Genomic DNA, 115,343 nt, shown 5'->3' with positions numbered 1-115,343 from the left:
ATCCTGAGCGGTATCGCCTCTTTCTTTGGGCTATCGGTTGAAGACCCGCGTCCGGTCGGCGCCGCTGGCCGTGCCGCCGATGGGGTCATCCACGTCGTCAACCTGCTGTCCGGTGAGGGACTCAGGACAATCGTCACCACTCTGGTTACCAACTTTACCGGCTTTGCCCCCTTGGGCACCGTGCTGGTAGCCCTGCTCGGCGTGGGTATTGCCGAGCACTCCGGCCTGCTGTCTGCCGCCGTGCGCGGAATGGTACTGAAGGCATCCAAGCGCACCGTGACCGTGATTGTGGTGTTCGCAGGCATCATCTCCAACACCGCCTCTGAGCTCGGTTATGTGGTGCTGATCCCGCTGGCGGCGATGATCTTTCACTCCCTAGGCCGCCACCCCCTGGCCGGCCTGGCCGCGGCCTTCGCCGGCGTATCCGGCGGCTACAGTGCCAACCTGCTGCTGGGTACCGTGGACCCGCTGCTGTCCGGCATCACCGAATCCGCCGCCCATATGATTGACCCCAACTATGTGGTGGGCCCTGAGGTTAACTGGTACTTCATGATCCTCAGCACCTTCCTGATCACCGCCCTGGGCAGCTGGGTGACCATGTCAATCGTTGAACCCAAGCTGGGCAAGTACGATAACAGCGAGGCCTCCGTCGACCTGTCCCAGGACAAAATGACCCAGCTTACCGCCGAAGAGAAACGCGGCCTCAAGTACGCGGGTCTCGCTGTACTGGGTGTCAGTGGTTTGCTGGCACTCACCATCGTTCCCGAGTGGGGCGTGCTGCGCAATCAGGAAACCGGTGCCGTGGCCGGCTCGCCGTTCCTGAAAGGCATTGTGTCGCTGATCGTGGTGTTCTTTGCGATTCCCGGCTTCGTCTACGGCAAGACCGTGGGCACCATGAATAACGACCGCGACGTGATCAATGCGATGTCCAAGAGCATGGGCACCATGGGCATGTATATCGTGCTGGTGTTCTTCGCCGCGCAGTTTGTGGCCTTCTTCAAAATGACCAACCTGGGCACCATCTTTGCGGTACTGGGTGCAGAGGCCCTGCAGAGCATCGGCCTCACCGGCCCGCTGCTGTTCGTGTTCTTTATCCTGATGTGCGGCATCGTGAACCTGAGCCTGGGCAGTGCCTCGGCACAGTGGGCGGTAACCGCGCCGATCTTCGTGCCCATGCTGATGCTACTGGGCTATGCCCCGGAAGTGATCCAGGCGGCGTACCGGATCGGCGACTCGGTGACCAATATCATCACGCCGATGATGAGTTACTTCGGCCTGATCGTGTCCTTTGCCACCCGCTATAAAAAGGATCTGGGCATGGGCACGCTGATTGCCACCATGATCCCCTACTCGATCTTCTTCTTTATCGGCTGGACCGCACTGTTCTTCCTGTGGGTGTTTGTTGCCGGCATGCCGGTGGGACCAGGCGCGGCTACCTACTTCACTATGTGAGGAATGTGAGGAATGTGAGGATTGATTCCTGCGGCAGTGCATGGTTTGCTCTAAAGCTTGTCATGCACTGCAACACAGGACCTCACAGGTGAAAAAAACGCTAATAGCCCTTACCCTTTCCTCACTGGCAGCCGCCAGCGCCCTCCCTGCCCTCGCGCAATCCACCGATGCCGACAAGCGCCTGGCGCAAACCAAGCAAAACGTCATCGAGTGGCGTCGCCATCTGCACCAGAACCCGGAGCTCGGTAACCGGGAATTCGAAACCGCCAAGTACATTACCCAGCACCTGAAGTCCCTCGGCATGGAAGTGGAAACCGGAGTTGCCCACACCGGGGTAGTCGGATTGCTCAAGGGCGGTAAGCCTGGCCCCACCATTGCCCTGCGCGCGGATATGGATGCGCTGCCGGTAACCGAACAGGTGGATATTCCTTTCGCCTCAAAAGCCAAGACCGAATACAACGGCGAGGAAGTCGGTGTAATGCACGCCTGCGGCCACGACACCCACGTGGCCATGCTCATGGGCGCGGCCCAGGTACTGGCGGGTATGCGCGATGAACTGGCCGGTAACGTTCTGTTTGTATTCCAACCCGCAGAAGAAGGCGCACCGGATGGTGAGGAAGGTGGCGCGGAGCTGATGCTGAAAGAGGGCCTGTTCAAAAAATACAAACCGGAAGTGGCCTTTGGCCAGCACGTTACCTCCAGCCTGCCAGTGGGCGTGATCGGTTACCGCTCCGGGCCACTGATGGCGAGCTCCGACGAATTCCGTATCAATGTAAAAGGTCGCCAGACGCACGGCTCCCGCCCCTGGGGCGGCGTCGACCCGATTACCGCCGCGGCACAAATCGTAATGGGCACCCAGACTCTGGTCAGCCGCCAGATCGATATCACCAAGGAACCCGCGGTCGTTTCCTACGGCGTGATCGACGGGGGTGTGCGCAACAACATCATTCCCGACAGCGTCTACCTGAACGGCACCATCCGCAACTTCGATATGGATAACCGCCAGGAGATTTTCAAGCGCCTTAAAGTAACGGCGGAGAAAATTGCCGAAAGCAGCGGCGCGACAGCGGAAGTGGAGATTCTTGAAGGCTACCCGGTAACCGTCAACAACCCCGCGCTGACCGAAGCCGCCATCCCCGCCTTGAAAGCTGCGGCCGGTGACAACAAGGTTATGGTGATCCCGAAAATTACCGGTGCCGAGGACTTCTCCTTCTTCGCCAATGAAATTCCCGGTTTCTATTACTTCCTCGGGGTAACCCCGCAAGGCACCAATCCGGCCACCGCCGCTAGCAACCATTCTCCACGTTTTTATGTGGATGAAAGTGCACTGGCGATCGGCACCAAAGCGATTACTCAACTGGCGCTGGATTATTTCGACAGCCAGAAAAACCAGTAGTCGTAAAACGGGCACAAAAACGCGGACACAAAAAAGGCGATCAATGATCGCCTTTTTTGTTGCTTAGCAGTTACGCAGATTCGGTGCGCCGCTGCGGCCGACGACGGCGGTTGCCAGCGTTGGCCTTGTTGCCATTACTGTTGCCACCGCTGTTACCGTTTCCGGAAGCTGCACCACTGCGACGGCTTCCGTTTCCACGGCTGCCGTCAGCGCGACTACCATTTCGGTTGCCTTCGCTGCGGCCACCAGCACCACGATTTCCTTCGCTGCGATTTCCTTCACCGCGGTTGCCACCGCCTGAAGAGTTACCGTTACGGTTACCGCTGCTGTTTCCGCCACCGCGTTTCGCCGCCGGCTTGGCGCCGCCGCGACGCACCTGGTTGCCCTTACCCGGCTTGCCACCGGATGCTGGCAGCTGATGATCCGGCTCGAAACCTTCAATCTCCTCGCGCTCGATTGGCTTATTGATCAGCCTTTCGATATCCCAAAGCTGCTTGGCTTCATCCGCGGAAACCAGGGAAACCGCCTGACCGGACGCGCCGGCACGGCCGGTACGGCCGATACGGTGCACATAATCCTCCGGCACATTCGGCAGGTCAAAATTCACCACCTGCGGCAGCTGGTCGATATCGATACCGCGCGCGGCAATATCGGTAGCGACAAGGATCTGTACCTTGCCACTTTTAAAATCCGCCAGCGCCTTGGTGCGCGCGTTCTGGCTCTTGTTGCCATGAATCGCCGCCGCCGGGATCCGGCTCTGTTCCAGCTGCTTGGCCAGACGGTTGGCACCGTGCTTGGTCCGGCTGAATACCAACGCCTGGTGCCAGCCATTTTCCTTGATCAGGTGGCACAGCAAAGTCGCCTTGCGAGACTTGTCCACAGGGTGCAGCTTCTGGCGCACTGTCTTGGTAGTACTGTTGCGCGGGCTTACATCAATCTCCACCGGGTCATTTACCAGGCCCTTGGCCAGAGTGCGGATTTCGGGAGAGAAGGTTGCGGAGAACAGCAGGTTCTGGCGCTTGGGCGGCAGCACCCGCAGGATTTTCTTGATGTCGTGGATAAAACCCATATCCAGCATGCGGTCGGCTTCGTCCAGTACCAGGGTTTCCAGCTTGTCGAACTTGATCGCGCGCTGGTTGTACAGATCCAGCAGACGGCCGGGCGTGGCAACAAGGATGTCCGCACCGCCCCGCAGGCGCATCATCTGCGGATTAATTTTCACACCGCCAAACACCACGGAGTGGCGCATGGGCAGGTACTGGCTGTAGCTCTGTACATTGTCGAACACCTGCGCCGCCAGCTCGCGGGTAGGCGTCAGTACCAGGGCGCGCACCTGGTTACTGCGCGCGCGCTCGCCGGCGCTCAGTTTGTGCAACAGCGGCAGGGTAAAACCGGCAGTCTTACCGGTACCGGTCTGCGCCGCCGCCATTACGTCACCGCCGCGCATAACAACGGGAATGGCCTGCTCCTGAATCGGGGTCGGATTGGTATAGCCCTGCTCCGCAACAGCGCGGGCAATTTCCGGCGCAAGGCCGAGATCTTCAAATAACATAGAAATTCTTACTTGAGTGCAGTCGCCGGAACAATCACGTCGACCTACGTTAAGCGGGAGCCTGTCGCTCCCGGCAAAAATTTGAAATGCTCATTCCGCCGCGCCCCTTTTCATGTTTCACATGATTCATGTTCAGAGTCAGGGCCGATGTTCCACGGAGTGAGATTGGTTGCCGCCAAAGGCGTTAGCCGAAAATTCTCTTTCGGCTGGGTGCGGCATTCAGTAGAGAGGAATCGGACACACCAGTTAGTACAGTGTTCCAGAAATGAGCCGGAAGTCGCTCCGGCCTACAGATGACGCAACTGGCAGTCACGCCAGCCGCGGCACTATAACACAGCGCGGCAGACTGCCCAGTTTTATTTGCACAACCGCACTTGGGGCATCTTCTGGGGTTATTCTCGCGCTTAGTACTGTGGAACCTGTCGGCTAACGTTAGCCGACCGTAGACTTTCTTTGAATTATCCGTAACCGGGGGAGGTCACATTATGTCTGGTACGACACGCACTTCATCAACATCGACGGGAGGGCCGTCGCGAGCGGCATATGCCGCGAGCACGCAGCATACCCTGCGCGATGGTCGCGTCGTCAGTATTCGTCCGGTGAGAGCTTCGGACGGCGACATGGAGCGGGAACTGATCGAAAGCCTGTCTCCAGATTCCAGCCGCATGCGCTTTCTCGGCGGCATCGGGCAAGTGAGCCAACAGCTGATGCGTATCCTCACCGATAATGACGCGCAGCATGAGGCATTCATTGCGTTGCACGAGGATGACTCCGGGTTACTGCACGCTGTCGGCGTTGCCAACTTTGCCTGTGACCCAGATGGACACTCTTGCGAGTGTGCCGTGGTGGTTGCCGATGACTGGCAGAACGCCGGACTCGGTAAGCTGTTACTTTTGGGAACTGGTAGACGCCGCCAAGGCCGATGGACTGGATGAGATCTATTCCATCGAGTCCGCCGGCAACAACGCCATCGACCACGTAGCGCGGGAGCTGGGTTTTGACTGCAAAGCAGACCCGCACGACTACACCACCTTGCGCTACAGCCTGCAACTGCACTGATCGCGAGCCTGACCACGCACAAAGGACGGTGCGGGGTTTCCCGTTCCGACATTGACACATTTCAGGGCAGGAATCGGTTACCGATCCTGCCCTTTTAGTCGCGTAATCCGCTGTCCCCTTCCGCGGCTTTCCCTTACTGACTCCTCACTGAGCGACTGACCGCACACCTAATTCTCACGTGCTCCTTGCTATCGGCTCTGACCGGGACCAAATGTCAATTTTTTGACATTCTGTGCGTGAAAGGGTTACCTAGAATGACACCAGCGATGGGCCCGGCTTCGCACGCAAAGAATTTGGGCTATAAAAAAACAATACCTAATAATAAGTTGGAGGTTCCCATGGAATCCGGTCCCCTGATCTCGATTGGTCTGCCGATCTCCCTGTTTATCATCATGGTCGGTATCGGCATGACGCTTACCGCACGGGACTTCCACCAAGTCACCGTCAAGCCCACCGGCCTTGTCCTCGGCACCATTGCCCAGATCCTGTTGATGCCTTTGGCCGCGTTTGCGCTGGCCTGGGCACTGCAATTGCCTCCTGCAATGGCGGTGGGCCTGGTAATCATTGCTGCCTGCCCCGGCGGCACCACATCCAACCTGTTTACCCTGCTGGCGAAAGGGAATGTCGCACTCTCCATTGTGCTGACCGTATCCGCCAGCCTGATGACCATCATGTCCCTGCCGCTGTTCGCCAATTTTGCCCTCAAGCTCTATTTTGGCACCCAGCAAGAAATCACCCTGCCACTGGGGAAAACCGTATTGATGCTCTCTTTGATCGTGCTGCTGCCGGTAATCACTGGCATGGGCGTCAAAGCCCTATGGCCGGCGCTGGCGGCGCGAGCCGAGGGCGTGGTGAGCATATTTGGCGGGCTGGTGCTCGCCGGACTGATCGTTAGTATCGTCTACGGTATGCGCGATCGCTTTGTCGACCTGCTGATCCAGGCCGGGCCCGCCACCCTCGCGCTGAATATCCTGGGTATTGCCATTGGCCTGCTGTGCACCCGTGCCGCGGGCTTGGGCACCCGGGAGCGCCTTGCGGTGGCTACAGAGCTGGGGATCAAGAATGGCACCCTCGGCCTGATGGTTACGCTGACCCTGCTGCACTCCAGCAACATGTCGGTACCCTCGGCCATCTACGGCGTCATTATGTTCCCGCTCGGCTTTTTACTGGCAGCCTATGGACGCCGTCTGGCAAAAGCACACAAGGTCGCGGCAACTGCCGAAGAAGCCACCCGCCCCGCCGAGGCGGGATAGTCGGGAAGCCCGGCAACTAAAGCCTGGAATCTGCAATCTGGCATTTCCCCAGAATGCCCCGTAGAGTGGCCTCATCGTAAAAAATGAGGCCACTCATGATCCCGACATCGCCTTTCCAGTCATTGCTATTTGCGTTTTTGTCGCTTCTCCTGGGGCATTCTGCAATCGCTGCAAGCCCGCCCGCACCGTCTACAGAAAAGGCGACCGCCCTCATCGAGTACCGAAACATCCCCTGGGTACAAGCCGGATCCAAAACCCTCACTGCCGACATATTTGTGCCGAATAGCGGGCGCAAAAACTACCCGGTAGTGGTGATTTACCACGGTGGAGGTTGGCTGATTAACGACAACAGCATCATGGAGTCCACCGCGAGGTATCTGGCGAAGCACGGCGAATTCGTGGTCGCCAACATGAACTACCGCCTGCTGGGGGATAACGGCAACACCACCACACTGGACGACATCGTGGAAGATGCACTCGGTGGTGTGTTGTGGGTGAAAGAGCATATATCACAGTACAAAGGCGACCCGCAGCGCATCGCCGTCACCGGCGACAGTGCCGGCGGCCACCTGAGCGCCATGGTCGTACTGGCTGCACACAACCTCAGCAGCCAGGATTTCACGCCAGAGAATCTGGCTTTCAAACCGACATACATCCCCACCGGGAAAACCCCGGAGGGGATTGCTGAAAACGGAGAGTTGGAGGTACAGGCCGCGATACCGAGCTACGGCGTATTTGACATGGATGCCAGGACGCAAAACGGATTCGAGTCCGCCGCAAATGGCTTCTGGAAAATGGGCGGCGCCGAACCGCGCGGTGTATTTGGCAGCGAATATAGTATCGACACCCACCCAGAGCTGTACCGCGCGGCCTCGCCGATTCATCGGATTCCCGATGCGCGCGAACGCAAACTGCCACCGTTTTTTGTGCACGTTGGCAGCAGGGATACAACAACACCGCCCGAGGCGGTACAGGCATTTGCGGAAAAGCTGAAAGCGGCCGGGCAGATAGTGGAGTACAGGGAGTATGCGGGGAAGAATCACGCATTTCTAGACAATGGGTGTAACGAGTATCTCGGCAACTGTTTTGATCGAGACGCGCCAGGTACGCTAAACGATATGATTCGATTTATTCACATGCACCTGGACTGAAGCGGTACCCGGGCCGACACCGGATCTTCGCAATCACGGGGGTTTTCTGACCGCCCCCGTATTCCAGACATATGGGTTTAATCCAGTCCATCAAGGTAACGCGCCAGACGGACTGGATCGGGTATTGTCACCCGTCCGTAAGCAAACTCCACCAGCCCCTGCGCCTCGATACTTTTCAATACCCCGTGCACTCCCTGCCGGGTCATCCCCATCATATTGGCGAGGAGCTCACGGGTAAGCGCAAAGCGAACGGTCGTATTTCCAGCCGGCTCACCGCGATTGTGCATCTGCGCCATAAACAGCAAGCGCCGCCCGATACGCGCTTCGGTCCCCCGCAGCACATCATCCTGTATCACCGACATTGCTGACCAGAGACGCCGGCTGACCTGATCCAGCACAATCGGGTACGCCTCTGGATTTGCTTGCAGCACAGATCGTAGTACTTCACCTTCAATCTCGACCACCCGGCACTCTTCGTGTGCCGTGGCCCCGAACACCCGCGGCATACCTGGAGAAAATACCGTATCCCCAATCCAGGCCCCTACGTCGAGTATCGCCAGTATCGCTTCCCGGCCGTTGACATTACTCGAGCATATGCGCACCCGCCCGGAAGCAATGATACACAGGGAACTCTGCTGCGAGCCGGGCAGATAGATGATCTCCCCCGCCGCGTAATTGCGAGAGCGGCACTGACTGGTCAACTCAAGCTTCGCCTCATCGCCGAGGCCACTGAGCAGCGGACAGGTTTCGAGAATGGAAAAGGTGTCACTCATAGGGTGATATCAGCCGAAGTGTAAAAAAATTGACAGTCATCACTGGTTGCTGCTTTTTAAACTAAAGGCCAAAGCATAACAACAAACCGATGAAGGAGAGTTCCTCATGGTGCAGAACCTGGATGCAATACCATCGCTTGAAGGAAAAGTAAGTGCGGAAGAGTGGCAGTTACGCGTTGATCTCGCCGCTGCCTACCGGCTGATCGCCCACTACGGCTGGGACGAAATTGTATTTACGCATCTCTCAGTGCGAATTCCCGGGCCCGAACACCACTTTCTGATCAACCCCTTTGGCTGTCTGTTTGAAGAGATTACCGCTTCCAGTCTGGTCAAGATCGACCTGAATGGCGACAAGGTGGATGACAGCCCGTTCCCGGTCAATCCGGCCGGCTTCACCATCCACAGCTGTATTCACCAGGCGCGTGAAGACGCACAGTGCGTAATGCACACGCACACGGTGGAAGGGGTAGCCGTCGCCGCCCACAGCGAGGGACTGCTGCCGCTTTCGCAACAATCCCTGTTCCCGCTCTCTAGTCTCGCTTATCACGACTACGAGGGAATCGCCGTGCGTGAGGACGAAAAAGCAAGGCTGGTCAGAGACCTGGGATCCGCCAACTTTATGATTCTGCGCAACCACGGACTGCTTACCTGCGCCTCTTCCATTGCAGACACATTCCTTTTCATGTTTATCCTGCAAAAGTCCTGCGAAATCCAGGTGGCAGCCCTAGCAGGCGACCGCCCCCTGACACCAGTGCCGCAGCCTATCATCGACAAAATTGTCAGCGAGGGGAACAAAGTTACCAGCAACCAGGGCGGTAAGATCGCCTGGCCGGGGCTGCTGCGCAAACTGGATCGTATCGATCCCAGCTACCGCAAGTAACTTTTCCAACATCTAGAATAAAAAGGTAATTCAGCATGGAACAAACCTTACCCCCCCGCGCCCAATTTACCCATATGGAAAACGGCAGCGCCGAAGACTGGAAGTGCATTGCAGATGCCTTTCTCCCCTACGCTCGCGAGCTACCAGACCGGGTCATTGCGCATCTCAAGTTACTGGAAGGTGACTTTGGTGGCTTCCCCGTTGACCGCCTTACGCACTGCTTGCAGACAGCCACGCTTGCCTATCGCGATGGCAAAGATGAGGAATATGTTGTCTGCGCCCTATTGCACGATATCGGCGACACGCTGGGAAGTTACAATCATGCGGATGTCGCCGCCGCGATACTCGAGCCATTCGTCAGTGACGCTAACCACTGGATGATCAAACATCACGCCATCTTCCAGGGTTATTACTTCTTTCACTATCTCGGGATGGACCGCAACCTGCGGGACAACTTCCGCGAGCATCAGTACTACGCGCGCACCCTAGAATTCATTTCCAAATACGATGCGCCGGCGTTCGATGCAAAGGGAGAAACCCTGCCGCTGTCGTTCTTCGAGCCCATGCTCAAACGTGTGTTCGCGCAACCGAGAAAATCACTCTACATGCAATCACTCGAACACGCGAATCACGACGTAGCGTAAATTTGGATGGAGCTGCTGTAGATTGAGTCCAGTGAAACTTCATAGGATCTGTGACCACTGCTGAGAAGATGCCGCCAATCGGACGTATACTCACCTGGGTTTAGGGGGAACTGGTCACTCTTGAGAATCACTCGTTGACTTGAGAAGATCGCCCTGATCCAGTGTGAGAGCTTTCCGAACATTAGAAGGGGCAACTATGGCAGCGCGCATTAATGCCGATTTCAGTCAACGCGTAGTGATTCGTCCGGATCAGTACCAGTGGGTAGATTCGCCGATGCCCGGCGTCGAGCGCATGATGCTGGACAGAATTGGTGACGAGGTTGCCAGAGCAACATCCATCGTGCGTTACCGACCATTCAGCGAATTTTCACCCCACGAACACTCTGGAGGTGAGGAGTTTTTCGTACTGGAAGGCGTCTTTTCCGATGAGCATCAGGCCTATGGGAAGGGCAGCTATGTGCGCAATCCCATTGGCACCTCCCACACTCCTAAAATCGGTGAAGAGGGCGCCACCATCTTTGTCAAGCTGCACCAGTTCGACGCAGAAGACACTCGGCAGACGGTGATAGATACCAACACACAGCCCTGGCTTCCAGGGTTAGTGGATGGACTACAGGTAATGCCGTTACACGACTTCCGCGGCGAACATGTGGCGCTGGTAAAGTGGGCACCAAACACCCGATTTAACCGCCATCAACACTGGGGCGGAGAGGAAATTTTCGTGCTGGAAGGCACCTTTCACGACGAACACGGCAGCTACCCGAAAGGTTCCTGGCTGAGAAGCCCGCACCTCAGCCAGCATACGCCGTTTACGAAGGAAGATGGCGCGCTAATCTATGTCAAAACGGGGCACTTGATGGCAGGGGTATAACCCCGAGTGCATCAATTGCAATCTGAACATCGATAATGAGCAGTATCGGATTGGCTGATTTAATCATTTCCTACCAACGGTCCATTAGGTCTACAGAGTAAGACACGATGCTTCCCTACCAGTAACCTGGATCACTTAACGCCTCCACGCACTGCGATGAACCACTCATGGCCTTGATAGGTTCGCCATCTAGCGACTGCGCGAGCCATCCGATTGGCTGGCTTAGCGGGAATGGCGCTTGTACCACTTTCTCACTGATTTGCTGAAAGCCCGTTTTTGAGTAGTAACGCGGATCACCGTAGGTAAACACAAGACTGACGTCTTGTGACTTCAAATACGCAAGGCCGTAATTGATCAATCGCTGCCCTATGCCAGTGCCCTGAACCTCGGTAGCAATTGCGACGGGTGAAAGGATATAGGCGACCTGTCCGCTCGGTACAGTGAGACGACTGAAAAAGATGGCCCCCAAAATACTACCTTTGTCGACTGCAACAAATCCAATTAGGTCGTCTGGATCAGTCTTGGTAATTAGATTCGAAACCAAGTTCCCTATGCTCCTGCCTTCTTCTTCGCCCTCTGACGCAGAAAATACGGTCGTGAACACATTGATAACTTCTTGCGTGTTTTCTGGGGTAAAGATAGAAAAATTCATGTCACTTATACCGAGCGGTAGGTTGGTACAAAAACTTAGTGCAGCCCCTAGAAAAGATTATGCGAAAGGCCATTAACCGGCCTACTGAAGGAATCCCAGAACTAATCCATCTAGCATTACGGCTTCTCTTCTCACTGCACTGACTCCAACTATACAGTTCTTCGACGATAACTCTCTTCAAACGCAACTAGTGCGGCTAACAATCCAGCCGAAATGATCCCCAACATCGCATAGAATGCAAATGAAAGTGTATATGGTACGGAGTACCCAAAGTACATCACCGGAACAATCCAGATCGGGATAAATGCAAGAACAACAATTGAAACGAAATGTAGAATTTTAACGACTGCCAGCAGAGGCTTGAGATTTTCACTTTTTAGGTTTTTATAGCCGAACATTACCCTGTCCTTAGTTTTCCGCCGCCAAAAATATCGCCTCGATAGCCAACAGCTTATACCCAGCATTGGGTATCCGGCTCCTAAGGCGCGCAGCTCACTGATTTGTTATGAAATGGGACTTGCTTCAATAGTACCAATTCTCTACTCTTAGGCACATGAACCAATCAGCCAAACATCCATATCAGTTCCGAATATCCCTTGCGGCCATTTACGTGTCTGCCGGGGACGTAGCTCAATGGTAGAGCAGCGGGTTTATACTCCGTAGCGCCAGATAAGCGGCTGGTTGTGGGTTCGAATCCCTCCGTCCCTACCACACACATAACTTACTGATGATTTTCTTATTGGACTGATTCCAGGGTTGTTCTGCGCTTGAAACTTACTACGTATATGCCGCCGATAAATTCATGACGCCACAACATGGGCAGATCACTTTGCGTATTTTTTGTTCAGCGACTCGCACAAAAATGTGCACAAAGTAAGTTGTCCGGCGAAGAGTCTAAGGCCCACAGCACCATGCCAAGCCTTGCTATTTTTTGACCACCTTGCCACGGTAACATTTTTCGATAACTGGCATAGATTCAAACAGTCTCATCATCTATTTTTTGCTAGTTTCACAGACAATTACATAAAGGTTTTTTCTTGATAAAGCCCCAAACGAGGGCCTTATCAAAATTTGCAATTTATACCTAGATAGAGCTCATACAACCCAAATTAATCGAAGTAAGCGATTCATTATTCGGGGTCTCTGTAAAAACCAGAGACTCAAAATTAAAGGTACCAGGAGCGCTACTATCGGATCCCCCATGTGCAAAGAAAGGCTCGCCCTTGAAGCTTTCATAATAACCGGCATCCCCGGACAGCATTGTTAACCTATCCGCAGTGGGAGCGACCAAGGTATCGCCTTGCCTAAACAGCTTATTACAAAGCGTATCCAAAATTTTCGGCGACTTATCAATACGGGAGTGCAGCAAAATCTCCTTCTCGATAATCTCACTCAAAATGCCATCGCTTATCACCAGCAAATCGTCAGTGGACCTCTCATCCAACATCAGCATTCCTGGCGCAACATCCTTGGTCATCACGAGATCAGATTCTCCAGAAAACACACGCACAAGTAGACGCTGCTTGGGCGGCTCCGAAAATTCGACCTTGATGGCGCTACCATCTTCAGAGACATGGGCCGTCGAACCAAAGGCTGTCAAGCTGAGTCCCTGAAGTTTCAGCATCTTCTCGGCGGATTCATTGGATGAATAGACTTTCAAGTATAAGTTACCATCGTGCCAACCCTTTGAGAGAAAAACTTCAGGTGGCACACTTTCCACTACCTGCGTGTTGCCGAGCAGATCAAACACATATTGACCGGCAAAGTGAGGAAAGCCATAAGTGAACCCTGTTTTATGGTTATATCCCGCACCGTGCCCAAGCTCGTGCATGAAGGTTACATAGTTGCCTTGCGCCAGGGCATCGGTCTTCGTTAAGCCCATCCAGCCAGTGCGACCCTCGCCGAAAAACTGGAACGGCGTCCTCCCGCTGCCCACGCCTACCCACCCCCTGCCGGAGACCACCAACTTTCCGACATCCAACCTGTGCCCAGTAGAAGCCAGACTGAACAGGTAGTACATCATGTTTTCAGTCACTGAGAATTTGACACCACAGCCTTCAAACCCGGTACAGGTTTTAGAGGGTGTATGCCCCATATATTCGTGACCGAAAGCGAACGCATCGAGGGCTTCTGAAAAGTGATAGGTATTCATGAACCATTTAATATTGGCCGATAGTGCCTTCAGGGTATTCGCTTCTGCCTGGGTTGGGTTTCGCACACACGCCCAGTCAGTACCCGAATTTATATACTCATCACAATTTACGCTCTGCCCCTTGTAAGCGATGTCGAGATTCAGTATCGGCGCAGTTTCTACGTAGCCCAGAGCTCCATCTGGAACACCTGAAAAGGTGACGCTCGAAAAGCCGCTCAAGATAGTATCAAACTCAATCTTCAAGGGTGCGGAACCCGTGTCCGTCGTATGCATGGTAAGAATGGACGAAAAGTGCCTTGCCGTATTATTCGTCACTTTTACCATTCCATCTCCGAGGGACTCTACCTGAATATCATTGGCCAGATACCGGGTATCAACATTCGAGGTGACCGCCTCACTACTGATCTCGACCACGTCAACCGAGTCCAGTTGCGCAGGCGTAATCGGTAACTCAACCTGGGCATAGGAGGAATCAACCAGATCGGAACTGAAATTTTCAGTCTCACAGCTTGCGCCACAGCTGAAGTTCTCCCAGAACTTGTCTGAATAAACGGTAGTGTCCTCGTCCGGAGGTGTGTCAGCGCCTGGAAGCGGTTCGTCCACCGGATCAGTAGGATCGCCGGAATCTATAGGATCTTCTGGGTCGACAGGATCAGTGGGGTCGGCAGGGTCCTGCTCACCACTATCACCTGCGTCGTCTTCACTGGTATCCCCCTCTGAGACCACAGGGACTTGCTCTTCGATCTCGCTCTGTTTCTTCGCATCCTCTTTACACGCCACAAGAAAAAGCGCGCAGAGCATGAGTAAAATTTTCAATTTCATTTATTCCTCCGCCGAGAAAAACTACAACTAATTAGATGGACTCTTTACCAATGACGTGATGGGATCGACAGACAATATAAGTTGCTAGAACCTCACCCTAAATACGAATCAAACCTCCAAGCACGACTTAACTCTATACGGCTAGAACGTTTTGGATTGTGATCTAGACGACACTTGGTCTTTTTGTTTCGAATAATGAGCCGATATGACAAGACCGCTGTCATTTGGTGTCGGAATACATATTTGGACAAACGCCCTACAAGATAAAATTCACGAAAAACTGTGGATCCATTTGTATGTATTTTCTCACAGGAGTAACCCTGAAAGCCTGACTGATTTAATAGAAGAACATCGAAAAGGCTCTCTGATACCTTGCTCGCTTCAATCAAAAAGACCAGCCCCTAATGAGGCTGGTCTTGCGAGTGTCAGTCCTTGGTGAAACAAGCACCCAAACTGTTACTGTGTATCAATCAATCTTTCACTACCTTTGCTAGATCGAATTCGTGCAGCCTAAATTAATCACAGGAAGGGGTTCATTATCAGGAACCTCAGAAAAAATTAGGGATTCAAAATCAAATATCCCAGGGTTAGTATTTTTTTCTCCTCCACGAACATAGAAAGGCGCATCTTTAAATCTCTCATAGTAATTGGGATCACTGGAAAGCAGTGTCAACGCGTCCGCAGTAGGAATGAGGTCAATATCACTTTTTCGAAACAGTTTATTGCAAAGTATTTCGAGAGTTTTTGGCGATCTATCAATGCCAGAATGCATTAGGTTGTCCTTCTCGAGGATTTCATTGAAGACCCTGTCGCTTATCACCAGTAGATCGTCAGTAGATCGCTTATCCAACATCAATATTCCTGGCGCTATATCTCTGGTCATTACGAGATCAGATTCTCCAGAAAATACGCGCACCAGAAAACGCTGCTTCGGCGGCTCTGAAAACTCGACTTTTACGGTGCTCCCCTCTTCAGAAACGTAAGCCACTGAATCGAAGGACGTCATACTGAGTCCCTGAAACTTGAAACTATTTCCGGGCGATTCGCTCGATGAGTACACCTTTAAGTATAAATTTCCATCACGCCAACCCTTCGAAAGGAATACTTCGGATGGCACACTCTCAACAACCTGTTTGTCACCAAGCCGATCCATCACATACTTTCCGGCAAAACCAGGAAACCCATACGTAAAACCTGACTGATGACTAAATCCCATAGCATGGCCGAGCTCATGCATGTAAGTTACATAGTTACCTTGAAACAAAGTTTTGACCTTAGCCAAGCTTATCCAGCCTGCACGCCCCTCCCCCCAAAACGAGGATGGCATCCTACCACCGCCCAGGCCCACCCAGCCTCTATTATAAATCTCCAACTTACCGATGTTCATTCGGTGCCCATTAGAGGCCAGGGTGAACAGGTAGCGCGACATGACTTCGCTAACAGAAAATTTGCTTTCACAGCCTTCAAACCCGGTACAAAGCGTTTTGGGAATATACCCCTTGTATTCGCGCCCGAAAGCGTAAGCGTCGATAAATCCAGGCAAGTGATAAGTGTTCATAAACCACTTAACGTTTGCAGAAAGCGCCTTCAGGATTTCTTCTTCTTGTTGGGTTGGATGTCGCACACAGGCCCAGGACGCATCCCCTGTTCTAGGTTCATCACAACTCTCACTCTTTCCGCGATACGAGATATCAAGGTTGAGTATTGGCGCAGTCTCTACATAATTCAAAGTACCTTCAGGTACACCTGAATAGATTGCACTGGAAAACCCACTCAAATTGCTATCAAACTCTATCTTCAGGGGAGCAGACCCTGAACCTGTAGAGTGCATAACAAGAATCGAGATAAACTTCCGCGGTGTATTATTCGTCACCTTCACCATTCCGTTTCCGAGTGACTCAGCCCGAATGTCATTGGCAAGATACCTTGTATCAATATTTGACTCTACTGCCTCGCGGCTGACTTCGATCACACCAACGGACTCAAGAGGCAAAGGCTTAATGGGCAGCTCAATTTGAGCATACGAGGAATTTTCCAGATCTGAAGTTAGTTTGGCACTTTCGCAGTTTTCTCCGCAGTCGAAATTCAGCCAAAATTCTTCAGAATAAGCAGAACTGTCTTCTTCTGTAGGAATAGTACTGCTTGGCGGCGAATCGTTGTCAGCGTCGTCTGGATCACCACTGTGATCATCTTCATTGCCATCGACGTCATCGACAACCTCATCTTCAGTGCCGCCCCCAACATCATCCACGTCACCGGACGAACCGTCGCCTCGCGAGGCAAGAGGCAACGGCGCGTCTATTTCACTCTCTTTTTTCGCCTCATCGTTACACGCCGCAAGTAGCAACGTAACGAGCATAAACAAAACTCTAAAATTCATTTCCGCTCCAAGAAACCATTCGAATCACAACATCTCACAAGCTTTATGAGCACCCTCCAAAAAATATACTTTTCGGACAAGGAGACAAAACACGAAAACAAAAAGGCCCCTGAAGGGGCCTTTATTAGCCTTTTTTATATCTCCAACTCTTTATATCGAATACTGGCAACCTAAATTCACTGAAGGTACAGGATTCCTGTTCGGCATCTTAGTAAAAACGAGAGTCTCAAAATTAAATGTTCCAGTACCACCATCGCTTCCTCCATGAGCGTAGAATGGCTCACCTTTAAAGGTTTCATAGTAACTGGAATCAGCAGAAAGCAGTGTTAACGCATCTGCAGAAGGCGTAGCAATGGCATCACCATTCCGGAATAGACCTATACAAAGGGTATCCAGGATTTTGGGAGACTTATCGATACCAGACTTCAGCAGACTTTCTCGCGCGATAATTCCACTTAACATGCTGTCATTTATCACCAGCAAATCTTCTGTGGATCGCTTATCCAACATCAACATTCCTGGAGCGATGTCTCGAGTCATTACAAGATCGGATTTCCCAGAAAAGACGCGCACAAGGAAACGCTGCTTTGGCGGTTTTGAAAATTCAATCTTGATCGTACTACCTTCTTCAGAGACGTATGCGGTAGAATCAAACTCAGTCATACTGAGTCCCTGAAGGTTAAGCCTTCTCTCGGTGGAGCCATTGGAAGAATAGACCTTCAAGTACAAATTGCCATCGTGCCAGCCTTTCGAGAGAAATACTTCAGGCGGCACGCCTTCGACCACTTGTTTATCACCAAGTCGATCCATCACAAACTGACTGGAAAAATGTGGAAAGCCATAAGAAAAGCCAGATTGATGATAATAACCCAGAGCATGTCCAAGCTCATGCATGTAGGTCGTGTAGTTTCCTTGATAAATACTGTCGAGCTTTAGCATTGCCAAGTAGCCGGAACGCCCCTCACCCCAAAACGGATAGGGAGTCCGTCCACCACCCACCCCCACAATATTGTTCTTATATTTTTCCAACGTTCCCACATTTAACCTGTGGCCGCTGGAAGCCGCGCTAAACAGATAATACAAAAGGGTTTCGCTAATTGAATGCTCATCGCCACATTCTGTAAACGCACTACACCTTGTTTTTTCTGTCGGCGCATATCCGTTATACTCACGCCCGAAGCCAAATGCATCGAGCATATCCGGTAAATGGTAGGTATTCATATACCATTTGACGTTAGCCGAAAGGGATTTCAAGGTTTCCGCTTCTGACTCGGTTGGGTGTCGTCTGCAGGTCCAGGAAGCATCCCCCGTTCTCGGCTCATCACAACTTTCAACCTGCCCGCGATAAGAAATATCAAGGTTGAGTATTGGTGCAACCTCTATGTAATCTAGGGCTCCATCAGGCACGCCGGAATAGGTCACACTGGAAAAATCTTCCAGAACATTATCGAAGGAAAGCTTCACTGGCGCGCCCCCAAAACCTGTCTTGTGCATAGCAAGAATGGATGAAAAGTGCCTTGAAGTGTTATTCGTCACTTTCAGAAGGCCATTTCCTAGGGACTCCAGTTGAATATCGCTTGCAAGATACCTGGTATCGATATTTGAGATGACATTCTCACGACTAATCTCAACCACATCAATCGATTCTAGTTGCGAGGGTCTAATAGGTAGCTTTACCTGGGAATACGACGAGTTTTGCAGATCTGAGGTCAGTCTGGCGCTTTTGCAGTTCTCTCCGCAGGCGAAGTTCAGCCAAAATTCTTCTTGATAGGCTGCGGCATCTTCCTCAGCCGGAATGTGACTAGCAGGAGGGCCCTGAATATCAGACTCGTCAACCTCATCGACAACTTCATCGACAACTTCATCGACAACTTCATCGTCGGCATCATCAGCCTCACCCGCTGTATCGTCCGAAGGATTCTCCTCCCCGGAGACTATTGGTGCGGGCGCGTCAACTTCACTTTCATTCTTTGCGTCATCTTTACATGCCACAAGCAGAAGCGAGCAGATCATAATTAGAATATTTATCTTCATTAAAAATATCTTTAGAAAAAAAATCTTGATAGTGAGTTATTCTGGGAACATTTGTCAGCTTGCAGCTTTCACTCGTGGGAAATTTTACAAACGACACTTGAGTCCGAATGGATTTTACGGTTGCCAAGTAAGCAGGGCGGACTCTAAATGGGGAGACAATTTCAACTTGTGACGCAGCCGACATTTATCTTTTTTGACGGCGAGAATGAGCCGATATGACAAGGATTGCGCTATGCCATTTCTACAGACACATTAAAATACAAACTTTATAAATTGGTGTTTTGTGAGACGGATTTAACAGGCCTAAAGATGGATAACGTGATCTCCAGGGAAAAGGTGGATGCATTAATTAGTACGTCCGTCCAATTAATTGAAAACCCTGCTTACACGAGCTTTATTAAATCACTCGTAATCCGGGACATACAGCCAGGCTATGTTTCGATTTATGATTACATCGCTATATGGAAAAAACTGATAGCGCATAGTGATGACCCGTTATTGCCCTGTAAGATTGGAGAATGCATACACATTTCAGACCTTGGTATTCCCGGACTGATTATGATGCACTCAGGTAATATTGCTCGTGCGCTAAGAAGTGCTTCGCCGTATAGGCAGCTCATTTCAAATTGCTTTCATTTAACTTCATCCATCGAAAGCTCGGAATTAAAAATCTCTTTAACAGTGAAAAGCCTGGATAGAGATTTTGACTGGCATTATGTATTTCTGAATATACTCTCCCAGTTTATCAAGACAACAAAGTTCCTAACCAACAACATCGAACCCAAAGGTATAGAGATTGCCCGCATAGGATTCTCTCGCGACATAAACGCCCTCGACACTCAGTATTCCGAATACTTTCGATGCCCCGTAATCGGATCTCAACCAGAGAACCACTTCGTTTTCTCAACTAGAATTCTCGAACTTCCAATACACAACCCGAAAAAAGAAATTTTTGAAGACTTGGTAAAATTAGCAAATCGATCACTGGAATTATTCAGTGACCAATCCTATAGCGACAGGGTTGTCAGGGTTCTTAAAAATCATACTTTTCCTGCAATGGCAAGAATCGATTCAGTAGCGCAAGAACTCAACTTGAGCGTTGCGACGCTAAAGCGGAGACTCCAGTTAGAGGGCGCATCCTTTTCTTCACTAAAGGATTCCCTGCTGCTAGCTGAAACTCAAAGAATTATGAGCCTGGGGCATTCCAGCCCAACTTACATCGCTAAAAATCTTGGGTATTCAGATGGAAGCTCTTTTTCGAAAGCATTTAAACGGTGGACCAACAGTAGTCTCGAAAGCCATTTGAAGTGCACTCACACGAGAGTTATACCCTCACCTGAATAACTTTCATTTAGAAATTCTTATCGGATTCGCGCAATTGAGAGCATGCAGAGACTAGGCTCTGTTTCTGTAGTCTATGGAATGTGACGGCACCAGAGAAGTGGGCTTTGATTTTCGATCAGGAATGATCTGAAAACACTTCGGGATTCCTTTCCCAAAGTGTGATTGTCTTAAAGTGAGTCCTCAAGTCGAATCATTCTCTTTAGTACATGTATCGTTGAACTTAAACTCAACTTACTTCCGCAAGGTTCCCTTTGCTCTCCAGCCACTGCTTTCGATCGCCGGCTCGTTTCTTCGCCAGCAGCATGTCCAGTAACTGATTGCTGTCATCGCCGGCGTCGATATACAGCTGTACCAAGCGGCGGGTGTTGGGGTCCATGGTGGTCTCGCGCAGCTGCAGCGGGTTCATTTCGCCGAGGCCCTTGAAGCGGGTCACCTGGATTTTGCCTTTCTTCTTCTCTGCCGCAATGCGGTCGAGGATACCCTGGCGTTCTGCATCATCCAGCGCGTAGTAAACATCTTTGCCGATATCAATGCGGAACAGCGGGGGCATGGCAACGTAGACGTGGCCGTTGGTAACCAGCGGGCGGAAGTGGCGCAGGAACAGGGCGCACAGAAGCGTTGCAATGTGCAGGCCGTCGGAGTCGGCATCGGCGAGGATGCAGATCTTGTTATAGCGCAGGCCTTCCAGGTTATCGCTACCGGGATCAACACCGATTGCGACGGCAATATCGTGTACTTCCTGGCTGGCGAGGATCTCGCTGGAATCCACTTCCCAGGTGTTCAGGATCTTACCGCGCAGCGGCATGATGGCCTGGAACTCGCGATCGCGCGCCTGCTTGGCAGAACCGCCGGCGGAGTCACCCTCCACCAGGAAGAGCTCCGAACGGGTAGCATCGCCACTGGAGCAGTCGGCCAGTTTGCCGGGTAGCGCCGGGCCCTGGGTAACTTTCTTGCGCGCAACTTTTTTGGCCGAGCGCAGGCGTTTCTGCGCGTTGCTGATACACAGTTCGGCGAGCTTGTCGCCGTCTTCGGTGTGCTGGTTCAGCCACAGGCCGAACGCATCCTTGGCTACACCGGAAATAAACGCGGTGGCCTCGCGGGAGCTGAGGCGCTCTTTGGTCTGCCCGGAAAACTGCGGGTCGGCGAGCTTGGCGGAGAGCACATAGGAGCACTGGTTCCAGATATCTTCCGGTCCAAGCTTTACTCCGCGCGGCAGCAGGTTGCGGATCTCACAATACTCGCGCATGGCATCGAGCAGGCCGGCGCGCAGGCCGTTGACGTGGGTACCGCCCTGGGCGGTGGGAATCAGGTTTACATAGGATTCGACGGTGACCTCACCGCCTTCCGGCAGCCACTGTACGGCCCAGTCGGCTGCTTCGGTCTCTGCCGAGAAGTTGCCCACGAAGGGTTCCGCCGGCAGTACTTCCCAGCCGCTATTGGCCGCGGCGAGGTAGTCCTTGAGACCGTCTTCGTAGTACCACTGGTCGGTCTCACCGTCCTGTTCATTGATAAAGGTGACATCGAGGCCGGGGCAGAGTACCGCCTTGGCGCGCAACAGGTGGCGCAGGCGCGGCACGGAGAACTTGTATGAATCAAAATATTTCGGATCCGGCAGAAAGCGCACGCTGGTGCCGGTGGTGCGCTTGCCACATTCACCGACAACTTCCAGGTCCGAGGCCTTGTCGCCGTTCTGGAAGCCGATGCGGTGCACCTTGCCCTCGCGCTGGATGGTCACCTCCAGCACTTTCGACAGGGCATTAACCACCGATACACCCACGCCATGCAGGCCGCCAGAGAACTGGTAGTTATTCTTGGAGAATTTGCCCCCAGCGTGCAGGGTGGAAAGGATCACCTCTACCCCGGGGCGGCCCTGCTCCGGGTGAATATCCACCGGCATACCGCGGCCATCGTCACTCACGGAGATTGAGTGGTCTTTGTGCAATACCACTTCGATTTTTTTCGCGTGGCCGGCGAGGGCTTCGTCGACACTGTTGTCGATCACTTCCTGAGCCAGGTGGTTGGGCCGGGTTGTTTCGGTATACATGCCCGGGCGTTTTTTCACCGGGTCCAGCCCCGTCAATACCTCAATATCTTCTGCGGAATAATTGGCCATAGAATTCTTATTCGCCGCGGCCGGCGCCTACTGCTTGGTGTTGTTTATAAGTGTTTTCAGGTGTTACCTGAGTGTCGCTTAGACGTTGTTATTCGTTCGGAAACAGGAAATCTACCAGTGCCTCGGCGTACCGGGCAAATCCCTGGAAGCTATGATCACCCCCATCCTCGATAGTCTGGCGCTGGCCGCGGTAAAAACGTTCGGCCTCGCGGCAGTCCAGTGTCTCGTCACCGCGCTGAGCGAGCAACCAGTAGCGACTGGTCAACACTTCCGGTATCGCAGCTTCCAGTTGCTGCATCTTATCCACATCGGACGCCTGCAGGCGATAGGTCTGCATCTCGCCACTGTACGGCTTGAGATCCTGCCCGAGATAGTTGGGCATAAACCGCGAGGGCGCAACCGCAGGATTGATGATGACCGCCGGAAGATTGTACTGCTCCGCCAGCCAGGTACTCCAGAAGCCTCCCATGGAGCTGCCCACAAGACCAATGGGGCCTTTATGCTGCGATACAAACGCATTTACTGCATTGCCGAGCACCGTCGCCGCTTCCGCGGGATACGGGGAAATCAGCGGAGCGTAAAAGACGACATCCGGGCGAGACTCTTTCAGCCAGTCCTTGAGCAGCTCACACTTGTAGGACTGCGGCGACGACAGAAACCCGTGCAGGTAAATCAGCAGCGGGCGCTCGTCGGCAGAATTAGGGGCGTATTCGGAGGCGTGTTCTTGTTGTGACATGGCGGGGATTATAGCGGCGCCGCCGGCAGATGTACCGGCGGCAATTCCCCGAACACGCAGTGACCGGCTCCCATATCGAAAATGAGAGGCAGTCAACGAGAGACGATCAGCGCAGAGCCTCGTCCAGGCTGGCGAAAGCGCGGCGCATATCCACTCTCATGTCGCGCCAGAAGGTCACACTGTTGAACCGCTCAAAACGGCCCGCGGGGCCCAGGTTGCCAAAGTTTTCGCCAATATCGCGGCGATCGCTGAAACGCATTACCGGGTTGCCACTGCTGTCTTTCAGCTCACCGGAGAGGGTTCCGTAGGCGCTCTGATCGGTGTAGACGCGCCACACCCAGGGCTGCGGGTCCAGCGGTGCACCGAGGGCAAAACGGCTCAGGTCCAGCTGCAATACATAATCCGAGTCAGCCTTGTCCGCTACCAGCTCACTGCGACGCGGCGCAAGGAAGCGCTCACTCAGGGTTTCCCCCATCAGCGCCTGTAGCTTGGTGAGATCTTTTTCGCGCAGCTCGTAATCTTCTGCACGCAGTGAAGAACCAGCGCTGGGGAAGCGTTTGGTGTATTCCACCCCCACCGGCTCCAGATAGACCTTGGCGCCGCTCAAATCGAAAGCGAAGACAGCACTGACGCTGTCCAGCCCGGTCTTGCGGGGCAGTAGGCCATCCGCTTCGTCTTCCGGTGATGCAACCGGCTGCTGCGCACAGCCCGCCAACAACACCGTGGCAAGAAGCAGCAGGGACAGCGCTTTTTTATAGATGGTTGTATGAATTGTCTGCATGGTGGCCTCACTCCCTGATGTGCACACAGGTAAATGAATGAATAGGTGATGGCGGCAGAACATCGCGCCTAGCCAGTACTCTACCTCAGGAACTCGGTACCACTAAACCGCGAATTCTCGTGCCATATTATGATAGATGGATGGATACGGAGTCACGAAAGGCAGATCGAGATGTGGAAAGGGGAGGATTGGCCTAGTTTCTCCTGTCGCAACAGGATCAGTATCCAGAGGAGGCCAAGTCCACACTGTATTCTGAGATGGCCACGCGTTCTACACCGGTCTCGTAACTGCCGTCTTCGCGCAGGTCAAACCAACGGTAGCCGGGCATCTCGCTATCGACCGCGAAAGGGCCGCTGCCGGGAGTGAACTGCACCGATGTGGAAGGGGTGGCGTGCAGGCCGATATGCCCTAGGTGACTGTCGAACTGCTGGTGCACATGGCCCCAGGCGATGGCGCGCACGTTCTCCGCATCGCTCACCAGCCCGATAAACGCCTCGCGCCCCTGCTTCAGCATATGCCCGTCGATCCAGTGGCTGCCCACGGGTACCGGCTGGTGGTGCATCATGATCAGCACCGGATGTTCACGATTGCTCTGCAGCAGCTGGCCAATGCGCTCCAGCTCTGCGGCACTGAAGCCACCGCTGATCTGCCCGGGCACGCTGGTATCCAGCAGCAGCAGACGCCAGGCGCCCAGAGGGACCACTTCCGGCCGCCGCCTGGGGGCCAGTTCGTCCATTCTGTGGGGATTGTCGTGGTTGCCGGGGAGCCAGAACCAGGGCGTGGTAACTGGCTGCATCTTGTGCAGGAAGCGGCGGTAGGCGGCCTCGGAACCGTTGGCGGAAACGTCGCCCGTGACCACGATCAGATCCGTGGAGGCAGAATCAGCGGACACGGCAGAGAGCACCTCATTCAGGGTGTGCCCGGTATCCAATCCCAGCAACTGGTAATCCGGCCGGCCACCAATATGGGGGTCGGTGATCTGGATCAGCCGGTTTGCCGGTTGTACTGCCTCAATATTCAATGTCTCACCTTGCCGTAACATCCATGTTCGCGTTTGCGATGCCCGGCTGGCTTCAGGTTTGGCTTCCGCGGAATGGAAGCTCGACCTCAGCGCGGCCGTTTGCCAGGCAATGCGCCAGCCACTCGCTCAGATAGCGGTTAACCTGCTGGCGCTCATCTTCATTGTGCATAGCCGGGTTGGGATAGCTGAAATTCAACCCATCTCCGCCAACCGGCCCCTGGCCATCCACAGCCACTACTTCTGCCATACGCGCGTCATGATAAAGGCGTACGGTAATGGGCGGCGGCGTCAGCCAGCTGGTTTCATTACTGTTCTCTCTACTGGTGGCCTGCAGGCACACTTCTGTGGTGTATCTGCTGCGCTCCACCACGGCCACCTCCAGGGTGCCGTTGGGCATCTGGTAGGACCAGCTATGGTTCGTTGCGAGCTCCGGCATCAATTTGCACAGGCGCAAATAGTTGGCATCGCAATCGGCGTGATAGGAGGTAAGGTCCACTCGGTAGCGCTCTTTTGAGCGCGCTTCGCTTAACTTGCCACCACTCTCACCGACCCGGTTTAGCCCTTTCGAGCTACCGGGTTCCCGGGATTTTGCCTTGCGGCCAGTGCCTGCCGGTACCGCCATTATCGACACTCCTGTTGAGTCTGCGCCGTGATTTATCTCTCAAATTGCCTGTGTTGTCGGGGCAACTCGCCGCATCGCCACAGCAATGCATATTTTTCATACATCTACCGGGATACGATACGGTAATTCGGGCTCAGCGCCCAAGGTGATCGCGGTTCAGCTGTAGCCACTGCAGGCTGATGATGCTGGCGGCGTTATCGATGACTCCATCCTCGCTGGCCACCGCGTCCAGCACCTGGTCGAGGGGGAAAACCCTCAGGTGAATATCCTCGTGCTCGTCAGCCAGCCCGAAATACCCACCGACCCCACTCAGGTCAACACAGGCACAAAACAGGTGCATGCGCTCGCAGGTGCCACCAGGGCTTGGCAGGTAGCTGCGGATAAAGTGCAGGTCGACCACTTCCAGGCCCGCCTCTTCCTGCAGCTCGCGGCGGGCAACGCCTTCGAGCGTTTCACCCTCTTCCACCATCCCAGCCACCACCTCCAGGCACCAGGGGCCACCTTCGCGCTCCAGCGCACCCACCCGGAACTGCTCGGTAAGTGCGATCAGCTCGCGCTCCGGGTCGTACAGCAGTACCCCGACCGCGTTGCCGCGCACGAACAGCTCCCGCTCCATTTCCCCGCTCCAGCCACCGCGGTAGAGCCGGTGACGCAGGCGTAATTTGTGAATCTGGAAGTAGCCGTCGTACTTTATTTGACGGGAAATAACGTCGACTGCGCCGCGTGTAAACTGCGGCTTGAGACTCCCGTTTTCGCTCATGGTGTCTATCCCAATTCCACTACTTTATTTGATCAGTCAAAACCCACATCGTTGTAGGGCGGGAATTTGGCGAGAATCATCCCGGCCTCTTCCCGCAGGCGGAACAGCTGCTGCTCCGGCGCATCGTAGCGGCCCGCCACCGACGGCATGCTGCCGCGCCACAGGGGCGCCTCTTCCGGCGACAACACATCCACGATCAGTGACGACTCGCGGTACTCACGTACCCGCAGCGGCGCTCTCCAGCCGAAGCCGAAATAGCGATAGCCACCGTAGATACTGAAGGGATCTTCATACACGGCCACTTTGTCGCTGCTGAACAGTTGCACCCGCACCAGAAAGTCCGCTTCTTCGCGGCTTTCCACCTGGCGGTAACTGCCTTTCAACACGTCGTTGACCGCTTGATTGGCGCGCTTGCTTTCGAACGGCGACACCGGGCCATTGGCCAGGGTATCCAGAAGGTAATAGCTGCGCAGGTTGGCAAATTTGAAGGAGGGGTCGTAATCCACCGCGACCGGGTTGGGGCTGGCGCAACCACCAAGCCCCAGGGCCATAACAAGCCCGAGGGTGACGACGCGCAAGGCCCGATTGAAAAAGGTACGGGGCAAGGTACTGGGCAGTGAAGCCATATGCTCTCCTGTTGATCGGTGAGAGTCCCGGCGTCCCTGCCGAACTGTGATCGAATTGATGTTTCGGTGTATGCGCCGGCGGTCAGCTTGCCGGCGGCAGATCTTTGAGCAGTTCTCCTACCGCCCGGTTGAGAATACGCTGGCGCTCGCTCTTGTCTTCCGGGCGTGCCATCAGTTTGGTGGCGCTGCCACCCCAGATGGGCATGCCGTTATGCGGTCCGATGCCCACGGAGAGGGTAACCCGCGGTGCACCGCTACGATCCGGCAACTCCACCACACCGCGCTGCGCATTGCTGTCAAACTGTGCATCCCAGCTCTCATTTTCCTGCTCGCTAGCGAACTCTTCCTCAATCACCGCGATCTGATACTCCACCACCATCTGTGCCGAGTCCACACTCTGCACCTGGCGGTAGCCACGGGACTGCATCAAAGCACCCACGGTGCGGCGTAGCTCGGTGTCCAGTTCCACCAGTTGGGCCGGGGCGCCGGCATCACCGGTCAGCACTTCGGTTCCCCAGGCATAGGTCTGGAAGCTTACGGGCGCCGTGCGCGGCTCGATCCGCTCGATCTGGGTCGGGGTGCCGCAGCCAGCGAGCCCGACAACGGTCAGTAGCCCCGCGAGCAGGCCGGTTATTGTAGTACGCATCCGTTCTCCCTATTTCGTGTGATTCTCAGGTAAGTTTCCCATGAGTTCTATGCAGATTCCCGGTAATAGATACAAAAATCCGGATTATTTGAAACTGTCTTCCAGTGCCGGGTACAGCTCGATCTTCGGGCTCCACAACAACCACTCATCTTCGGGCTTACCGTAGAGTGGATAGTGGCTGCCGGACTCCACTTCAAGGCCCATCTCCTCATTGCCTGGCGTGGCGAAGGCAATACCGCCAGCCAGCAGGGCCTGGGCGGACTCGGTGTGTACGTCCAGACCGGTCATCACGCCAAAATTCACATCCACGCCGCTGGCATTCCAGAATTTACTGTGCTCCCGCACCAGGGTGCGGAACTCCGGCTCTATATAAACATAGATGTAAACCCGGTCCGCCAGTTCCCCCAGCTGGTAACCGGTCACCTGCCCGACCTTCACCTGACGGTAATACACCGGGCTACCGCGCTTGAGGGAACCTCGCCTCGGGGCATTCAGGATCAGCGCCAGGCCGGGCATCATCATGGTGTCCGCCAGATCCGGCTTGGGCTTGACAGGGAAAGCGACAAACTCTGTCTGTGGTTCGTTACCCAGCCCAGGCTCCAGCTCCAGAAAGGGCCCCGTAATCAGCGTATCCAGGTTATCCACACCGCCCAGGCCAATTTTTGGCCCAACTACCCACATGCGGGTGCCGGTGCGGGCGAAGCGCTCTGCCCGCCGGTACAAACGCGCTCTTGCGCGCACGCCATCGAGCTCATAGTTCAGGCGCAGGCGGGTGATTTCACCCACCTGAATCCCGCGATAGCGCAGTGGCGCCCCTTCTTTCAGCCCCTCGTCGCCGGTGAGATCGATATAGATATTTATCCCTTCTTCCAGCGCATCTTCGCGGCTGCTGTACAAGCGGAAGCTGTCGCCGGTGCGCGCACGCTCGGCGTTTTTACTGTGATGAGGCCCACTGCCAAACGCGATACCACCGCGCACTACCGACAGCAGGGAGTCTGTCTCTACCTCCACCCCTTTAAGACTGGCACTGGCACGCACACCGCTCACATTCCAGAAACGGCTGTCGCTGTTAACCAGATGTGCATAACGGGGCTCAATAACCACGTATACGACAACACGGGAACCATCGCTTTGCAGTTCCATACCCTGCACCCGGCCCACCTCCATCTGGCGGTAGTACACCGAGGCCCCGCGCTGGATTGAACCGGTATTTCTCGCGGTGAGTTTCAGGTGCAGGCCCGGGGTGCGCTCGTCCCGCGGCGGTGGCGAGCTCGCGGCATCGAAGGTCCGCAGCGAGCGATTTCCCGTGCGCAGATCCACCTCGATGCGGTTACCTTTTAGCAGGTCGTCGACCCCGGAAGTGAAATCCAGGGTGGGAGGCGCCAGCCAGAAACGCGTGTTCTCGGTCAGCAGGTCGTCGGTGATCGGGTCCATCAGCACTTTGACTTCCATACCGTCAATCTGGCTGTTGGCCTTAACCCCGCTCACTTCGCCTACCTTGATCCCCTGGTAGATGACCTGGGTGGACCCTTCCGTGAGGTTCACACCGCGATCGAAATTGAGCGTAATGGGAATACCGGCGTCAGCCTCGGCAAAACTCTTGTAGAGCTTGAACTCGTTGCCATCCTCGGCTTTTGGCGTGTGTTTTTGCGACGGCGGGGTATAAAAACTGACCCCGCCGGCAATCAGCGAAGCGAGGGATTCCAGCTCTACAGTGACACCACTGATGCCGCCCTGGATCGAAACCCCGGACGCGTTCCAGAAACGACTGCCCCGATGTACCAGGTCCGCGTACTCACGGCGGATAAACAGCCCGATCTCTACCCCGCTGGCGTCTTCCGCGAGGCGGTAGCTCTCTACCTGCCCTACTTCTAGCTGACGGAAATACACCGGCGAGCCGCGACTGAGCGATGCCAGCCGCGGCGACCTGAGTGTCACCCGCAACCCGTCGCCGCGTACGTAGGCCGGAGGCTCGGGGACCGCAACAAAGTGTTTTTGCGAGGCGCCACTGCCCGGCTCGATAGCGATGTAGTTGCCAGATACCAGGGTTTCCAGCCCACGCACACCGGTCAGGGAGACCTCCGGCTTCACCAGCCAGAACTTGCTGCCCTGTGTGAGCAGGTAGGCGGCGCTGCGATTGAATGACACCTCGGCCAGCACACCGTCCTGCCCGTTCAGCTCCTTGGCATTGGGCACCAGGCGGAAGTCGTTCACCACGCCGATTTCCACCCCGGAGTATTTCACCGCGGTCTTGCCCTTTACCAGGCCGTCGCCGGTGGAAAACAGGATGGTGGCGCGAATATCCCCCTGGGTGAAATCCTTGTACAGCAGCCATACGGCAATAAATGCCGCGATCAACGGCAACAGCCAGACCAGCGAGAGACCGCGACTGCGGCGCGCCACCCCTTCGGGCGGGGCGTCGTATTGCATCGGCGGCTCGCTCATCCATTCTCCCCGTGAGAGTTTCCTTCCGCATGCGCGCTGGCAGCGGTTACTTTTTCTTCGTATACGTCCCAGACCAGGCGCGGATCAAATGCCCGCACCGCCAGCATGGTCACCACCACTACGGTGGCAAACGCGGTGCTGCCAGCACCGGCGGCGACTTCCGCGATGGCTCCCATGTCTACCAGCGCGACCAGGATAGAGATCATAAACAGGTCCAGCAGTGACCAGCGCCCAATTGCATTGACCACGCGGTAAATACGCATGGCCTGGCGGGGCGATACATCCCAGCGCCGCTGTACGATCAGGCACAGGATCACCAGCCCAACCAGCTTCATCACCGGCACCGCAATACTCGCTACAAACACGATCAACGCAATGCCCCACAGGCCGGCGTGGTACAGCTCCAGGGTGCCGCCGACAATGGTACTCGGGTCGCCAGAGCCCAGATAGATCACCGTCATCACCGGCAGAACATTCGCCGGTATCAATAGAAGGGCACCGGTGATGGTCAGCGCCCAGGTCAGCATAATGCTACCGTCCACACGACCGTGCATGCGGGCACCACAGCGGGGGCACAGGCAGGAGTCCGCCTGTGGTGCTCGCACCAGGTTGCGGCAACCGAGGCAGGTCCAGAACCCCTGAGACAAAGCACGCGCCGGTCGGTTCACTGTGCACCCTCCGCTTCCGCCCCATTACCGACACCCGCTTTACCAGCATCCGCCCTATGGCGGGCAATGCGCGCCCACACGGTTTCCGCATCAAACGACACCGTGGCCGCGCTGGATACAACCATCATGGCCACGAAACAGTAGAGGCCGGGTTCAACCGACATCTTGCCCAGATCCGACATTTTCACCAGCGCGACGAGAATGCCGAGCATATACACATCGAGCATGCCCCACTCCTGCAGGTGGTGATACCAGCGCAGGGCCCGGGCCACCGGCTTTGCCATGCGTGCCCAGGCACTGCCCCAGCTGATAAACGCCAGCAGCAGAAACTTTCCCAGCGGCGCCACCACACTGCAAAAGAGCACCAGCGAGGCCAACCATATATAGCCGGCACCAAACAGGGACTGGACACCGTTTATCAGTGTGTTTTCGGCACCGAATGAAAACAGGGAAAATTCCAGCAGCGGCAAGGTGGCAGAGGGAACAAACAGTAGTAGGCCACTCAGGCTCAGGGCCGCGGTATGCGCGACACTGCGATCCATATTGCGGTGCAAGGTGGCGCCGCAGCGGGGACAGATCAGGCGCTGCCCTACCGGTGCATGCGCGCGGGTAAGCAGCAGATCGCACTGGTGGCAGGCGCGCTTCCACAGAGCGCCGTGCGCAGGGCCATCACCGCGCCCGGATTGCTCGCTTTGTGTGCCCTGCCGGGATTCATGCCCCATGCTTCTTCCAATTCCGTGTGCAATTCCGCTTGCTGCCCGAACAAATCTCGTCCCACCTGCATCCAGCGGTGCAACCCAGCGCGTCAGAATGACCGGTAAGTGGCGCTGATTGCGGCACGCCGGCCTCTAACTGGGGGTCTTCTGTAACTGGCCGCACATTCGCGTCCGTTTAACGAAGATATACCAATTTGCGCCGGTCGTCGCCTCGACGCTCCTTCTGCCGGAAGGTACACTCTCGCGACCGCAGGCTCGAATGCCGTCTTCGATACGGAACAGGCTCCTCAAACTCTGGAGCACTGCCAACGGGCCAAGCCAGCACTGCCTTCAGAGCACATTACAGACTGGCTCCATGTCCTTAATAAAAGGGAAAGCGGGGTTTACAGGAAAGCAGTGGGCGTTATGTCTAGGTGTTGTCAGATGTGGTGCCTAGCCGCAATAAACAATTAACGCCGCCACGGAAACTTGAAGACCGCAGCTGTCACAGGAAATTTACAGTAATGACAAGAAGTGCAAATGGGGGCCTCGTGCGCCAATTCGGCCGCCCGCTCAAATCTATGCTCGCCGCCGCCGTGCTCGGACTGGGTACTGGCCTCGGTGCAATGCAGGCTCAGGCCGATACCCTCTGGGAAATCTACCTGCAGGCGCTGGATAACGACCCGCAGCTGGCCGCGGATCGCGCCAATTACCGCGCTGGCCTTGAGGCCAAGAACCTCGGCCGCTCCGCGCTGCTGCCGCAAATCAACGCAAGCGCCGAACGTAGCGAAACGCGTACCGATGCAACGCGGTTTAACTACACGTTCACAGAAACCGGGGTGCTCGCCATCCCCAGTAACAGCGATACCAGTACGAACGAGAGCGTGTACTCCGCGACATTGAGCCAGGCCCTGTTCGACCTACCAGCCTGGTTCGGCTACAAGCAAGGCAAGACCGTCAGTGAACAGGCAACCGCAGAGTTCAGCGCCAACCAGCAGGATATGATGATTCGCGTCTCCGCCGCCTACTTCGATGTCCTGCGCGCCCACGATGTACTGCAAGCAGCAATTGCGGAAGAAGAAGCGTTGGCCAAGCAGCTGGAACAGACCCAGCAGCGTTTTGAAGTGGGCCTGACCGCCATTACCGACGTTTACGATTCCCGCTCTGCGTATGACAGCTCTGTGGCCCGCCGCCTCACGGCCCAGGACGACCTGCTGAGCAATTTCGACGCACTGTCTGTACTGACCGGCAAGAACCACGATGTGGTCGCACCCCTGCAGCCGAGCTTCGCGGTGGCAGCTCCAGACCCGGCAGACCGCGCCTCCTGGGTAGATTTTGCCCTGGCCAACAACTTCACCCTCAAGGCCGCCCGCCTCGCCGCCGACTCGGCGCGCTACGGTGCCCGCGCCGCGGCCGCTGAGCACCTGCCCACCCTGACCGGCTCGCTGAGCTACCAGGACTACAGCCAGGATGGGGACTCCACCACCTCCGTGCCGGGAGAGGACAGTTTCGACCTGCCCATCAGCACGGACGTGGAAACGAAGATTGCTGCGATCACCCTGAATATGCCGCTGTATACCGGTGGTCGCCTCAGCGCCAGCCGCCGCGAGGCGCGCAACCTGGCGTTCCAGGCGGAAGATATTCGCAACCTGACCGAGCGCAACACCATCCAGGACACCCGCACCCTGCACCGGGCCGTGACCACCGATACCAGCCGTGTCGAGGCCCGCGAGCAAGCGGTGATTTCCGCCAAGAGCGCCCTGGATGCGACCCAGGCAGGTTATGAAGTGGGCACCCGTAATATCGTCGACGTGCTGCTGGCGCAGCGCACCCTGGCCCTGGCCCAGACCGACTACGCAAATGCCCTCTACGACTACATTCTCAACACCCTGAACCTGAAACTGGTGGCCGGATTGCTGGCACCGGAAGACCTTCAGCAGCTGGATGCCAGCCTGAACCCGTCCACCCCGGTTTCCCGCGCGCATATCCTCGACAGCGGCGCGGCTGGCTTCAGCAAGTAACGACGGTAAACACCTGGCGCTGGAAATAACTCATCCAGTGCGCAGAAATAAAGGGCCGGCACTGCTATAGTGCCGGCCTTTTTTGTGGGCTGACTACAATGACAGTCACCCTCCCACTGACTACTACGAACTGACAACACTCATGAAGTATCTGGTTACTGGCAATGCGGGCTTTATCGGCTTCCACGTGGCAAAAGCCCTGATCGCACGAGGCGACTCGGTGGTGGGCATCGACAACGTCAACGACTACTACGAGACCAGCCTCAAGGAAGACCGCCTCAAGGTATTGGAACAGTTCGCAGGCCAGCAGGGTGACAGCGTGGAATACGAATTCGTCCGCGCCAACATCGCCGACAAAGCGGCAATCGACGATTGCTTTGCACGCCACCGCTTTGACCGCGTCATTCACCTGGCGGCCCAGGCCGGCGTTCGCCATTCCATTGAGCACCCGGAGGCCTACGTCGAAAGCAATCTGATCGGGTTCTTCAATCTGCTGGAAGCCTGCCGCCACAACGGCACACCGCATTTGTCCTACGCCAGCACCAGCAGTGTTTACGGTGGCAATACCACCATGCCGTTCAGCGAGGATCACGGGGCAGACCACCCGCTGCAGTTTTACGCCGCCACCAAGCGAGCCAACGAACTGATGGCCCACAGTTACAGCCACCTTTTCCGTCTGCCGACCACCGGGCTGCGTTTCTTTACCGTTTACGGTCCCTGGGGCCGTCCGGATATGGCCCTGTTCAAGTTCACCCGACTGATCCTCGAGGGCAAGCCCATCCCGGTATTCAATCACGGCCACCACAGCCGCGATTTCACCTATATCGATGACATTGTCGAAGGTGTGATCAAGTCCTCCGACCAGATCGCCACCGCAGATCCGAACTGGTCCAGCGCCGAACCCTCACCCGCCACCAGCAATGCGCCCTTCCGGGTGTTCAATATCGGCAACGGCAATCCCGCCCAGCTATCGGCTTACATCGATGCGCTGGAGGAGGCACTGGGGAATGAGGCCATTCGCGAAATGCTGCCAATGCAGCCGGGAGATATTCCGGACACCCATGCAGACACCCGCAAGTTGCAGCAGGCCATCGGCTACCGCCCGGATACCAGTGTGCGCGAGGGGGTACAGAAGTTTGTGGCGTGGTACCGGGACTACTATTCCGTGTGATCCCGGCAAATAGAATTGCCGCTCATTGAGCGGTGGCATAGCCCTTTTCCAGGGCACGCCAGTTTTCTTCGGAGAAATGGAACGGGCTGTGCTTGCCCTGCAATTTGTCTAGGGAGCGGCGCAGACGGGACACATTCGACAGTGCGTCCTGGCGGGACAGGGATTTACGAATCGCACTTTTGTCGAAATCGATCAGGTAAAAATCACCACTACCAGTCAGCAGAATATTGCTGGCATTCAGGTCCGCGTGGTACACATTTTTTGCGTGAAAGTGCGCAATCAACTCCCCAAGCTTTTCCCAGCTCGCATTCTCCAGGGTTCGCTCGCACAACACTTCGGTCAGGTTTTTTGAGTCTGGTACCCGCTCGGTAATCATGGCCCCACGATAGGCCAGCGGCGGCACACTCACACAGCGCGCGGCGACTGGCCGCGGCACCGGCAGACCCAGCTTGCGCATTTCACGCAGCATATTGAATTCCCGCCACACCCGGGTGTTGGGCAGGCGGCTGTACAGATAAGACTTTTCCACCACGCGTCCGGCGAGCCCGCCGCGGTGATATTGCTTGAACACCAGCTCCACGCCGTTGTATTCAAACATTACGGCCTTGCCCCGTTCCACGGTTGCGCAGTGGCTGTTGGCCTGAAGCCAGTCCCGACGAAACAACTTCTCGCAGTCGGCGCCGACAAGCGCATCGTCATAGATGACCTGAGCGAGCCCATTTTTGAATTGCCGATACCCCACCGGAAATCCCCTCAGTGCGTCGCCTTGCGTCCACATCCTGTTCATTACAGGTATCCGGGCAGGCCGCGCCAGTTAGTTAGTCGTATTAAAATTCTGTCATTCTAGTACCAGACAATGAAGCCCCACAGCACCAGACTCACACAAGCTCCGCGCCTCAGGAGAAGAGCCCGCGCAACTTGCGCTCGAAGCGATCCAGCAGCTTGAGCCAGCCAGCCCCTTGCATGGGGTCGTAGGCCCAGGGCGACCTGATATTGCCGCGGGTTGTTTTCAGGCATGTTTCTGCCACCGGCAGCTGCGCAGGCTCCGCCGTCTTCAGCGCCTGCACTTGCGCATCACTCATAATCTCCAACGGGTACAGACCACAGCGGCGCGACCACTCACCGAAACGCAGTGCCAGGGACTTCTGTTTACCGCGATACGCTCTGCCGTTGGGCAACCACATGGAAAATGGCGCCCGCATACGCGCCATTCGGCAGAAGATTTTCGCAGCTTTGCGATTGTTGACCGACTCCCCCACCTCGAAGTGCCAATCCACCTGACGCAAGCGGCGCGGGTCCGCAATCAGTAGCGCAGAAAACCAAGTACCAGTGGAGCGTTTGCGCGGGTACCAGAACCAGAAATTACGTTCTGCGTCGAAACGGAAATCCTGGTCCACCTTCTTTTGAATCGAGATGCCGCGTACAAACGCGGGGGAAATAAACCCGAGGTCCGGCTGCTCGTCAAAGCTCTGCCTTAATTCGGCTAAATCCTCATCGGTCAGGGACCGCACCATCTGGGTATCATCCTGCAGGAAACACACCAGCTCATCGTCAGCTGCCATTTCGAACGCAGCTTGCATATTCGCATAGAGGCCACCGAGCTTGTGCCCCGACTCCGCGGTTTTATCCACAACCCGATGTCGCTGACCAATCTCAGCCAGCACCCGGCACGTCTCCGGGTCATCGCTACCGTCATCAATGACTGTCAGTCCACACTGCGGAGCACAGGCCTCGATGGAGCGGATGCAATTCTCAAGAAAAGGGCCGCGATTGTAAGAAAAAACAAAAATGTGCATTTTCAGGCACCCGATAAAATTTGGCGCAGCATACCAGAAGTCGCAGCACGCCGATGACTACTGATCCACGCGCTTCGCGCGCGGCCGGCCAGAGCGCAAACCACCCAAAAGATGCAGATAGCGACGAAAAAACCTAGAATGCGCCGCGATTGCGCCATGGAGGCCCCGGGCCGCAGGCGAAACCTGCGGTAAACTCTGACAACGTTTGATTCCATTGGAACTTCCCACCATGACCGCCATGAAGATCTCCGTGATCATGACCACCTACAACTCTCCAGTGTGGCTGGAGAAAGTACTGTGGGGCTATAGCTGCCAGAGTGAGCCGCCACTGGAAGTGATCGTCGCGGACGATGGCTCTCGCCCGGAAACCGCCGAGCTGGTAGCGCGTCTGCGTGACGAGACCGGCCTGGATATCCGCCATGTTTGGCAGAAAGACGACGGTTTCCGCAAATGCCGCATTCTCAACAAGGCTATCTTGCAGGCCCGCGGTGACTACATCGTATTTACCGATGGCGATTGCATTCCACGCGCGGACTTTCTCGCGGTACACAAGCGCCGCGCAGAGCGCGGCTACTTCCTCTCGGGGAGTTACTTCAAGCTCCCCATGAGTACCAGTGAGCAAATTACCCGGGAAGACATTCTCTCCGGACGCTGCTTCGATTACGCTTGGCTCAAGGCCAACGGCCTGAAAACCCGGCGCAAGACCCTAAAATTACGCGCCAGCGCCCGCTGGGCCCCGATCCTCAATCGGCTGACGCCGACGGCCTGCAACCTGAAGGGCTCCAATGCTTCCGCCTGGCGGGACGACATTCTGAAGGTCAACGGTTTCGATGAGCGCATGGCCTGGGGCGGTCTCGACCGCGAGTTCGGCGTGCGCCTGGAGAACGCCGGCATCAAGCCTCGCCACGTGCGGTTCGATGCAATCTGTGTCCACCTGGATCACCCCCGCGGCTATGCGGACCCCAAAATCGTCGCCCGCAATAAAGCCCTGCGCCTGCAGGTCGCGAAACAAGGTATCGTTGAAACTCCGCGGGGCATCCGTCAGTTGATCGAAAGTGGCTATAGCCCGGACAACCAACCCAGCGACACTAACCCCAGCGACACTCCCCCCAGTGACAACCAGCCGGCAACCTGACGGCCCACGCAATGAGCTTAGATATGCACGCAACCACGCCTAAAAAACACTGGTCGGACCCTATCGTCAGCCGTTTTCTGCGCCTGGCAGCCAGCGGCCTGGTGCCGCCATCGCTGTTCCAGAAACCGCTACCGAAAGAAGAAGAGCGCGCTGCGCGCACCGGTGTGCTGGACATCGAAATTGTCAGCCATTGCTGGCAGTACTCCCACTTCCTGATATACCAGCTGAGCTCCCTAGTGCTGTTCCCGCCCACCAAGGCCACTGTCACCATGACCGTGTACTTCAACAGCGAAGACACCCGGACTGCCGCGGTGCTCGATTTCTTCGGCAAACAGGAAGTGCCGGGTGTCACCTGGAACTGGTGCGAGTTACCGAAAGAGTCCCTTTACCGCAGAGCCATCGGCCGCAACGAGGCCGCGCTGGCCACCAAGGCGGACTGGATCTGGTTTACCGACTGTGACCTGATGTTCCGCGAGGGCTGTATCGACCAGCTGGCAGAGTTGCTGCAGGGGCGTCGCGATAGCCTTGTGTTCCCATCCCGGGAACGCATTACCTCACTGCTCGCCGACGACGACCCCATGCTGAACTTTGACCCAGCAGATTTGCAGGTAATCGGGATCGACGACAGCCGCTTTGTAGAGCAGACCCGCGACCGCGCCACCGGCCCGCTGCAGATTGCCCACGGTGATATTGCCCGCGCGGGCGGCTACTGTGATTGCTTGAGCTACTACCAGAAACCTGCAGAGCGCTGGTGCAAGGCCCACGAAGACCGCGCCTTCCGCTGGCTACTCGGCACCCAGGGAGTGCCGCTGGATATCCCCGGCGTTTACCGCATCCGCCACGTGAGCAAGGGCCGCTACACCGGTAGCAAGCTCAATACGCAGATTCGCAGCAGTGTGCGCAAGGCGACCGACAAGCACTGAGTCTCGCCACCGCGTACCCCTCGGCCTGGGCCCATAAAATAAGCCTGAGCCAATCAAAAAAGGCCGGCCGCTTGCGCGACCGGCCTTTTGCATTTCAGCCGCAGGCGTCAGATGCTGCGCATCAATGCTTCTACTTCGCTGACCGTGCGCGCCAGAGCACCGCTATTCTGCGCAGCCACTTCCCGGGCACTGTCCCCTGCGCGCTGACGCGCCGGCTCATCGCGCAGCCACTCTCCTACTTGCCTTGCTACCTGCCCCGCGTCTTCGCAGATAACCAGCCCGCCAGCATCTTCCATCAAGCTAGAGACGGTGCTGAAATTGTGCAGATAAGGCCCGCAAACCACAGGCACTCCCCAGGCGGCCGGCTCGATCATATTGTGCCCACCCACGGGTACCATGCTGCCACCGACAAAGGCCACGTCGCAGGCCCCGTAAAAACGCAAAAGCTCTCCCATGGTGTCACCGAGCAGCACCTGATCCCCCGGACTGGGAGGTGTACCGTCACTGCGCCTGGAAACTCTCAACCCCTGCTCCCGGCACAGACGCGCAACACCATCGAACCGTATGGGGTGACGCGGTACCAATACCAGTAGGAGATCCGGAAACTCCGCACGCAAAATGTGAAACGCTTCTAGAACGACCTCGTCTTCGCCACCATGTGTGCTTGCTGCGAGCCATACCGGCCGCCGCTCAACGCCACGCCATTGATGTGACAACGCCTGCGCGTCACTCATCTGACCAGAGCCGACATGCAGGTCGAACTTGATATTGCCCACCGCGGAAACCTTCTCCGCAGGCATACCCAGCTCAATAAATCGCTCGGCGTCCGCCGGGTACTGCGCCACCACTTTACTGAGGTGGCCCAGCATATCCCGGCTCAGACGGGAGAAACGCCCGTAGCCGCGGGCAGATTTTTCACTCAGGCGACCGTTGACCAGAATAGTCGGCATTTTGCGCTTGTGGCATACGGCGAGAAGGTTCGGCCACAACTCGGTCTCCATACTCACCAGTATGTTGGGGCGCAGCGCATCGAGAAAAGGAACCAGGCATTCCGGAAGATCGAACGGCAGGTAGTAGTGCAGCAGGCGGCCATTAAGAATGGGTTCCAGTGCATCGTGCGCCCGCTGGGAGCCGGTCGGGGTTGTGGTTGTCACTAACCACTGCCAGCGGGGATGGCGGGCGGCGAGGGATTCGATCAGGGGCACCGCCGCCAGCGTTTCACCAACCGATACCGAGTGAATCCAGATCAGCGGCGCACGGCTGGCCCGGTCTGGCACCACACCAAAGCGCTCGCGCCAGCGACGGCGGGTTTCGGGGCGTCTGGGGACCAGGCCGAATCGCTCACTCCAACGCTTGCGATAAGCCGGATCGGCACGGCCACGCCACCAAAGATGCAGCAACATCAGCGGCAGTGAAAGCCGAAAGAACCAGGTATAAAGATGGCGCATCAAGGTTACAGCTGGAGTCCCTGTACATTGCTAAGTGGGGACAAAGTCCGTGGAAATGCCCCCCGTGTTTGGTAGCATTCTAACCCATCTACGCGCCACGATGGTGCGACCCAATTCCCGCAGCCATAAACTCTGCTGTACTCGAGCCTACCGACCAATGACCACTCTTTCCTCGCGCCCAGTCGAACAGCCCACAGCGAACCGTTCGTACCAGAGAATGGACCCGCGGCACTGGTGGCAACCGAATCAGCTTCTGCTGTCGCGCGCCTGGCTTCCGGTGATCGGGGTGCCGGCGTTGCTGATCTACGGTTTTTTCGGCATCAGCCTGGACGACATTCCGGGCAAAACTGCCCAACTGGCGATGCTGTGCGGGCTGCTGATGCTGGCGATCTACGGACGCCCGGTAGACGGTACCTCCCTGCGGCGCTCAGGCATTGTCTGGCTCGCACTTGGCGCCATCCTGGTAACCCTGATTTCCTGGGGCTTCTCCTGGTTGACCCACCCTGAGTGGGCAGAGTCCTCCCTCAAAGTACACCGTCTCACCCACTGGTTTGCGATGATTCCCATCGCGGTACTGCTCGGCGGTCAGGCCAGGAACACCTATACACTGTGGCTCATTGCCCTGTGCGGCCTTTTGCTTTCCCCGTGGATTTCCGGCAACGGTTTGCAGGAGTGGCAACAGGGCCTCGCCGGAATGCGGGTAGATTTTGGCCTGCACAATGCCCAGCACACCGCCATGCTGTTTGGCACAGGCGCCCTGGGCCTGCTGGCCTTTGCCCCGGGAATATTGCGCAACCGTCGTGGCTGCTGGATTTTTCGTACCACTTGGCTGCTTGCCGTGGCAATCTGCATCACGGCCCTATTACTGACTCAGACCCGCGGAGTCTGGGTGGGCATGCTGTTTGCGCTGGTGGTCATTACCTGTGCCGGCATCGTGACCCTTCGCAAACATTTCCACAGCCACCGTCGCTACATTGCCGCGGCGACGATTGCTACCGGTAGCGCTGCGGTACTGGCTGGATACCTGAGTCTCGGGGATATCGTCAGCCAACGCCTGCAGGCCGAGCAGGAAACCATCGCGCTGGTGCAGCAGGGCGACACGGAGAGCATCCCATTCAACAGCGCAGGCATCCGTATTCACACCTGGGAAGAAGCCCTGAAATGGATTGCCGAGCGGCCTCTGGTGGGTTGGGGCGGTAATGGCCGCAGCCTGATCTTTGATTACTCAAAAAATTTGCCCGACGAGATCAAGCAGAACTTCGGCCACCTGCACAACAGCTATCTGGATCTGATGGTCAATTTCGGCCTGCTCGGGCTTTTGCTGCTTGCCGCACTGGTCTACTGGTTACTCAGTCGCTGCCTGCGCTACTACCGAGCGGGACTGATTTCCGGCAGTAATCTGGTGTTCTGCCTTTCATTTACCGTGTTTTTTGGTGTCATCAACCTGTTCGAGTCCTACCTCTTCTACGATAGCGGGCGCTACGTACTGGCCTTGGCAGGCGGCGGCCTGCTGACCCAACTGTGGTCGGCCAAGCGTCAGCTGGCACGGGACGCCATTCGCGCAGCATCGTGATTTGATGGAAAGAATCGTGGTTTGATGGAGAGAATCGTGGTTTGCCAAGGAGAATTGTGAGTTGAAGGTCATCCAGTTACTGCCCGCGCTGAATGCCGGTGGCGTCGAACGCGGCACCCTCGATATGGCGCGTGCACTGGTTCAGGCTGGGCACGAGTCCATCGTCGTCTCCAACGGTGGCCGCCTTGTCGAGCAACTGGAAATGGAAGGCAGCCGGCATATTGCTCTTCCGGTACACAAGAAATCCCTGGCCAGCCTCCTACAGGTGCGCCCCCTGCGCCGACTGATCTGCGACCTGCGACCTGATGTTCTGCACGTCCGCTCCCGCGTGCCTGCTTGGCTCACTTACCTGGCCTGGAGAAAACTCAACCCGACTACTCGCCCGCGCTTGGTCAGTACCGCCCACGGCCTGTATTCAATTAATCGCTACAGCGCGATCATGGCGCGCAGTGAACAGGTCATCGCCATCTCAGATTGCGTGAGGGATTACCTGATATCCAACTACGCGGCAGACCTCAAGGCTGAGCCGGAGGTTATTTATCGCGGTGTGGATACCGAGGAATTTTCCGCACAGATTCCCGCACCCACAGACTGGCTGGAAAATGCCCTGGGTGAATTTCCAGAGTTGCGCGACCGTCGCTGGCTGGTGTTGCCGGGGAGACTGAGCCGCTGGAAAGGACAGGAAGATTTCATTGCCATGATCGCCGCGCTGGTGACACAGCAGAAGGATATTCACGGGGTCATCATCGGCGGAGCGGAAAAAAACAAACAGCACTACGCGCAAGAGCTGCGCGCTCTGGCGACGAAACACGGCGTTGCAGACAGGATTACCTTTACCGGGCACCGCAGCGATATGCGCGAGTGGTACCGGCAAGCGACTTTGGTGTACAACCTGTCGCGAAAGCCTGAGCCCTTTGGGCGAACAGTTATCGAAGCACTGGCAATGGAAACACCGGTGATCGGCTACGATATCGGCGGCCCGGCAGAATCGCTGCGAGCCTGCTTCCCGCAGGGGCTGGTAGAAAACGGCAATCATAGCCAGTTGCGGGAGAAAACCATCGAGCTACTCAAAGCAACAGCCAGCCCGAAACTCTCTCAGGAATTTACACTCAGGGAGCAGGCACACCGCACGCTCGCACTTTATGAGCGGCTCATCAAACAGCGATCGGAAACGGCCACTTGATTGATCTCAGCAACAGCAGGCCATTCGCCTCCGGTGGCAACCGCCACTGCTATCAACACCCGGATTTTCCCAACCGCTGCGTGAAGGTGATGCTACCGGGCAGAGTAGCGGAGCTGCGCCAGCGCGCCCCCTGGTACAAAGCCCTGACCGGTGACAGCCGCTTCGATGACAACGCGCGGGAAGTGGCAGGTTACCGCCAGAAGGTTCTGCGCAATGCAGCGAAAGACAGCTCGGTGTGGGATCACCTGCCACGCTGGTATGGGATCACACAAACCAGCGAGGGACCCGGCGCGGTCTCGGAATTACTGCGGGATGAATACGGCACTCCGGCGATGACGCTGGAGACCTACCTGAAAAAATTCAGTCTCGATGATCCAATTCGCGGCGCACTGGAGCGTTTCTCGCAGTGGCTGCGCGCCACCGGGGTGCTCACGAAAAACCTGCTGCCGCACAATCTGGTGGTCGTCACCCGTAAAGGGCAGGAGGAGCTCTATCTGGTGGACGGGCTGGGCAATGCTGACTTCCTGCCTCTGTCGGAGCATTTTGCGGTATCCCGCCGGCGCTACATCGAGCGACGCATCGAGAAAATGTGGAAGCGTATCCACTGGGAAATTTCCGATCGGCATATTCCCTGGAAAAAAGCTGAACGGCTATAGAGTGGCACCCAACCTTATACTCAACCTTCAGATTTCAGGGCGGACAAAAACTCACTGACCGCCGACTTCCACTGCGCAGGCCCACGCGCCAACTCCGCAGCGCGCGCTGCCATGTGCTGCCGCTGCACTTCGTCACCCAACAAGTCGAGAATTGCCGAGGTGACCTCTTCCTGCTCGGCACCACTGCACAGCGCTCCGGTTTCGCCTTCTACCACTGCGTCCACCGCACCGCCTTCGCGCCCGGCCAGCACCGGCACCCCGTACCAGTTGGCTTCACGATAGACGATACCGAACCCCTCCACGGAATTTCCCTCGCGGCGTACCGGCATTACAAACAGATCACTCACTGCGTAGACCGCCGCTTTCTCGGCCTCGTCCACCATGCCCAGGAAGTGGACAGAATCAGTCACCCCCACTGCATCGGCGAGGCGTTCGAGGCGATCGCGATCATTGCCACTACCCGCCACCAGATATACGACGGACGGAAACTGCCGTCGAATGGCAGGCAGTGCGTGAATCACCATGTCCACACCTTTGCGTGGCTCCAGTCGCGCCACTGTAGAGAGAATCGGTGAATGGTTGCCCACTCGTGCATGCAACTCCGCCAGCTTATTCTCCGATACCGGTGGCTGTGGCCCAATGGGAGGGTTGATCACCAGCAAGCGGGTTTCCCCACCCAGATATGGGGCCACCTGGCGGGCTGTATAGGACGAATTGGCAATCACAGCATCGGCGTGACTCAAGGCGCGCCGAATACGCGCGCTCTTGCGCGCAGAGGGCTGCGCTGGAAACTCCATCCCGTGCGCGAGTACCGCAAGGGGAACATCGAGCGCACCGAGTTTTTCTGCACTTTTCCAGGAGTCCGCAAATACACCCTTCACTCCCGCAGAATCGCTCGCCGCGCACACCGCCACCGCCTTGCGCCAGCGACGCCAGGGTTTCAAGCCGCCAAAACGACGCAGCTCATAGCCAGTTGAGCGTATAGCTTCCGACGTGCGCGCGTAATCGGCGAACACGGTGACCTCCTGCCCCGCGGCAATCAGGGCCTCCGCCAGCCCCCCCATCAGCCCTTCCATTCCACCGCGGTCCGGCGGAAAACATTGGGTAGTAATCAAAATCACAGCGTGCTCCCGCACAGTGCCGGTTGCGGCTCTTTCCAGCCGCTGCGCCGCAGCAGTGCCCGGGCGCACACGACCTGCTGGGCAAGAGGCGGGCGCGGAGCCGACTGGAGCAGGTCAGCATCGAAACGATCCGTCACCAGCCCCTCGTCCAGGAGACGATCGACGGCCGCGCGAATCTTGTTGCGGGGATTGCGACTGGGCATCGGGATCACCCCCACTGGCGCCCCGCTCTGCAGCGCCTCGAAAATCATCGACACACTGTCACCGGTCACCCAGATTTGCCCAGCCCGCGCCATCTGTTCCGCAAGCCAGTCTGCGGGGGATTCCCGCCAGGACTGGAGTTCGACACCCGAGCCAGCATACTGTGCCAGCGTGTCTTCCGGAGTACGGCGACTATCCGCCACTACCCACTGCAAGGCTCGTTTAGGGGCTCGTTTAGGCGAAGGTTTCAATAGTTGCTCGGTCACGGCAAACACCTTTGCCGTATCCCAGTGAAAGTGCTTGCTGGGCCCCCCGAGCAGCAACAGGGCTCGATGCGGTTCAGCGGGAAGGTCTGGGAGTGGCTCAGCGAGCGCACCGCGGGTAAGTATCACATTCTGCAGCGGAGGTGGCTGGTCGTGCTCCGGCACGATGGCGAAATCGAACCAGGACAATGGCAGACTGGGTTTCATGATCACCACACTGCGCCCACCGAAAAGACGGCGCGCACGCAGGACTGGCCATTGACTGCGATGCCCGGCACCAAGGATAAAGTCGGGAGCGGGCAGTTGCGCTAGCTCCGGCGGAGGCCTGCGCCACCAGGGCAAGGATACCTCGTCGCTTGAAAGGTCACAGCAGACGACTTGGTCAGCGCCGAGTTCCGCGCGCAGTCCACTTACCAGCGCCGCACTCTGCTTTTCATGAGCGCGATTGCCATCTTTGAATCGCCAGATTGTCAGCAATGCTCTCGCCTCATCCTGTCATGCTCCGGTGTTCCGGTAATCGCTGTATCATGGCGAGAATGCTACCTCAGGCGCAGGTGAGATTGAATCGCCTACCGGGTGTAATTGAACGCGGGGTGACCAGCAGTATAATGCCGGGCATCAAGACTTTTGGCCTCTGCTGCGCCTCCACTTTGGCTCTACAGGCCGTTACTGCTGGTTCCACATAGCCTATGCGTATTCTTCATATCGACAATCACCAGCACCGCAAGTACGGCTATATTCGTGTCAGTTGGGCGCTCAAGCTGTATACCGGCCTGATCCGCGCCGGCCACAATGTGCTCGCCTTCAGCGACCGCGACGTGGCCAAATTTGAGGCGCCACTGGGTATCCGCGAGCTGGGGAAAAAGAAAACCAACAGGCGCTTGCTGCAGACGGTAGATGCCTTCCAGCCGGAACTGATCGTGTTCGGCCACTGCGACCTGATCGACAATGAGACCTTTGTTGAGATCCGCCGCCGGCACCCGGGTATCATTCTCGCCGCCTGCAATAACGACCCGCTTTTCGTACCCCGCAATGCGGCGAACATCGAGAAACGATGCCGGATTGCCGACGCCATGTTTGTCTCCACCGGCCCGCGAGAACTCAAACGGTTTGCCGGCCAGCGCGCCCGCCTATGGCATATGCCAAACCCGGTGGACCCCAGTGTGGAACATGCCGATGTCAGCACCATCGCGGGCGATGATCCCGCGCTCGAGACCGACCTGCTGTTCTGCAGCAACTCCCGCCAGCACACCGAGCGGGGGCAGCTGGTCTCCCAATTGCGGGAACACTTGCCGACAGATTTCCGCTTTCACACCCCCGGCCTGTTCGATCAGCCCACCCTGTGGGGGCTGGATTACGACCGCAAGCTGGCGCGCAGCAAGATGGGCCTGAATCTGAACCGACAGGAAGGCCTGCAGTGGTACTCTTCCGCCCGTATCGCACAGCTCGCCGGCAATGGCCTGCTGACATTCACTCACGCGGCAGCGAGGTTTGACGATTTCATGCCGGCAGAGACCCTGGCCTACTTCGACGATGAGAACTCGCTGCTTGCCCAGATTCAGGATTTTCATCACGACGACGCCAAACGGCGCCACTGGGCAGGAAATTGCAGGGCTTTCTTCCACCGGGAAATGAACAACACCCTGTACGCCCAATATATTGTTGAGGCGGCAACAGAACAGAAATTCAGCCACGACTATGTGTGGCTAGCTTGATATATGGTTAGAGCGAAGGGGGCGGCGGTAACCGCCCAGGCAGCCACCACCACACAGTGGTCACTTTTGCCATCTAGAATTTTGCCAGAGCGCCGGTCGCACAGCCGCAGTATTTGGTAACCGAACAGGAAAGGACTTGGAGAAAAGATCATGAACGTTACCGTATTCGGCACCGGCTATGTCGGGCTGGTACAGGCCGCAGTACTGGCGGAAGCCGGCCACCGTGTGACCTGTATCGATATCGATGAAAACAAGATCGCGCGCCTGAAACAGGGACACATCCCCATTTTTGAGCCCGGCCTGGAACCTCTGGTAAAGCGCAACAACGAATCCGGCAACCTGACCTTTTCCACCAGCGCGGCCGATGGTGTTGCCCACGGCGAGCTGATTTTCATTGCCGTAGGCACACCGCCCGACGAAGACGGCTCCGCCGACCTCCGCTACGTACTCACCGTTGCCCGCACGATTGCCGAGTATATGGAAGGCAAAAAATACATCATCAACAAGTCCACGGTTCCGGTCGGCACTGCGGATAAAGTGCGGGAGGAAGTTACTCGCACGCTTCAGGGGCGCAATGCGCTCAATCTGGAGTTCGATGTAATCTCCAACCCGGAGTTCCTGAAGGAAGGCTCGGCGGTAGCCGATTGCATGAAACCGGACCGCATCATTATCGGTACATCAGAAAACGCTTCCGAGCAGAAGATGCGCCAACTATATGCGCCCTTCAACCGCAACCACGACAAGGTTATCGTGATGGATGTGCGCAGCGCGGAGCTGGCCAAATATGCGGCCAACTGTATGCTCGCCACCAAAATCAGCTTCATGAATGAAATGGCGGTCATTGCCGACCGTGTGGGCGCGGATATCGAATCGGTACGTCAGGGTATCGGCTCAGACCCGCGTATTGGCTACCACTTTATCTACCCGGGAATCGGCTACGGTGGCTCCTGCTTCCCGAAAGATGTACAGGCACTGAAGACGACGGCCACACAACTCGGCCTGGACCCGAAAGTGCTGAATGCGGTGGAAGAGCGCAACCATTCCCAAAAACACTATCTGCTAGACAAAATTGTGCAGCGCTACGGTAAGGACCTTTCCGGCAAGACATTTGCCTTATGGGGCCTCTCGTTCAAACCCAATACGGACGATATGCGCGAGGCACCGAGCCGAGTGCTGATGGAAAATCTGTGGGAGATGGGTGCCAAGGTGCGCGCGTTCGACCCGGAGGCAATGCACGAGTGCGAGCGCATTTACGGCAACCGGGATGAACTGCAGCTGTGCGGCACCCGCGACAGCGCCCTCTCCGGCGCCGACGCACTGGTGATCGCCACCGAGTGGCAGCAATTCAAATCACTGGATTACAACACCGTACGCAGCAACCTGTCGGAGCCGGTGGTATTCGACGGGCGCAATCTTTACCACCCGCTGGATATGGCGGAAGCCGGGTTTGAATATTACTGCGTGGGACGCCCTCAGGTGGCCGCTGGACAGTAACCCCCCTCTCACACCAGGCACAACTTCTGGAGCCTGGTGTGTCCCCCTCCTTTTACCGCAACAACGTGTACAAGTCGTAATACTCGAACACACCGCGTATTTTGCAATCGTTGCCGCCGCGCTTGCGCCAGTTCTCTTTCCTCAGGGCCGAATCCTGGCTTCCCGCCAGGGACAGAAAGCGCGATGTCCAGTCGCGCGGGTCCGACACCCTCGCACAGGGCGTGCCTTGCTTCAGACTCATCGCCTTCAGCCAGATATCGTCGGCATTCGGGCAAAGGCGCATGAATTTCTCGGAATCGAAGGCATCCGGATGCAGCGCACCGGGGAAATACAGTACCCCACCAACCCCGGTGGGGAATACCAGCGGAGAGGCCGAGCCATCGGCTTCACTCCAGCGCCAGTCGGAATCCCAGTCGCCGTAGGACTTCACCCCCCCTTGTCGGTCAAGGCGTATCCGATGTGCGCGGTGACAGTGGATGGTGTCTGGAGCCCGCAGATAAGCGCGGTACAGCAGGTCAATGGTATCCGGCGGATACAGGGTATCGTCGTCAACGGTGATGATCAGGCTTTCAGGGAACTTGTCGAACGCGTAACAGTACTTTTTGTAAGGCCCGAAGTCTTCCTCAACAAAATAGATCTGCAGGCCACGCTTTTTCTGCTGCTCCAGACTCTCCGGCAGACGGCGATCTGGAAAGTTCTTGGTGGACAGCCATAGCACCACCGCATCCGCTTTCACCCACTGCTGAAACAGGCTTTCCACGGTGTAGAAAACGTCATCGATCCGCTTGTCGAAAGACGTCAATGAAACCACGATATTGTGATCTTTATCGTTGCCTACCCCCACATCCCGGCAGGTAAGGGCCTGCTGCTGAAGCAGCTGTGCCCGCACGATCGACTCAATCTTGCGATTGTTTACACGGTCGTGCTTGCGCAATCGCTTCTTCATAAAATAGGAAAACATTGGATGAAACCTGTCTCGCCCCTTGCGGCGGCCCATTGGAATCTGCAACGGTTGGCAATCATTCTAAGGGATATGCATGGCCTCCTCTAGGGAGCGGGTCTCAGACCGGGTCTAAAGCCAGGCGTATAAAAAAGGGCGGAACCCTTCCGGATCCCGCCCTTTTTGTCGCGTCCAAATTCGGCGCGTTCAGGTCACGCGGAGGCCGCCACCGGCTCGCAGGCTTCGTGCACATCGCTGAGCCAGCCCAGATGCGCCTGGCTCTTGCCCTGTACCGCATCAAAGTACATTTGCTGTAGACGCTTGGTAATCGGGCCACGGCGACCGGAACCGATGGTGCGGCCATCAAGCATGCGAATCGGCAACACTTCCGCCGCGGTGCCGGTGAAGAAGGCTTCGTCGGCGATATAGACCTCGTCGCGGGTGATGCGCTTTTCCTTAACGGTGTAACCGCACTCGTCGGCGAGCTGAATCACCGAGGCGCGGGTGATTCCATCAAGGCAGGAGGTCAACTCCGGGGTGTAGATAACACCATCACTGACCAGGAAGAAATTCTCACCACTGCCTTCTGCTACATAACCTTCCGGATCCAGCAACAGGGCTTCCTCGCAACCATTGCGGATGGCTTCCTGCAACGCCAGCATGGAGTTGATGTAGTTGCCATTCGCCTTGGCCTTGCACATGGCGATATTTACATGGTGGCGAGTATAGGACGAGGTGTTTACCTTGATACCCAGTTCACGCGCCTCCGGGGTCATGTAGCTCGGCCACTCCCAGGCCGCGATGATCACGTGGGTCTGCAGCGCATCCGCACGCAGCCCCATGCCTTCGGAACCGTAAAACACCATCGGGCGCAGATAAGCTTCCTTGAGACCATTCTCTCGCACCACCAGACGTTGCGCCTCGTTGAGCTGCTCCTCGCTATACGGCATCGGCATATTCATGATTTTGGCGGAGCGGAACAGGCGGCGCGTGTGTTCGTTCAGTCGAAAGATACTGGTGCCGCCATCGGCGGTTTCGTAGGCGCGCACGCCTTCGAATACGCCCATTCCGTAGTGCAGGGTGTGGGTAAGTACGTGCACCCGTGCGTCGCGCCAGGGAACAAGTTCACCGTCAAACCAGATAACGCCGTCTCGATCGGCAAAAGACATGGGAATCTCCTACAAAATTCTATTCACGCCTGTAGGAGCGGCCTGGGGGAGGATGGTCGAGTCCTTGAAAGGAAGATCGAATCAGTTCGCCAGCAGGTTGGCTCCTACAGCACAGAGCCAGGTGAAAAACAGTTTTAAGCGGACAGCGAGAACGGCGAGGCACGAACCTCCCTCTGCGGGAAATTCAGCCCAACATCTGCTGCCAAGTTGTTTCAACGGTCTTTCTTTCCGCTTCGAATTGGTCACCGGATACAACCCCCGGCAGCTGTTGTAATGCCAGGCGATGACCTTCTGATCGGTAGGCTTTGTAGGCGTCGATCAAATGCGCGGCTTGGTGGGCCGGCATCAGGCCCGCCTCGGAGAGGCTTTCAAGAATGCGGATGTTGTCGGTGTACCGCACGATCGAAGGGGCGCCTTGCGCCCAGGCCAATGCAGCATATTGAACCATAAATTCGATATCGACAATACCGCCCGGGCCGTGCTTAAGATCGAATTCCCGATCATTGCTCTTATCGAGGTGTGCACGCATCTTATTGCGCATCTCCACCACCTCTTCACGCAATTTCTGTTCATCCCGCGTCGTACACAATAGTGTTGTGCGCAAGTTTTCAAACGCCAATCCGAGACGCTCACTGCCTGCCACTGGACGCGTGCGCACCAGCGCCTGGTGCTCCCAGGTCCAGGCGCTCTCGCGCTGATACTTTTCAAACGCCGCAAGCGACGTCACCAGCAGGCCGGAATTACCCGAGGGGCGCAGACGCGTATCCACTTCATACAAAGGGCCGCTCAGGGTGCGAGTCTGCAGGATATGGATCAGCCGCTGAGCGAGACGGGTGTAAAAGCTCAGGTTGTCGATGGAGCGCTCGCCATCGGTGTACTGATGCGGTTCGGCGTCGTGCACAAACACGATATCCAGATCGGAACCGTGCCCCAGTTCCAGGCCGCCGAGCTTGCCGTAGGCGACAATGGAGAAGCGCATATCTTCCGCGCTGGTATCCTGGGGTGCGCCGTGTTTTTCCGTCGTCTGTTGCCACGCCAGGGACAGCGACTGTTGCAGAATGGCTTCCGCCAACCACGTCAGTGAGTCGCTCACTTTCATCAGCGGCAGTGCACCGGTCACTTCCTGAGCGGCAATTCGCAGGCTCTGCCCCTGCTTGAAATGGCGCAGGGCTTCCATCTGCGCTTCCAGGTCCTCGGGGTCGACCCGCAGCATCTCCTCGCGCAATTCATCGGCGATATCTTTCGCGGTAGAGGGTTGCAGCAGGCGGCGCTGATCGAGCATTTCATCCAGCAGGATCGGGTGGCGTGCCAATTGCTCAGCGATCCAGGGCGAGGCGCTGCACAGCCGCAGCAGCTGAGCCAGGACCGGTGGATTTTCGTTAATCAATACCAGGTAGGCACTGCGGCGCAGGATGGCCCGCAGCAGCGGCATCACCCGCTCCAGCGCCAGCAACGGCTCACCCACATCCGATGCCGCGGCCAGTAATAGCGGCATGGTCTGATCGAGACGCTGCCGACCAGCGACCGGCAACGCCGTGACGATACGATCACTATGCAGGTCCGCCAGCAATTCAAGGGCCCTGGTGGCGGGCTGGAAGCCTGCGTCGTGCAGCTGTTCCAGCCAGGCATCCCGATCTTCTTCTAGCTCACAGCCGGCCCAAAGAATCTCCCAGCTGTCGCTGACGGTAATTTCACCGTTTTCCTCGGGCGGCGCGATCACCTCATCGAACTCGCGCTCGATGGCGAACCTGGCCTGTACCAGAGCGGCTTCCAGCGCCGCCCAGTTGTCGTAACCCAGGGCGAAGGCGAGTTGCTCACGCCGCTCTATCTCCGGCGGCAACGTCTGCGTCTGCTGGTCCTTTTCTGCCTGCAACCCGTGCTCTACACGGCGCAGCAGCAGATAGGCATTGCGCAACTCTTCCGCCGCGCCTTCGGGCAAATGGCCGCCCTCCTCCAGCTGCGGCAGCACTTTGAGAATATTACGCACCCGCAGGTCCGGCTCGCGCCCGCCGCGGATCAGCTGGAACGCCTGCGCGATAAACTCCACCTCGCGGATTCCGCCGCGGCCCAGTTTGATATTGTCGATCAGGCCCCGCGCACGCACCTGACGCTGGATCAGGGTTTTCATTTCCCTGAGCGCGTCGATCACACTGAAATCGATATAGCGTCGATAGGTAAACGGCCGCAGTAACTCCATTAATTCCTCTGCTGCCTCTGCTGCACGCTTTCCGTCACCCCCACCACTCATCGCTACCGGGCGCGCCTTGATCATGGCATAGCGCTCCCATTCCCGGCCCTGGGTCTGGTAGTAGTCTTCCAGTGCCGCGTAATGACTCACCAGCGGGCCGCTGTCGCCATAGGGGCGCAAGCGCATATCCACACGGAAAACAAAACCGTCGGCGGTGACCGTATCGAGCGATTTAATCAGTCGTTGCCCGAGTCGCTGGAACCAGGCCTGATTTTCCAGGGGCTTTTCACCATCACTCTGGCCTGGCTCGGGGTAGGCAAAAATCAGATCAATATCGGAAGAGAGGTTCAGCTCACGCGCACCCAGTTTGCCCATCCCCAGCACCACCATCGGCTGGATATCCCCCGCGCGGCTGCGCGGCTCGCCGTGGCGTTCAACCATTTTCTCGCGATGCCAATCAAGCGCGGTCTGGATACACACCTCCGCCAGTTCGGTCAGCCGTGCACAGGCGGTGGGAATATCCCACTGCCCGGCAAAGTCCCGCCAGATGGTTTCAGCAATCACACGATTTCTCAGTTGCCGAAGGCTGCGCTCCAGTTGCTCCTCGCTTTCCAGTTCGGCAATCGCCGGGATCGCCAAGCCGAGGTCATCGCTGTTGAGCAATTGCGGGAGGAGCCCCGGATCGCGACGACACTGCTGTAGCAGGAAGTCGGAGGCTAGCAGCGCTCGCGCTACCAATTTTTGCTGGGATGGATCTGCCTGCAGCTGCTTTTCGAGTGCTGCGGCCACGCCTGCCCCCACCTGATCGCACCAGCTTTGCCATTGCGACTGAAGTCGTGGTTGCAGACGCTGCGGGCAGACGGATTCAGGGAACAGCGACACGACGAGATCCTTTTGCGTGAGTTAACGTAAGTCCAAGTATAAAAGTGCGTAGCCGGGTCAATCACCTCGGTACCAATCGCATTCTTCTAGAATGCGATATCCGGCGGTGGCGCGACGCGCAATACTTCTTGTACGGTGGTAATGCCAGCCGCCACTTTTCTCGCGCCAGATAAACGCAGGCTGTTCATGCCTTCGCGCATCCCCTGGCGCCGCACCTGTTGCAGGTCGCAGTCGTGGGTCACCAACGCCTGGATACCCTCGCTAAACGGCAGAATCTCATAAATACCCTGGCGACCACGGTAGCCGGTATTGCGGCAGTCGAGACAGCCTTCCGGCTCGTACACCACTTCCGGTTTGGGCGCCTTCCAGGGTTTCACCAATGCCTGCCAGTCCTCGTCACTCACCTCCGCCTTGCGTTTGCAGCTCGGGCAGAGCGTGCGCACCAGCCGCTGGGCCATTACCCCAAGCACGGTGGATTTCAACAGATAGTGTGGCAGGCCAAGGTCCAGCAGACGGGTGACTGCGGTGGGCGCATCGTTGGTGTGCAGGGTGGAGATCACCAGGTGGCCGGTGAGCGCCGCCTGTACTGCCATCTGTGCGGTTTCCAGATCGCGGATCTCCCCCACCATGATGATATCCGGGTCCTGACGCATCAGGGTGCGGATACCGGCGGCGAAATCCAGGCCGATACTGTGGTGTACCTGCGTCTGGTTGAAGCTGTCTTCCACCATTTCGATGGGGTCTTCAATAGTAGAGACATTAACCTCGGTGGAGGCCAGCTGCTTGAGCGCTGTGTACAGGGTGGTGGTTTTACCGGAACCCGTGGGGCCAGTCACCAACACAATACCGTTGGGACGGGATAACATCGTCTGCCAGCGGGCCAGGTCGTCACCGGCGAGACCCAGATCGTTGTAGGAGCGCGCCAGCACTTCGGGATCGAAGATCCGCATCACCAGCTTCTCACCGAAAGCCGTGGGCAGAGTGGAGAGGCGCAATTCCACCTCGCTGCCGTCCGGGCGCTTGGTCTTGATGCGGCCGTCCTGGGGCTTGCGCTTCTCCGCCACGTTCATGCGCCCGAGGATTTTCAGGCGGCTGGTAACGGCGGAGTTGACCTGGTCTGGCAGCTCGTGGATCGGGTGCAGCACCCCGTCGATCCGAAAACGTATGCGGCCGATGTCTCTCCTTGGCTCGATATGGATATCACTGGCGCGCTGGTCGAAGGCGTGCTGTAGCAACCAGTCAACAATATTGACGATGTGTTGGTCGTTGGCTTCCGGATCCTTCAGATTGCCCAGTTCCAGCAGTTGCTCGAAATTGCCGGCACCGGAGCTGCCCTTAAGGCCGCTGGCACCGGATATGGAATTGGCCAGGGAGTAAAACTCGGTACCGTAGCGCTTGATATCGGCGGGGTCGGCCACCACGCGTTGCACGGTACGGCCGCTGGTGTGCTCCAACTGCTCCTCCCAGCCCGAGGTATAGGGCTGGGCGGTGGCCACCAGCAGCATTTCTTTGGAAGCCTCCACACACAGAATCTGGTGACGTTTGGCAAACTGGAAGCTCATCACCTCGGTAACTTCCGCTACATTCACCTTGAGCGGGTCGATATGGTAGAGGCCGTGAGAAGAGGTATCTGCCAACCACTGGGTCAACGTCGCCGCATCCAGTAGCTTGCCGGGCTTTTTCTGATTGGGCAGCTCGCAATTGGCGATATAGGTGAGCGGGTGCATTTGTGCCTGCTCGGCGGTGCGTGGAGTGCCGATCAGACGATTAGCGTCCAGTCGGGCCACATAGCCCTGGCCCACCAGGTCTTCCAGCAACCCTGGCAGGTCGAGAATCCGGTCCGCGCCTCTCACCCCTGTGCTTACAGCCATACCCTGTCACCCGTCTACGCTTTATTGTGAAGGCGCATTGTAGCTCTTATGACGAGCCACAACAGTGCACCGGTTAGCTCAGATGTTAGCGAAACCATCACGTCACTGTGACCTGCGCACATGTTGGGGTACCATGCCGCCCAAATCGGCCACCCCGGTGGCTTTTCATCCAACTGTCAGGACCGGAAAAAGGAACAGACCATGCCCCTCTCCAATATCGCCAACCTGTTCGGCCGCTCGCCGATCAAGCCGATCAAGGAGCACATGGCGACTGCCCACGAGGCGTCAGCGGATCTGGTGCCCTTCTTTGAAGCTCTCATGAAGAGCGACTACAGCACTGCCACCAAGGTCCAGCAACGAATCTCCGCCAGTGAGAACCGTGCTGACGACATCAAGAAAGACCTGCGCCTGCACCTGCCGGACAGCCTGTTTATGCCAGTCTCCCGCACCGACCTGCTGGAACTGCTGCACGTACAGGACAAGGTGGCCAACACTGCCCAGGATATCGCCGGCCTTGCCATCGGCCGCCAGATGCAGATCCCGGAGTCAATGCACGCCATGATGGCCACCTTTGTGGAGAGCGCGGTTGCTGCCTCTGCCCAGGCGCTGAAAGCCATCAACGAGCTGGACGAGCTGCTGGAATCCGGCTTCGCCGGGCGCGAAGTGGATATTACCCGCCGCATGACCGAAGAACTTGACGATCTTGAGCGCAAGTCCGACAAGCTGGAAGTGCAAGTGCGCGCCGCACTGTTCAAATTAGAAAAAGACCTGCCACCGGTAGACGTGATTTTCCTGTACCGCGTCATCGAGTGGGTGGGCGACCTGGCGGATGAGGCCCACGGCGTGGGCAACCGATTGCAGCTGTTGCTAGCGCGATAAACGGGGAGAGAAAACGTGGAAATCATTGCTCAGTACGGCCATATCTTTCTGATTCTGGCCTGCGTATTTGGATTCTTTATGGCCTGGGGTGTGGGCGCCAACGACGTGGCCAATGCCATGGGCACGTCCGTTGGCTCCCGCGCGCTGACTATCAAACAGGCGATTATTATCGCCATGATCTTCGAGTTCGCCGGCGCCTACCTCGCCGGTGGCGAAGTGACCTCCACGATCCGCAAGGGCATCATTGCCCCGGATCTGTTCAACGATGCACCCGAACTGCTGGTATACGGCATGCTGTCGGCCCTGCTGGCGGCAGGTACCTGGCTGCTGATCGCGAGTATCCTGGGCTGGCCGGTCTCGACCACCCACTCCATTGTCGGCGCCATCGTCGGTTTCTCGGCGGTGGGTATTTCCGTGGATGCCGTGGCCTGGGGCAAGGTAGCCAGCATCGTCGCCAGTTGGGTGGTGTCGCCGGTGCTCGCCGGAACCATTTCCTTCCTGCTGTTCCGAAGCGTGCAACGACTGATCCTCAACACCGAAGATCCATTTACCAACGCCAAACGCTACATCCCCTTCTATATGTTTGCCGTGGGCTGGATGATTTCCATGGTGACCCTTACCAAGGGCCTCAAGCACGTATTCAAAGACGCCGGCATCTCCCTGTCTTTCTGGCAGGACGCGCTGATTGCTGGCGCAATGGGCCTGGTCGTGATGGGACTCGGTATCGTTCTGCTGAAGCGCATCAAGCGTGACCCGGCCATGGAGAAGGACAACCGCTTCGCTAACGTGGAGCGCGTGTTCGCCATCCTGATGATATTCACCGCCTGTGCCATGGCCTTCGCCCACGGCTCCAATGATGTGGCCAACGCGGTCGGCCCGCTGGCTGCGGTCGTGAATACCGTGCAACAGGGCGCGGTAACCGCCAAGGCTGTGATGCCGTCGTGGATCCTGCTGCTGGGTGGTGCTGGTATCGTTGTGGGCCTCGCCACATACGGCTTCAAGGTAATGGCCACCATCGGCCGCAAAATTACCGAGCTGACCCCGAGCCGCGGCTTCGCCGCCGAGCTGGGCGCCGCCGCTACCGTGGTACTTGCCTCCGGCACCGGTCTGCCAATCTCCACCACCCACACCCTGGTGGGTGCGGTGCTCGGGGTTGGCCTGGCCCGCGGTATCGGCGCACTCAACCTGCGCATGATCACCACCATCGCCGCGTCCTGGATTGTCACCCTGCCTGCAGGCGCCGGCCTGGCAATCCTGTTTTTCTTCTTCTTCAAGGGCATGTTCGGCTGATAACCACTCGTGGTTAAAAGCCGGCGGGTAATAGAATTTACCCGCCGCACTTGATAAAAAGGGAGAGCCATTTGGCTCTCCCTTTTTTTGTGCTGGCAATGTAAGAAGGCCCCTCCATGCAACGATCTATGCAACTGCCCATCTACCAGGCCGACGCCTTCACCTCAGAACTCTTCAAAGGCAACCCAGCCGCCTATGTACCACTGACCCGCTGGCTCGACGACCGCCTGATGCAACAGATCGCCGCCGAGAACAACCTCGCCGAAACCGCCTTCACCGTGCCCTCCGGCAACGGTTTCGAGCTGCGCTGGTTCACCCCCGGCGAAGAAGTGCCCCTTTGCGGCCACGCCACCCTCGTCACCGCCCACCTACTATGGACCGAGCTGGGCTTTACCGACGACGAAATACACTTCTTCACCCGCAGTGGTGAGCTGATCGTGCGCCGTAAGGGCGAGCTGCTGGCCCTCGACTTTCCGGCCCAGGTCAACCAGCCTGTCGGGCTGGGCCAGGAATACACCGATGCCCTCGGCGCCGCACCGCTGTCGGCCATGGAAGTTGCCGGTTCCGATGACCAGCTGCTGGTGGAATTAGCATCCGCGGAAGCGGTTGCCAGTTTAGACCCCGATATGCGAGCCGTGGCCAACCTCCCGTACAAGGGGGTTATCTGTACAGCACCGGGCGAGGGCTTCGACTGTGACTTCGTCAGCCGTTTCTTCGCTCCAGCCATTGGCATCGATGAAGATCCGGTGACCGGTTCTGCGCACACGCGCCTGGTACCCTTTTGGGCGGATCGACTGGACAAAACTGCGCTCAGAGCGAAACAGATTTCACCGCGCGGTGGTGAGCTGGATTGCGAGTTACGCGGGAAGCGGGTGATTATGCGGGGGAAAGCCGTAACTTATCTCCGTGGGCAGATCAGCCTGAAGGAAAAATAGAAATCAAAAGTCGCCGCGAAGTTGCCGGTACCGCCACTCAACCCACAATGAAGTTCCTGTAATTCCTACCAATAATGGTAATGCAGCCTCTCATCCTTCCGCGGGCCGTGAATCTGCCAGATCAATTCAATCTCGTCCGGGTGCAGAATAAGATCCGCGGTGTAGGTATCCTCGCCACACAAATGCGGAGACTGGTGGCGGAAGCCTTGGTTGGTTATGGGGACCAGGTTGAACAGCAGCACCGGCTCCTCCCGGCGCAAATGTTCCAGGCGCACAAAGTCGACACAGCGGGTCCAGCGGTAGGTGTTTTGCAAAGCGATCTTGTGGCCATCCCCGTCGGTAAACTGCGCCTGCTCTGCAAACAGAATATGCGCACCATAGCTCGTAACCTCCACGTCACCGCGCCCATGCCCACGCCAGTTGGTTTTTGAACCGGGGCCATTGCTGGCGTTGAAACTGAATGCCCGCACCTTCTTTAGCCGCTCACACAGTTGCGCTAATGCCGCGAGGGATTTGTAATCAGCATTTACCGTCACGAATAAAATACCCAACCCATGTTTTTATTGATCCTCGTTACCCTGCTGTGGGCCTTTTCTTTCAGTCTGATCGGCGTCTATCTCGCCGGGCAGGTAGACAGTTATTTCTCTGTCCTCACCCGGGTAGTGCTCGCCACCGGTGTGTTCCTGCCCTTCCTGAACTGGCGCACCCCGCCGCGTACTGCTGCAACACTCATGGCCATTGGCGCCGTGCAGCTGGGCCTGATGTACCTGTTCTATTACCAGTCCTTTCTGCTGCTCAGCGTGCCCGAGGTATTACTGTTTACCATCTTCACTCCGGTCTATATCGCTCTGATCTACGACCTTCTGGCGCGCAGTTTTTCGCCATGGAACCTGCTGATTGCCGCGATAGCGGTACTGGGCGCCGCCATCATCCGCTGGGACAATCTCAGCGGCAGCTACTGGACAGGGTTTCTCGTGGTACAAGGTGCCAACCTGTGCTTCGCTACCGGGCAGGTCGCCTACAAGCAGTTTATGCAATCTGAAACAAAGCGCGGGACAAGGCTGCCGCCCCGCCAAACCTTTGGCTGGTTTTTTATCGGCGCCAGTATCGTGGCCACCATGGCCTGGCTCATACTAGGCAATCCTCAGTACCCCAGTAGCAACCTCCAATGGGGTATATTGCTGTGGCTGGGGGCGGTTGCATCCGGGCTGGGCTATTTTCTGTGGAACAAAGGCGCCACGCAGGTTTCTCCCGGCACCCTGGCAGCCATGAACAACGCTTTGATTCCCGCCGGGCTGCTGGTAAACCTGTTACTCTGGAATCGCGATGCCGATCTGGTAAGGCTCACCGTTGGTGGCATTGTAATCGTCGCCGCGGTGCTACTCAGTGAGTGGCACAACAAACACAGACGGAATTGACCCTGTCGAAAGGAAAACAGAAATGAGCATCCGCGCGCTGCCCGACCTGCAGAGCCAACTGCAACAACTGGTGGCCAGCCCAAGTGTCAGCGCCACCAACCCCAAACTGGATATGGGCAATCGCGGTGTGATTGACCTGCTCGCCGCGTGGCTGGAAACCCTAGGTTTCAACATCCAGATCATGCCCATCGAGGGCCACCCCAATAAAGCCAACCTGATCGCCACTCTGGGCCAGGGCGACGGCGGACTGGTGTTGGCCGGACATACCGACACCGTGCCCTATGACGACGACCGCTGGAAATCGGACCCGTTCAAGCTCAGTGAACGCGACAACCGTTTCTATGGTCTTGGCAGTACTGACATGAAGGGCTTTTTCCCGCTGGCCATCGAGGCCGCCAAGGCCTTTGCCGGCAAGCCCTTGCAGCAACCGCTGATCATCCTCGCCACCGCCGATGAGGAAACCTCCATGTCTGGCGCCCGCGCGCTGGTCAAGGCCGGCCTGCCCAAAGCACGCTACGCAATCATCGGCGAGCCCACCGGACTCAAGCCAATTCGTATGCACAAGGGCATGATGATGGAGCGCTTGCGCATCACCGGCCAGGCCGGACACTCCTCGAACCCGGCCTACGGTGCCAGCGCTCTGGAAGCGATGCACACGGCGATGTCAGAAATTCTGAAGCTGCGCACTGAATGGCAAGAGCGCTACAAAAACCCGGGATTCGCTGTTGAGGTCCCCACCCTGAACCTCGGCTGCATCCATGGCGGGGACAACCCCAACCGCATTTGCGGACACACAGAACTTCAATTTGATCTGCGACCGTTACCCGGTATGCCAATGGACGCGCTGCGCGGCGAGCTGCACCAGAGGCTGAAAAATGTGGTCAGCGGCGAGAAGATTCAGCTGGAAATGGATTCCCTGATTGGCGGTGTCGAAGCGTTCGAAGAGCCGGCACAATCGGATCTGGTGCAGGCGGCGGAAAAACTTACCGGGCACAGCGCCGAGAGCGTCGCTTTCGCCACTGAGGCACCCTTTCTGCAAAAGCTTGGGATGCAGACCATCGTGCTTGGACCCGGGGATATCGATCAGGCGCACCAGCCGGATGAATATCTCGGACTGGAACGGATTGATCCGATGGTAGAGATACTGAAAGGAATGATTGGGAGGTTTTGCCTTTAACAAGGCACTGCTGGTCGAGAGAAGGTGGCGATACCGGGTGCGCTTTTGCGAGACCGTCTGCGGCCAAGACGGCCGCAGCCGAGCCCCCATGGATGGGTTCACGGCGTGTCTCGCAAAAGCGCACCCGGTAGCGGCACCGCCACCAAGCTGGCCAAGGCTAAGTTAAAGTCGGCCATTTAATCCGCAGAAAATACGGTATATTGTGCCAACTTCCGATTCATCTTTTGAATGCTAAAACCGTGAATACAGAAACCGCCACCCTTAACTGGTTCCGAAACGCCGCGCCCTACATCAATGATCTGCGTGGGCGAACGCTGGTGGTTGCGATTCCCGGGGAAGGTTTTGAGCATGAAAACTTTCGCAACCTGGTCCACGACCTGGCACTGCTGATCAGCCTCGGGGTCAAACTGGTGCTGGTGCACGGGGCGCGCGCGCAGGTAAATCGCGCTCTTCTGAATGCAGGTATTGAAAGCCACTTTCATGGCAATACCCGTGTTACCGACCGTGAAACCCTGGAAGTGATCAAGGCCGCGACGGGCAAGCTAAGGTTTGAAATTGAGGCCGCCTTCTCCCAGGGGCTGCCAGATTCGCCGATGGCGCGCTCCGCTTTAAAAGTGGTTTCCGGCAACTTTGTTACCGCGCGCCCGGTAGGCATTATTGACGGCACCGATATGCGCTGGACCGGACAGGTGCGGCGGATGGAAGTACAGGCTATTAGCCGTGCACTGGAAGAGAACTCACTGGTGCTGCTGTCCCCCTTCGGCACGTCGCTAACCGGCGAGCTGTTCAATCTGAATTACCTCGATCTCGCCGCGGAAGCGGCCAAGGCACTAAAGGCAGAAAAGCTGATTCTGTTTCGCGATCTTCCACAGCTCGAAGTAAAAGGCCAGCCGGTTTACGACCTGAGCATTCATCAGGCCGAAGACATCGCCGATACTGTGGACAGTGAAACACTCGCTTGCGCCATCAACGCGTGTAGCGCTGGCACCCAGCGCGTTCACTTGCTCAGCTACGCCGACAACGGCGCATTGCTGCAGGAGCTGCTGAGCCGTGAAGGTGTCGGCACCATGATCTACCGGGATAGTTACGAGGTCATTCGGCGGGCGCGCATCACCGATGTGGGCGGGATTCTCGGACTTATCCGGCCATTGGAAAAACAGGGCATCCTGGTGCGCCGCTCGCGGGAAAAACTGGAGTCGGAAATCGATCATTTCACGCTGGTGGAGGTGGACGGGACGCCGGTGGCCTGTGCTGCGCTCTACCCGATTCTCGACGATCAGGGCGATACGATCGCCGCGGAAGTTGCCTGTGTCGCGATACATCCGGAGTTTCGCGGCGGCGGCCGCGGGGCCAAGCTGCTACAGCACCTGGAGCGGCAGGCAAGGGCGCTGGATCTATCCGAAATTTACGTACTCACTACCCAGACCGAGCACTGGTTTATCGAGCGAGGCTTTACTCAAGTGGATGTTTCTTCGCTACCTACCAGCCGCAAGTCGCTGTACAACATTCAGCGCAATTCCCGCGTTTTACGCAAACCACTTTAAGCGCAATGGCCTTGCGATAAATCTGTCGCATGACGGATAGGTCTTGCGGCAAATCCAGCTATTCCAGCCAGCCGCGCAATAGTGTTTCCATTTTGCTAACCTGTTGCGCTCCCGGGCATGTCTCTGCCCCGCCCCAACCTCGGGCACACCACCATTTTCTGAATCACGTTTTAAGAACCGCTATGCCTCAGTATCGCTCTCGCACTTCCACCGCTGGCCGCAATATGGCCGGCGCCCGCGCCCTGTGGCGCGCCACTGGCATGAAGGATGAAGATTTCCACAAGCCGATTATCGCCGTGGCCAACTCCTTTACTCAGTTCGTGCCCGGGCACGTGCACCTGAAGGATATGGGTCAGCTGGTCGCACGGGAGATCGAGAAGGCCGGCGGCGTGGCCAAGGAGTTCAACACCATCGCCGTGGATGACGGCATCGCCATGGGCCACGACGGCATGCTCTACAGCCTGCCCAGCCGCGAGATCATTGCTGACTCTGTGGAGTACATGGTGAACGCCCACTGCGCCGATGCGCTGGTGTGTATTTCCAACTGCGACAAGATCACTCCCGGAATGCTAATGGCGGCACTGCGCCTCAACATCCCGGTGATCTTTGTTTCCGGCGGCCCCATGGAGGCCGGCAAGACCAAGCTCGCGGACCACAAGCTGGACCTGGTGGATGCCATGGTCATTGCTGCCACCGATGACGCCAGCGACGAGCAGGTGGCCGAATACGAGCGTTCCGCGTGCCCTACCTGCGGCTCCTGCTCGGGAATGTTTACCGCCAACTCCATGAATTGCCTGACCGAGGCCCTGGGCCTGTCCCTGCCCGGCAACGGGACCATGCTCGCCACCCACGCGGACCGCGAACAATTATTTTTGCGGGCCGGTCGCGAGATCGTGGCGCTGGCCAAACGGTACTACGAGGAAGACGACGAATCCGCACTGCCGCGAAACATTGCCAACCGCGCCGCCTTCAGTAATGCCATGGCACTGGATATCGCCATGGGCGGTTCCACCAACACCATCCTGCACCTGCTTGCTGCAGCCCAGGAAGGCGAAGTGGACTTCACCCTCGCGGATATCGACCGGCTTTCGCGCAAGATTCCGCAGCTGTGTAAAGTGGCGCCGAATACACAGAAGTACCATATCGAAGATGTGCACCGCGCCGGTGGTGTAATGTCGATTCTCGGCGAGCTGGAAGCCGGTGGCTTGCTGGATGCCAGCCTGCCGACGGTACACAGTAGCTCCTTCAGGGAAGCACTGGAGCAGTGGGATATCCGCCGCACCGACGATCCAGATGTACACAAGTTCTTCCGTGCGGGTCCCGCCGGTATCCCTACCCAGCAGGCGTTTAGCCAGGAATGCCGCTGGAACAACCTGGACGGTGATCGCGAGCAGGGCTGTATCCGCTCGGTAGAACACGCCTATTCCGCCGAGGGCGGCCTCGCAGTGCTGTTTGGCAACCTTGCGCCCAACGGCTGCGTGGTAAAGACCTCTGGGGTGGAAGAGGAGCTGTGGCATTTTGAAGGACCGGCACACATCGTCGAAAGTCAGGAAGACGCGGTCGCCCACATTCTGGAAGGCAAGGTGAAAGAAGGCGAGGCGGTGATCGTGCGCTACGAGGGCCCCAAAGGTGGCCCGGGTATGCAGGAGATGCTTTATCCGACCAGCTACCTGAAATCAAAGGGCCTGGGTAAATCCTGCGCCCTGATTACCGATGGCCGCTTCTCTGGCGGGACCTCGGGCCTGTCCATCGGACATGTATCACCAGAAGCGGCAGGGGGTGGCAATATCGCGCTGGTACAGGATGGCGATCTGGTGCGCATCGATATTCCGAAGCGCCTGATCGAGATCGATGTTCCAGAGGCCGAGCTGCAGCGCCGCCGTGAAGCGATGGATGCAAAAGGTGTGACCAGCTGGAAGCCGATCAAACAGCGTCCGCGCAAAGTGAGCCGGGCCCTGAAGGCATACGCCTTGCTCGCCACCAGCGCAGACAGGGGCGCAGTGCGAGAAATCGACTGAAAATATCGACTGAAAAGAACCTCGGCCTTATAAAAATTGGGCCGCGAGCACTGCGACAGCTCGCGGCCCAACCATCACTTCCCCTTTAGTCCGCCAGTCGGAACGTAATCCGATTTCTTACCCCGTGACGTTCCACCGGTTGCCCCTCCGATAGCGGAGGTCGGTATTTGAATCGTTCGACCGCACTTAAAGCGGCCCGATCAAAAATATCGGTGGCCACCCCAGAACGATCATAACCGCCGACGATACTCGGATTCTTCACACTTCCATTGGTAGTGATTGTGAACTCCACCACTACGTAGCCTTCGATCCCTCGGGCTATGGCGCGGCGCGGGTAGCGCGGCGCTGGCTTGTAAATCGGTAAGGGATCAGAGGTAATCATGAGCGGATCAATTTTCTCCTTGCCCACTATCGGTGAACCAAAGGTAATCGGTACTTGTGCCGGATCGACCCTACTCTCAACCGGCACCGGTTTTACCAATGGTGGTACCTCCTGCGGCTTCTTGATCGGTTCTGTCTTATTAACCGTCGGTGTCATATCCGGCATATGGATAGCAGCGACTTTTGGAGGGAGCTCTTCCGGTGGTGCGCGGTAATCTGTAGCGATTAACTGACTCATAGCCAGCAATAGCAACCCGGTAACTGCCAGAGCATATACCCCGTTACGCAGCATCTCCGTCGACCTAGCGGATAACGAAACTTCGAGATTGGGAAACTGAGAAATGGCGTTGGGCAAGTGATTAGCCTGTTCCATAAACACCTCTCCTTGTTATTTTCAGGTGTTGATTGATCGTGCCGCCTGGAGAACTCCGGCGGGACGTTGGAAAAAGCTGATCAGCTACTTTAACTATCTAGTTGATTCTGACGAAATTGCAAATAATTCCCATTAACCGATCACTATTGCGCCAACTTGCCAGATTTAGAACAAAAAAAAGCCGCACAGTGTGCGGCTTTTCGGTGCGGTAGAAGCACTCGGCTTACATAGCCAGCTGCTTCTCGCGCTCCTGCTCTGCTTTTACGAAAGAAATCCACTGTTTGGCAAACTTTTCAGAGCGCTTGTCATCCAGGGCCTTTTCGAAGTATTTCAGAGAGGCGTCGTACTTTTTCAGGTTGGCGTTGGCCATGCCCAGCACGATGTACAGCTGATCCGGGCGCTTGATATCGCCTTTCTTCAGTGCCTTCGCACCCATATCAACGGCTTTCTCATTCTTGTCCAGATCCAGGTAGATACCTGCCAGACGGGAATAGAGGTCGCCCTTGTCGGACATGCTAGCAGCCGCTTCCAGCTCGGGAATAGACTTCTGCAGTTCCTGAGCCATCTGGTAGGCCTGAGCCAGGGTTTCCAGATTTTTTGAAGTACGCTTGATTTTCTTTTCGTCGATGCCTTTGTCGATGACTTTGGCACCCTTGTACGGCATTTCAGCACCCATAAAGAGATAAGCCATGTTCAACAGCTCTTTCTCTTTTTCCAGGGCACCTGCAACGTAAGCGGCTTCCATCATGTGAAGCATATCGTCTTCACGCTTCAGCTCACCGTACATACCTGCCAACTGCTTGTAGTACTCACCTTTCGGGTAGTGCTTCACCAGCTTCTCGAGCACCTTGGCTACGTTTTTGTAGTCATTCTGCTCATAGTAGAAGTAGCGCTGCAGCTGGAACCAGTTTTCCTTCGGCGTTTTGCCTTCCTGCTCGTACATGGAAATGGCTTTGCTGATGTCCGCCATAGCGGCCTTCGCATTACCCACCTGGTGGTAGGCCTGCGCACGCAGGGCGTAGGAATCCGCAGTAACGTTGTCCGCCACCTTGAACCACTGGTTCAGGTAGTTCAGTGCCTGCTTGTAGTCTTCCTGTACGAAGTACAGCTGAGCCACAGTCAACAGAGTGCCCACTTCCAGTGCTAGCGGCAGGTTGCTTTCGCCCTGCTGCAGTACTTTTTTGTAGTAGGTAATCGCTTGCGGATACCGCTCCATGCTGTAGTAAACAAAACCGTAGAAGTAGTACATCTGGGCGGTTTCATAACCGTTGTACTTGTCCTTCCCGGCTTCCATTTCCTTCAACGCGGCCAGTGCCGCCGGCCAGTTCTGGGCATCGGCAGCTTCCTGCACTTTACCCAGTTTCTTGAACACGTTTTCACGCATCGCCGGTACTTTACGAGTCTTCTGCTCACTCTGGGCTTCCGCCTGAGCAAAGGAGGCAGACACGCCAACGGCTTCCAGTACGGTAACGCTCACTGCTGGTGCGAGTACCAGGGGCAGCGCTACGGACGTGCGCAGGACGAATCTGGACAGGCCTTTCGTCACGGTCGTCATATTCATATGCGTCCCCTATTTATTGCGCCATGTTGAAGCTGATCTTGGTTTTTACACCAGGCACTTCAATCGGCTCACCATCAACAACCCGCGGCTTGTACTTGTACTTCAGCGCAGACTTCACCGCAGCGCGGTTGAAGATTGTGGTCGGGTTGCCATCTTTAGTGAAGGCCTCCACCACACGCGGATCACGTACAGAACCGTTTTTGGTCACCGTATATTCCACAACTACCCAGCCTTCGATACCACGCTGCAGTGCGCGGCGCGGATACTGAGGCTGAACCTTAACGATCGGCAGGTAGTCACCTTCGGAGGCAAAGCCGCCGATGCCACCTACCTTCACTGCAGCGCTTGCCGCGGGGGCAGACATGTTTAGAGCATTGTCTACATCCGGCTGGTCAAACTCCGGCTCCGGCATATCGGGTGGCGGCTGCTCGGGCTCGTCGGGCTTATCCGGTTTGCTGGTATCGTATTTGGTTTCGATCTTCGTCTCCGGCATCACGACGTCGGCCACTTTGATCTGCTCCTCTTCATCAGGAGCTTTCATGTTGGCTTCAATCAGCTGATGCATGGTGAAGATCAGGGCAAAAGTCGTGGCTACCGCCAACGCACCCGCCCCTAATAGTCTTACCGGGTTCATAGCTGTTAACTCTTCTCTGTAGCGACCGACACTTTCTCGATTCCGATCTTCCTGGCCGCATCCGCGATCAGGGCAACCTTCTCGATACTCGCCTTTTTATCGGGCTGAATTACCAACCACCCTTTCGGGTTTTCCGCGTAGAGACGCTCCAGGGTGTTTTTCACCAGGCGGTCATCTACCTTTTCTTTGGCAATCCAGATTTCGTTGTTGTCGTTAATCGCTACCAGAATAGAGGCGGCTTTGAGATCAGCGGTAGTCGCTTCCGGCTTCACAACATCGACACCCGGCTCCTTGATAAAGGTCGCGGTGACGATGAAGAAGATCAGCATGATGAACACCACGTCCAGCATGGGCGTAAGGTCAATCGCTTGCCCTTCTTCTTCCGCCGTAGTCTTTTTTCTGCTCATTGCAACTCTCTCTAGCAAAATGCTAATAGCGAGATTTGGCCCTGTGGAACTCCCACTTCAAGCGAGTTGATAGTGGAAGTTCCGCGAATTGGCTAAACCTTCTCAGCTTCCGGCCGCCCCGAAAGGGACTTGCCGGTCGCGTCAATGTGGTGCCGTCAGTGATCCATCGTCAGATGGTCTTCCAGCAGCTGAGTTTCACGCTCTGCGGTACGGGTAATGTAAGTGTTAGCAAACACCCCAGACAGTGCGGTCACCATGCCCGCCATTGTCGGGATGGTAGCCATGGATACACCGCTGGCCATTTGCTTCGCATCACCACCGCCGGTAATCGCGAGAACTTCGAACACGTTGATCATGCCCCAGACGGTACCCAGCAGGCCGAACAACGGCGCGAGGGCGACACAGGTCTGGATCATGTCCATGTTGCTCTGAATTTTCTCGGATACCCGGGAAACCAGTGCGTAGCGGATCTGGTGAGCACCCCAGGATTTGCGCTCGGGGCGCGCTTCCCAGGTGTCCACAGCGCCCTGAACATCACGCTTCAGGGAGCTCTTGAAGTAGAAGAACCGCTCGAAAATCAGCGTCCACATGAAGAAGGTCAGGCCGGCGATCAGGAGTAGTACTGGCCCGCCCGACGCCATAAAGGCGTTGACGGCGGCCCATGCGTCATTTAATGCGTGCATGTTGCCGCCTCCTCTTATTTACGCTCAGCGTTTTCTGCAACGATACCGGCACTCTGCTCGTCCAGGATGTGCAGGATGCGCTTGGCGCGGCCGTTCACGATGGTGTGCAGCAGCACGGTCGGGATAGCCACACACAGACCCAGAACGGTAGTTACCAGAGCAGAGGAAATACCGCCAGCCATTGCTTTAGGATCGCCTGCGCCGAAGATGGTGATCGCCTGGAAGGTGATGATCATACCGGTAACAGTACCCAGCAGACCCAGCAGCGGGGCTACCATGGCGATGATCTTCAGCAGGTTCAGACCGGATTCGATGGCCGGACGCTCTTTCAGCACCGCTTCTTCCATCTTCAGTTCCAGGGTCTCGCCGTCTACACCTTTGTTCTCTTCCGCTACGGACAGAACACGACCCAGCGGGTTGTTGGTGTTCGGAGTAGAGGAGCGCAGCTGGGAGTTCACTTTCGCGTTCACACCAGACAGCACGATCAGACGCCAGATGGCCAGCAGTACCGCAACCACACCAACACCAGTGATGATGTAGCCTACGATGCCACCCTGATGCCAGCGCTCAACGAGGCTCGGGCTCGCGATCATCGCTTTCAGGTAGGAGCCGCCGGTAGGACCAGTGGGGTCAATACCGAAAGCAGTGAAGCCGCTGGTCGCTGCCTGCAGGTCAGCCGCCATGCTCAGGTACTTGCCGTCGGGCTGACGGATCAGCTCAGCCATTTTCTGGCTGTCGTTCATTTCCAGGTACTTGCCGTCGGAAACCAGGTTGAAGTTACCAACACGGACAACTTCCTGCTGCGCCTGTTCGCCGTCGGGCAGGATCACGGTGCCGTTAAACTTAACAATCTTGCCGGATTCCACGGTTTCACGCTGCAGTTCGTACCACAGACGCTCGATTTCCTGAATGGTCGGCAGCTTGGTCGCGGAGTTCATTTTTTCGATCAGCTGATCGAGGAACTCAGCACGGCCCGGGTACTGGGCAGATACCAGAGAGGTCTGCATGTTGGCACGCAGGTCGCCGGCAGTAGAGGTCAGGTGACCAAACAGTTCTTTCAGAGAGCCGAGGCGCTCGTCCAGCTGCTGACGTTTCTGCTGAACCAGCAGTTCCTGTTCTTCGTACTTCTTCTCCAGCGCCGCGGAGCGGGCTTCTTCAGAGGTACGGGTGTTTTCAGCCTGGCTCAGCAGGGAGGCCTGGTTAGCCTTCTGACGACGGAAGTCTGCTTCGCGCTTTTTGTGCTCGGCAGATTCAGCGATTTTGGAGCTCTGAACCATCTTCAGCAGCTGGTCCAGGGAAGATGCTTTGTCCTGGGCTACAGCGGAAACACTGATCAGGCCAGCGGCAGCAACCGCTAGGACGCGTTTGGCGATAGAGGTTTTCATTGCGCAGCCTCCGGAGCCGGAATCGGCATAGTCATGATGTCGGTAGTAGCCTGTTTCTTGGCGATTTTCAGACCCTGCATGATGGCGCGGCGGTACTCGCCAGCGTCAACTTCAACCCAGGCTTTCTGCTCTTTGTCATAGGCCAGGGAGATTTTGGAGTCAGTGGTCTGAGCTACCAGGGCGATACGACCGATCTGCAGTACGTTTACTTCGCGATCCTGACCGTTCACGTTCAGGGTGTCGCCGTAGCTGTCGATCTTGCGCGCGTATTCAGCTTCGAAGTTGTACAGTTCCAGCACCTGACGGAATTTCTCCGCTACAGTGATATCGGAACGGTCCATATTGTTCTTAACACCTTCGAGGTTGGACTTACGCTCAGCCAGCTTGAAGGGGGCGTCCAGTTCGATGAACTGCTCCAGACCGTCCAGCATACGCAGGATCAGCGGCTGGATCTGACGCTCGATAACGGTTACCTGATCGATGGACTCGTCGAGATCCTTGATCACGGACAGCTGGTTAGCCAGCTGCTTTTCGAGCTGACGGTTGTACACGCGCAGACCGTCGATCTCTTTGTTCACAACCTTGAACTGCTGCAGCAGGTCAGAGGTTTCCTGAGCGATCTTGTCGATGCGCTTTTGAGATGCAGTGGCAGCAGCAGTTTTCTGCTCGCCGACCTTAAGGACAGTGTTGATAGTGTCCGCAGTGGCTACGCTACCGTACAGTGCGCCGGCAGACAGCGCAGTGGTCAGCGCCACAGCCATGAATCGCTTGGTTTTCATTAGACCCCCCAGTGGGTTCAATATTTCACAACATGGTCGCGATGGATTAGCTGCCACAACGCGGTGTTTTTTGGTTTGAAGACAGCTAAGAGCCGCACATTGTAAACAGCCGATTTGATTATTCAAATGCGGATTGATTGCACCGCCCCAGCTGTGTAGCTGGGTAACACCAAGGTAACACCCTCGGGTTCCATGCACACATTTGCGGCGGCCTACTTTGTGCAACATTTGACCAAAACTACCCGAATGAGCACTTTGTAGTCAAACTGTATTTTATTTAAACCTGTCGTACTGAACTAAGCAGTAGTTGTACTGGTCCTTCTCTGAAGCCGGGTAACAATCCCGACCGACTTCCCGCCAGGCGTCGCCCAGCTCTGGGAAAAAAGCATCCCCTTTGACTTCAGCATCCACTTCGGTCACGTACAGGCGCTCCGCCAGCGGCAAAGCCTGACGGTATATCTCCGCCCCCCCAATCACCATGATCTCCTTGGCGCCGTCCTGTCCGGCCGCAAGGGCGGCAGCCTCCAGGGCCGACTCCAGCGAGGAAACCCGCAAGACACCCTCGGCGTGCCACTCTGGATTACGGGTGATCACGATGTTCTGTCGCCCCGGCAGGGGACGACCGATAGACTCATAGGTCTTTCGCCCCATCACCACTGGTTTGCCGAGGGTAGTGCGCTTGAAGAACTGCAGGTCCCCGGAAATTCGCCATGGCAGGGTGTTTTCCACACCGATGGCGCGATTGCGCGCCATCGCGACGATCATCGCCAGTGTCGGCGAGGTCGCAGCCATTAGACCGCCACCGGTGCCGGAATGTGCGGGTGAGCCTCGTAACCTTTCAGTTCGAAGTCTTCAAACTGAAACTCAAACAGATCTTTGACATCGGGGTTGAGCACCATCTGCGGCAGCGGCAGGGGCTCCCGGGAGAGCTGCTCCTCCACTTGCTCCATATGATTAGAGTAAAGGTGGGCATCGCCAAAGGTATGTACAAAATCACCGGGCTCCAGGCCACATACCTGCGCCAGCATCAGGGTCAGCAGGCTGTAGGAGGCGATATTGAACGGCACACCGAGGAATATATCCGCACTGCGCTGGTACAGCTGGCAGCTGAGCTTGCCGTCTGCCACGTAAAACTGGAAAAGTGCGTGGCACGGCGCCAGGGCCATTTTGCCGGCTCGGGCGTTTTCGCTCGGGGAGACACCTTCATCGGGAAGGTCTGACGGGTTCCAGGCACTGACGATCAGGCGACGGGAGTCCGGCCGGGTCTTGAGCTGCTGAACCAGTTCGCTGATCTGGTCAATATGGCGACCGTCGGCGGTCGGCCAGGAGCGCCACTGGTACCCGTACACAGGCCCCAGGTCACCCTCTTCGGTGGCCCACTCGTCCCAGATACGGACGCCGTTTTCTTTCAGGTAGGCAATGTTGGTATCGCCTTTCAGGAACCACAGCAGCTCGTGAATGATGGAGCGCAGGTGACACTTTTTGGTGGTGATCAGCGGGAAGCCCTGCGCCAGGTCAAAGCGCATCTGGTAGCCGAACACGCTGCGGGTGCCGGTACCGGTGCGGTCGCCCTTTTCCGTGCCGTTGTCGCGCACATGACGCATCAGGTCCAGGTATTCTTTCATTTATATAACTGCTAGATAAATTGCGAACTATTGAATCATTACTTGGCGCCGCTCTTGGCGGCATTCTTGGTGGCACTCTTGGCGGCACCGGAACTGCCGCGGGCAGCCCCCTGCTTTTCTTGTTTCTGGCCACGCCCCTCCGGCACAGGCTGGGTGCGATAGCTCCATACCATCAGAATGATACCGGCAGCGATCATCGGCAGGCACAACAACTGGCCGCGGGTCATCCAGCCAAACATCACCTCGATCCCCACGTCCGGCTGGCGCACGAATTCCACCAGGAATCGGAAGATGCCATATAAAAGTATGAACAGACCACCCACCGCCAGTCGCGGACGCGGCTTGCTCGAGTAAATCCACAACACCACAAACAGCACCAAACCCTCAAGGAAAGCCTGGTACAGCTGGGATGGGTGGCGTACCAGCAACTCCGGGTCTCTTGGGAATACCATGCCCCAGGGACCATCGGTCTCGCGTCCCCACAGCTCCTGGCCGATAAAGTTGCCGATACGGCCGAGCCCAAGACCGATGGGAACCAGCGGCGCGACAAAATCAATCAGGGTGGGAAAGGTCGTGCCGATCTTGCGGGCGTAAATAGTGGCCGCGAGCATGACACCAATTAGACCACCGTGGAAGCTCATCCCCCCTTCCCAGACCTTGAACAGGCTCAAGGGGTGCGCAACAAGCTCGCTGAAGTTGTAAAAGAACATGTAACCCACACGGCCGCCGATCACCACGCCAATGGCACAGAACAGGATCAGGTCTTCCACTTCGGACTTGATAACCGGTGACCACGGTTTCTGGGCCCGGCGCATCGCCAACCACCAGGCGGCGGCAAAGCCGGCCAGGTACATCAGGCCATACCAGTGGATCTTGAGGGGCCCGATGGCCACCGCAACAGGATCAATTTCGGGGTAAGTCAGCATGCTCGAACCGCGGTAATTTGGAAGAGGGCGTTATTATGGCATTTACGAATTAAGAAATGCGAGACACCGTCGCTATGTGCCTGCTACTGATAGCTTACCAACAGCACCCCCGGTATCCGCTGATCCTGCTGGCTAACCGGGATGAGTTTTACCGCCGCCCAACCGCACCCGCAGCCCCCTGGGGAGACGGAGTAGTCACCGCCGGCCGCGACCTGGAGGCCGGAGGTACATGGCTCGGCGTCACCCCCGGGGGGCGAGTAGCGGCAGTGACCAATATCAGGGAGCCGGGCACGCCGGAGCCTCCCGGGGTTCTGTCCCGCGGGGAGATTCCGGTCAGTTTTCTCCGCGGCGGCCAGACGCCAGAGCGCTTTTCCTCAGCAATAAACGGAACGCGGTATCGGGGATTCAACGCCCTGCTGTTTGATCTCCGGGCAAAAGAACCCCTGGTGTGTGCGGGTAATCGCCACGCACCTTTTGCCATGACTCCTGGCGTGCACGGGATCTCCAATGGTGCCCCCGATGCGCCCTGGCCCAAGGTCCGAAACGGCAGCCGCTGCCTCGCCCACCTGGTGGGCGCCCTCCCCGACCGCCTGGACACGGAAAACTTCGTCACACCGGCATTGGCATTGCTCGCCGATGACACCCGCGCGCCGGAACCACAGCTCCCCGATACCGGTGTGGGCACAGCCATGGAATCGGCCCTTTCATCGATCTTCGTGCACATCCAAGACGGAGAACTCGGCGACACCAGCTTGAGCGGAGGCTACGGAACCCGCGCAAGCACACTGGTCGCAGTAAACACAGATGGCGGCATCCAGCTGTGGGAACAGACTTATACGGATGGAAGGGTCACAGGTGAACCACGCCACTTTGAGTATCGCGATTGTGGCGTCGACTGAGCAACCACCATTGCAGCTGCACGATATCAGGCCAATTAACTTCCGCGATCGCGGACTAAGTGTCATTTTGACGTCGAAGTCCCGGCCAATTGCGCCAGATCACTCATTTTTCGCACCAGTCTTTACAGGCATCGGCCGTCTCCTAAAGTGAAATGAAGCCCGCGCCAAGCAAATTTCGCATTTGTTGCCATACTTAATTTCACAGGCAGGCGGATGTTGAGAAACGCGCAAAGTGCTCTCGATATCCGTCTCTATAAAAGGAAGGTCGCGCGGGATGCTCGACTAAGGTGCGCCGTTGACGGCCTAGTGTCGTCAATCAATTCAGGAAAGGTGCGCCGAAGGTTGGGAAGGTATGAACGATCGGGCACCCGGCTTCCGCACTGTAAACCGGCGCCCTGCAGTATCGCTGAGGTACCATGTCATATTTCATTCCAGAGCGTCGCAAACGCAAGTCGCCGCTGCCGTTGATCTTTCTCGGCAGCTTGTGTGTGTTTGCCCTCTACTACGCTTTCACTGCCAATCAGAAAACGGTCCCGGTGCTGCCGGAGAATGCCGTGCGCCCGCATCTGGTGAACTGGCTGGAGGACAATCCCGACGCCTGGCCCGCCCAGGACCCTATTTTCAACCCGGTGGCGGTGCGCCGCATCTACCGCCGCACCGACTACCGGCTGCTGTGGTTCGACAACTACAGCCTGAGTGATACTGCCAACGACCTGCTGAAGCAGCTCACCGCTTCCAGCTCCGGCAACCCCAGCAGCATGGTGGATTATCGCTATCACCTGGGCTACTTCGATCGCACCCTGCGCGACACGCCGCAGCGGCTGCAGATGGCGGCCGTGCTCGATGTGCTGCTGACCGATGCCTTTATTTCCTATGCCCAGGATACCCAGCTGGACAAGCTCAACCCCAGTGCGCCGAAGCACCAGCCGCGCCTGCGCCGCAAGGACATGACCCCGGTCAACCTGACCGACGGCGGTTTTATGATGGCGAGCGCCCGCGCTGACAGTGAAACCCCGACGCTGTTTGCCGCCAATGACAATGGCCGCCAGTATTTCCGTGGCTACAACCGCAGCAGCCAGAGCGTGGACCGCTCGCGCTACTACACCCAGCGCTCATCGCAGGGGCAGACGTACAGCAACGGCTCCCGCTATGGCACCAGCCATTCCGCGCGTTACTCCACCCGCAGCTACCCGCAGACCTATCCTCGGGTGATGCCACGCTTCCGCAGTCTGCAGGATGAAGGTTCCGGTCTGGCACCGCGCCACGGCGAGGGCCTGCTGATTGAGGAAAACACCCCCTTCGGCAGCGATGCCCAGGCCCTGCGCGAAGAGCTGGCCCGCTACCGCAATATGGCTGCCTCCGGACGCTGGCGCCCCCTGCCCGCCGGTCCGGCGATGACCATTGGCGCCAAGCACAACAACGTAATCCACCTGCGCAACATGCTCGCGGTGTACGGGGATTACTACGGCTACGGCGACATGAACAGTAAGAAGTTTGACCAGAGCCTGCATCAGGCAGTGGTACGCTTCCAGATCCGCCACGGGCTGAAACCCGATGGTATCGTGGGCAAGCAGACCCGGGAGCGCCTGAACATATCCCCAACCGCGCGCGCACATATCATCGAGGCCAATATCCGTCGCCGGGAAAAGCTGCCCGCCAATCTGGGAGAGCGCTTTATCCAGGTCAACGTTCCCGGTTACACCCTTAACTATGTCGAGCGCGATCGCATCAAGCTGTCGATGAACGTTGTGGTCGGCAAGAAAATCCACCAGACCCCGGAGATCAATACCCGCGTCGCGCGCGTGGTGTTCAACCCCACTTGGACGGTGCCGCGCAGCATTCTGGTGAAAGAAATTCTGCCGAAAGCCCGCGCCAACCCCCACGGCATGGAAAACATGGGATACCGGGTAGTCAATGGCAGCGGTGAATACCTGCCCCTGACCTCACAGAACCTCGGGCGCGCTGCCGCCGGTGGCTTCCTGATGCGCCAGAAAGGTGGCGAGCAGAATATCCTCGGCCGGATCAAGTTCGAGATCCCCAACTCCGACGACATTTACCTGCACGACACCCGCGCCAAGAGCCTGTTCGGCCTCACCGATCGCGACTACAGCCACGGCTGTGTGCGACTGGCCAAGCCACGCCAGCTGGCGGAGATACTGCTGCGAGACGAACCCGGTGACTGGAGCCGCTATCGTATTGAACAGCTGACCACCGGCGACGAGACCACCGAAGTCCGTATGAGCCAGAACGTGAAGGTCTATCTCACCTACTGGACCGCCTGGGTTGATGGCCAGGGTCGCATGCACTTCCGGCCGGATATCTACGGAAAAGATGGCCTTGCGGTTAACCAGTTCCAGTAACAAACACGTGATATTGCTCGTATAAACGCACTTCTCTCACTGCCCACTGAACTACCGGGTGGAGGATCCACCCGGTAGTTATTCCGAATCCACTGCAAAGCCTCCATCCGAATACCCCAATCGTATTTGGCGCCAATCCGGTCACAAGTTACCAATTAGAAACACAGGGTTCGCCCGTACATTCCCGGGCTCAATCCATGTTTTTACGGCCATACGGCCGTTTGGCACTTGTTCAGGGGTCAAAGATGGGTAACAGACTGGGTATTCAACGGAACTTGGGCGCTGCGGTCGTGATATCGCTCTCCATGGAGACAGCCGCGCTGGATTCCGCTGCAGTGGAATCCACCTCGTCCGACGCAACCGGACAGCAGACGTCACCACCGGCATCAGAGCAACAGATCACCCCTGTCGAGCGCGCCGAATTTGCCACCGCTTCCGGCTCTTATAGTCCCTACACGCCCTACGGGCGCCAGTATGCGCTGATGCGTGAAGAGCTTGCGCGCTACCGCGCACTAAGCGATGGCGAGCACTGGCGACCACTAACCGCAGGACAGACATTGGCGCCAGGAGTGCGTGACCCGCGCGTCAAAGAGCTCCGCAGCCTGTTAATGCTGTATGGCGACCTGCCCACCGCAAACGACATGGCCACTGCGGCGCTGGATGAAGGTCAGAAATCAGAAAAAAGCAAAGCTGCGGCAGAGCTGTTTGACGCCGATGTGCGCCGCGCGGTCGAACGCTTTCAGCGGCGCCACGGCCTGAATCCCGATGGTGTTGTCGACCGCACCACCCGCGAGCACCTGAACACACCACCAGCCCGTCGCCTCGCGACTCTTCAAGCCAACCTCGAGCGCTGGGAGAAAATGCCCAAAGATCTCGGGCCCCGGCACATCGTGGTCAATATCCCGGAATTCACTCTGCGGGTACTGGAGGGAGAGCAGGAGCAGTACCGCATGCGCGTCGTGGTGGGAAAACCCAAGCATCAGACGCCGCAATTGAGTACCCGCCTTACCCGTGTTGTGTTCAACCCCACTTGGACGGTACCGAGAAATATCGCCTTGCGCGAACTGTTACCGAAGGGGAGTGCCAACCTCTCCGCCAAGGGGTACCGACTGGTCAACAACAGCGGAAAATCTGTGCCTTTCAGTGGCCGCAACCTGCGAGCCCTGCGTCTGGGTAGCGTGGCACTGCGACAACGTGGCGGTGAGGGCAATGCATTGGGTCGACTCAAATTTATCATTCCCAACCAGCACGCAATTTTTCTTCACGACACGCAAATGAAAAACCTGTTTAGCCGCAGCACCCGCGCCTATAGCCACGGCTGTATACGGCTGGAAAAACCCCAGGAATTCGCGCAGCTCGTGCTCGCCAATCAGGGCTCACGCCCCGGCAAGTGGAATACGGAACGCCTTACCCGATACACCAGTGGCAGCCGTACCCGCGCTGTCGAGCTGGACCAACCAATCCCGGTACATATTGTTTACTGGACTGCCTGGGTGGACGAAGAGGGGCTGCTGAATTTTCGCCCCGACATTTACCACCGTGATCAGCCCGCAGGCAGCACAGCGCAGTGAGGAATGGGGGTTCCCATGAGCAGTACCATTTTCACAAGACCGCATTATCGACAAGCCAGCGCCTGTCACTTTTACGCCATCGTGGCGGTGAGTTGCTGTGCACTGCTGCCGATCACTGCATACACCTTCACGGAAGAAATGGCTGCCCCCCAGGTAAACCAAGAGAATCAGGTTGCGCCGAACGCTGCTGAAAAAAAGGCGGGCCCCGAAAAAATAGAACCTGCCCAGCCACAGCAAAAAACACAAAACGATGAACAGAATGACGAACAGAAAGATGACCAGGAAGATACACAGGGCGATGTGCAGCCAACATCAGAAATAGCACTGGAAGAGACTACAGGGAAACACAGCAAGAACGTCGGGGAAGTCGAACAAAACTCAAGTAAAGACAGTGTGTTGAATTTCGCCACCGCGGGCAACAGCCTGCGCGAACAGGCCGCGCGCTACCGCAAACTGGCAGAACAGTGGCAGCCCGTCTCTCCCGGGGCGACTCTCCGCGCGGGCGACCAGAGCCAGCGGGTGGCACAACTGCGCAAGTTACTGGAACTTTTCGGTGACTATCACGGCCAGCCCGGACCAGTGGTCGCCACCAGTGACAACCAGGATCGCTACGCAGACCTTTATGACGCCGGGCTGCAGCTGGCAGTGGAGTCCTACCAGCGCCGGCATGGTTTAACCGTTACCGGTATCGCCGATAGCGTTACCCTGAAGGAACTGGAGCGGTCGCCAGAGGAGTTGGCGCGTCTGTTGGAAATCAATGCTGAACGCTGGGACAAGCTTCCCGACAAACCGGGTAAACGTTATATCCTGGTAAACGTACCGAACTACCAGCTGCAATTGATTGATCAACAGCGCGTGGTGCTGTCGATGAAAACGGTGGTGGGAAAAAGCAGTAAACGGACCCCGGATATGACCACCAAGGTGGTTTCGGTGGTATTCAATCCAACCTGGACAGTGCCCCGCAGCATTCTGCTCACCGATCTTTTACCCAAGGCGCGCAACAACCCCGAAGCCATGCACAAACGCGGTTACCGGGTAGTGAAGTACGGCACCAATACCACCAAACCCATCAGCGACGAAGGTATCCAGAGCGCAGCCAGAGGCAAGGCCACCCTGCGACAAATCTCCGGGCCCGGCAATACGCTGGGACGGGTGAAATTTGTGATACCCAACAAACAGGCAATTTTCCTGCACGACACCCAGGCCCAGAGCCTGTTCGAACACCGGCACCGGGCTTTCAGCCATGGCTGTATCCGGCTGCAAGAGCCTGAAGAGCTGGCCTATGCCCTACTGGGCCCCCAGGGGTGGGACAGAACACGGGTGGCACAGGCGACCACTGGTGATGAATCGGTCACCATCAAGGTGGATGCCCCGCCCAGGCTATTCATTACCTACCTGACCGCCTGGGTGGACGCCTTGGGCAAAGTGCACTTCCGCCCGGACATCTACCACCGGGATAAGTCCTCTGTGGGTAACTGACCCAAAGGGGCCTTCTGGTATGAAGACGCTCACCCAGGCCCCCTTTGTCCTTCTTATTGAGTAAAACCTCCACCGCCTTCTTCCTTATATAGGGGCCGATACTGTGAGGTCTGGCCTTGTCAGAGGCCCCGATCAGCCGCTAAATCCCGATAAACTGCCGATAAAACCCGGTAGTCCCGCCGGTCCCCCGAAATAGTGCAGAAAATGGAACTCAGCAGTCGCAGAAAAATTAATTCCTAACAATGACAGCGTTGTCACTGATTTTTAGGGGCTTTAAGGCCTCGTCGCGATAAAAAAAATTCGATTGCCGTAGCCTGCTAGAAAAAAATCACCAGGTTATTTTTTGATCAATTCGCCATAACCATCGATCTGTTTGTAACCAATGATTATTTTTCGTACAGTGCAGCCATACCGAGACGCACCGGAAGCAACTCGAAGACTAGAAGCTCATGACGGCAACACTCACTACTAAACCAAAGGCGGTAACAGGGTATGAAAGAACTTTCACGACGCAGGTTTTTGGCAGTTTCTGCAGCTACCGCGGCGGCGGTTTCAGCCGGCCCCGCACTGGCAAAAGTAGGCAAGTCACGCACTTTGAAGATGCGTAACCTGCACACCGGTGAGCGCCTGAGTACCGCTTACTGGGCGGACGGCGACTACTCAAGCAGCGGCCTGAAGCAATTCAACCGTCTGCTGCGCGACCACCGCGCCAACGAAGTTACACGTATGGACCCGAAACTGTTCGATATCGTGTACAAGCTGAAAGAGAAACTGAACTACAACGGCGAAGTCGAGATCATCTCCGGATATCGCTCGCCCAAGACCAACGCCAAGCTCCGCGCAGCGGGCCGTGGTGTGGCACGCCGAAGCTACCACACCCGCGGTATGGCACTGGACATTCGTATGCCGGGTGTCGCTCTGTCCAAACTGCGCCGCGCAGCACTGGACCTGAAAGCTGGCGGTGTGGGTTACTACCCGAAGAGTAACTTCGTACACGTCGACACTGGTCCGGTACGTCGCTGGTAATCACCAGCCACGCTGGCCAAAACCAAAAAACCCAGGCATTGCCTGGGTTTTTTGCGTCTGGAGAAAGACTAACGAGCGCTATTCAGCAGCAGGCATGGTCACGCTCACCGGTGTCATTTCTTCCTCCCGCGCAGGTACCTCGGTGTCACCAGAGATCAATCCCAGCAGAGCCTCAATTTGCTGGCGGCCGCGCTGCAGTTCCGCCGGTGCCGCCAGTTCGATGGGATCTTCCATCTTCAGTAACCGCTCTTCGAGCTGCGCAAACGTCTGCGCCAGCGCCGAAGTCTGGTGGCGATCCAGCATCAGGTCTGCCAGTCCACCCCCACCTTCTGGCAGCCAACTGGCCTGAAGATTGCGCAGGGTCGCGAGTATTGCCTGCTTGGAGTCCGCGGCGAGCGGGCTTTCCACATCGCTTTCAGAACTTTCCGGCACCCGCGGCAATACTTCTTTGCGCAGCAGGTCGATGTGTGCCCGCCGGATCCATTGCAGTCGCGCCGCCGGCGCCTTGGCCAGATAACGCTGCGAAAGATCGTTGGCCGCAAGAGGCCAGCGCGCCGCCAGGCTGGAAAGGTCCTCGTTGATACCCTCGGTGATCAATCGGGTCAGTTCGCGGCGGCGATTGGAAGCCTGGGCTTCAGGGTGCTCGCCCCCGTTCGCACGGGCAAACTGCTCTGCAGTGCGCTCACTGGTCGGCCCCCACAACATGACCTCCAGCGCGTGAAACCCAGTGCTGGCCTCCTCGTGAGCAGTGAGGCGGTGCTGCTTGCGCAAATTGGCCAGGGTCAATTCGATGGCAGTGTCGTTGACGATGCCGCTGGTGGAGTAGCCCGGTACCGTATCCAGATATCCGGCCTGCACTGGCCAACTGTTCAGAGCCAGTAACAGGTCACTACCCTGCTGCTGCAAATCCGCAGGTGAGAAAGCCACCATAATAAACGGCAGAGCACCGGCCAGTTCCCGGTGTGCGTCAAGCCAGGCCAGCTTGGCGGCCTCCAGGTGATCTTCAGTAGGTGACTCCAGTAACTGCATCACCTCCCGCTGCAACGCCTGCCCTGCGGCCTCCAGGTCAATTACCTGCGCTTGCCCCGCCTGCCAGTACTCGGTAGAGAATGCATCCGCGGCGGCTGCATTGATTACTTGTGCCGGCGCCGCGGGCTTATCGGCTCCTGACTGGGCGTCGGGTGCATTGCGCTCGCAACCGCCTGCCAGCAACAGGCCTCCGGTCAGCGCAACCGCGAGGGGCAGAGCCCGCGCAAGGGATGGAAAAAATTTGAAGACTGCGTATTTCACGTGATTTCCAAAGTCGTTTAGAGCGTTTTAGAGGTCGATTTATTCGATAACTGCAAGGGCTTTGGGCTACAGCGACATCGCGCTGGCAAAGCCCGCGCTATCCCCACGCAGACTGATCACCCGCCAGCCTCGCGCCTGTGCCTCGTCGCGCAATTGCGCATCCGGGTCCACCGCCACAGGGTGCTCCACCTGTTGCAGCAGCGGCAGGTCATTGATGGAGTCACTGTAAAACCATTTTTCACCCTCGGCGTAGCGCGGGTGTTGATCCAGCCACTGCTGTAGCCGCACCACCTTGCCTTCCTGGAAGCAGGGCTGGCCGGCCACGCGCCCGGTGAATTTGCCATCCACTTCTTCCGGTTCCGTTGCCAGTAAGGTATCCACTCCCAACCGGGTCGCTATGGGCTCGACAACAAAACGGTTGGTGGCAGTGATGATCATGATGTGATGGCCTGCGTCCCGATGGTGCTGGATCAGGGTTTCCGCATGTGGCAGCCAGATATCGCCGATCACCTCGTGCATGAATTCCCGCTGCAGGTTTTGCAATTGTCCGCGGGACAGCTGCGCCAGGGGCTCCAGCGCAAACGACAGATAGGCAAAAATGTCCAGATCACCACGCTGATAGTCCTGGTAGAAGCGGTCGTTCTCGCTGCGGAAGCGCTCTCCGTCTACACATTCGCGGGTTACCAGGAACTCCCCCCAGGCGTGATCGCTGTCGCCGCCAATCAGGGTGTTATCCAGATCAAAAATCGCCAGCTGCACAAAAATCTCCTTTATTGACTATAGGGCACGGTTGACGCGCAGGTTGCCCGCGCGGCCATTTTTTCCGCCAAACCGGTACCGCCGTTCCATTTCGGGCAGCTAAAACTGCCTCCGCGGCGCCCTCAAGGCGGCTGATTTTACCCCGCCGCGACCAGGGTTACACCGACCAACGTCACCGAATTGCCGTAATTCGGTCGCTGTGGAACAATGCAGGACATTATGGTGCGGAGAGGCCTTTGTCTCGCAGATTGCGCACCAAACAAAATTGAGGACGGTATTTTGGGCGACGGCAAGCAGACTCCCGCCGGGCGTAAAAACCGCCGCAGACCCGCCAGATCATCCGCGCGCAACGAGAAATCCGGCGGCGGGAAAAACACCCGCAAACCGGGTGCGGAAAACACTGGTGCAGTTTCGGACAACAGCAGCAATATCGACAGCGAGGGGTTCCGTCCCAATGTCGGCATCATTGTTCTGAACGAACGCGGGCAGGCCCTCTGGGCCCGCAGGGTAGGCGGCAAAGACGCGTGGCAATTTCCCCAAGGCGGTATCAACCCGGGGGAATCACCTGAACAGGCGCTCTATCGCGAGCTTTACGAGGAAGTGGGCCTGACCCGCAGCCAGGTTACCCTGCTCGCCAGCACCCGCGGCTGGCTCCGCTACAGGCTGCCGCAGCGTCTGGTGCGCCGCCGCTCCGAGCCGCTGTGTATCGGCCAGAAGCAGAAATGGTATCTGTTGCAGCTGAATGCTGAAGAAAGCAACATCAGTTTCAACAATGGTTATAAACCGGAATTTGATCACTGGCGGTGGGTGAGTTACTGGCACCCGCTGACCAAAGTCGTGACCTTCAAACGGGAGGTTTACCGGCGCGCGCTCACGGAGCTGGCGCCCACGCAATTACAATTGGAAAGACGCTGGCTGAAGCGCGACCAGTAGCCCCTTGCTGGCCCTTGACCGCGGCGGTTTGATTACCGCCCGACGGGGGTTATAAGGAATCGAGGGAATCGCACAGCCAACGGCGGCACCGCTACAAGCGGGTCGTGAGAAAAGGCGAGGAAAGCCACTTTGCTCGGATCACTGCGCAGTATCGTTCAGGAAGTAAACACAGCCCGGGACCTCACCACGGCGCTCGACATTATCGTTCGGCGGGTGCGGGAGGTGATGAACACCAAGGTTTGCTCGGTTTATCTCCGTGACAAACAGTCCGGCAACTACGTGTTGATGGCCACCCAGGGACTGAACCAGGACGCCGTCGGCCAGGTCCATCTGGCACCCGGCGAGGGTCTGGTGGGCAATGTCGCCACCCGCGAGGAACCCATTAACCTCGATCGCGCCGAAGCCCACCCCGCATTCCAGTATTTCCCCGCCACCGGCGAGGAGCGTTTTTCCGCCTTCCTCGGCACCCCCATCATCCACCACCGCAATGTACTGGGCGTGCTGGTGGTACAGCAGGCGGAACGACGCCGGTTTGACGAGGGCGAAGAAGCATTTCTCGTCACCCTCTCCGCACAGCTCGCCGGCGTCATTGCCCACGCCGAGGCCACCGGTGCGCTGGCCAATATGGGCCAACAGCGCAACGAGGCGAAATTCACCGGCCTCGCAGCTTCCCCCGGCGTTGCCATCGGCCGCGCGCACATCGTCGCGCCACCGGCCAACCTGGCCACCGTACCGTTTGCCTGCACCATGGACGTCGAGGGTGAGCTGGCGCTATTTCACCAGTCCCTGGCAGCGGCGCGGAACGAAATCCGTGATGTGGGCGAGCGCCTGAAGAACGACCTGAACAAGGAAGAACGCGCGCTCTTCGATGCCTATATCAGCATGCTCGACGACAACTCCATCGCCGTCGAAGTGTGCGAGCGTATTCGCCAGCAACTCACCGCCAGCCGCGCCTGGGCCGAGGTGATGCTGGAACACGTGCGGCGCTTTGAGGCGATGTCCGATTCTTATTTCCGCGAGCGCGCCGCCGACGTGCGCGACCTGGGCGCGCGCGTGCTGATGCACCTGCGCCAGCAGGAGCAGAGCCGACGCGAATATCCGGAAAACACCATCCTGATTGGCGAGGAGCTCACTGCCTCGGTACTGGCCGACGTGCCGCGAGAAAAGCTTGCCGGTCTTGTCTCCATCAAGGGCTCCGCCAACAGCCACGTTTCCATCATCGCTCGCGCCATGGGTGTGCCGGCCGTGATGGGCGCGCAGGAACTACCCTGGGAGCAGGTGGACGGTGTCGAGCTGGTGGTGGACGGCTACCGCGGCGAACTGCATATTCACCCGGGCCCGGAACTGAAGCGCCGCTACGACGCCATCGTCGAGGAAGAGCGCGAGCTGGCGCGCAACCTGGACCACCTGGCAAAACTCCCCTGCGAGACCGCCGACGGCCACCGTATACGCCTTTGGGTCAACACCGGCCTGATGGCGGATGTGGTGCGCTCCCTGGAACGCGGTGCCGAGGGCGTTGGCCTATACCGCACTGAGGTGCCTTTCCTGCTGCGCGACCGCTTCCCCTCGGAAGAAGAGCAGCGAGAAATCTACCGCGAACAGCTGCAGGCTTTTGCCCCGCGCCCAGTAACCATGCGTACCCTGGACATCGGCGGCGACAAAGCACTCACCTACTTCCCCATCGAGGAAACCAACCCCTTCCTCGGCTGGCGCGGCATCCGCGTCACCCTCGACCACCCGGAGATTTTCCTGGGCCAGGTGCGCGCGATGATGAAAGCGAGTCAGGGGCTCGACAACCTGCGCATCATGCTGCCGATGATCAGTGGCGTGGGTGAGCTGGAGGCTGCGCGCAAGCTGGTCGACCGCGCCTACGATGAACTGGTCGACGAGGGCTACACTATCAAGCGACCGCCTCTCGGCATCATGATCGAGGTGCCTTCCGCGGTATACCAGGCGCGTGAACTGGCCAAGCGGGTGGACTTTATGTCGGTGGGTAGCAACGACCTGACCCAGTACCTGCTGGCAGTAGACCGCAACAACAGCCGTGTTGCGGGCATCTACCACAGTTTCCACCCAGCAGTGCTACAGGCGCTATTGCAGGTTGTTGTTGCGGGGCACGAGACCAGTACCAAGGTGGGAATCTGCGGCGAACTCGCGGGCGATCCCGGCGGCGCACTGCTGCTTGTGGCCATGGGCTATGACGTCCTTTCCATGAACGCTACCAACCTGCCGCGGGTAAAAGCCGCCCTCAGGGAAGTGAACAAGTCCCAGCTGGATCGTTTGCTGCAACAGGTACTGAAAATGGAAAGCCCGGAGCAAATCGAAGAAAAGCTGCACGGGTATTTGCAGGATCTGGGGATTGGCGGGCTGGTGCAGCCCCAGCAGACCGAGACGAGTTCAGATACATAAACAACTTAGAGGCGGTGATGGTTAGCAACAAGCTTTACCACCGCTTCCACTAAAAACGGAAACAAAAACGCCGGGCGCAATGCCCGGCGTTTTTGGTTCGGAACCAGGAGGGAAAATCAGCCCTCGTCGGCTTCCGCCTTGTACGCGTCCGCGTCCAGCAGCTTGTCCAGCTCGCTTTCATCGCTCGGCTTGATTTTGAAGAACCAGCCATCGTCGTACGGGCTGGAGTTTACGGTCTCGGGCTCGTCTTCCAGGGCTTCGTTGACCGCAATCACTTCACCAGAAATCGGCGCGTAGATATCGCTGGCCGCTTTTACGGACTCAACCACACCTGCTTCTTCACCGGCGGAAAGGGTCTGGCCCACTTCCGGGGTTTCCACGTAAACCACGTCACCCAGGGAATCCTGTGCGTGGTCACTAATGCCCACGGTTACGGTGCCGTCTTCTTCCAGCCGCGCCCACTCGTGGCTGGAGGCGTATTTAAGTTCGCTGCGAATCTCGCTCATGGGTTCTTCCCTCAAAAAAGCTCAAAATTAGCTGTAAACGATGTAGTTAAAAATCAGTACTTAGTAAATCGGCACACTCAAACCAGTGACTTGCCGTTGCGCACGAAGCTCGGCTTCACCACCCGCACGGGGATCAGCTTGTTGCGGATCTCAACCTGTGCAGTGTCGCCAACACTCACCGGCACCCGGGCCATAGCAATGGAGAAGCCCAGGGTGGGGGAGAAAGTTCCGCTGGTGATGATACCGCGGCGATCCGTGCCGTCCACCACAACCTGCTGGCCAGCACGCAGAACGCCGCGTTCTTCCAGCACCAGGCCCACCAGCTTGTTTTCCACACCGGCCGCTTTTTCCGCTTCCAGCGCCTCGCGTCCGACAAACTTGCGATCTTGCGGCTCCCAGGCAATGGTCCAGGCCATGTTGGCCTGAAGCGGAGACGTATCGTCGTCCATCTCGTGGCCGTACAGGTTCATACCCGCTTCCAGGCGCAGGGTGTCGCGCGCGCCCAGGCCGCAGGGAGACACGCCCGCATCAGCCAGTGCGTGCCAGAAGCCCGATGCGTCATCGTTGTTCAGCATGATTTCCAGGCCGTCTTCACCGGTATAGCCGGTGCGCGCCACAAACCAGTCGCCGCGAGCGAAGCTGTTGAACACCTTCAGACCATCGATCGCCGCGGTCCAGTCGATGCCCATGACTTCTTTCACCTTATCGATCGCTTCGGGCCCCTGAATCGCGATCATTGCCAGGTGCGGGCGCTCGGTCAGGGTAACGTCAAAGGCTGCGGCCTGCTGGTTCATCCACGCCAGGTCTTTTTCACGGGTCGCACAATTCACTACCACGCGATAGCCGGGGTCACGCAGATAGACGATCAGGTCGTCGACGACACCGCCTTTATCGTTCAACATGCCAGTGTAGAGCGCCTTGCCGGGGTTGCCGTCCAGCTTGGCTACATCGTTGGCCAGCAGGGTGCGCAGGAAGTCTCTGGCGCCTTTGCCGTCCACATCCACCACGGTCATATGTGACACGTCGAACATGCCCGCGCCCTTGCGCACCTTGTGGTGTTCTTCCAGCTGCGAACCGTAGTGCAGCGGCATGTCCCAGCCACCGAAATCCACCATTTTGCCGCCCATGGCGACGTGGGCATCGTAAAGCGCGGTTTTATTTCCCATTCTGTGCTGAATCCCGTGTCTTGAAACTGTTTTTGATACCAGATGAGGGCGCGGAATACGTGCGGTTAACCGCGAGCCTTCTTCTATGGCATGCCATCTATATGAAAGCCGCGTATTCTACCGGCCGCATAACCGCAGATGCCAGATGCCGATACTCTGCAAAGACTAGCAGCCACAGTGAAAAATATTACCCAATGCGGCATACGAAGCAGTCTTGGCGCTCTCACACCGATCTACACGGCACAGTGTTTTTGGCAAGGCTATATCAATATGCGAAAAAATAACTTTTGGTGCCAAACGCTTTGCAGTAGCTTTAGCTGACAAATACCCCGAAACGAACACATGTACCGCGCACAACTATGGATTGGTCTGGCTGGTTTTCCCTGTTTCTCGTTTTCGCCGTTCTGGCCACCCTGATATTCACCCGTATCCAGGCCTACCTGGTGATGATGGCGGCACTCACCCTGTTGAGTGTCACCGGCATACTATCCCCCGCGGAGGCTCTCTCCGGTTTCAGCAACAGCGGCCTGATTACCGTAGCCGCCATGTTTGTGGTGGCCGCCGGCATACACGCCTCCGGCGGTATCGACATGATGGTCAAGCACCTGCTGGGGCGCCCGGGCACGATACGCGCGGCAATGCTGCGGATTTTTGCCCCGGTAGTGGCCCTTTCCGGTTACCTGAACAACACCCCGGTGGTGGCCACCATGATTCCGGCGCTCAACTCCTGGGCCAAGCGCATCGATATCGCCCCGTCCAAGTTGATGATCCCCCTCAGTTACGGCGCCATCCTCGGCGGCACCCTGACACTAATCGGCACCAGCACCAACCTGGTGGTAAATGGCCAGTACCAAGCCATTACTGGTAACGACGGTTTCTCCCTGTTCTCAATCGCCGCGGTGGGGCTGCCTGCGGCACTCGCGGGTATCGCCTTTATGCTGGTGTTTTTCCCGCGCTGGCTGCCAGACCGGCGGGAGAAAAGACCCTTCGGCAATCTGCGCGAATTCACCCTGGAAGTGGCTATCGACAGCAGTGGCCCACTGGTGGGACAGACTGTGGAAGACGCGGGGCTGCGCGGCCTGCGCCGGGTCTACCTGGTGGAAATTGAACGGGATGATCACGTGATTGCGCCGGTGCGCTCGATCGAAATCCTGCGCGGTGGCGATCGATTGGTATTCGCTGGTGATACCGAGGCTATTTCCGACTTGCTGCGCATGCGCGGCATTGTGCCCTCGGATCACGTTGACGGTGACACGGTACTGACCAAAGGAACCGAAGAGCGCCGTCTGGTGGAGGCCGTGGTGTCCCCCCATTGTGAGGTCATCGGCAGGAGTATCCGCGACGCCGAGTTCCGCAAACGCTACGGCGCCGCGGTGCTGGCAGTAGCCCGTGAGGGGCGGCGAGTGGCGGGCAACCTGGGCAGCATCAAACTGAAAGCCGGCGACTCACTACTGCTGGAAGCGCGCCCCGGCTTCGCGCTTCGCCAGCGCTACAGCAAGGACTTCCTCCTGATCAATGACCTGGAGGCGGAGAGCCCGCGCCATGAAAAGGGGCTGACCGCCTGGCTGATCCTGATTGCGATGGTACTGGCCGCGGGCGCGGGGCTGATCAGTATGCTGAACGCCGCCCTGATCGGTGCCGGCGCCATGCTGCTGACCCGTTGCTGCTCGGTCAACCAGGCCCAGAAAAGTCTGGATCTGCCGGTGCTCATCACCATTGCCGCATCCTTCGCACTGGGCGTGGCACTGCAGAAGACCGGCGTAGCCGCGGTACTGGCAGAAGGCGTGATATCACTCTCCTATGGCCACCCATGGCTGATGCTGATCCTGGTGTACCTGTGCGTTTCCCTGCTCACCGAAATGGTGACCAACAACGCCGCGGCCATCATTATGGTACCTATCGTGCTGCAAATTACCGCCAGCGCCGGGCTCAACCCCGAGCCCTTTATGTTCGCGGTGATGATGGCGGCCTCCGCCAGTTTCGCCACCCCGCTTGGTTACCAGACCAACCTGATGGTGTATGGCCCCGGCGGTTACCAGTTCTCGGACTACCTGAAAGTAGGCATTCCCATGAATCTACTGGTGGGCGCGGTCACCGTGACCATTTTGCTAACCGGTTGGGACCTCACTTTGGGCCAGTAACTGTTCAGGGTTAAATACCCATTTTTAAATACCAAAAGTTTTGCTGGCGCAGCATCAGCGGTGGCGGTATAAAAGCCGCCCTGATCAACCTGCTGCGCCCGATGGCCCACTCCCTTGCCGGCACCCGCCGGCGCCGGCCGATTCCCCGCGCAGCCACTTCGGAATCGACCTGATTGAACGCTGCTCTACCCTCTGCGGAAGCCTCCGCGGAACCTTTCCTGCGCAATGTCCAGCACAAGGCCCAGAACAATGACTGGCAAAGGGGCCCCGATGGTGACGATCCGCTGGACCGGATTGCCAGTGCGCTGCGCGAAACCGGTTATATCGTACTGCCCGCACCACTGCCGCCGGCACTGCTGGGTTCATTGCTGCGGCATTTCCGCTCCATCGATCGCGCGCGCTTTCAGGCCGCCGGTATCGGTCGCGAGCAGGAGCATCAGCTGAACCAGTTTGTGCGCACCGATGAAATTTTCTGGCTGGACAAAAGCAACCCGGCTGTGGCCGCTTATCTGGGCTGGGCGGAAACACTGCGCCTGGGGCTGAACAGGCGGTTGTTTCTGGGGCTGTTTGATTACGAATGCCACTACGCCCGCTACGACCGCGGCAGTTACTACAAGAAGCACCTGGATGCGTTCAAGGGGAGCACCAATCGGCTTGTGAGCACCGTGCTGTACCTCACGCCCAACTGGCAACCCAAGGACGGTGGTGAGCTACAGATCTATGCCCCGGACAGCGATACCGTGATCGAAAAGGTGGCACCGCGCTTCGGGCAGATGGTGATTTTTCTCTCGGAGGAATTTCCCCACGAAGTGCTCACCAGTAACCGGCCTCGCTACAGCGTCACCGGCTGGTTCCGTGTGAACAACAGCCTAGGGGAAACCATCGACCCGGCCCGCTAAGGGCCGGCTCGACAAAAGGTAAGCAAGCGCAATCAGTGCACCGCAGCGACCGCGCGCAATAACTCGGCAAGGTTTTCCGGCGCCCCAATCGTGTATTCCATATGCAGGCGCGCGGCGACATCTTCGGCACTGATCACACCTCGCACATGATGCCGGTTCATATCCACCACCAGGCAGTGGCGTTGCCCACCGTTGCGCATGCTCGCAAGGACATCGCGTACGGATGTATTTTCAAGCTGCTCGCGATTCAATAACTGCAGGCGATTGCGACGGCGCATCAGATCACCCACGGTCAATTCACCGCGCTTCACCCCGTTGGCCACATACTGCATCACCCGCTGATACGACACGTCTTCCGCACTAAGCAGGCCGACAAAATCGCCGCGGTGATCCATCACCAGAACCCAGGACAGATGACCCGTGCGCAACACCTGGGCGGCATCCAGCGCTGACATGGAAGCGGTCAGAACCGCCGGGTGGTGCTTCTTAAAATCCGTTACGAATTCGAGCGCCGGCGAATCCAGGCTCAACTCGTGAAACTCTTCGGGGAATACCAGCTTATCGCTGTCCTGCAGAGGGATCAGATCCAATTTCTTCATGACAATAATTCTCTTTGTCCGGGCGCAGGACACCACCTTCGGAAAGCACTGCGACCAAATAATTCTGAGGTGCTGGCGACAAAGCGGAGAGCCGCCAGCACAGGATTCGATAACGAAGAATTATTGCCCGACGGGCGGCCCGCGAATGGGGTGCGCGGTATACACCGCTTGAGAGAGACGGGCTTCTGGCCGGAGAATGAGAGCAGAAGCTGTGGGGGAGAAGGTTGTGGATACAGTGGGGACCGGTGAAGCATCCGGCTCGTCGGACTGCTCGGTGTCGCTATCCAACAGGAGTGCGCGAACTACCTTGTCCGTAGATTCTGCCAGTAAAACCTGTCCCTCTGCGCGGGCCTCAGCGCAGAGCAGTACAGATTGCAGCAGTATCAGCAGGATTCCAACGCGCACTTTACATTCACTACTTGAATCAAAAACTTCTTAAAGTGTTACCAGGGATTTACAACGCCGAGGCAAAGTCAGCGGCGGTCATTCACGCCCCTGTTACACCTTTTATCCGCCCGAACGGGACATTTTTCAAGTGCCTTGCGATGAACCGTTGAAATACTCCGTTCATCCCACGGGAGAATCTGGCAAATCGGCTCACCCAGAGACGGCGCCTATCACGGCTTTTCGCCCCCTTTGCCTTTGCCTTTGCCTTCGGGCTTGTCGCTATCCGAACCGGCCCCGGTGTCAGGCGCGCCCGGCGATTCCGATGCATCTTCGCGCAGTTGCCGCTGGATTTCTTCCCGCAGCAGATCTTGTGGCTCCTCACCCGCCTGCTCACGCTGCGCCATTTCGTCGACCAGCAACCCATAGCGCTTGGAGCGCCAGCGCCACAGGCGTTTTGCCAGCTCCTGGCGGTCCGGAGTCTTGTCCGCTTCGTCGACGATCTCTTCGCCCAGAAGTGCCTCAAGGATATCTTCCAGGGTCACAAGGCCTTCCAGACTGCCGTATTCATCAACCACCGCGGTGATCTGCACACGCCGGGCCAGCATTTTGTGAAATACCTGATAAATGGCCGCGGTTTCCGGCACCATCAATAAGTCCCGCCGCAAGCTGCGCAGGCTGTCTTCGCGCACGCCGCGTGAATACTCCAGCAGCAGATCCTGCTTGAGGATGAAGCCCACCACCAGATCCGGGTCGTCATGCTCATACAGGGGAATCCGCGAGAAGCGGCTCTTCTCTATCTGTTCGTAGGCGTCGCCCACGCTCATATTTTCGGAAAGTGAAAAAACCACCGTGCGCGGTGTCATCACTTCGCGCACGGTGTGATCCCGCAGGGTAAAGAACAGGTTATGCATGATGCTGGATTCACGTTGCTCCAGCTGCCCTTCCGCCTCGCCAATCTCCGCCATCACCGCAAATTCCTCGCGACTGAAACCGGTCAGGGTCGGCCCGTGGGCCAGGCCGCGGGTCAACCACTCCGACAGCCAGACAAAAGGCTTCAGCAGCAAAACCAGATAGCGCAGAACATAGGCGGTTGCCGGGGCCAATTGCCGCCAGTACACCGCGCCAAGTGTTTTTGGAATAATCTCGGAAAAAACCAGAATAAGCAGAGTCAGTATGGCCGAGGCGATACCCAGATAATTACTGCCAAACACCGACGCCGCCTGGGCGCCCGCTCCGGCGGCGCCCACGGTATGTGCCACCGTGTTGAGGGTTAGAATCGCGGCGAGCGGCGCATTGATATCTTGCTTCAACCGCCTCAGCAGGCGCCCGGATTTATGCCCCTCACGCTCCAACAGGCTGATATAGGGACGAGTAACACTGAGAATAACGGCCTCGGCGATGGAGCAGAGGAAAGAGAAACCCAGCGCGATCAGAACGTAAATGATCAGTAGCAGCATGGTCGATCAGAATTCTTTGTGGGAAACGGGAGCGGCGTCTTCACTGCACGGACGCGCGGCGGAAAAATACCGCCGCGCACCGCCCGCTGCGCAGAACACCAAAGCGAGGATCAGGCCTGCGGCAAAACCGCCGATATGCGCGGCATTGGCGATACCACCAGGGATAAAGTAATCCACCACACCGAGCATACAAACCAGTAGCCATACCAGCGCCAACCAAACCAGCGATGGTGGCACATCGCGCCATGCTGGCTGCCAGCGCTGAATCACAAACGCCGCACCAAACAGTGCGTAAACCACACCGGACATGCCGCCAAACAGATTCTGCGGCGCCCAGTAGTACTGCGCCAGATTGGACACCGGCGCACTGATCAGAACAAGAAGTGCAAACCACCAGGTGCCGGCGCGCGCCTCCAGCGAGCGCCCCACAATCCAGATGCCGAGACTGTTGAACAACGCGTGCGGTAAAGAAAAGTGCACCATCGCCGGCGTCCACAAACGCCAGAACTCTCCCCGCACCAGGTGCCAGGCGAGAGACGACTGTGAAGCATCAAAGTCACTCGGTCGCTGGGGGAAAATGACTAATGGCTCCGCCAGCCCCTGGCGCAACATAAACCAGCCAATAAAACACAAGGCAATCAGGATGAGGCTCAGCGGCGTCTCCCGCAGAGACCACTGGGGAATAACCGATGGCGGCACTATAGATCGCGCTTCGGCGTTTTGCCCGGTCGCTGCAGCCTCCTCGGAACCCTGCTCTCCACTGTTCGACTCCTGCGCCGGCGTCGGAGCATTCTCATCGTAGGTGTGCACCTGTACCTGCGACAGATCCACGTCCCCCTGCTGCCAGCGCAGCAACAGTTGCTTCATTGGATCAACAAGCTGCGGCGCCAGGCTGGCCACACACTGGCGATTGTTTTCCTCGGTAATACGCAGGGGCAGTTGGTGACGGCGAATAAAATCCGCCACCGCAGTCAGGTCTTTGCTCAGGGGGAATTCACAGACGGTGATCCAGTTACTCAAATGCGGCCTACCTGAAAATAAACATGGGATGGCGCGACTCTAACAAATTTCTCAGGGGGATTCCGGTGAACCCCGATCATGCACAAAAAACGCGGCTTTTATGCCGCGTCTTTTGTACCAGCGATCCGCTACCGGGCCTGTGTTTTTACACCGACATGGCACGCATGATGATGCGCTTTTTCAACAACGGGCTGGCATCCACCATACTCAGGCCGGTATTGCGCAACCAGCGCCAGTGCAGATCGCCAGCGCCGAACAAAGACTTGAAAGTACTCATGGCCTTGAGGGTTGCCGCGTTCTCGCCGCGACGACGGCGCTGGTAGCGGGTGAGCACCGAAGCATGCGCCGGAGAAATATCCCGCTTGAGCGCGCGATCGATTTCCTCCGTCAATACCAGCACATCCATCAGGCCCAGATTGACCCCTTGCCCGGCAAGGGGGTGAATACTGTGGGCCGCATCGCCAATCAATACCGCGCCGGGGCCAAAATAGGATTCCGCGTGGCGCGCACGCAATGCGAAAGAAAAGCGCTCGCTCACAAACTCGACCGCACCGAGCCGGCTCTCGAACGCTTTCTCCAGGTTCAGGGCAAACGCCTTGTCATCCAGCATCACCAGTTCGCGTGCGAGGTCGTCGTCCGCAGACCAGACCACCGCACAGTGGCGATCGTCACCGAGCCCGGAAAGGGGTAAAAATGCCAGCGGGCCGGTATCCAGAAAACGCTGCCAGGCGGTGGACTCGTGAGACTTTTCACAGCGGGCCACACATACCAGCGCGGTCTGCTGATATTCCACATCGCGTGTGCGAATACGCAACAGATCACGCACCCGCGAACGCGCACCATCGGCGCCGATCAGCAGCCGCGTCGTCAGCACCGGCGACTGGGTGTCCAGCCCTTCGACCGCATCCCGGTCCGGACTGCGCGACTGCAGGTGCCAGAGACCGCAGTCCCGCCACCAGCTCTCCAGTTTGAACCCGGTTACCAGATCGACATTGCTCAACTCGGCAATCCGCTCGCGCAGCGCCGCCAGTATCACGCTGTTCTCCACAATATGGCCGAGGTTAGGCAGCTTCACATCGCGACAGTCAAACCAGACGGAACCCGTGCCCTCCGCATCCCACACTCGCATCTGGGTGTAGGGGCATTCGCGCTTGCCGGCGATACGCTGCCACACACCGACTTCTTCCAGCAACGCGCGCGAGGCTTCGGTGAGTGCAACAACGCGGGCGTCGTAACTGTCTTCACGAACCTGGGGGTCCACGTTCGATGCCTCCAGCAGCGAAATACGCATCTGCGGATGCCGCACGGCGAGCAGTGCCGCCTGGGCCATCCCGACCATGCCGCCTCCGACAATGGTCACGTCCATTCGCTGTCTGTTCATCGGCAGTAACTCCCCGGAAAAATTTGATTGAGCGGCCAGACCGGCATCAACGGCCTGCACAGCTGCACCGTTATAGTGTGACTAGAGCGCAAGTCCAGCAGCCTGACGGGCAAAACCCGTGCGCAGTGCAGGTGCCAGGGCCAATCCCAGCAGTCCCGCCTGCCGCAGGCCGCCCAGCAGCAGGCTGCGGGAGGCAAACAGGGGCGGGATTCGGTCACTGAACCCGATGGTCAGCTGCTGATCATGTTGACGTTCGCGCCAATAAGTCTCAAGTAAGTCTAGCTCTCCGGGACCGGATTGCCCGAATTCCGGGGCCTGAGCCGCCATTGCCCGACCAATGGCGCGAGCCAGCCCGTCGCAGTCGCGCAGGGTCAGATTGAACCCCTGCCCGGCCACCGGATGCAGGAAATGCGCACAGTTGCCTACAAGTACCAGCCCCCTTCGCACCTGCTCGCGAGCCAGGGACAGCTTGAGCGGGTAACCCTGTACCTGCCCCGCCCGCACGATACGCCCAGCGCGCCAACCAAAGGTCTGCTGCAGGTGGCGGATAAACTCTTTTTCGGGCAGCGCCGCCAGCCGTTCCCAATCGTCCTGCTCGCAGGTCCAAACCAGTGCGGCACGATGTATTCCCTCCCTGCGCGGCAGAGGCAAGAGTGCCATCGGGCCACTGTCGGTAAAGCGCTCGAACGCCACGCCACCGTGATCACTCTGTAAACCCACCGTCGTCACCAGCGCCTGCTGGTGATAGTCCACCTCTTCCGTGGCTACTCCCAGCCGTTGGCAAAGAGGCGAATTGACCCCGTCTGCGACGACCAGAAGGCGCGCCTGCAGTGTCTTCAATTCGTCCGTTTCATCACTCCCCGCGCGCCACAAAAGTTGGGCGCCCTCGGCATTCATCGCCACTGCAGTGACTTCCGCCGGAGCGAGCACTCGCACACTGGTGTTTTCCAGCGCACGGTATAGCAAGGGGCCGAGTGCGGCGTTCTCGATCACCGCCCCGAGCATGCCGTCGAAACAGGCCGCCGATTCCCGCTCAGCGTGCAGGCTGGCCCCCAGGGAATGGCCGCGGTCGGAAACCTGCACCCGGGAGATGGGCGCCGCGTGCTCGCGCAGTGATTTCCACAGGCCCAGCTCATCAAAAATCTGCAGGCTGCCGGCGGCGATGGCAGTGGCACGGGTATCGAAGCTTGGCAATTTCAGGGTAGCGGCGCTGTCTGGCAGCGAATGCCGTTCCAGCAGGGAAACACTCAGGTCCGGGCAGTGGTGGGAGAGCAACAGTGCCAGGCTGGCCCCCGCCATACCGCCGCCGACGATTGCGATATCGGTCTGTGTACTATCAACCTTTTTTTCCACAACCTTTTTATTCACAACAGGGCTCCCTGTACCAGATCGCCGGAGCGCATCAGGTACTCGATATCCTCAACGGACTTGGGCGCGGCGGCAGAAAGTATCTGCGGCCCGCTCTTCAGCAGGGCGACATCATCTTCGATACGGATGCCGATACCGCGGAATTTTTCCGGCACCGCCGCATCTTCCGCACCAATATAGATTCCCGGCTCCACCGTCATAACCATGCCCGGCTCCAGCTGGCGCCACTGGCCGTGAACCTTGTAATCACCCACATCGTGTACATCCATTCCCAACCAGTGCCCCACACGGTGCATATAAAAGCGGCGGTAGGCTCCGGACTCAATCAGCCCGTGCAGATCCCCTTTCAGTAGTCCCAGGTCTTTCAGCCCGCGGACGATAACCTCAACGCTGGCCAGGTGCGGGTGATCCCAGTCGTTGCCGGCAACAATTTTTTCGATCGCGGCCTGCTGGCTGGCCAGCACGATTTCATACACCGCTCTCTGCGGCCCGCTAAAGCGACCGTTGACGGGAAAGGTCCGCGTGATATCGGCAGCGTAACCGCGGTATTCACAGCCCGCATCAATCAGTACCAGGTCACCATTTTTGAGCGACGCACTGTTGGCAATGTAGTGCATCACGAGCGCATTGCGGCCGCCACCGACGATACTTGGGTAGGCGGGCTCACGCGCACCGGCGGTGGCAAAGGTGTGCAGCAGCTCGGCTTCCAGCTGGTATTCGTACATACCCGGTTTGCAGCGCTGCATGGCTCGGCGGTGGCCTTCGGCACTGATTTCTGCGGCTTTCGCCATCAAGCGGATTTCCGCCGCACTCTTGAACAGTCGCAGATCGTGCAACTGTGGATCGAGACTCACCATCTCCGGGGCACGCGCTCTGACTTGTGCACTGTTTCCCGGAGCCTGCTCGATCGCCTGCAGATATCCCTGCAAGCGGCGGTCGAGCTGGGGGAAGCGCCCCATGGTGTAATAAATCAGGTCGCGCCCCTCCAGAAGCCCCGGAAGAATGTCATCCAGGTCGCCGATGGGAAACGCATCGCACAGGCCGCATTGTTCTGCAGCGCGCTCCGGGCCGAGGCGCGGGCCGTCCCACATTTCTTTTTCCGTATCACGCTCGCGGCAGAACAGCAGCGTCTCGCCCTGTTTGCGCCCCGGGATCAAAACCAGCAGGGACTCGGGCTCCTCAAAACCGGTTAAGTAGGAAAAATCGCTGTCCTGGCGAAACGGAAAATAGGTATCCCGCGAGCGCAGTTGCTCGCGAGCAGCGGGCACCACCGCCAAGCTGTTATCGTCCAGCGCCTCGATCAGGCGCTGGCGGCGACGGGCGTATTCGGCTTTGGTAATACTCATGGTGACAACCGCATTACAGCTCTCAGTGCAGGGTAGGACCCGCGGGGTGTTTCTTTTCACCGGGATCGGAAGGCGGATTACACTCCACAAAAATATTCATCGCTGCCATACGTACATACTCCAGCACTTCGAACAGCTCCCGCTCCTGCTCCGCACCGTTTTCCAGAGAAGTCGCATCCAGTTGTGCAATCTCCGCAAAATCCTTCAGCGCTTCACTGCTGGTAGGTGGCAGCTCACCGGTGTATTTCCCAATTCCGAAGCCATGCAGAAAACCTTCGCACCACAGGCACAGTGTCTGGCCGCGTTCGGCCAGTTCGTCAGAGTTACTGAGCAGCGGCTGAAAGGAAAAATTTTTATCGGAAAGATCCCGTTGACTCTGTTCGGCGAGAACGAGACTGTCACGGCTCAAATCTGCTGGCAGTGCATCCAGATCGAGAAATTCCGCCACTTCTTTTTGCCAGCGCTTCTTGTCTGGTCGCGCACCTGCGGCGAGCAGGCCGCAAATGAATCCGTGTAATTCGCTCGGCCCGATTTTGCCGCCCGCGGCCACTATCTGATTGGCGAGCTCATCGAACGAAACCGGCTCTGCGGACATATAAACTCCTGAAGACCTCTGCGAAGTATCATCGGCGAGGTAAAAAACCAAGCCCAATAAACGATCCGCATTCTGCTGAAAATTTGAACGGTGACCGGGAAATTCGCACAGGGCTCCCGGACAATGAATGGGTACAGCGTGGATGAGCGAATAAATCGCCAAATTGGCGAAATATTGACTCGCTCTCGACCCTTAATACGCCTTATTTACGCCATATAGCAATTAGGGGCAATTGACCCCTAAATACACCGGCAATATAGTAGCGGAATCCCCCGCCTTACGCAGGTCGTTAGACCTATGGAACTCGGTTGCATCTCTCTCTAGAGAACGGGGGCCACGGAACACGCAGGAATTATGGATAAAATACAGGCGTTAGAACTCAAGCTGGATTCACTGTTGCAACAGTGCCAGCAGCTGGCTGCAGACAATCGCGCGCTGCGCGAGCAGGAAGGCCAGTGGCAGAAAGAGCGCCAACGGCTGATTAAAAACAACGAAGTGGCTCGCAGCCGGGTTGAAACCATGATCAACCGACTCAAGGGCCTGGGCCAAGAAAACGGATGAGCAGTAAACCGCAAAACTCAGCTACGGTTGCCGTAACGATACTCGACAAGGAGTATCGCGTTGCCTGCTCGGAAGATGAGCAGCCCGGCCTGCAGGCTTCAGCAAAGCTGCTCAACGAACGCATGGCAAAAATCCGCAACAGCGGCACCGTTATCGGCGCCGAGCGCATCGCGGTGATGGCGGCCCTGAATATTGCCCACGAGCTGATCCAGGCCAAGGCAGATCTCGCCCGGCAACCGGTAGAAGAACAGATGCTCGATCGCCTGCACGAAAAAGTGCAGGCCGCGCTGGAAAAGTTCGACAACCTGTAAGCGCAATCTCGCGCTTTCATTCCCGGAATACTCTCTTCATCCTCCGCCCTGTTTCCTGCGGACAACCCTCCTGTGCGCACGATCGACATCACTTGACTATCGTTAAAAAGCAACTTTTGGCGGGAAAGTCCGTTTAGCCTTGGTTGGCCACAAGAGGTATACTTATCCCTCGCCCTGAAGTGTTGGCCAGTTGACTATGTCCTGAGCCGATAATTCTACCCTGGAGGATCCCAGCGGATGTTGGTGTGCAAGTCCGCCACGCAGCGGAAAGCCTTATGCATTCCGGGAGCCCCCACCTTGAGCCTTACGGTTCAAGGCTATGTCATCAGCCGCATTTTCGGGGCACCTGATTTCCCTCCCTGCGCCGCTCACACAATATTCGTCCAGCCAGCAAACTTCCCGCACCGACCATAACAGAGCGTCGTTTCGATAAGAGGTCTTATTAGAAGGTCCCGAAATAGAAGGTCCCGATGCCAGATTCCGCACCACCATCCAAGCAACAGTTGCGCCGTCAAATTCGCGCCGCCCGCCGCGCACTCGGAACGCACCGGCAGCGCACGGCCAGTCGCAGACTGTGCACGCGACTGGCTCTGTGTGCGGAACTGAAGCGCGCGCGCCATATCGGGCTCTACTGGCCAATGGATGGCGAGATTGACCCGCGCCCGTTGTTGAAACGTTTTCCCCACAAACGTTTTTACCTGCCGGCACTGCCCCGCTCCGCGCGCACCGCCATGACCTTTCTGCACTGGCCCGGCGCTTCACTACGCTACCGCAATCGCTACGGAATTCCGGAACCGGTGCTCGGCCGCAGCGCATCCATCAGCCCGGAGCGACTGGATCTGGTTCTGCTGCCGCTAGTCGCGTTCGACCCTAGTGGAGCACGACTGGGCATGGGCGCCGGTTACTACGACCGCACCTTCGCGTTCAAACACCATCGCCCGGGCACAGGCCCCGACCTTGTGGGCGTTGCCCACCAACTGCAATGTGTCGACCACCTGCCAATGGAGAGCTGGGATATTCCGCTCACGTTGGTCGCCACGGATCAGCGCCTGTATCGCTGCCGGTAGCACCTAAACCTACCTAGCACCACGACCTACCCGCCAGCTCTTTCCGGCGGGCACAAAAAAGCCGAACCGCTGTTTCCAGGGGCTCGGCTTTTTTGATTTGGCGTCAGCCAGCGGGCGAAGGGGTCAGCGAGTGACCACTCCCTGCTGCAGGGCTGCCGGCGCTTCTTCTTCATCAGAAGAGAACACTTCGGTCAGACCGGAACTGCTCAGCAGTACGCCCGCAACAAAGACAACTACCGCGAGTGTCAATGCGTCGGGTTTCATGGGGACCATCCTGTAAGAATTGAATTCTTGTTTTTTATCAGATCGTTTTCGATCTCTTTTTTCCTGGCGATCTTCGCCGCCAGTGGCGATTTGGACCTCAACCAACCAGAAAGTTCCAACGGAAAGCTCCGAGAGAATTGCAAGGCTCTTAAGGGGCTCAGTGAGACCATTGAGTCCGCCAAGTTTGCCTTTCCAGCTGGCCCATCGGGACCAATCACCGGTCAAAAGATACTCGATTGATGGCGAAATAGTAACCCGTCAAGCTCTTTTTTTTGAGAAGACGCTCACATTTTGAGAATTGCAAGTTCGACAGATCCCCCCGAGTGATCTACTCACCGCAAAAAGTGACGACCAAAGCACAATTTAGGCGCCAATCGCCGAAGTTCCGCTAACCTTGCCCACTGTTACGCCCCTGGGACAGGAAGAAACGGTAAGCCGGATTATCGGTTTCCTCCCAGAACGGGTAGTGCAGCTGATCCAGAAGCGTTTTCAACGCCGGGCGCTCGTTCTCGGCCACCTCCAGCCCCACCAGCACCCGCCCGTAAGCGGCACCGTGATTGCGGTAGTGGAACAGGGTAATGTTCCAACGGCCCGCCAGCTGCTCGAGGAACTTGCGCAGGGCACCGGGGCGCTCGGGGAACTCGAAGCGGTAGACCACCTCGTTTTCGATGCCCTGTGCGCGACCGCCAACAAGATGACGGATATGCAGCTTGGCCATCTCGTTATCGGTCAGGTCGGTCACCTGATAGCCACCAGCTTCGAGCTGGGCCAGGAGGTTCTGACGATCGGCATCGGTACTCACCTGCATACCCACGAAGATATGCGCCTCGCCGCTGCTGCCGTTGTGCCCGGTGCCGCCAGCAAAGCGATAGTTGAATTCGGTGATGGAGCGATCACCCAGATCGCGGCAGAACTGCAGGTAGCTGCCCGGTTTCTCCGGGATGGTGACAGCCAGTACCGCCTCGCGTTTCTCGCCAATCTCGGTTCGCTCGCTGATATAGCGCAGCCGGTCGAAATTGGTGTTCGCACCACTGCATACGGTGGCCAGCGCCTGGTTCTGCTCACCGCTCTGCTCGGCGTACTTCTTCAGTCCGGCGAGGCCCACAGCGCCAGCGGGCTCGGCGATGGAGCGGGTATCTTCGAAAATATCCTTGATCGCCGCACAGATCTCATCGGTGGTTACCGTGATAACCCCGTCGATGGTCTCGCGCAGCACACGATAGGTTTCCTCACCGATCTGCGCCACCGCGACACCGTCGGCAAACAGGCCCACCTGCGGCAGACGCCCGTCGCGATTTCCTTCGGCCATCGCCAGCTTGAGGCAGGCGGCATCTTCCGGCTCTACCGCGTAGACCTTGATCTCCGGACGCACGTACTTGATGTAGGCCGCCATCCCCGCAGCCAGGCCACCGCCACCTACGGGGATAAATACCGCATCTAGGTTGCCGGGGTGCTGGCGCAACAGCTCCATCGCCACCGTGCCCTGGCCGGCAATGACATCGGGATCGTCATAGGGGTGGATAAATACCAGGCCGCGCTCTTCTACCAGCTCCCTGGCGCGGGCAGCGGCCTCGTCAAAGGTGTCTCCGTGCAGAACCACTTCCGCGCCGCGCATGCGCACCGCATTCACCTTGATCGCAGGTGTGGTCGACGGCATCACGATGGTGGCGCGCACGCCCAGCTGCTGGGCGCCAAGGGCGAGGCCCTGGGCGTGGTTACCCGCGGAAGCGGCGATCACGCCCTTGGCCCGTTCCTCAGGCGCCAACTGCAGCAGTTTGTTGTAAGCGCCACGAATCTTGAATGAGAACACCGGCTGCAGGTCTTCCCGCTTCAGCAGAATACGGTTGCCGAGGCGATGGGAAAGCTGGCGCATGGGCTCCAGCGGGGTTTCGATGGCGACATCGTAAATGCGCGCGTCTAAAATGCGCTTTATATAGGACTTGGGCATGACAGAAATCGGCAGCCGGTAGATGTTAACGAGCCCGCCAGTCTAATCGCTACACAGCATCAAAGCCACACGAAAGCCGGTTTTACGCGAAAAAATCTTCGCGAACGGGCATTTTTACCGCAAATATTGCACAAGGAAGCTTTCCCTCCATGACAGAGCCCATGAATCAGGATCAACTCAAGCAGGACGTCGCCCGCGCCGCGGTGGAATACATCACCCCCATGCTGGAAGCGCACACCATTGTCGGCGTTGGCACCGGCTCTACCGCCAACTATTTCATCGATTTCCTGGCGGAAAAGAAGGGGCTGTTCGACGGCACTGTCGCCAGCTCGGAAGCTTCCGCCGAGCGCCTCAAGTCCCACGGTATCCCGGTCTACGACCTGAACGCGGTCGACAGCATCCGCGTGTATGTGGATGGCGCCGATGAAACCAACCCACTGCTACAACTCATCAAGGGCGGTGGCGCGGCGCTGACGCGCGAGAAAATCGTCGCTGCCTGCTCCGAAGAGTTTGTCTGTATTGCCGACGATAGCAAATGGGTGCCGGTACTGGGCAATTTCCCGCTGCCGGTGGAAGTTATCCCCATGGCGCGCTCTTATGTGGCCCGGGAGATCGTCAAGCTCGGTGGTGACCCCGTCTACCGCGAGGGTGTGACCACCGACAATGGCAATGTCATTCTCGACGTGCACAATATGCAGATTGCCAAGCCCCTGGAGCTGGAAGATGCCATCAACAACATTACCGGGGTGGTCACCAACGGCCTGTTCGCCGCGCGCCCCGCTGATATTCTGCTGCTGGGAACCGCCGACGGCGTAAAGACGGTCAAGTCGAAAATTTGAGAAGTTGTTTACTCACTGATGATTCAAAAGAATAAGAAACTGAAACTGGCGCTGCTCGCGCTGCCGCTGCTGGCGGCGGGCTGCGCCACCACCCCGCCCAGCAATACCGACGATATCTGCGAGATTTTCCGCGAGAAAGACGACTGGTATCACGACGCTGCAAAGTCCGCACGCAAGTGGAACACGCCCATCGCCACCATGATGGCCACCCTGCACCAGGAATCCCGCTTCGTGCACGATGCCAAACCGCCGCGCACCAAGATCCTGTGGATTATCCCGGGCCCGCGCCCATCCGATGCCTACGGTTATCCACAGGCACTGGGAACGACCTGGAGAAGCTACCAGCGCGCCACCGGTAACTACGGTGGCGACCGCGACGACTTCGAAGATGCCATCGACTTTGTAGGCTGGTACCACAACACCAGTCAGCGCCAGTGTCGCATCAAACCCAACGATACCTATCACCTGTACCTCGCCTACCACGAAGGACAGGGGGGCTTTAACCGTCGCACCTATCGCAACAAGAAATGGCTACAGAATGTGGCCCACAAGGTATCCTCGAGGGCAAAAAGCTACCAGGGTCAATTGAATCGTTGCGAGGCTTCGCTCAAGAAGCGTAAAAAGTTCCTCGGCCTGTTCTAGGAGCTTCACTGCGCCGGGGAGCAAAATTTCCGCCGCCAGTCTCATCTGGCGGCAATTTGCGCAAGCACCCCGGAATAACAACTACCCTTTGCAGACAGCGCTTTGCCACAGCGGTGAATTCCCAAAAGAACCGATACCAAGGCCCTGTAGCCCTCCTCCAACGCTGGGCGTGCAACTCCGCACAGATGCGTTTTTTCGATAACGAGAGGTGCTCCATGAAGCCGACCGCCATCTATTCCGCCGCACTCGCTCTGGCTCTCGCCGTTTCCAGTGCCTTCGCCGAAACAGCCGTGAGCGAAGCTCAACTACACAAATTTGCCGATGCCTATCGCTCCATCGTTACCCTGAGCCAGGAATACGCGCCCAAGCTCAAGGCCGCCGCCGATGCCGCCGCCGCTGAAGCCATTAATGTGGAAGCCCAGTCCAAAATGCTTGCCGCGGTACAGGGTGCCGGCCTGAGCAAAGAGGAATATCAGGGTATTGCCACCCAGCTGCGCAATGATCCCGCGCTGCTACAGCGGGTCAACGACATTCTGCAGAAGGCTGCCAGCACGGAATAAAGCCTCCCCGCCCAGCGCCCCAGGCTCAATCAGAGTCCGGCGCCGGAATCTGCTCCGGTGCCAGCTCCAGCACCCTGGCGATATCCGCCAGGTGTGCGCGCACCCAGCGTCCGTCAATAGAACCCCAGTCCTTCAGCGCGTAGTAACCGTCGTTATTGCGCACGCCCTGCTGTACAAACTCAACGCAAGTACCGTGGCCAGGCAAGCCCTTGGCGATTACATCCTGAATGGTGCGGCGCGGCCAGCCAGTGACCTCTTCAAGCGCCGGGTTGTTAGGGCGCGGCAGCCGCTCTATCAGGTAGGCGACCAGTAAACGCCGGCAGATGGTCGGGTTTAGGTCGATCGCTTGCTGGTTCATAAGGTCGTCCTGATCTCTAGAAATATTGAAGGGTGTGAATAGTGGGTCACCCCATTTGTAGCACATAAAGCGCGCGGTTTTCCAAATTGCGCGACTGCGGCTTGCCGGCAGACAGAATCATCCGCGCAGAGGAATGCGGGACTTTTTATGCACCTTTTTGCATAATCTTGCCCCACAAGCCGGCTCGCACATGCACCGGGCCAGGATAGATATAAAAACGGACAGCGGAAGCGTGACTGTGGAAAGCGATACTCTCCTACAGACCAAGGTCGAACAGAACACGGATCAGCCAGCCAAAGAGATCGCCGCACCCGGCATTCTCGCCGCTGCGGTATTTGCCCATCTGGCCGGTGCCCGCGCTGCCGGCATCGACTGCGACCAGTTGCTGTGTAATGCCGGCGTCGATCTCGCCACCACCACAGCGCCCGACGCGCGCATCGGGCGAGAGCAATTGGCGCGACTGCTACGCCTGTTATGGGATCAACTGGGGGACGAGTCCGGCGGCTATCTCGCACGCCCGTGGCTACCCGGCACCTTCGCCATGATGGGCCACGCCACCATCACTTGCCCCACCCTGCGCCGCGCCCTGTTGCGCTCCAGCCGGTTTGTGGCGATGGTGAGCGACGATATCCATATCAAACTGGTGGAGAACGGAGAGGAAGCCCAGCTGATTTTTTACCACGAAAATCACAAGCAGCTACCCAACCAGAATTTTGTCGAATCCATGGCGGTGATCTGGCTGCGCTTCTTCAGCTGGATGATCGACCGCACCATTTTGCTGGAGCGGGTGCACCTCGCCTTCCCGCCGCCGGATTACGACGAAGACTACAACGATATGTTTCCCTGCCGGCACTACTTCAACCAGTCGGAAACCTGCCTGGTCTTCAACACACGCTATCTGAACCTGCCGCTCGCCCGCGATGCACAGCAACTGAGTGAATTTCTCGCCCGCGCACCGGAATGCCTGCTCACCCAATACAAGTCCGACAACAGTTTTACCGGCCGCATCCGCCGCATGCTGCAGGGAGACAACAGCATCGAGAATCTGTCACTGGACGATGTGGCAGAGCGCCTGTATACCTCGCCACAAACCCTCCGCCGCCGCCTCAAAGACGAAGGCAATAGCTGGCAGGACATCAAGGATTCCGTGCGCCGGGACATGGCCATGTACCAGCTGAAGGGGCAGGAAACCCCGGTGGCAGAAATTGCCGAGCGCCTGGGCTTTTCTGAGCCCAGCGCATTTAATCGCGCCTTCAAAAAATGGACCGGTCTTGCCCCCGGCGCATATCGGGATAAATACCGAGGCTGATCCTCACACTTCCCAATAAAAAAACCCGCGGCATGCCGCGGGTTTTTTTATTGGTCTAACAATCGAGTCTATTGCTGCTCGAAGGACGTCACTTTCACCACGATACGACGGTTCTTCTGTTTGCCTTCCTCGGTACTGTTGTCGGCAATCGGATTAGCGGGTCCCATACCGACGGCTGTTACTCTTCCTTCGTCAACTCCGGAGTTGACCAGCAGAGCGCGTATTCCCATGGCGCGCGCCTCCGACAACTTCTGGTTGTCCACTGCATCGCCATCGCTATCGGTATAACCCTCGATGGCAACTGAAAGCCCCGGGTTCTCCTGCATGATCTTGATCAGAGTTTGCACGTCGGGCATCGACGCCGCATTGGGCATGCTGCCATCGGTGGGGAACTCGATGTCGAGCGCAAACTCACGGTTTGGGTCGCGGTTGGCATTTGCCAGATAATCGCGGAACGCCTTGCCGAAATCCTCGGGGACCGAAATCACGCCGGTATTAGGATCCGTTACAGCACCACCATTCAATCTGGGATCGGTGGGTGTCTCCTCCACGACCACCTGATCCTGCTCCATCACCACACCACCGCTGCCATCCTCCATTTTCTCTTTCTTCGCGCACATGTTCAGCGCCCACAGCACACCGAGCGCGATCAGCAATGGCCACAGCCATTTGGCGAGCCCACTTTTCTTTGCCGGTGGCGGCGTTTGCGCGGCGTGCGCCGCCTGACGTGGGGTAGTTTCCACCACGGTGCGCTCCGCGAGTTCATCGAGGTTATCTGCCCCCAGCTCTTTCAGCAGGCCCGGAGGCAGCTTGTCTTTGATATGGGTTTTCTGCCCCAGCAACAGCGCTGCCAGGCCCTCCATATTCAGCCCCTTGCTTTTCACCAGTTTACCCACCAGGGACATGATTACCGGTGCCGCGATACGTAACAGCGAACCGCTTTTGGTGCTGTCGAGGCCAAGCGCACTGGAAATCACACTCGCTACGCCACTGCGATTGGTGCCAAACACTGAGTCCAGCATACTTCCACCCACATCCTGCAGGCTGCTCATTTTGTCCGGGCTGGTGAAAATGTCCGCAGGTGACGATAGATCCATGCTGGTGCTTTTGGTAGCCATATTGAGCAGCGCACCCAGGCCACTCTCGCTACCCGCCTTGTTCAGCATCCCCGCAAGTACGGAGGCCGCCCCGGTGTTGAATGCGGCTTCACTTTTGTCATCGCCAAGACCCAATGCGCTACCCAGCGCACTGAGACCCGATGAACCCAAATGGCGTACCGCCATTTCCAGAAGATTGTCAGCCATTTGCGTACCTCGCGATTGCATAGCGATTCAATTGTCCGGTGTTTGTGGTGGAGTTCGCCGGAACCACTCTCAACAGTGTACGGCACCAAAATCCTCAAGTTAGGTCGTTTAAGAATAAGCAGGTGCTAACAAATCAGGATTCTTAATGCGTACAGTCCTGCGTCTTGGCGCGAAAGGCCATTGTGCCGCGCCATACATGCGCTAATTTATTCATACCGGACATTCCACAAGCGCCGCCGGCGCAACGAATGGGCCAATAGCAATAAGACAGCAACACGAGATAGGCACAGCACCATGATCCCGAGAACCGTCTTCAGCACCGAGCACGAACAGTTTCGCGACAGCGTGCGTAAATTCCTCGAGACCGAAGCCGCGCCCTACCACCACCAGTGGGAAAAAGACGGGCAGGTCGACCGCGAACTCTGGCGCAAGGCAGGAGCCATGGGCTTTTTGTGCCCGCAGGTCCCAGAGGCCTACGGCGGGCTGGAGCTGGACTTCGGCTACAACGCCATCGTTGATGAAGAGATTTCCCGACAGGGACTGACCGGTATTGGCTGGGGGCTGCACTCGGATATCGCCGTACCCTACATCGTCAATTACGGCACCGAAGAGCAGAAACAGAAATTCCTGCCCGGTTGCATCAGTGGCGATATCGTCACCGCCATCGCCATGACCGAGCCCGGTGCTGGCTCAGACCTGCAGGGTGTACGCACCACCGCGGTAAAAGATGGCGACCACTACCTGCTCAACGGCTCCAAAACCTTTATCACTAACGGCCAGCACGCCGATCTGGTGGTGGTGGTGGCAAAGACCGATGCCTCTGCGGGTGCCGCAGGTGTCAGCCTGTTGCTGGTGGAATCTGACAGCCCGGGATTCAAGAAAGGCACCAACCTGGAGAAAGTGGGCATGAAGGCCCAGGACACGTCCGAGCTGTTTTTCGATGATGTCAAAGTGCCGGTTGAGAACCTGCTCGGCGGCGAGGGCCAGGGTTTCATATACCTGATGCAGGAGCTGCCCCAGGAGCGCTTAAGCGTTGCATTAAACGCCATCGCCAACTGTGAAGCGGCAATGGGCTGGACCATCGACTACGTTCGCGAGCGCAAAGCCTTCGGCAAGCCCATCGCTGCCTTCCAGAATACCCAGTTCAAACTTGCCGAGCTGGACAGCGAACTCACCGCGCTGCGCGTGTTTATCGACCGCTGCCTGGAGCTGCACTACGAAGAGAAGCTCGACGTCTCCACTGCTGCCAAAGCCAAGCTTCTCGCCACCGACTTCCAGTGCAAACTGTTAGATGAGTGCATGCAGCTGCATGGTGGCTTCGGTTATATGTGGGAATATCCCATCGCCCGCGCCTGGGCCGATGCGCGGGTGCAGCGGATTTACGCGGGAACAAATGAAATCATGAAACTGATTATTTCCCGCGAATTACTGAAAGAATGATCCGCAAGCAGGACTTGCCGCAGAAAACATGTCCGGTGTGCGGGCGCCCCTTTACCTGGAGGCGCAAGTGGAAGTACTGCTGGGACAGCGTGCGCTACTGTAGCGAGCGCTGCCGGCGACAGCGCCGTACCAAGCCAGCGGCAGTTTCGTGAAGCTGGTCTGGTTTTTAAATAACCTGCGTGCCAGTGACAACGAGGCACTGGTACGTGCCTGCGAGGGTAGAGCCCCCGTTTGCGGGCTCTATTGTTTCGATCCCCTGTTCTTCAGTGATGACCGCTACGGATTTCCGCGCACCGGAACTTTTCGCGCTCGATTTTTGTTGCAGAGTCTGCACGACCTGTCGCGACAGCTGGAAGCACTCAATATTCCGCTGCTGATTGCTCACGGCGATTCGGCAAAATTCATTCCGCAGCTGGTAGCGGAGCACAATATCAGCGAGATTTTTCTGCAACGGGAGTGGACCCGCGATGAGCGCCAATTGATTAAGCGCGTGGGCGCTTCGCCCGCGCTACAGCATGTCCCCCTTAAACCCAGCTACGACCAGTTTCTGATTCACCCGGATGATTTGCCATTCGCAGATATTCGGGACCTACCGGAGGTATTTACTCACTTCCGCAAGGCGGTGGAGAAGGCACTGCCCATACGCACGCCATTGCCAACCCCTAAACCTCGCCCGCGCGACAACCTCACATCCATCCGAGGTAACGCCCAAATTCCATCGCTGGAAGAACTGGGCTTGCGGCCACCAATACCGGATCCTCGGACCGCGTTCCCGTTTTCCGGGGGCAGCTCTACCGGACATGAACGTATTCAAAACTACTTCTGGCGCAGCAAAAATATCACCCGCTACAAGCAGACCCGCAATGGCCTTGTCGGAACCGAGTACAGCAGCAAGCTTTCGCCCTGGCTCGCCAATGGGAGCCTGTCTGCAAGGGAGATATACCGGGAGCTGAAAGACTTCGAGCGCGATGTGGTCGCCAACGAGGACACCTACTGGCTGCAGTTTGAATTGCTGTGGCGAGACTACTTCAAATACATTTCGATGAAGCACGGCGACCGATTATTCGCTCTGGGCGGTATTCGCAACCGGCAGTACGAATGGGATCTGGACAAGGAAAAGCTCACGGCGTGGATCGAAGGGCGTACGCGCTATGATTTCGTCAACGCCAATATGCGCGAACTGGCCGCGACCGGCTGGATGAGCAACCGCGGCCGCCAGAATGTGGCAAGTTACTGGGCGCGCGAGCTGCAGCAGGACTGGCGCGCGGGCGCCGCCTGGTTTGAGAGCCAGCTTGTGGATTACGACGTACACAGCAACTACGGCAACTGGATGTACAACAGCGGTGTCGGCAACGATCCGCGCGACCGGCGCTTCGATATCGAACGACAGGCGACAGTATACGACCCGGGCAGACGCTACCGTGAACTCTGGCTGGGGGACGGCACATAAACAACGCTGAACAATCGAGAGACATGGTCAGTCGTCTTTTTCCCGCTCGGCCTTTGGCGACTGCATGGATGCCCCATTCCACATCGGAGAATGGGTGCGAAAGGCGGCGCGCGCGATCATATGCGCCCCCACTGGAACGGTCAGGAACAGGAAAAGAATGGCTGCCACTGCGCGGGCGGTGACCCGCCCATCCTGAAACAGGATGGCCACCCCCAGCAACAACAAACCACAACACAGGGTGGCGCCCTTCCCGGACGTGCTCATACGCATGTAAATGTCCGGCATCCGCACCAGTCCCAGTGCCGCGGTAAAGCCGAAGAAGCTGCCGCTTATAATCAGCAATGCCAGCAACCATTCAGTGATTATGCTGATCGCCATCCTGTTCCCTCTCATCACCTGCCGACTCAACATCTTCCGCGCGTTGCTCCACAAAACGCCCGAACGCCACCGTGACCAGGAATGCCACCAGTGCCAGGGCAATGGCTGCATCCAGAAACACGTCGCGGCCAGAGGAAATCGCGAGCAGTGCACAATAGGCCACCGCGAGAATATTCAGTACGTCCAGGGCAACCACCCGGTCCGCCAGCGTCGGCCCGCGGGCAATGCGAAAAAAACACAATCCCAGTGCGAGCAGCAGTAGCCACGACGCGATTTGGATTGCCAGCGCCAGTAGCGGCGAGCTACCGTTCACAATTGCCTGTAGCATCAGTCAAACGCCTCCCTGACTTTTTCCTCCAGTCCACTGCGCAGTTCGCGCCGGAACGCTTCGCTATCCCGTGCAAACATACTGTGCACGTATAGCGCCCCCTTTTCCTCATCGACATCCAGCACCAGAGTCCCGGGGGTAAGCGACACCAGCTGCGACAACAACAATAACTGGCTACGGTCGCGCAAATCCGTGCTCACCCGAATCACACTGGGCTGGCTGCGCCCCACCGGCGACAGCACTTCATAAGTGGCGCGCAGGCCAGAGGTAATCAGCTCGCGCAAAAAGAACACCAGCAACGCCAGCATTTTCGGCAGTCGACGGAAGTAACCGTTACTGATCTTGCGCACCGGGGACAGCGCCATGGCGACATAGCCGATGGCAAACCCCATCAGGAAATTCACCGGCGAGGCATTACTGGTGAGCGCCGCCCAGCTGATCGCCAGCAGAATGTTCATCAGGAACAATTTCACAATTGACGTTCCTCCGTTTTCATCGCCGGACCCTCACTACCAGATTCTCATTACTCGCTCGGGGATAGCACCACGGCCACGTAGCCTGCCGGATTCAGCAGTTCCGCAGCGGCAGCTTGGGAAAACTCGATCAGCGGCTGCGGGAAAAGCCCCAACAATAGGGTAATCAGCACCAGCACCACCGCCGGTGCCATGCGCTGCACGCGCTCGATGGCGGGCAGGCTGGCGAGAGTTTGTGGTGGCTCCTGCGGGTGTGCCTTCCAGAAGGCCTCGCTCCAGATCTTGCTCATGGAAAACAGGGTGAGCGCACCGGTAACCAGTGCAGTGGCAGCCACCCAGTAAGCGGCCTGGTCGAGACTTGCGGTAACCAGCAACAGCTTGGCCCAGAAACCGGACAGCGGGGGAAAGCCCGCAAGGCTAAATGCGGCAATAAAAAAGACCGCGGCGAGAAGCGGGCTAGCGCGATACAGGCCGCCAATCTTGAGTAGATCAAAGCTCCCCGCCATACGCCGCGCGGTGCCGCTCATCAACAAAAGGTTGGTCTTGGCAACGATGTTGTGCGCCATATAAAACACGGTGCCGGCCAGCGCCAGCGGACTGTAGAGTGCCAAGCCCAGGACCAGAAAACCGATCTGGCTGATGATATGGAACGCGAGAATGCGCCGAAACTCGTATTGCGAAGCCGCCCCCAGCACACCACTAAGCATGGTCAGTAACGCCGCACCCAGCAGCAACTCACGTGTAAAGCCGAGGTCCGCCGGAAAGATCAATGTGAAGGTACGAATTAGCGCATAGACCCCTACTTTGGTGAGCAGCCCGGCGAACACCGCAGTGACCGCCACGGGGGGCACGTGGTACGACGCCGGCAACCAGAAATACAGCGGAAACAGTGCGGCCTTGATGCCAAAAGCCGCAATCAAGAGCACCGCCAGTAGCTGCAGGGTGGCCGGCTGTTCGACCTCAGCCAGGGCCTGGTGGAGTGCGGCCATATTCAAGGTGCCGGTCAGGCCATAGATCATACCGATGGCCATCAGCATCAACAGCGTCGACACAAGGTTCAGCGCCACATACTTGATCCCGCCATCCAGTTGCTCCCGGTCCCCACCGAGCACCAGCAGGGCGAAGGAGGCAATTAGCATCACCTCGAACCACACATACAGGTTGAACAGGTCGCCGGTGACAAAGCTGCCGCAAACACCGGCTAGCAGCAGCTGATAAAAGCCCTGAAAGCCCAACGTTTCCCGGTGCCGATCGACGTCCGCCAGCGCAAACACCGCGACCGATGCCCCCACCAGTGCGACCAGCAACAACATGATGGCACTGAGCCGATCGGCCACCAGCGTAATCCCGAAGGGCGCCGGCCAATTGCCCATTTGTGCGGCGACCGGGCCCTGTGCCAGCACCTGCACAAAGATCGCACCCGCCACCAGCAACAGTCCCACGCAACCGATGAGGCTGATTGCACGCGCCAGCGGCGGCGTGCGTCGCGCCGCAAATGCCAGCAGCCCAACCGCAATGGGCAACAAGAAGGGAAGCGCGAGCAACCAGCCCATCAATGCTCCCCATCCGGGTCTATGGGTTCCGCCAGGCGCATATGATCGGCATCAATTGTGCCCAACTCGCGGTAGCAACCCACAACCAGCGCCAGGGTGAATGCCAGCAGCCCAAAGCCGATCACAATCGCGGTCAGAATCATCGCCTGGGGCAAGGCATTGGCGACAGGCTCGGGCGGCGCTTCCAGCCCCTTTGGAATCAGCGGTGGCACCACGCGGGTGAGACGACCCGAGACAAAAATTACCAGGTTGGCCGCATTACTCAGCAGGATAAGCCCAAACAGATAACACAGCAGATTGGAGGCCAGCATCAGATAGACACCGGTGGCGGTCATTACCCCAATTACGATTACCAGCGCCGATTCCACGTCAGTCCTCCTCCAGCGTAAAAAACAGAGCCAGCACCGAGCCCAGCACTGCCAGATAGATGCCAATGTCGAACAACAAAACCGTGCTCAGCGGCACACCTTTTTCGCCGTCGCCACCACCGAGGAAAAGCCACAAGCCGGTAAACGGTGGATTCGCCTGTAGTGCGCCGGGCACTGCCGAACCCAGCGACAGCAATGCGCCCACTGTCGCCAATCGCACCGGTGATATGCGCAACGCCTCGCGCGCCTCGCGCATGCTCCAGGCCAGCGCGTAGAGAATAAAAGCGGCGGAGGCAATCAGCCCCGCGATAAAACCGCCGCCAGGAAGGTTGTGACCACGCAACAGCATGTACACCGAGAACAGCAGAATCAGGGCCACCAGCAAGCGTGTGGCGCCCTGCAGGATTACCGAGTTCATTCCTCCGGACCTCCCTGGTCCCGGTACCCCGGAATGCCGTTACCCGGATGCCGCCGCAACAGCGCCGCGGCACCGAGAGCGGCGACCAGTACCACCACCACTTCGCCGAAGGTATCCAGCGCGCGAAAGTCCACCAGAATCACGTTAACGATATTGCGCCCAAACGCCTCCGGTACCGACGCGAGCTCGTAATATTCACGAGTGGGGCTCACCAACGGCTGCTGGATTACCGCCAGCAACACCAGGCTTACCGCGGCGCCAACCAGCACCGCGATCAGGGCGTGCAGATAGCGTGGGCGCGTGCCGCGCACCGCCATGGAATGTGGCAACCGATTCAGGGTCATCGCCACCAGCACCAGAAACAGCGTCTCCACGAGTAACTGGGTAATGGCCACATCGGGCGCACCAAAAAACAGGTAAATCAGCGCGACACCCACCCCCATACCGCCGAGGCTACAGATAGCGGTGAGCGGTGCGCGACAGCCAATCGCTACCAGTGATCCGGACAAAACCAGCGCCATGGCCGCCCACTCTTTTAACGTGAGACGCGCCCAGTTGAATTGCATCTCGAAACCGCCTGCACGCGACTCGCCCCAGAACACCGCCCAGAACAAGGTTGCCACTACCGCGATAAAGACCACCGCCATATATCCCTGAAGCAAGCCGTGCTGCAGGTAGCGGGTGTGCAATGCCGCAGCGCGCTTGAACAGCGCCAGCCCCCGGTCCCATTGTCGGTCCATTCGCGATGGCAACCATCGAGCAGCGCGGTTGAGGCCATCGCGAATACGGCGTTGCATCAGGAAGGTGAGCACGCCCAGCAATAACGTGGCGATGCTCATCATTAACGGCACATTCACACCGTGCCAGAGTTTCAGTTTGACCACTTCC

General features: G+C 57.6%; 104 protein-coding genes, 1 tRNA gene and 1 other RNA gene (2 of these 106 cut by a window edge). 46 read left to right on the top strand and 60 right to left on the bottom strand.

Annotated elements, in window-relative coordinates:
• Positions 1-1,452, top strand: the 3' portion of a protein-coding gene (locus tag LC059_RS11105) for an AbgT family transporter (protein ID WP_226703918.1). Its footprint begins 150 nt before the window's first position; 1,452 of the gene's 1,602 nt are visible here — the last part of the coding sequence; its start codon lies beyond the left edge, outside the window; its stop codon occupies positions 1,450-1,452.
• An 88-nt stretch (positions 1,453-1,540) separates the two neighbouring features.
• Entirely contained in the window at positions 1,541-2,848 is a 1,308-nt protein-coding gene (locus LC059_RS11100; RefSeq protein ID WP_226703917.1) for an amidohydrolase, read from the top strand.
• A 70-nt stretch (positions 2,849-2,918) separates the two neighbouring features.
• Here the strand turns inward: LC059_RS11100 and LC059_RS11095 are convergent, their stop codons facing one another.
• On the bottom strand, positions 2,919-4,400 hold the full coding sequence (locus tag LC059_RS11095) for a DEAD/DEAH box helicase (RefSeq protein ID WP_226703916.1): 1,482 nt from the start codon (positions 4,398-4,400) through the stop codon (positions 2,919-2,921).
• A gap of 855 nt (positions 4,401-5,255) precedes the next feature.
• Here LC059_RS11095 and LC059_RS11090 point away from each other — a divergent pair.
• From LC059_RS11090 to LC059_RS11080, 3 genes are all read left to right on the top strand, one after another.
• A complete protein-coding gene (locus LC059_RS11090; RefSeq protein WP_226703915.1) occupies positions 5,256-5,459 on the top strand; it encodes a hypothetical protein in 204 nt (67 codons plus the stop codon).
• A gap of 338 nt (positions 5,460-5,797) precedes the next feature.
• Positions 5,798-6,712 carry a bile acid:sodium symporter family protein gene (locus LC059_RS11085; protein ID WP_226703914.1) on the top strand — a complete coding sequence of 305 codons (915 nt, stop codon included), beginning with the start codon at positions 5,798-5,800 and terminating at the stop codon, positions 6,710-6,712.
• Positions 6,713-6,807: 95 nt separating this feature from the next.
• Positions 6,808-7,863: an alpha/beta hydrolase gene (locus LC059_RS11080; RefSeq protein WP_226703913.1), complete on the top strand. Its 1,056-nt coding sequence runs from the start codon at positions 6,808-6,810 to the stop codon at positions 7,861-7,863.
• A 77-nt stretch (positions 7,864-7,940) separates the two neighbouring features.
• Here the strand turns inward: LC059_RS11080 and LC059_RS11075 are convergent, their stop codons facing one another.
• A complete protein-coding gene (locus LC059_RS11075) occupies positions 7,941-8,636 on the bottom strand; it encodes a Crp/Fnr family transcriptional regulator (RefSeq protein WP_226703912.1) in 696 nt (231 codons plus the stop codon).
• Positions 8,637-8,742: 106 nt separating this feature from the next.
• On the opposite strand from LC059_RS11075, the gene LC059_RS11070 reads away from it, so the two are divergent.
• From LC059_RS11070 to LC059_RS11060, 3 genes are all read left to right on the top strand, one after another.
• Positions 8,743-9,516 (top strand): class II aldolase/adducin family protein, encoded by a 774-nt coding sequence (locus tag LC059_RS11070; RefSeq protein WP_226703911.1) that lies wholly within the window; start codon positions 8,743-8,745, stop codon positions 9,514-9,516.
• Positions 9,517-9,551: 35 nt separating this feature from the next.
• Positions 9,552-10,160: an HD domain-containing protein gene (locus tag LC059_RS11065; protein WP_226703910.1), complete on the top strand. Its 609-nt coding sequence runs from the start codon at positions 9,552-9,554 to the stop codon at positions 10,158-10,160.
• A 196-nt stretch (positions 10,161-10,356) separates the two neighbouring features.
• Positions 10,357-11,031 (top strand): cupin domain-containing protein, encoded by a 675-nt coding sequence (locus LC059_RS11060; protein ID WP_226703909.1) that lies wholly within the window; start codon positions 10,357-10,359, stop codon positions 11,029-11,031.
• Positions 11,032-11,146: 115 nt separating this feature from the next.
• On the opposite strand, the gene LC059_RS11055 is transcribed toward LC059_RS11060, so the two are convergent.
• Entirely contained in the window at positions 11,147-11,683 is a 537-nt protein-coding gene (locus LC059_RS11055) for a GNAT family N-acetyltransferase (RefSeq protein ID WP_226703908.1), read from the bottom strand.
• Between the two features lie 619 nt (positions 11,684-12,302).
• Between LC059_RS11055 and LC059_RS11050 the strand changes: the two genes are divergently transcribed.
• Positions 12,303-12,394: transfer RNA gene (locus tag LC059_RS11050), tRNA-Ile, on the top strand.
• A gap of 373 nt (positions 12,395-12,767) precedes the next feature.
• On the opposite strand, the gene LC059_RS11045 is transcribed toward LC059_RS11050, so the two are convergent.
• The 3 genes from LC059_RS11045 to LC059_RS11035 all read right to left on the bottom strand — a co-directional run bounded on the left by LC059_RS11045 (position 12,768) and on the right by LC059_RS11035 (position 19,071).
• Positions 12,768-14,657, bottom strand: coding sequence for a hypothetical protein (locus LC059_RS11045; RefSeq protein WP_226703907.1), 1,890 nt, complete (start codon positions 14,655-14,657; stop codon positions 12,768-12,770).
• A gap of 490 nt (positions 14,658-15,147) precedes the next feature.
• Entirely contained in the window at positions 15,148-17,037 is a 1,890-nt protein-coding gene (locus tag LC059_RS11040; protein WP_226703906.1) for a hypothetical protein, read from the bottom strand.
• A 150-nt stretch (positions 17,038-17,187) separates the two neighbouring features.
• Positions 17,188-19,071, bottom strand: coding sequence for a hypothetical protein (locus LC059_RS11035; protein WP_226703905.1), 1,884 nt, complete (start codon positions 19,069-19,071; stop codon positions 17,188-17,190).
• 309 nt (positions 19,072-19,380) lie between these two features.
• On the opposite strand from LC059_RS11035, the gene LC059_RS11030 reads away from it, so the two are divergent.
• Positions 19,381-20,415, top strand: coding sequence for an AraC family transcriptional regulator (locus LC059_RS11030; RefSeq protein WP_226703904.1), 1,035 nt, complete (start codon positions 19,381-19,383; stop codon positions 20,413-20,415).
• Positions 20,416-20,641: 226 nt separating this feature from the next.
• Here LC059_RS11030 and parE read toward each other — a convergent pair whose 3' ends face one another.
• The 11 genes from parE to LC059_RS10975 all read right to left on the bottom strand — a co-directional run bounded on the left by parE (position 20,642) and on the right by LC059_RS10975 (position 31,555).
• Complete coding sequence (gene parE / locus LC059_RS11025) at positions 20,642-22,528, bottom strand: DNA topoisomerase IV subunit B (protein WP_226703903.1); 1,887 nt, start codon at positions 22,526-22,528, stop codon at positions 20,642-20,644.
• An 88-nt stretch (positions 22,529-22,616) separates the two neighbouring features.
• Complete coding sequence (locus tag LC059_RS11020) at positions 22,617-23,264, bottom strand: YqiA/YcfP family alpha/beta fold hydrolase (RefSeq protein ID WP_226703902.1); 648 nt, start codon at positions 23,262-23,264, stop codon at positions 22,617-22,619.
• Between the two features lie 106 nt (positions 23,265-23,370).
• The gene (locus LC059_RS11015; RefSeq protein WP_226703901.1) at positions 23,371-24,045 is read right to left on the bottom strand and encodes a hypothetical protein; all 675 of its coding nucleotides are present in this window, start codon (positions 24,043-24,045) and stop codon (positions 23,371-23,373) included.
• 217 nt (positions 24,046-24,262) lie between these two features.
• Positions 24,263-25,066 (bottom strand): metallophosphoesterase, encoded by an 804-nt coding sequence (locus LC059_RS11010; RefSeq protein WP_226703900.1) that lies wholly within the window; start codon positions 25,064-25,066, stop codon positions 24,263-24,265.
• Between the two features lie 52 nt (positions 25,067-25,118).
• A complete protein-coding gene (locus LC059_RS11005; RefSeq protein WP_226703899.1) occupies positions 25,119-25,688 on the bottom strand; it encodes a DUF1249 domain-containing protein in 570 nt (189 codons plus the stop codon).
• Positions 25,689-25,821: 133 nt separating this feature from the next.
• Positions 25,822-26,448: an NUDIX domain-containing protein gene (locus tag LC059_RS11000; protein WP_226703898.1), complete on the bottom strand. Its 627-nt coding sequence runs from the start codon at positions 26,446-26,448 to the stop codon at positions 25,822-25,824.
• Between the two features lie 32 nt (positions 26,449-26,480).
• On the bottom strand, positions 26,481-27,074 hold the full coding sequence (locus tag LC059_RS10995) for a DUF4136 domain-containing protein (protein WP_226703897.1): 594 nt from the start codon (positions 27,072-27,074) through the stop codon (positions 26,481-26,483).
• Between the two features lie 82 nt (positions 27,075-27,156).
• Positions 27,157-27,720: a DUF4136 domain-containing protein gene (locus LC059_RS10990; protein ID WP_226703896.1), complete on the bottom strand. Its 564-nt coding sequence runs from the start codon at positions 27,718-27,720 to the stop codon at positions 27,157-27,159.
• A gap of 84 nt (positions 27,721-27,804) precedes the next feature.
• Positions 27,805-30,165: a PqiB family protein gene (locus LC059_RS10985; RefSeq protein WP_226703895.1), complete on the bottom strand. Its 2,361-nt coding sequence runs from the start codon at positions 30,163-30,165 to the stop codon at positions 27,805-27,807.
• Positions 30,162-30,833, bottom strand: coding sequence for a paraquat-inducible protein A (locus LC059_RS10980; RefSeq protein WP_226703894.1), 672 nt, complete (start codon positions 30,831-30,833; stop codon positions 30,162-30,164). The genes LC059_RS10985 and LC059_RS10980 overlap by 4 nt, the downstream gene beginning before the upstream one ends.
• Positions 30,830-31,555 carry a paraquat-inducible protein A gene (locus LC059_RS10975; RefSeq protein ID WP_226703893.1) on the bottom strand — a complete coding sequence of 242 codons (726 nt, stop codon included), beginning with the start codon at positions 31,553-31,555 and terminating at the stop codon, positions 30,830-30,832. The genes LC059_RS10980 and LC059_RS10975 overlap by 4 nt, the downstream gene beginning before the upstream one ends.
• 497 nt (positions 31,556-32,052) lie before the next feature.
• Between LC059_RS10975 and LC059_RS10970 the strand changes: the two genes are divergently transcribed.
• Entirely contained in the window at positions 32,053-33,549 is a 1,497-nt protein-coding gene (locus LC059_RS10970; protein ID WP_226703892.1) for a TolC family outer membrane protein, read from the top strand.
• A 142-nt stretch (positions 33,550-33,691) separates the two neighbouring features.
• On the top strand, positions 33,692-34,720 hold the full coding sequence (locus LC059_RS10965; RefSeq protein WP_226703891.1) for an NAD-dependent epimerase: 1,029 nt from the start codon (positions 33,692-33,694) through the stop codon (positions 34,718-34,720).
• A gap of 22 nt (positions 34,721-34,742) precedes the next feature.
• On the opposite strand, the gene LC059_RS10960 is transcribed toward LC059_RS10965, so the two are convergent.
• A complete protein-coding gene (locus LC059_RS10960; RefSeq protein WP_226703890.1) occupies positions 34,743-35,507 on the bottom strand; it encodes a 3-deoxy-D-manno-octulosonic acid kinase in 765 nt (254 codons plus the stop codon).
• Between the two features lie 109 nt (positions 35,508-35,616).
• The gene (locus tag LC059_RS10955; RefSeq protein ID WP_226703889.1) at positions 35,617-36,516 is read right to left on the bottom strand and encodes a glycosyltransferase family 2 protein; all 900 of its coding nucleotides are present in this window, start codon (positions 36,514-36,516) and stop codon (positions 35,617-35,619) included.
• 229 nt (positions 36,517-36,745) lie between these two features.
• On the opposite strand from LC059_RS10955, the gene LC059_RS10950 reads away from it, so the two are divergent.
• Both LC059_RS10950 and LC059_RS10945 read left to right on the top strand, forming a co-directional pair.
• On the top strand, positions 36,746-37,651 hold the full coding sequence (locus tag LC059_RS10950) for a glycosyltransferase family 2 protein (RefSeq protein ID WP_226703888.1): 906 nt from the start codon (positions 36,746-36,748) through the stop codon (positions 37,649-37,651).
• Between the two features lie 23 nt (positions 37,652-37,674).
• Positions 37,675-38,574, top strand: a complete 900-nt coding sequence (locus LC059_RS10945) for a glycosyltransferase (RefSeq protein WP_226703887.1) — start codon at positions 37,675-37,677, stop codon at positions 38,572-38,574.
• Positions 38,575-38,681: 107 nt separating this feature from the next.
• On the opposite strand, the gene waaA is transcribed toward LC059_RS10945, so the two are convergent.
• A complete protein-coding gene (gene waaA, locus LC059_RS10940) occupies positions 38,682-40,022 on the bottom strand; it encodes a lipid IV(A) 3-deoxy-D-manno-octulosonic acid transferase (protein WP_226703886.1) in 1,341 nt (446 codons plus the stop codon).
• A gap of 217 nt (positions 40,023-40,239) precedes the next feature.
• Between waaA and LC059_RS10935 the strand changes: the two genes are divergently transcribed.
• The 3 genes from LC059_RS10935 to LC059_RS10925 all read left to right on the top strand — a co-directional run bounded on the left by LC059_RS10935 (position 40,240) and on the right by LC059_RS10925 (position 43,434).
• Positions 40,240-41,595, top strand: coding sequence for an O-antigen ligase family protein (locus tag LC059_RS10935; RefSeq protein WP_226703885.1), 1,356 nt, complete (start codon positions 40,240-40,242; stop codon positions 41,593-41,595).
• A gap of 61 nt (positions 41,596-41,656) precedes the next feature.
• Positions 41,657-42,778, top strand: a complete 1,122-nt coding sequence (locus tag LC059_RS10930) for a glycosyltransferase family 4 protein (protein ID WP_226703884.1) — start codon at positions 41,657-41,659, stop codon at positions 42,776-42,778.
• The gene (locus LC059_RS10925) at positions 42,775-43,434 is read left to right on the top strand and encodes a YrbL family protein (RefSeq protein WP_226703883.1); all 660 of its coding nucleotides are present in this window, start codon (positions 42,775-42,777) and stop codon (positions 43,432-43,434) included. Before LC059_RS10930 ends, LC059_RS10925 begins: the two co-directional genes overlap by 4 nt.
• 20 nt (positions 43,435-43,454) lie before the next feature.
• Here the strand turns inward: LC059_RS10925 and LC059_RS10920 are convergent, their stop codons facing one another.
• Together LC059_RS10920 and LC059_RS10915 are read right to left on the bottom strand one after the other, a co-directional pair.
• The gene (locus LC059_RS10920) at positions 43,455-44,555 is read right to left on the bottom strand and encodes a glycosyltransferase family 4 protein (RefSeq protein ID WP_226703882.1); all 1,101 of its coding nucleotides are present in this window, start codon (positions 44,553-44,555) and stop codon (positions 43,455-43,457) included.
• A complete protein-coding gene (locus LC059_RS10915) occupies positions 44,552-45,496 on the bottom strand; it encodes a mitochondrial fission ELM1 family protein (RefSeq protein ID WP_226703881.1) in 945 nt (314 codons plus the stop codon). The genes LC059_RS10920 and LC059_RS10915 overlap by 4 nt, the downstream gene beginning before the upstream one ends.
• A gap of 212 nt (positions 45,497-45,708) precedes the next feature.
• Between LC059_RS10915 and LC059_RS10910 the strand changes: the two genes are divergently transcribed.
• Together LC059_RS10910 and LC059_RS10905 are read left to right on the top strand one after the other, a co-directional pair.
• On the top strand, positions 45,709-46,734 hold the full coding sequence (locus tag LC059_RS10910) for a glycosyltransferase (protein WP_226703880.1): 1,026 nt from the start codon (positions 45,709-45,711) through the stop codon (positions 46,732-46,734).
• A 150-nt stretch (positions 46,735-46,884) separates the two neighbouring features.
• Complete coding sequence (locus LC059_RS10905) at positions 46,885-48,228, top strand: UDP-glucose dehydrogenase family protein (RefSeq protein ID WP_226703879.1); 1,344 nt, start codon at positions 46,885-46,887, stop codon at positions 48,226-48,228.
• Positions 48,229-48,280: 52 nt separating this feature from the next.
• Here the strand turns inward: LC059_RS10905 and LC059_RS10900 are convergent, their stop codons facing one another.
• The 4 genes from LC059_RS10900 to LC059_RS10885 all read right to left on the bottom strand — a co-directional run bounded on the left by LC059_RS10900 (position 48,281) and on the right by LC059_RS10885 (position 55,278).
• Positions 48,281-49,189: a glycosyltransferase family 2 protein gene (locus LC059_RS10900; protein ID WP_226703878.1), complete on the bottom strand. Its 909-nt coding sequence runs from the start codon at positions 49,187-49,189 to the stop codon at positions 48,281-48,283.
• A gap of 191 nt (positions 49,190-49,380) precedes the next feature.
• Positions 49,381-50,337 carry a branched-chain amino acid transaminase gene (locus LC059_RS10895; RefSeq protein WP_226703877.1) on the bottom strand — a complete coding sequence of 319 codons (957 nt, stop codon included), beginning with the start codon at positions 50,335-50,337 and terminating at the stop codon, positions 49,381-49,383.
• A gap of 184 nt (positions 50,338-50,521) precedes the next feature.
• Positions 50,522-53,401 carry a bifunctional [glutamate--ammonia ligase]-adenylyl-L-tyrosine phosphorylase/[glutamate--ammonia-ligase] adenylyltransferase gene (gene glnE / locus LC059_RS10890; protein WP_264189572.1) on the bottom strand — a complete coding sequence of 960 codons (2,880 nt, stop codon included), beginning with the start codon at positions 53,399-53,401 and terminating at the stop codon, positions 50,522-50,524.
• Positions 53,402-53,493: 92 nt separating this feature from the next.
• On the bottom strand, positions 53,494-55,278 hold the full coding sequence (locus tag LC059_RS10885; RefSeq protein WP_226703875.1) for a GspE/PulE family protein: 1,785 nt from the start codon (positions 55,276-55,278) through the stop codon (positions 53,494-53,496).
• A 201-nt stretch (positions 55,279-55,479) separates the two neighbouring features.
• On the opposite strand from LC059_RS10885, the gene LC059_RS10880 reads away from it, so the two are divergent.
• From LC059_RS10880 to LC059_RS10870, 3 genes are all read left to right on the top strand, one after another.
• Entirely contained in the window at positions 55,480-56,157 is a 678-nt protein-coding gene (locus LC059_RS10880) for a TIGR00153 family protein (RefSeq protein ID WP_226703874.1), read from the top strand.
• A 15-nt stretch (positions 56,158-56,172) separates the two neighbouring features.
• Complete coding sequence (locus LC059_RS10875) at positions 56,173-57,447, top strand: inorganic phosphate transporter (RefSeq protein ID WP_226703873.1); 1,275 nt, start codon at positions 56,173-56,175, stop codon at positions 57,445-57,447.
• Positions 57,448-57,563: 116 nt separating this feature from the next.
• Positions 57,564-58,382: a PhzF family phenazine biosynthesis protein gene (locus LC059_RS10870; protein WP_226703872.1), complete on the top strand. Its 819-nt coding sequence runs from the start codon at positions 57,564-57,566 to the stop codon at positions 58,380-58,382.
• A gap of 65 nt (positions 58,383-58,447) precedes the next feature.
• On the opposite strand, the gene LC059_RS10865 is transcribed toward LC059_RS10870, so the two are convergent.
• A complete protein-coding gene (locus tag LC059_RS10865; RefSeq protein WP_226703871.1) occupies positions 58,448-58,918 on the bottom strand; it encodes a DUF6314 family protein in 471 nt (156 codons plus the stop codon).
• Positions 58,919-58,936: 18 nt separating this feature from the next.
• Here LC059_RS10865 and LC059_RS10860 point away from each other — a divergent pair, with 18 nt between their 5' ends.
• The 4 genes from LC059_RS10860 to ilvD all read left to right on the top strand — a co-directional run bounded on the left by LC059_RS10860 (position 58,937) and on the right by ilvD (position 64,539).
• Positions 58,937-59,800: a carboxylate/amino acid/amine transporter gene (locus tag LC059_RS10860; protein ID WP_226703870.1), complete on the top strand. Its 864-nt coding sequence runs from the start codon at positions 58,937-58,939 to the stop codon at positions 59,798-59,800.
• Between the two features lie 22 nt (positions 59,801-59,822).
• A complete protein-coding gene (gene argE / locus LC059_RS10855) occupies positions 59,823-60,977 on the top strand; it encodes an acetylornithine deacetylase (RefSeq protein WP_226703869.1) in 1,155 nt (384 codons plus the stop codon).
• 239 nt (positions 60,978-61,216) lie between these two features.
• On the top strand, positions 61,217-62,521 hold the full coding sequence (argA, locus tag LC059_RS10850) for an amino-acid N-acetyltransferase (RefSeq protein WP_226703868.1): 1,305 nt from the start codon (positions 61,217-61,219) through the stop codon (positions 62,519-62,521).
• 182 nt (positions 62,522-62,703) lie between these two features.
• Positions 62,704-64,539, top strand: coding sequence for a dihydroxy-acid dehydratase (gene ilvD / locus LC059_RS10845; protein ID WP_226703867.1), 1,836 nt, complete (start codon positions 62,704-62,706; stop codon positions 64,537-64,539).
• A gap of 85 nt (positions 64,540-64,624) precedes the next feature.
• Here the strand turns inward: ilvD and LC059_RS10840 are convergent, their stop codons facing one another.
• The 10 genes from LC059_RS10840 to lgt form a co-directional block, all read right to left on the bottom strand.
• Positions 64,625-65,293, bottom strand: a complete 669-nt coding sequence (locus tag LC059_RS10840) for an energy transducer TonB (protein ID WP_226703866.1) — start codon at positions 65,291-65,293, stop codon at positions 64,625-64,627.
• Positions 65,294-65,516: 223 nt separating this feature from the next.
• A complete protein-coding gene (locus tag LC059_RS10835) occupies positions 65,517-66,854 on the bottom strand; it encodes a tetratricopeptide repeat protein (RefSeq protein ID WP_226703865.1) in 1,338 nt (445 codons plus the stop codon).
• 13 nt (positions 66,855-66,867) lie between these two features.
• Positions 66,868-67,488, bottom strand: a complete 621-nt coding sequence (locus LC059_RS10830; RefSeq protein ID WP_226703864.1) for an energy transducer TonB — start codon at positions 67,486-67,488, stop codon at positions 66,868-66,870.
• 5 nt (positions 67,489-67,493) lie between these two features.
• Entirely contained in the window at positions 67,494-67,895 is a 402-nt protein-coding gene (locus LC059_RS10825) for an ExbD/TolR family protein (protein ID WP_226703863.1), read from the bottom strand.
• 155 nt (positions 67,896-68,050) lie between these two features.
• Complete coding sequence (locus LC059_RS10820) at positions 68,051-68,578, bottom strand: MotA/TolQ/ExbB proton channel family protein (protein ID WP_226703862.1); 528 nt, start codon at positions 68,576-68,578, stop codon at positions 68,051-68,053.
• A gap of 14 nt (positions 68,579-68,592) precedes the next feature.
• A complete protein-coding gene (locus LC059_RS10815; RefSeq protein ID WP_226703861.1) occupies positions 68,593-69,963 on the bottom strand; it encodes a MotA/TolQ/ExbB proton channel family protein in 1,371 nt (456 codons plus the stop codon).
• A complete protein-coding gene (locus tag LC059_RS10810; RefSeq protein WP_226703860.1) occupies positions 69,960-70,742 on the bottom strand; it encodes a DUF3450 domain-containing protein in 783 nt (260 codons plus the stop codon). Before LC059_RS10810 ends, LC059_RS10815 begins: the two co-directional genes overlap by 4 nt.
• Before the next feature lie 273 nt (positions 70,743-71,015).
• Positions 71,016-71,534 carry a dihydrofolate reductase gene (locus tag LC059_RS10805; protein ID WP_226703859.1) on the bottom strand — a complete coding sequence of 173 codons (519 nt, stop codon included), beginning with the start codon at positions 71,532-71,534 and terminating at the stop codon, positions 71,016-71,018.
• On the bottom strand, positions 71,534-72,367 hold the full coding sequence (locus LC059_RS10800; protein ID WP_226703858.1) for a thymidylate synthase: 834 nt from the start codon (positions 72,365-72,367) through the stop codon (positions 71,534-71,536). The genes LC059_RS10805 and LC059_RS10800 overlap by 1 nt, the downstream gene beginning before the upstream one ends.
• A 38-nt stretch (positions 72,368-72,405) precedes the next feature.
• Complete coding sequence (gene lgt / locus LC059_RS10795; RefSeq protein ID WP_226703857.1) at positions 72,406-73,293, bottom strand: prolipoprotein diacylglyceryl transferase; 888 nt, start codon at positions 73,291-73,293, stop codon at positions 72,406-72,408.
• 56 nt (positions 73,294-73,349) lie between these two features.
• Between lgt and LC059_RS10790 the strand changes: the two genes are divergently transcribed.
• The 5 genes from LC059_RS10790 (at position 73,350) to LC059_RS10770 (ending at position 80,628) form a co-directional block, all read left to right on the top strand.
• Complete coding sequence (locus LC059_RS10790) at positions 73,350-74,192, top strand: NRDE family protein (protein WP_226703856.1); 843 nt, start codon at positions 73,350-73,352, stop codon at positions 74,190-74,192.
• A 416-nt stretch (positions 74,193-74,608) separates the two neighbouring features.
• Complete coding sequence (locus LC059_RS10785) at positions 74,609-76,552, top strand: L,D-transpeptidase family protein (RefSeq protein ID WP_226703855.1); 1,944 nt, start codon at positions 74,609-74,611, stop codon at positions 76,550-76,552.
• 245 nt (positions 76,553-76,797) lie between these two features.
• Positions 76,798-78,123: a L,D-transpeptidase family protein gene (locus LC059_RS10780; RefSeq protein WP_226703854.1), complete on the top strand. Its 1,326-nt coding sequence runs from the start codon at positions 76,798-76,800 to the stop codon at positions 78,121-78,123.
• Positions 78,124-78,138: 15 nt separating this feature from the next.
• Positions 78,139-79,602 carry a L,D-transpeptidase family protein gene (locus LC059_RS10775; RefSeq protein WP_226703853.1) on the top strand — a complete coding sequence of 488 codons (1,464 nt, stop codon included), beginning with the start codon at positions 78,139-78,141 and terminating at the stop codon, positions 79,600-79,602.
• A 492-nt stretch (positions 79,603-80,094) separates the two neighbouring features.
• Complete coding sequence (locus LC059_RS10770) at positions 80,095-80,628, top strand: DUF882 domain-containing protein (RefSeq protein ID WP_226703852.1); 534 nt, start codon at positions 80,095-80,097, stop codon at positions 80,626-80,628.
• Positions 80,629-80,706: 78 nt separating this feature from the next.
• Here the strand turns inward: LC059_RS10770 and LC059_RS10765 are convergent, their stop codons facing one another.
• Positions 80,707-81,918 (bottom strand): imelysin family protein, encoded by a 1,212-nt coding sequence (locus LC059_RS10765; RefSeq protein WP_226703851.1) that lies wholly within the window; start codon positions 81,916-81,918, stop codon positions 80,707-80,709.
• Positions 81,919-81,984: 66 nt separating this feature from the next.
• A complete protein-coding gene (locus LC059_RS10760; RefSeq protein ID WP_226703850.1) occupies positions 81,985-82,677 on the bottom strand; it encodes an HAD family hydrolase in 693 nt (230 codons plus the stop codon).
• Positions 82,678-83,106: 429 nt separating this feature from the next.
• Between LC059_RS10760 and rppH the strand changes: the two genes are divergently transcribed.
• Both rppH and ptsP read left to right on the top strand, forming a co-directional pair.
• On the top strand, positions 83,107-83,610 hold the full coding sequence (rppH, locus tag LC059_RS10755; RefSeq protein ID WP_226704120.1) for an RNA pyrophosphohydrolase: 504 nt from the start codon (positions 83,107-83,109) through the stop codon (positions 83,608-83,610).
• 129 nt (positions 83,611-83,739) lie between these two features.
• On the top strand, positions 83,740-86,019 hold the full coding sequence (ptsP, locus tag LC059_RS10750; RefSeq protein WP_226703849.1) for a phosphoenolpyruvate--protein phosphotransferase: 2,280 nt from the start codon (positions 83,740-83,742) through the stop codon (positions 86,017-86,019).
• A gap of 116 nt (positions 86,020-86,135) precedes the next feature.
• Here ptsP and gcvH read toward each other — a convergent pair whose 3' ends face one another.
• Both gcvH and gcvT read right to left on the bottom strand, forming a co-directional pair.
• The gene (gene gcvH, locus LC059_RS10745; RefSeq protein ID WP_066961112.1) at positions 86,136-86,525 is read right to left on the bottom strand and encodes a glycine cleavage system protein GcvH; all 390 of its coding nucleotides are present in this window, start codon (positions 86,523-86,525) and stop codon (positions 86,136-86,138) included.
• 77 nt (positions 86,526-86,602) lie between these two features.
• Positions 86,603-87,691, bottom strand: coding sequence for a glycine cleavage system aminomethyltransferase GcvT (gcvT, locus tag LC059_RS10740; RefSeq protein WP_226703848.1), 1,089 nt, complete (start codon positions 87,689-87,691; stop codon positions 86,603-86,605).
• A gap of 359 nt (positions 87,692-88,050) precedes the next feature.
• On the opposite strand from gcvT, the gene LC059_RS10735 reads away from it, so the two are divergent.
• Entirely contained in the window at positions 88,051-89,832 is a 1,782-nt protein-coding gene (locus tag LC059_RS10735) for an SLC13 family permease (RefSeq protein ID WP_226703847.1), read from the top strand.
• Between the two features lie 173 nt (positions 89,833-90,005).
• Positions 90,006-90,731: a 2OG-Fe(II) oxygenase gene (locus LC059_RS10730; protein WP_226703846.1), complete on the top strand. Its 726-nt coding sequence runs from the start codon at positions 90,006-90,008 to the stop codon at positions 90,729-90,731.
• 32 nt (positions 90,732-90,763) lie between these two features.
• On the opposite strand, the gene LC059_RS10725 is transcribed toward LC059_RS10730, so the two are convergent.
• The 8 genes from LC059_RS10725 to LC059_RS10690 form a co-directional block, all read right to left on the bottom strand.
• Entirely contained in the window at positions 90,764-91,330 is a 567-nt protein-coding gene (locus tag LC059_RS10725) for a CBS domain-containing protein (RefSeq protein WP_226703845.1), read from the bottom strand.
• A 120-nt stretch (positions 91,331-91,450) separates the two neighbouring features.
• Positions 91,451-91,735 (bottom strand): hypothetical protein, encoded by a 285-nt coding sequence (locus LC059_RS10720; RefSeq protein WP_226703844.1) that lies wholly within the window; start codon positions 91,733-91,735, stop codon positions 91,451-91,453.
• A 212-nt stretch (positions 91,736-91,947) separates the two neighbouring features.
• Positions 91,948-93,174, bottom strand: coding sequence for a hemolysin family protein (locus LC059_RS10715; protein WP_226703843.1), 1,227 nt, complete (start codon positions 93,172-93,174; stop codon positions 91,948-91,950).
• 6 nt (positions 93,175-93,180) lie between these two features.
• Positions 93,181-94,194 carry a rhomboid family intramembrane serine protease gene (locus LC059_RS10710; RefSeq protein ID WP_226703842.1) on the bottom strand — a complete coding sequence of 338 codons (1,014 nt, stop codon included), beginning with the start codon at positions 94,192-94,194 and terminating at the stop codon, positions 93,181-93,183.
• A 145-nt stretch (positions 94,195-94,339) separates the two neighbouring features.
• A complete protein-coding gene (locus LC059_RS10705) occupies positions 94,340-95,575 on the bottom strand; it encodes a UbiH/UbiF/VisC/COQ6 family ubiquinone biosynthesis hydroxylase (protein WP_226703841.1) in 1,236 nt (411 codons plus the stop codon).
• 81 nt (positions 95,576-95,656) lie between these two features.
• On the bottom strand, positions 95,657-96,943 hold the full coding sequence (locus tag LC059_RS10700) for an FAD-dependent monooxygenase (RefSeq protein ID WP_226703840.1): 1,287 nt from the start codon (positions 96,941-96,943) through the stop codon (positions 95,657-95,659).
• Positions 96,940-98,289, bottom strand: coding sequence for a Xaa-Pro aminopeptidase (gene pepP, locus LC059_RS10695; protein WP_226703839.1), 1,350 nt, complete (start codon positions 98,287-98,289; stop codon positions 96,940-96,942). The genes LC059_RS10700 and pepP overlap by 4 nt, the downstream gene beginning before the upstream one ends.
• A gap of 22 nt (positions 98,290-98,311) precedes the next feature.
• Entirely contained in the window at positions 98,312-98,884 is a 573-nt protein-coding gene (locus LC059_RS10690) for a UPF0149 family protein (protein WP_226703838.1), read from the bottom strand.
• Positions 98,885-99,238: 354 nt separating this feature from the next.
• Between LC059_RS10690 and LC059_RS10685 the strand changes: the two genes are divergently transcribed.
• The 4 genes from LC059_RS10685 (at position 99,239) to LC059_RS10670 (ending at position 100,823) form a co-directional block, all read left to right on the top strand.
• Entirely contained in the window at positions 99,239-99,445 is a 207-nt protein-coding gene (locus LC059_RS10685) for a TIGR02449 family protein (protein ID WP_226703837.1), read from the top strand.
• Positions 99,442-99,756, top strand: a complete 315-nt coding sequence (locus LC059_RS10680) for a cell division protein ZapA (protein WP_226703836.1) — start codon at positions 99,442-99,444, stop codon at positions 99,754-99,756. The genes LC059_RS10685 and LC059_RS10680 overlap by 4 nt, the downstream gene beginning before the upstream one ends.
• A 168-nt stretch (positions 99,757-99,924) precedes the next feature.
• Positions 99,925-100,104, top strand: a non-coding RNA gene (gene ssrS, locus LC059_RS10675) — 6S RNA.
• Positions 100,105-100,226: 122 nt separating this feature from the next.
• Positions 100,227-100,823 (top strand): 5-formyltetrahydrofolate cyclo-ligase, encoded by a 597-nt coding sequence (locus LC059_RS10670; protein ID WP_226703835.1) that lies wholly within the window; start codon positions 100,227-100,229, stop codon positions 100,821-100,823.
• A gap of 123 nt (positions 100,824-100,946) precedes the next feature.
• Here LC059_RS10670 and LC059_RS10665 read toward each other — a convergent pair whose 3' ends face one another.
• Positions 100,947-101,087 (bottom strand): hypothetical protein, encoded by a 141-nt coding sequence (locus LC059_RS10665; RefSeq protein WP_162276141.1) that lies wholly within the window; start codon positions 101,085-101,087, stop codon positions 100,947-100,949.
• A gap of 388 nt (positions 101,088-101,475) precedes the next feature.
• The gene (ilvA, locus tag LC059_RS10660; protein ID WP_226703834.1) at positions 101,476-103,035 is read right to left on the bottom strand and encodes a threonine ammonia-lyase, biosynthetic; all 1,560 of its coding nucleotides are present in this window, start codon (positions 103,033-103,035) and stop codon (positions 101,476-101,478) included.
• A gap of 161 nt (positions 103,036-103,196) precedes the next feature.
• Between ilvA and rpiA the strand changes: the two genes are divergently transcribed.
• The 3 genes from rpiA (at position 103,197) to LC059_RS10645 (ending at position 105,076) form a co-directional block, all read left to right on the top strand.
• A complete protein-coding gene (gene rpiA, locus LC059_RS10655) occupies positions 103,197-103,874 on the top strand; it encodes a ribose-5-phosphate isomerase RpiA (protein WP_226704119.1) in 678 nt (225 codons plus the stop codon).
• 18 nt (positions 103,875-103,892) lie between these two features.
• Positions 103,893-104,516, top strand: coding sequence for a hypothetical protein (locus LC059_RS10650; RefSeq protein ID WP_226703833.1), 624 nt, complete (start codon positions 103,893-103,895; stop codon positions 104,514-104,516).
• Between the two features lie 215 nt (positions 104,517-104,731).
• Positions 104,732-105,076 carry a DUF4168 domain-containing protein gene (locus LC059_RS10645; RefSeq protein WP_226703832.1) on the top strand — a complete coding sequence of 115 codons (345 nt, stop codon included), beginning with the start codon at positions 104,732-104,734 and terminating at the stop codon, positions 105,074-105,076.
• A gap of 25 nt (positions 105,077-105,101) precedes the next feature.
• On the opposite strand, the gene LC059_RS10640 is transcribed toward LC059_RS10645, so the two are convergent.
• Entirely contained in the window at positions 105,102-105,434 is a 333-nt protein-coding gene (locus tag LC059_RS10640) for a helix-turn-helix domain-containing protein (protein ID WP_226703831.1), read from the bottom strand.
• Positions 105,435-105,672: 238 nt separating this feature from the next.
• Between LC059_RS10640 and LC059_RS10635 the strand changes: the two genes are divergently transcribed.
• Complete coding sequence (locus LC059_RS10635) at positions 105,673-106,743, top strand: AraC family transcriptional regulator (RefSeq protein WP_226703830.1); 1,071 nt, start codon at positions 105,673-105,675, stop codon at positions 106,741-106,743.
• 68 nt (positions 106,744-106,811) lie between these two features.
• Here LC059_RS10635 and LC059_RS10630 read toward each other — a convergent pair whose 3' ends face one another.
• Positions 106,812-108,047 (bottom strand): OmpA family protein, encoded by a 1,236-nt coding sequence (locus tag LC059_RS10630; RefSeq protein WP_226703829.1) that lies wholly within the window; start codon positions 108,045-108,047, stop codon positions 106,812-106,814.
• Between the two features lie 294 nt (positions 108,048-108,341).
• Here LC059_RS10630 and LC059_RS10625 point away from each other — a divergent pair, with 294 nt between their 5' ends.
• Genes LC059_RS10625 through LC059_RS10615 form a run of 3 tightly spaced genes read left to right on the top strand, consistent with a single transcriptional unit; the run spans position 108,342 to position 110,937 of the window.
• Entirely contained in the window at positions 108,342-109,487 is a 1,146-nt protein-coding gene (locus LC059_RS10625; protein ID WP_226703828.1) for an acyl-CoA dehydrogenase family protein, read from the top strand.
• Positions 109,484-109,639 carry a DUF2256 domain-containing protein gene (locus tag LC059_RS10620; protein WP_226703827.1) on the top strand — a complete coding sequence of 52 codons (156 nt, stop codon included), beginning with the start codon at positions 109,484-109,486 and terminating at the stop codon, positions 109,637-109,639. Before LC059_RS10625 ends, LC059_RS10620 begins: the two co-directional genes overlap by 4 nt.
• On the top strand, positions 109,636-110,937 hold the full coding sequence (locus LC059_RS10615; RefSeq protein WP_226703826.1) for a DASH family cryptochrome: 1,302 nt from the start codon (positions 109,636-109,638) through the stop codon (positions 110,935-110,937). Before LC059_RS10620 ends, LC059_RS10615 begins: the two co-directional genes overlap by 4 nt.
• Before the next feature lie 27 nt (positions 110,938-110,964).
• Here LC059_RS10615 and mnhG read toward each other — a convergent pair whose 3' ends face one another.
• The 7 genes in view from mnhG to mbhE are tightly spaced (at most 50 nt apart) and all read right to left on the bottom strand, a layout consistent with a single transcriptional unit that may run on beyond the window.
• Positions 110,965-111,315 carry a monovalent cation/H(+) antiporter subunit G gene (gene mnhG, locus LC059_RS10610; RefSeq protein ID WP_226703825.1) on the bottom strand — a complete coding sequence of 117 codons (351 nt, stop codon included), beginning with the start codon at positions 111,313-111,315 and terminating at the stop codon, positions 110,965-110,967.
• Entirely contained in the window at positions 111,293-111,643 is a 351-nt protein-coding gene (locus tag LC059_RS10605) for a monovalent cation/H+ antiporter complex subunit F (protein ID WP_226703824.1), read from the bottom strand. The genes mnhG and LC059_RS10605 overlap by 23 nt, the downstream gene beginning before the upstream one ends.
• Positions 111,643-112,116 (bottom strand): Na+/H+ antiporter subunit E, encoded by a 474-nt coding sequence (locus LC059_RS10600; protein WP_226703823.1) that lies wholly within the window; start codon positions 112,114-112,116, stop codon positions 111,643-111,645. The genes LC059_RS10605 and LC059_RS10600 overlap by 1 nt, the downstream gene beginning before the upstream one ends.
• 50 nt (positions 112,117-112,166) lie before the next feature.
• Entirely contained in the window at positions 112,167-113,669 is a 1,503-nt protein-coding gene (locus LC059_RS10595) for a Na+/H+ antiporter subunit D (RefSeq protein ID WP_226703822.1), read from the bottom strand.
• Positions 113,669-114,037, bottom strand: a complete 369-nt coding sequence (locus LC059_RS10590) for a Na+/H+ antiporter subunit C (protein WP_226703821.1) — start codon at positions 114,035-114,037, stop codon at positions 113,669-113,671. The genes LC059_RS10595 and LC059_RS10590 overlap by 1 nt, the downstream gene beginning before the upstream one ends.
• A 1-nt stretch (position 114,038) precedes the next feature.
• Entirely contained in the window at positions 114,039-114,455 is a 417-nt protein-coding gene (locus LC059_RS10585) for an MnhB domain-containing protein (protein WP_226703820.1), read from the bottom strand.
• Positions 114,452-115,343, bottom strand: the 3' end of a protein-coding gene (gene mbhE, locus LC059_RS10580; protein ID WP_226703819.1) for a hydrogen gas-evolving membrane-bound hydrogenase subunit E. Its footprint extends 1,433 nt past the window's final position; only the last 892 of its 2,325 coding nucleotides appear in the window; the start codon falls outside the window, past its right edge — the gene reads right to left on this strand; the stop codon is at positions 114,452-114,454. The genes LC059_RS10585 and mbhE overlap by 4 nt, the downstream gene beginning before the upstream one ends.

The sequence above is a fragment of the Microbulbifer elongatus genome (assembly GCF_020524885.1).
Taxonomy (GTDB): Bacteria; Pseudomonadota; Gammaproteobacteria; order Pseudomonadales; family Cellvibrionaceae; genus Microbulbifer; species Microbulbifer elongatus_A.
Note: the sequence above shows the minus strand (reverse complement) of the source record. Positions and strands in the feature narration are given on the sequence as shown.

What these genes read in the sequence shown, in the direction of transcription:
- LC059_RS11095 (WP_226703916.1), bottom strand. Translation starts at nt 4,400, where the DNA reads ATGTTATTTGAAGATCTCGGCCTTGCGCCGGAAATTGCCCGCGCTGTT.
- LC059_RS11090 (WP_226703915.1), top strand. Translation starts at nt 5,256, where the DNA reads ATGACTGGCAGAACGCCGGACTCGGTAAGCTGTTACTTTTGGGAACTG.
- LC059_RS11085 (WP_226703914.1), top strand. Translation starts at nt 5,798, where the DNA reads ATGGAATCCGGTCCCCTGATCTCGATTGGTCTGCCGATCTCCCTGTTT.
- LC059_RS11080 (WP_226703913.1), top strand. Translation starts at nt 6,808, where the DNA reads ATGATCCCGACATCGCCTTTCCAGTCATTGCTATTTGCGTTTTTGTCG.
- LC059_RS11075 (WP_226703912.1), bottom strand. Translation starts at nt 8,636, where the DNA reads ATGAGTGACACCTTTTCCATTCTCGAAACCTGTCCGCTGCTCAGTGGC.
- LC059_RS11070 (WP_226703911.1), top strand. Translation starts at nt 8,743, where the DNA reads ATGGTGCAGAACCTGGATGCAATACCATCGCTTGAAGGAAAAGTAAGT.
- LC059_RS11065 (WP_226703910.1), top strand. Translation starts at nt 9,552, where the DNA reads ATGGAACAAACCTTACCCCCCCGCGCCCAATTTACCCATATGGAAAAC.
- LC059_RS11060 (WP_226703909.1), top strand. Translation starts at nt 10,357, where the DNA reads ATGGCAGCGCGCATTAATGCCGATTTCAGTCAACGCGTAGTGATTCGT.
- LC059_RS11055 (WP_226703908.1), bottom strand. Translation starts at nt 11,683, where the DNA reads ATGAATTTTTCTATCTTTACCCCAGAAAACACGCAAGAAGTTATCAAT.
- LC059_RS11045 (WP_226703907.1), bottom strand. Translation starts at nt 14,657, where the DNA reads ATGAAATTGAAAATTTTACTCATGCTCTGCGCGCTTTTTCTTGTGGCG.
- LC059_RS11040 (WP_226703906.1), bottom strand. Translation starts at nt 17,037, where the DNA reads ATGAATTTTAGAGTTTTGTTTATGCTCGTTACGTTGCTACTTGCGGCG.
- LC059_RS11035 (WP_226703905.1), bottom strand. Translation starts at nt 19,071, where the DNA reads ATGAAGATAAATATTCTAATTATGATCTGCTCGCTTCTGCTTGTGGCA.
- LC059_RS11030 (WP_226703904.1), top strand. Translation starts at nt 19,381, where the DNA reads ATGGATAACGTGATCTCCAGGGAAAAGGTGGATGCATTAATTAGTACG.
- parE (WP_226703903.1), bottom strand. Translation starts at nt 22,528, where the DNA reads ATGGCCAATTATTCCGCAGAAGATATTGAGGTATTGACGGGGCTGGAC.
- LC059_RS11020 (WP_226703902.1), bottom strand. Translation starts at nt 23,264, where the DNA reads ATGTCACAACAAGAACACGCCTCCGAATACGCCCCTAATTCTGCCGAC.
- LC059_RS11015 (WP_226703901.1), bottom strand. Translation starts at nt 24,045, where the DNA reads ATGCAGACAATTCATACAACCATCTATAAAAAAGCGCTGTCCCTGCTG.
- LC059_RS11005 (WP_226703899.1), bottom strand. Translation starts at nt 25,688, where the DNA reads ATGGCGGTACCGGCAGGCACTGGCCGCAAGGCAAAATCCCGGGAACCC.
- LC059_RS11000 (WP_226703898.1), bottom strand. Translation starts at nt 26,448, where the DNA reads ATGAGCGAAAACGGGAGTCTCAAGCCGCAGTTTACACGCGGCGCAGTC.
- LC059_RS10995 (WP_226703897.1), bottom strand. Translation starts at nt 27,074, where the DNA reads ATGGCTTCACTGCCCAGTACCTTGCCCCGTACCTTTTTCAATCGGGCC.
- LC059_RS10990 (WP_226703896.1), bottom strand. Translation starts at nt 27,720, where the DNA reads ATGCGTACTACAATAACCGGCCTGCTCGCGGGGCTACTGACCGTTGTC.
- LC059_RS10985 (WP_226703895.1), bottom strand. Translation starts at nt 30,165, where the DNA reads ATGAGCGAGCCGCCGATGCAATACGACGCCCCGCCCGAAGGGGTGGCG.
- LC059_RS10975 (WP_226703893.1), bottom strand. Translation starts at nt 31,555, where the DNA reads ATGGGGCATGAATCCCGGCAGGGCACACAAAGCGAGCAATCCGGGCGC.
- LC059_RS10970 (WP_226703892.1), top strand. Translation starts at nt 32,053, where the DNA reads ATGACAAGAAGTGCAAATGGGGGCCTCGTGCGCCAATTCGGCCGCCCG.
- LC059_RS10965 (WP_226703891.1), top strand. Translation starts at nt 33,692, where the DNA reads ATGAAGTATCTGGTTACTGGCAATGCGGGCTTTATCGGCTTCCACGTG.
- LC059_RS10960 (WP_226703890.1), bottom strand. Translation starts at nt 35,507, where the DNA reads ATGAACAGGATGTGGACGCAAGGCGACGCACTGAGGGGATTTCCGGTG.
- LC059_RS10955 (WP_226703889.1), bottom strand. Translation starts at nt 36,516, where the DNA reads ATGCACATTTTTGTTTTTTCTTACAATCGCGGCCCTTTTCTTGAGAAT.
- LC059_RS10950 (WP_226703888.1), top strand. Translation starts at nt 36,746, where the DNA reads ATGACCGCCATGAAGATCTCCGTGATCATGACCACCTACAACTCTCCA.
- LC059_RS10945 (WP_226703887.1), top strand. Translation starts at nt 37,675, where the DNA reads ATGCACGCAACCACGCCTAAAAAACACTGGTCGGACCCTATCGTCAGC.
- waaA (WP_226703886.1), bottom strand. Translation starts at nt 40,022, where the DNA reads ATGCGCCATCTTTATACCTGGTTCTTTCGGCTTTCACTGCCGCTGATG.
- LC059_RS10935 (WP_226703885.1), top strand. Translation starts at nt 40,240, where the DNA reads ATGGACCCGCGGCACTGGTGGCAACCGAATCAGCTTCTGCTGTCGCGC.
- LC059_RS10910 (WP_226703880.1), top strand. Translation starts at nt 45,709, where the DNA reads ATGCGTATTCTTCATATCGACAATCACCAGCACCGCAAGTACGGCTAT.
- LC059_RS10905 (WP_226703879.1), top strand. Translation starts at nt 46,885, where the DNA reads ATGAACGTTACCGTATTCGGCACCGGCTATGTCGGGCTGGTACAGGCC.
- LC059_RS10900 (WP_226703878.1), bottom strand. Translation starts at nt 49,189, where the DNA reads ATGTTTTCCTATTTTATGAAGAAGCGATTGCGCAAGCACGACCGTGTA.
- LC059_RS10895 (WP_226703877.1), bottom strand. Translation starts at nt 50,337, where the DNA reads ATGTCTTTTGCCGATCGAGACGGCGTTATCTGGTTTGACGGTGAACTT.
- LC059_RS10885 (WP_226703875.1), bottom strand. Translation starts at nt 55,278, where the DNA reads ATGGCTGTAAGCACAGGGGTGAGAGGCGCGGACCGGATTCTCGACCTG.
- LC059_RS10880 (WP_226703874.1), top strand. Translation starts at nt 55,480, where the DNA reads ATGCCCCTCTCCAATATCGCCAACCTGTTCGGCCGCTCGCCGATCAAG.
- LC059_RS10870 (WP_226703872.1), top strand. Translation starts at nt 57,564, where the DNA reads ATGCAACGATCTATGCAACTGCCCATCTACCAGGCCGACGCCTTCACC.
- LC059_RS10860 (WP_226703870.1), top strand. Translation starts at nt 58,937, where the DNA reads ATGTTTTTATTGATCCTCGTTACCCTGCTGTGGGCCTTTTCTTTCAGT.
- argE (WP_226703869.1), top strand. Translation starts at nt 59,823, where the DNA reads ATGAGCATCCGCGCGCTGCCCGACCTGCAGAGCCAACTGCAACAACTG.
- ilvD (WP_226703867.1), top strand. Translation starts at nt 62,704, where the DNA reads ATGCCTCAGTATCGCTCTCGCACTTCCACCGCTGGCCGCAATATGGCC.
- LC059_RS10840 (WP_226703866.1), bottom strand. Translation starts at nt 65,293, where the DNA reads ATGGAACAGGCTAATCACTTGCCCAACGCCATTTCTCAGTTTCCCAAT.
- LC059_RS10835 (WP_226703865.1), bottom strand. Translation starts at nt 66,854, where the DNA reads ATGAATATGACGACCGTGACGAAAGGCCTGTCCAGATTCGTCCTGCGC.
- LC059_RS10830 (WP_226703864.1), bottom strand. Translation starts at nt 67,488, where the DNA reads ATGAACCCGGTAAGACTATTAGGGGCGGGTGCGTTGGCGGTAGCCACG.
- LC059_RS10825 (WP_226703863.1), bottom strand. Translation starts at nt 67,895, where the DNA reads ATGAGCAGAAAAAAGACTACGGCGGAAGAAGAAGGGCAAGCGATTGAC.
- LC059_RS10820 (WP_226703862.1), bottom strand. Translation starts at nt 68,578, where the DNA reads ATGCACGCATTAAATGACGCATGGGCCGCCGTCAACGCCTTTATGGCG.
- LC059_RS10815 (WP_226703861.1), bottom strand. Translation starts at nt 69,963, where the DNA reads ATGAAAACCTCTATCGCCAAACGCGTCCTAGCGGTTGCTGCCGCTGGC.
- LC059_RS10810 (WP_226703860.1), bottom strand. Translation starts at nt 70,742, where the DNA reads ATGAAAACCAAGCGATTCATGGCTGTGGCGCTGACCACTGCGCTGTCT.
- LC059_RS10805 (WP_226703859.1), bottom strand. Translation starts at nt 71,534, where the DNA reads ATGGCTGCGACCTCGCCGACACTGGCGATGATCGTCGCGATGGCGCGC.
- LC059_RS10800 (WP_226703858.1), bottom strand. Translation starts at nt 72,367, where the DNA reads ATGAAAGAATACCTGGACCTGATGCGTCATGTGCGCGACAACGGCACG.
- lgt (WP_226703857.1), bottom strand. Translation starts at nt 73,293, where the DNA reads ATGCTGACTTACCCCGAAATTGATCCTGTTGCGGTGGCCATCGGGCCC.
- LC059_RS10790 (WP_226703856.1), top strand. Translation starts at nt 73,350, where the DNA reads ATGCGAGACACCGTCGCTATGTGCCTGCTACTGATAGCTTACCAACAG.
- LC059_RS10785 (WP_226703855.1), top strand. Translation starts at nt 74,609, where the DNA reads ATGTCATATTTCATTCCAGAGCGTCGCAAACGCAAGTCGCCGCTGCCG.
- LC059_RS10780 (WP_226703854.1), top strand. Translation starts at nt 76,798, where the DNA reads ATGGGTAACAGACTGGGTATTCAACGGAACTTGGGCGCTGCGGTCGTG.
- LC059_RS10775 (WP_226703853.1), top strand. Translation starts at nt 78,139, where the DNA reads ATGAGCAGTACCATTTTCACAAGACCGCATTATCGACAAGCCAGCGCC.
- LC059_RS10770 (WP_226703852.1), top strand. Translation starts at nt 80,095, where the DNA reads ATGAAAGAACTTTCACGACGCAGGTTTTTGGCAGTTTCTGCAGCTACC.
- gcvH (WP_066961112.1), bottom strand. Translation starts at nt 86,525, where the DNA reads ATGAGCGAGATTCGCAGCGAACTTAAATACGCCTCCAGCCACGAGTGG.
- gcvT (WP_226703848.1), bottom strand. Translation starts at nt 87,691, where the DNA reads ATGGGAAATAAAACCGCGCTTTACGATGCCCACGTCGCCATGGGCGGC.
- LC059_RS10735 (WP_226703847.1), top strand. Translation starts at nt 88,051, where the DNA reads ATGGATTGGTCTGGCTGGTTTTCCCTGTTTCTCGTTTTCGCCGTTCTG.
- LC059_RS10725 (WP_226703845.1), bottom strand. Translation starts at nt 91,330, where the DNA reads ATGAAGAAATTGGATCTGATCCCTCTGCAGGACAGCGATAAGCTGGTA.
- LC059_RS10715 (WP_226703843.1), bottom strand. Translation starts at nt 93,174, where the DNA reads ATGCTGCTACTGATCATTTACGTTCTGATCGCGCTGGGTTTCTCTTTC.
- LC059_RS10705 (WP_226703841.1), bottom strand. Translation starts at nt 95,575, where the DNA reads ATGAACAGACAGCGAATGGACGTGACCATTGTCGGAGGCGGCATGGTC.
- pepP (WP_226703839.1), bottom strand. Translation starts at nt 98,289, where the DNA reads ATGAGTATTACCAAAGCCGAATACGCCCGTCGCCGCCAGCGCCTGATC.
- LC059_RS10690 (WP_226703838.1), bottom strand. Translation starts at nt 98,884, where the DNA reads ATGTCCGCAGAGCCGGTTTCGTTCGATGAGCTCGCCAATCAGATAGTG.
- LC059_RS10685 (WP_226703837.1), top strand. Translation starts at nt 99,239, where the DNA reads ATGGATAAAATACAGGCGTTAGAACTCAAGCTGGATTCACTGTTGCAA.
- LC059_RS10680 (WP_226703836.1), top strand. Translation starts at nt 99,442, where the DNA reads ATGAGCAGTAAACCGCAAAACTCAGCTACGGTTGCCGTAACGATACTC.
- LC059_RS10670 (WP_226703835.1), top strand. Translation starts at nt 100,227, where the DNA reads ATGCCAGATTCCGCACCACCATCCAAGCAACAGTTGCGCCGTCAAATT.
- LC059_RS10665 (WP_162276141.1), bottom strand. Translation starts at nt 101,087, where the DNA reads ATGAAACCCGACGCATTGACACTCGCGGTAGTTGTCTTTGTTGCGGGC.
- ilvA (WP_226703834.1), bottom strand. Translation starts at nt 103,035, where the DNA reads ATGCCCAAGTCCTATATAAAGCGCATTTTAGACGCGCGCATTTACGAT.
- rpiA (WP_226704119.1), top strand. Translation starts at nt 103,197, where the DNA reads ATGAATCAGGATCAACTCAAGCAGGACGTCGCCCGCGCCGCGGTGGAA.
- LC059_RS10650 (WP_226703833.1), top strand. Translation starts at nt 103,893, where the DNA reads ATGATTCAAAAGAATAAGAAACTGAAACTGGCGCTGCTCGCGCTGCCG.
- LC059_RS10645 (WP_226703832.1), top strand. Translation starts at nt 104,732, where the DNA reads ATGAAGCCGACCGCCATCTATTCCGCCGCACTCGCTCTGGCTCTCGCC.
- LC059_RS10640 (WP_226703831.1), bottom strand. Translation starts at nt 105,434, where the DNA reads ATGAACCAGCAAGCGATCGACCTAAACCCGACCATCTGCCGGCGTTTA.
- LC059_RS10630 (WP_226703829.1), bottom strand. Translation starts at nt 108,047, where the DNA reads ATGGCTGACAATCTTCTGGAAATGGCGGTACGCCATTTGGGTTCATCG.
- LC059_RS10625 (WP_226703828.1), top strand. Translation starts at nt 108,342, where the DNA reads ATGATCCCGAGAACCGTCTTCAGCACCGAGCACGAACAGTTTCGCGAC.
- LC059_RS10620 (WP_226703827.1), top strand. Translation starts at nt 109,484, where the DNA reads ATGATCCGCAAGCAGGACTTGCCGCAGAAAACATGTCCGGTGTGCGGG.
- mnhG (WP_226703825.1), bottom strand. Translation starts at nt 111,315, where the DNA reads ATGGCGATCAGCATAATCACTGAATGGTTGCTGGCATTGCTGATTATA.
- LC059_RS10605 (WP_226703824.1), bottom strand. Translation starts at nt 111,643, where the DNA reads ATGCTACAGGCAATTGTGAACGGTAGCTCGCCGCTACTGGCGCTGGCA.
- LC059_RS10595 (WP_226703822.1), bottom strand. Translation starts at nt 113,669, where the DNA reads ATGGGCTGGTTGCTCGCGCTTCCCTTCTTGTTGCCCATTGCGGTTGGG.
- LC059_RS10585 (WP_226703820.1), bottom strand. Translation starts at nt 114,455, where the DNA reads ATGAACTCGGTAATCCTGCAGGGCGCCACACGCTTGCTGGTGGCCCTG.